A 115,343-nucleotide genomic window follows, 5' to 3' on the forward strand; every position below is an offset into this window, starting at 1 on the left:
ACAGAACGGAAGGCGCAGCGGGTGAAGAACACTGTTCCGTTGGTGATTAAGACAACGTATACGCTAGAAGCAGGCAGTAATATGGTCAAGGTAAAGTCTGAATTTAACAATCAGGCCAAGGATCATCGGCTGCGCGCACTCTTTCCATCCGGACTGGTGACAGAGGAACATTATGCAGATTCCATCTTTGAGGTTGCCAAACGTTCGAACACACCGGCCAAGGAATGGGTGAATCCGAGTAATGCGCAGCATCAGCAAGCATTTGTACATGTGACTGATGGTAATCACGGGTTGATGATTGCGAACAAAGGGCTGAATGAATACGAGATTTTGCAGCATGAAGATGGCAGTACGATTGCGGTTACACTGTTGCGTGCCTCTTCGGAGTTAGGAGATTGGGGTGTGTTTGAAACACCGGAAGCCCAATGTCTGGGACCTCAGAGCGTGGAATATGCGATTATTCCATTTGCGGGCGATGCGGCGCAGTCAGGTGCATGTGCATCCGCATACGTGTATCCGATTCCGTGGACGACTGTACAGCTAGGGTCATTAGCGCGTACGTTTGAGCGGGAAGGTCATGTCGAAGCTAATGGGCAGAAGGTGGAACTACCTCTGTCGAAGCAATGGCTGGCGTGGAATGCACAAGGTTCGACACTGGCATTCTCCTCACTTAAGATCGCAGAGGAAACCGGAGATTTGATTGCTCGGTGGTATAATTTGAACTCCCAATCCGTTGAATTGAACGTTCAGCCTGGAGTTGAATGTACCTCCGCCTATGAGAGCGATGTGCTAGAACGGGTTAAAGGCACGTTGAAGGGACACAGCCAGACGGTATCGGGGTACAAGATTGTTACACAAGGGTATGCGTTACGTTGAGTTGATTATTGAACATTATACTATTAGAAACCTCCTGTTCACGGTAGTGTGGATAGGAGGTTTTTGTTAGTCAAAACATTGTCTTATTGAAGGATGCTACAGCGGCATTATTGCTCGTTTTAAGTTCTTTTTATCCAATAAAATAATTAATTTCCAATATAGAAAAATGTGGTATTATTGTGCTAGTTTGTTGTAATGGAGGTAGACCTAATGATCTATATTTTATTTGTATTCATCGTTGTAGTGATTATTGCACTTAGCCTTTGGGTCCTGAGTTTAGCACGTAAACAAAAGAAATCAACGGTGCTTACTGAGGAGAATTACGACTTAAAAGCCATTACTATCGCTGATATAGACAGGATGGAGGATGGCTCTGGCTTCGAGATGTACTTGTACAGATTGTTAATTGAGTTGGGCTATTCCGGGGTCTATAAAACGTTAGGAAGTCGCGATTTTGGTGCTGACGTAGTTTTCACTGATCGGGAAGGTGTTAGAAATGTCATCCAAGCAAAGCGATATTCAATAGAGTATCCAGTCGGAATCAGCGCTGTGCAAGAGGTCTTTTCTTGCATGAGATATTACAAGGCTAAGAAAGCAATCGTAATTACTTCATCCCATTTCACAGAATCGTGTGAGACATTAGCTGGTATTAACTTTGTAAAGTTGATTGATCGAACTGACTTAATTCATGTGATTGAGGCTTTTAGAGACGGTGATATGATTGAGGCGCGTGACATCATTGAAGGGGAACCGAGGATGATACTTGAATCCTGGTCGGAAGCGAATAGCAACACGCTACATGAGGTTCGAAAAGATTACAAGGCAGAAAAGTATGTAAAAAAAGTGATGAGTAAGTGAACATACATATTATTCAGTAGATTTTGTGATGAATGATCAACAAACGAGTGTCCTATTAAAAATGAATGATACGTTGATTGTTCATGCGTAACCTAAGTGGGAAGAGGGTGTAGAACTTTAGTGAGAAAATTAAGCTGGAGTGCTTTGTTTTTAGTGCTTTTTTTGTACTTTATTTCGATGTATTCACTATATTCTCATATGAATAATAAATGGCTAGTTATTCCTCCCAACGATGTAATTCTAATTCTTTCTATTTTAGGACTGACTCTAGCTATACTTGGTTTCAAAGATAAATCGAACAAGTCTACGAAGGTAAGAAGTTGGGTCTCGACGGTTCTCTCCGTAGTATTGATCTTCATCCTTTTGGGTGCTTTATCATTTACATCGATATTTTCAGGATCAAAACAATTAATTACAACTACACATTCACCAGATAAGAACTATACAATAAGTTTCTATAAAACTGATGCTGGTGCCATGGGATCTTTTGGAGTTATAGGGGAATTGAAAGGACCTCTTTGGTTTAAAAGAGTATTTTATTATGAGCGAAAGACAGATCAGGTAGACCTCGAATGGATCAATAACCACACGATTTCAATCAATGATCAAAAAGTTGATTTATTAAACGGGGAAACTGTACATCGTAGCCCTTAAATTTATAAGATTTTCTTTAAAAGTTAACTGATAGCTAAAGCGAAATTCCTTTACGGAGTTTTGCTTTTTTTGCGTTATATGAAAAAAGGTGAAGAGAAGTGCTCTCATCAGATGAGTATAGCTCACATAAGTTGATACCCGCCTAGGATACGATAGGGATTGTAATGAAAAATTTTCAAAGAAGTTGAACATGTCGTGATTTTATACATTAATTGTCGTGAGTTTCTATTAAAAATAGATTAAGTCTGTGATAACTTATAGATAAATGTCAGAATATTATATAGTATGGAGGTAAGACAACCTTGACCATTCGAATTGGTAAAATTAGCATGTGGCATGTTCATGCATGGGATTACATCAAGCAGGCACAGGAACATGAGGATACAGTCATCGCCGCTGTTTGGGATGAAGATGCCAAGCGGGGGCAGGAAGCTGCGGAACGCTTAAACGTACCATTCTATGCTTCACTCGAAGATATGCTCGCCAAGGACGACATCGATGCCGTTATTGTAGATGCGCCAACTCGCATCCATGAAGACGTAATCACCGCTGCGGCAAAAGCAGGTAAACACATCTTCACGGAAAAGGTTATTGCGTCGACACAGGCGGAATCCAATAGAATCCTTAATGAGGTAAAGGCAAACAAGGTCAAAATGACGGTCTCCTTACCACGTCTGAATGCAGGGTATACGCTAACGATTCAGGATGTACTTAACCAAGGATTACTTGGCAAAGTGACTTATGTTAGAGCGCGTTTATCCCATGATGGAGCGATTTCCAACTGGTTGCCTGAACACTTCTATGATCTGAAGGATTGTCAGGGCGGTGCGCTGATTGATCTGGGCTGTCATCCAATGTATCTCGCCAAACTGTTTCTGGGTCAGGAAGTAACTGCGGTTAACGCGAACTTCGGATATATTACAGGCAAAGAAGTGGAAGATAATGCAGTCGCAACCTTGTTTACGGACTCGGGAGCAGTCGGGGTTGTCGAAGCTGGTTTTGTGAACAGCTATTCTCCGTTTACAATTGAGGTTCATGGTACGGAAGGTACACTACTGTATGGAACACCCGATGAAAAACTATTAATTCGCACGAAAGCAGCACAGGGGCAGTATCAAGAGTGGACTGAGCTTCCTTTGGCAGACCAAAGAGAAAGCGCATTCAAACAATGGGTTGCACATATACAGAATGATACAGATGCAACTGAAAACGTGCAGATTGCTATGGAGCTAACCCGGTTGATGGAAGCTGCAAATCTCTCTGCCAAGGAAGGGCGCAGAATCGCTCTGAATGAGTTGAAGGATTAGATTTTATTAGGGAGGTGTGCAATCTTGAGCCTGTATCCTTATGAGAAAATGCTTGAGCGGCAGGATCTCCTGGAGAGACTGGATATTCTAATGGTTTGGGGACATTATGAGATTCGTGTGATGCGATTTCATCTGACTTCTTTTCCAGCGGGCCGAGTTGTGGATTTCCATAATCATGCGGAGTTCGAGTTTCATTTTATCCCGAGAGGTAAAGGCAAAGTTATTCTGGATGATCAGACACATGCACTCTCGGAAGGTATGTTGTATCTAACAGGACCGGGTGTTGTTCATTATCAAGAGGCGGACGCCGAAGAGGATATGGATGAACTATGTCTTCATGTGGATATCGTTCACAAGCCAAGAGAGCATGTTGATCCCTGGGAAGCCGCTGAATCCGAGGAAACGATGGAGAAGTTGAGAACGCTTCCGCTGGCTCCGGTGAATGATTATCATCGGGCGATGCATTGCTTTTTGGAAGCTTATGAGGCCTGTGATCACAAATTAATAGGATATTATACGTCCATTAAGCAACTGGTCATTAGCATATTACTCAAAACCGTGCGAGCATACGACACCGGTGGCAATCGACCAGAAGCTCCTGTCCGGGATATGTCGGTGTATCGCTATGAGTATGCAGTACAGTATATGGAGGCGAACCACCCTACAGTGGTGACGCTGGAGCATGTAGCTGAGAAACTTCATATTAGCAGCAGACAATTGCAGCGAATCTTCTATCAGGTACAGCCCGAGATGCCGTTCAGCCGCGTACTGGAGGATATTCGTCTGCGCGCCGTGTGCCGCAATCTGGAGGAAAGCAGCGTATCCATTGAACAGATCGCTCTCGCTTCTGGCTTCAATAATGCCAACTATTTGCATGCTGTATTTCGTAAACGTCTGGGGATGACCCCGTCGGCTTTTCGTAAAATGAAACAACCAATACTTAAGTGAGGGTGAATATATATGAGTAAAGTATATCGTATCGGAATTATTGGCTGTGGTGGAATCGCGAATGGTAAACATCTGCCGAGTCTGAGTAAACTGGATAATGTAGAACTGGTGGCTTTCTGTGATATCGTTCAGGAACGTGCGGATGAAGCCAAACAGAAATATGGTACTACTGAAGCCGAAGTCTATACGGATTATCAGGAATTGCTCAAGGATGAGTCTTTGGACATTGTGCATGTGCTTACACCGAATATTTCTCATGCCGAGATTTCTATTGCTGCTCTGGAGGCAGGCAAACACGTGATGTGTGAGAAGCCAATGGCGAAGACATCTGCTGAAGCGCAGCTCATGCTGGAAGCGGCAGAACGTACCGGCAAGAAACTGACGATTGGGTACAACAACCGTTTCAGAGAAGACAGTCAGTATTTGAAGAAGGTGTGCGAAGCGGGTGACCTGGGTAACATTTATTTTGCCAAAGCACATGCGATTAGACGTAGAGCAGTACCAACTTGGGGTGTTTTCCTGGATGAGGAGAAGCAAGGTGGGGGTCCGCTGATTGATATTGGTACACACGCACTCGATCTGACGCTCTGGATGATGGATAACTATCAACCGAAGGTTGTTCTGGGCACGACTTATCATGAGCTTTCGCAACGTGAAAATGCAGCCAATGCCTGGGGCCCATGGGACCCGAAACAGTTCTCCGTAGAGGACTCGGCCTTCGGCATGATTGTGATGGAGAATGGGGCAACGATCATGCTTGAATCCAGTTGGGCACTTAACTCACTGGACGTGGATGAGGCCAAATGTAGCTTGAGCGGCAGCGAAGCAGGTGCGGATATGAAGAACGGACTGCGCATCAATGGCGAGAAATTCAGCCGTCTATATACCAACGAGATTGAACTGAGTGCAGGCGGGGTAGCTTTCTATGATGGTAAGAGTGAGAGCGCGCCGGATGTGGAGATGAGAAAGTGGATTGAAGCGATTGAGAACGATCAGGAGCCAGTCGTTACACCAAAACAAGCGCTGGTTGTATCTCAGATCCTGGAAGCACTCTATGAATCTGCTCGCACTGGCAAAGCCGTGTACCTGAATAACGCTAGCGAAGCATAGAACATACAAAAAAAGAATAGATTACAGAACCCTTTGTCCTGTTATTTGGGACAGAGGTTTTTTTGGTGTTTTGGATACTAGCTATTGGTCCATACCAGACTCTAGTTCGGCACATATGATAGGAGAAAATTGAGCTGAAAAGAGGGTATGTCTTGACTAAACACAAAACGGGTCATGGTGTTTCCATTGTTGTGTGTACCAATCGGCCGCAATTTTTTGACAACATCCTGCAAAATTACAGTCGGCAGCGTTATCAAAGCAAAGAGCTGATCATTGTTCTGAATCATGACCGTATGAATCTGGGATTATATCAAAATCGCGTTCGAAATCTTGCCAATGTTCATGTATATCAAGTACCGGAGAGTATTTCATTAGGACAAAGCCTGAACGCCGGAATAACAAGGGCACGCTTTGCGTTGATTGCCAAATTTGATGATGATGACTACTATTCGCCGTATTATTTAACAGAGCAGGTGAGAGAGCTCAGACGGACTAAGAGTGACATTGTGGGCAAACATTCGTGCCTTGTCTACTTGGGGGCGTCCAAGACACTGCTGGTCAGATCTCCAGCTGAAAAGAATAAACCGGTTGAATTTGTACAAGGGGGTACTCTCCTATTCAAAAGGGAGGTCTTGAAAAAAGTCCGCTTTACGGACCGTTCAATAGGGGAAGATGTAACTTTCCTGAGACAATGCAGGAAAAGAGGATTCAAAGCGTACGCGACCTCACCATACAATTATGTCTATCACCGCAGACAGAACAAAAAGAGTCATACGTGGAGAGCCGATGATAGCTTTTACCTGGAGGGAAGCACAAAACTTGCAGTTACAGAGGATTTCAGACCCTTTGCCAATAAGAAGTTATAGAGGAGAATAACGAAAGTAAAGATGCATCTGCTGCGTGCAGATGCGTCTTTTTTGTGCCCAAAATGGTTCAATTTGGAGGTGGTGAAAAAAATATTTATGAATTTACTAGAAAAAAGTATTGCATATAAGTTTAGTCGGAATTATATTAATGGTATAAGGTCTAGACCATATACAGATCGGAGTGTTTAGATGTCCAGTACGTTTTCATTTCGTTTTGAGAAAGTATCCACCAAAAAGGTTAGTGAATTCATTAGGGAACAACTGGAAGAAGCCATTATTTTGAAAGAATTAATGAGTGAAGAACAACTTCCAGCCGAGCGAGATCTGGCAGAGATCTTTAATGTAAGCCGCATTACGGTTCGCGAGGCACTTTCCTCACTGGAAGATAAAGGATTGATTGAGAAACGGGTGGGTGCCAAAGGTGGAACGTTTGTACTGCCTCTGACAGCCAATTCGCATAAACGGACCAGAGAAGAAATTAAACGAGATTGGGCACAGATGCTGAAAGTGTTTGAATATCGAACCATCATTGAGCCAGAGGGAGCTTTTCTGGCTGCTGAGCGGATCACCGCAGGCGAACTGGAGCTGCTTGAGGGCTATATGAAACAAAGTATAGAGCCAGATTGTACAAGGGAATGGTTCAGGGCGCTGGATGTGAAATTTCATCTGACGATTGCCAAAGCGTCAGGGAATCCATATTGCGAGAGAGCCGTCAGACAGATCCGGACCAAAATTAATCCGGCGCTGGATTTGATGCCTTATGATGACCGGATACGTACCGTCAACCACGGTGTACATATGGAGATTCTTGAAGCACTGAAAGCACATGACAGTATTAGGTCCCGGGAGACGATGAAAAGACATATCGAATTCTCGGCTGACGCGATCTATGCCCGTTTGGTTTCTGAATCGGACGAAAATGAAGGGAATGACAGCGAATGAATCATTCAGAACTAATACAGCTGGCTCAGCCACTACAAGCCCAGTTAAGCGCCTGGCGCAGAGATTTGCATCGCCATCCGGAAATCGGCTACGAGGAGCATCGCACATCCGCTATCGTAGCTGAGCATCTGGAAAGCCTGGGGCTGGAAGTTACACGCAATGTGGGACAGACCGGGGTTACAGGCCTGCTTCGCGGAGAGACAGATGGACCAACCTTTGCCTTGCGCGCGGACATGGATGCCCTGCCAATCCAGGATCAGAAAGCGGTGGAATACCGCTCGCAAGTGGAAGGCAAAGCGCATCTGTGTGGACACGACGCTCATACCTCCATCCTGATGGGTGCAGCCCAGCTGCTTACTGGCCTTGGAAGACCGAAATCAGGCAACATCAAATTCATTTTCCAGCCAGCGGAAGAAGGACTTGCAGGTGCAAGAGCCATGATCCAAGATGGTGTTTTGGAGAATCCGAAGGTTGATGCCATTGCTGGATTACACATGACACCTGGACAGAACACGGGAACCTTGGGCGTAAGTCAGGGCGTTGCATTTGCATCTGCTGATCCCTTGATTATCAAGGTCTTCGGCAAGGGTGGACACGCAGCTCGTCCGCATGAAGGCATTGATGCAATTGCGGTATCTGCTCAGGTTATCACCGCATTGCAAAATATCGTCAGTCGCATGGTCGATCCGCTTGAACCCGCTGTAGTCACGATTGGCAAAATCACCGGAGGTTATATGGGAACAGCCATCGCCCCGGAAGTGGAGATGATCGGTACGGTTCGTACACTCTCACCTGCCATTCGTGAGCGGATGCCAGCTTTGATCGAACAGGTTGTTAAAGGGGTCTGTGATTCTTTCGGCGCAGGCTGCGAAGTTGTTTATGGCGATGGATACCCTGTTGTCGTGAATGATCTCGGTATGGTTGACCTGCTAACAGAGACCTGTGATCGGGTTAATGCGGAGAAGGGATGGAATTATATCAAACCCTCCACAGGGGGCGAGGATTTCGCTTTTTATTGTGAGAAGGTTCCGGGTGTGTTTTTCAGACTAGGATCTGGGAATGATGAGGAACGTACTCGTTATCCACTTCACCATCCCATGTTTGATCTTGATGAGACAGCAATGCCTTATGGTGTGGGCATGTTGTCTGCAGTAGCACTTGAATTTTTGGCAAGGAATACAACTTCTGAGGGGGAGCAATCACAATGAAAAAAAGACAATGGACAGGCATGTGGATCACGTTACTGGCAGTCGTAATGGTACTCAGCGCTTGCGGAGGAAAAACGACAAGCACGAATGATGGTGCCGCAACAGAAGGAACGGGCAGTGGAAGCGCAAGTACAACACTGACCATTGCTGCAGCAACAGACATCGAGAGTTTCGATCCGCACAACAACAACAATACATCCAGTGAAGCGGTTCTGGTCAACGTTTTCGATTATCTGATCAAAAATGACAGTGAACAGAAGAAAGTTGCGGGACTTGCGACTTCATGGGATCAGGTAGACGATACAACATGGAGATTTAAGCTGCGTGAAGGTGTGACCTTCCACAATGGCGATCCATTCACTTCGGCAGATGTAAAATACACGCTGGAGCGCGTTGCCAAGGACGAGACACTGAAACAAAACAGCTATTTCAAAAATATTGTAGAAGTTAAAGTGGTGGATGACTATACCGTAGACATTATTACGGATGGCCCAGATCCATTGCTCCTGAATCGTTTGTCCAAGATGGGAGCAGGTATTCTGCCGGCAAAATATATTGCAGACAACGGTTTTGATGCTTTCCTGAAACAACCGGTTGGAACAGGCCCTTACAAGTTCAGTAAATGGACGAAAGATGATCGTGTGGAACTGGTGAAAAACGAGAGCTACTTCGATGGAGAACCAAAATGGAATGAAGTGGTATTCCGCGTTATTCCTGAAGCCTCCACACGTGTATCCGAATTGCTTGCTGGTGGTGTAGATGTGGCGTCTTCGATTCCGTCCACCGATATTGCCCGGATCGAAGGCGAAGCAGATAAGAAGATTGTCAAAGCACCAATCCAACGTGTGCTTCAGTTGATCTTCCGTCAGACGGAAGGCAGCATCACGGCTGATCCGAAAGTGCGTGAAGCGATTGACCTGGCTATCGACAAACAAGGAATTGTGGACAGTATTGCCGGTGGAGCGGGTATCGTAACTCGCACATCCGTAACGCCAGGCAACTTCGGTGCTGATCCATCATTGTACAAAACTTCACTCTATGATCAAGAAAAAGCGAAACAGCTCCTGCAAGAAGCTGGCTATGCAGAAGGTGAAGCCGAGATGACCATCTCCGTTTCATCACAGTACAAAGAACAGGCTGAAGTTGTTGCAGCGATGCTGGAACAAGCCGGATTCAAAATTAACCTGGATGTCCTTGAAGCAAGTGCATTCAGTGAACGTTACAGCTCCAAATCATTCAAAGAAATCTTCATGATCGGTATTGGTAACTCCTTGTTCGACGCTTCGAATAACTACAATCGTTATATGTTGGAAGAAGCAAAAGGCGAATCGGATTATAACAATCCTGAAGTAGAAAAACTGCTTCAATCGGCATTGGTGAACATGGACCCTGCAGCTCGTGAGAAAGAGTATCAGCAAGTACAGCAGATCTTCTCTGAAGAGCGCCCAGCTGTATATCTGTACCAAATGGAAGGTGTCTACGGTACGAATGCTAAAGTGAACTTCGCGCCGCGCAGTGACGAGATGTTCTATGCTGACGAGATTACACCTGTTGCACAGTAACATCGGGTATAATAACCGGTCATTGAAAAGTTAAGGCCGTGAACGGCAGGGACTGGATAACCATGTTCCTGCCGTTCTTTTTTAAGATGATCGAATTTATACGTTTTCAGCGGAGCTGAAGGATTCGATCATCGCAAGAAAAACGTCAACTAACTGCGGTCTGTCTTCTGTGAAAGTTCGTCGATAAGTGTTTTTCTTTATAAGGGAGGTGAACAAGGAATGGGCAAATACGTACTTAAGTCATTACTACAGATCATTCCGGTGCTGTTCATTGTTTCATTAATTGTGTTCATTTTGGTTCGAGTTACCGGTGATCCGGTTGCGCTAATGTTGCCCGAAACGGCTACCGCTGAAGATCGTGCTGTCTTGACGCAGGCCCTCGGTTTGGACCAGCCTTTATATACGCAATACGTGAAGTTTCTGGGCAGTGCGTTACAGGGAGACTTTGGTCAGTCTTTTCGCTACAATCAGCCTGCATTAGAGCTTGTGCTGGAGAGATTGCCTGCGAGCTTTGAACTGGCGGTAGCCGCCATGTTCTTTGCCGTGCTGATGGCTGTGCCACTTGGTGTCATTTCAGCTGTCAAACGCAATACGTTTACCGATCTCATCATTTCCGGTATATCCGTCATTGGTAAGGCGATGCCAAACTTCTGGATGGGGATTATGCTTATCCTCTTGTTCTCCGTCATGCTGGGCGTATTGCCGGTCTCTGGTCGTGGTGGATTGTCACATCTGATCTTGCCGGCATTCACGCTTGGCGTTGGACTGGCCGCGCAGATGACCCGGCTGATTCGCTCCAGCATGCTGGAGATTCTGAACCAGGACTATATTCGAACAGCCCGTAGCAAAGGGCTAGGCCGGATGGTTGTCATTGTGAAACATGCGTTTCGGAATGGACTGATTCCGGTCGTAACGATTATGAGTTTGCAGTTTACAAGTCTGATCGGGGGAACCTTGATTACGGAAACGGTATTCTCCTGGCCTGGACTGGGTCAATTGCTGGTCGTTGCAGTCAACACACACGATATGGCGATCGTGCAGGCAGCAGTGTTTGTCATTGCGGTTATCGTTGTAGTAACTAACATCTTGACGGATGTAGCCTACAGGCTACTTGATCCGCGCATCAAATACGACTAGAAGGAGGTGCAATCATATGACAGGCAGCAATGAAATGCCAATTCCGGGTACAGAACAGGAACAAGACAATGGGCGTGCACCAACGGGATTTCGTTATATCTGGCAACAACTGATCATCAGCAAGACCGGAATGTTTGGTGCTGTGCTTGTATTGTTGGTTGTGTTAATTGCCATAGGTGCACCTCTATTAACGAGTCATGATCCGGCAGCGGTGAATCCGCTCAATCGACTTAAACCACCAGCATGGCTTGAGGGCGGAACGGCCGAATACTGGCTCGGTACGGATAATCTGGGTAGAGACATGTGGAGCCGAATTGTATATGGTGCTCGGGTTTCCTTGATCGTGGGTATGGGTGCAGTGATTGTGTCAGGAATCATTGGCGCCATTCTGGGGCTGGTATCCGGATTCTACGGGAAATGGGTAGACGCTGTAATCATGCGTGTAGGTGATGCATTCATGGCGATTCCAACCATTCTGTTCATGCTCGTTGTGATGGCGATTGTTGGCCCGGGTATTACGACACTGATCTTTGTCATCGGGGTGACGAACTGGGTTCCATTCACACGTGTGGTAAGAAGTGAGGTTCTTAGTATTAAAGAGCGTGATTTTGTTCATGCGGCCAGATCGATTGGCGCGAAGAATGGAAGATTGATTCTAAAACACATTCTGCCGAATATCCTTTCATCCTTTATCGTGATCTGCGGTATGAATGTGGGCACGACCATTATTATGGAAGCTTCACTCAGTTTCCTGGGTCTGGGTATCAAACCACCCGATGTATCCTGGGGAGGTATGCTCAGTGATGGCAGACAATACGTTGCAACAAGCTGGTGGGTCGCTACATTCCCGGGACTAGCCATTACATTTACCGTACTCGGTGTTATTTTCCTTGGAGATTGGCTGCGTGATGTGCTTGATCCACGTACGGAGACAACCCAAAAATAAACGGAGAAGGGAGCCATCATTATGAATCAAAGACCAATTATGCCGGAGGATCTGCTTCACTATCGTTGGATCAGTCAGCCGGTGATCAGTCCTAACGGACAAGTGGCTTATGTGGAACAGACCATAGATCAGGATAAAAACGAATATAACACACAAATTCGAGGAATTTCCCTCGATGGTGATGAAGATATAGCACTTTCGGATGGAACGAAGGATTCCTCACCTGCTTGGTCGCCGGATGGCACACAGCTCACATTTATTCGCTCAGTGGATGGTGGCAAAGGACTATGGACGCTCCATTCAGATCAAAAAGAGCCGGTCATGCTGATAGCTCCCGCACGTAAAATATTGAGTTATATCTGGTCACCAAACGGGAAGTACATTGCGTTTACCAGCAAAGTGCAACCGGAGGACCAACAGAAGAAAGCTGACGCCCAACAGGAGTCTGCACCTGTGCTGCGAGGTAAAGTCTTCGAGCGTACAACGCCGAAGGCGGAAGGGGCCGGCTGGTGGGATGGTCAATACAGCCATTTGTTTGTATATGAGATCAAGAGCGGGCAGATTACGCAGGTGACTTCCGGGCTATGGAATATTAGTGCTCCGGCATGGTCGCCAGATAGCCAGCACCTTTCCTTCATATCCAAGCAAGTGGAGGATGAGGAGCTTGATGCGGATCTGCTGTACTTTACGGATGTATACAGCATTCGATTGGGAGAGAGTGATCTCTTCAAAGTGACGGATTCCAGTCTGGCGATTAGCCAGTTTTCCTATTCACCCGATGGACAGCAGTTGATCCTGATCGCCAGTGATCGTGAATACGGAAGTGGGAGTCACAACAGATTATATGCAGTCCCCGTTCATCGAGGTGTACCCAGGTCAATCGCACCACAAGTAGATCTGCAGATTGGTAACGCAGCACTGGGAGATATGAAGTCGGCTGGTGCATCACCTTCTCCTATCTCGGATAACCATCATCCGGAACGTGGTGTATATGTACTCGGAACGCATAACGGGAATGTGGACGTGTATCGCATTCAAGAAGATGGGGCTTGTCAAGTGGTGACGGGCGCTGGTGAAAAGGATGTCTATCAGTATACCTTAACGCCGGATGGTACCTCGCTGGTTATCGCTGCATTGACTGCTGAACATCCTGGAGAGTTATATCGCGTGGATATCGCCAGTGGTGAAATGTTCAGACTCACCCGCCGAAATGATGAATTCTTGGCTGAATTAGCTGTTAATGTACCTGTACGTGTAGAGTTTAAGTCTTCCGATGGATGGCCGCTTCAAGGTTGGTTAGCTACACCGGCAGTACGTTCATCCAATGGCAAGCTGCCACTGATTTTGCAAATTCATGGTGGACCTCACGCGATGTATACGGGAACATTCAGTCATGAGATGCAGACACTCGCTGCACAAGGTTACGCTGTGCTGTGGATCAATCCTCGCGGAAGCATGGGATACGGTCAGGAGTTTGCCAGAGCATGCCGTGGTGACTTTGCCGGAGGCGATTACCGAGATCTGATGGAAGCTGTTGATTATGCCCTGGCTACATATGATTTCCTAGATGCATCACGTTTGGGTGTAGCAGGAGGCAGTTATGGTGGGGTGATGACCAACTGGATCGTAGCGCATACGCACCGTTTCAAAGCGGCTGTAACGCAGCGTTGCATCTCCAACTGGTTGTCCATGTATGGAACGAGCGATATCGGAATTTCCTATGTCCAGGGAGTGATTGGCGGTAATCCGACGGAAAATGCTGAATTCCTGTGGTCTCGCTCACCTCTTGCCCATGCACATCACATTGATACGCCACTTCTGATTATGCACGGAGAGCAGGATTATCGGACACCGATTGCGCAAGCGGAGGAATTATACACCACGCTAAAACGATACGGCAAAAAGACCAAACTGATTCGTTATCCAGGCTCCAACCACAGTTTACTCAAAAGTGGTAAACCTTCACTTCGGATCGATAGCTTCGAACAGGTGAATGCCTGGTTCAATAAGTATCTCGGCAATGAGGAGGGGGAGCAATGAGTCGCACTCAGCTGTCCATTCCTGTAGGGCTTCTTGTAGAGAATGTGCTGACAAGTGGGGTGCAGGGAGACGTGATTATTGAATGGTTACAACGTCGAGACTACTCCCAGTTGCTGCCTCTGGTTAAGGAACCCACGATGGATTTCGATGAAAGACTACAGACCGCAGCTGACATCGGAGACGATTGGGAAAAAGCGATACGTCACGGTTATGAGTTCAAGTTTCTGCATATTAACGGGTTGAAACGATTGCTCGATTTCCGGTTTGATCGTAAGGTGGATCGGGATTATGTTCAAGATGAACTGTCACTGAAGCATATTCGTCTGACCGCACAAGAGATTGAATTGCTGCAATCGTTAATTGGCAGACAATGGCTCGTGCAAGTAGAAGAAACAGAGGCAGCAGAAGAAGGTAGAACAGAGGGCGCATCATCCTCCCACCTTCCTGTCCATATTCAATTAAAATTCCCATAATAGACCAGCAGAAGCCGCGATGATTGCGGCTTTTTTGGTATGTACAGGTAGAAATGTGGACTACTGAATTCAAAAGTTGAAATCGGACTTCGTATGATTTATATTTATATTAAATGATATTATTATCTATCAAAAATACAGGAGTAAAAAGGGGGGACCTAGGATGTCCATTCAAAATGTTCTGGGAAAAATTCAAATATCGGATGATGTGATCTCCAAAATTGTCGGCAAGATCGCGAATACCACGAGTGAGATTTCCTCCATGTCGACAGGGCTTGTAGAAGGCATCACCAAAAAGTGGAGCGGCAAAAGTCTGCAAAATGGCATTGCCATCCGCAAGGTAGAATCCAGATTGGAGATTAACTTAAAGGTTGTCGTTCGATATGGAACGAAAGTGCATGAAGTTTGCAGGGAATTACAAAACAATGTGAGAGTGCATGTGGAACAACTAACCGGATTAACCATTGATACGGTGAACGTGATCGTTGAGGGGATATCCCTTAACCAACCTGATGCGAGGTTCTAGTCCAAGTTCAGCTACCTAGAGGAGTGACAGCGATGAATAAGATTTCCATTATAAAAGCCAGTCCACAATCCTTAGTCGGCGGGCAATTAAATCAGATGGCACTTGAATATATGGCATATTCGCTTGCAGGTACCAAGGATAAAGGCATAATAGAAAAAACATTTAACAAGTTATGGCGTTCGAATCAGAACCGATTCAGTTACCAATACGCTTATGAAGCCAAAATGGGTAACCAAACGTTAGGTATGATCATGTGTTATCCGACTACTATAATGAACAAACTCGCTTTGCCAACGTTCTCCAAGCTGTTTGAACTTCGTAAATGGAGCCTGATCAAGTATAATCTTCAACATTGGAAAGAGTTCTACTCTATGGTGACATTGAAAGAAGCAGAGAACGACGAGTACCATATCGGAACATTGGCTACATTGCCTGAAAGCAGGGGGCTTGGCGTGGGGACGCAGCTCATTCAATTTGCTGAACAACAAGCTGTAGAACAAGGTCTGTCCAAATCTTCGCTCACGGTTAAAAAGGAAAATGCACGGGCTATCCAACTGTATGAACGTTTGGGATACCAAAGAGTTGGGGAAATCAATAAACCTGCGCTATCGCTGTACCGGATGTCCAAAATACTGGTGTAGTGCTTTCTAATACGAATAGATGAGCACTGGCTGGAAGAGCCATATACATAAGCCCACGCCGTGATCGTGTAATGGTGTGGGCTTCTTTGCAGTCATTTATCGTCAAAACGTGTTGAGATTCGCAAAATAGGCGATGACATAATCACGAAAGTTCTGGGCAGTGCGAGATAGATAACGTCCCTCTACCCAGGCAAGATAGAACGTTAGTTGACAATCAGTACCATCAATATGAAGGTAGGAGAGCGTATCGTCTTCTCTCTGCGAAGCTGCGGGAGCAAAGGCGATTCCCAAACCGGCCTGCACGAGACCTGCAATGGCAGCAGGTTCATCTCCTTCACATATGATATGTGGAAGAAAACCAGCTTGTCTGCAATACATATCCGTTATTTCTCGAAATGAATATCCTTGTTTGAGGGATATGAAGTCTTCATTAACTAGTTCTGCAAGTGAAATCCGGTCGCGTCCAGCAAGCGGATGCGTTGGCGGAACGGTAAGCAAGATTTCTTCCGTGATTAGAGGGATATGCGTAATATCCGCACGATCAATGCACTGGGAGGTCAGGAAGAAATCAATTTCGGACTGTTCAAGTAGTTGCAGTTTTTCTTTTTCGGTTGAAGCTTGTGTGATCTTGAAATTCACATCCGGATGTTGCGTGAGGTAGGCAGATAATAATTTCGTTAAACGGTTTAATGTGGTTGTAGCCAGTGAGATTCTACCTTGTTCGTAACCGGCTAACTCCATGGCTTCTCGTTTTCCTTCTTCCAGATTAGCCAAAGACTGATTGACCCGCTTCAAATAGGCTTTACCACAAGCGTTCAAACGAATCTGTCTGCCGACACGATCGAACAAGGGAACCCCCACTTCATCCTCCAGACGGGAAATGATCATACTTAGTGCGGGTTGGGCCATATGCAGTTCATGAGCAGCCTGCGTCATGTGCTCGGTGCGAGCTACGGTTTGAAAATATTTCAAATGGGCGATATCCATGATTGATCCACCTTTTATTGATAATGATTTTATTATTATATTATACGAATATATATATTTTTTCTAATGACGAAACTGAATTATACTTGGAGCATTCTCAATACGGAGGCTCTACAATGACACGACTAACAACTCATTCCACGATCGAACCTAATGCCACCCCTCATTCCGATAAGCTTATTCGAAAAATTGCATGGGTGGTTGCACTTGGTGTGCTACTGAACCCATTGAATTCATCGATGATTGCTGTGGCGCTCATGAGGATCGGAACAGAATTTCAGGTGAATCTCGCAACAGTGACCTGGTTGCTATCCGGTTTCTATCTGGCAGGAGCCATCGGACCTTCACTTGCGGGCAAGCTCTCGGACCTCTTTGGAGCGAAACGAATCTTTCTGAGTGGACTGTCGCTTGTTCTGCTCAGTAGTGTGGTGGCCGTATGGGCACCAAATTTTGGCATGCTTTTGGCCATGCGTATTATTCAGGCTTTGGGTAGTGCTGTTGCATTCCCTGCGGGCATGTCCATGTTGCGAGCTGCTGCCACACAGCAGGGTGGGAAGGATGATCCCAATCGAATTGCTTCAGCTCTGGCGCTGGTTTCGATCATGGCTAATGTCATGGCTGCATTCGGTCCCACACTTGGGGGAATTCTGGTCGGCTCGATCGGTTGGCAATCGATCTTCTGGATAAACATCCCGATCACCTTGGCAACGCTGTGGATTGCTCGTGCATGGCTGCCTAAAGACCAAGTTGCGCAAGAGGCAACGATTGCGAACGGAACAGTAGCTGCACCTGTTTGGAAACGTATGGACATCCCGGGTATCGGAATGTTTGTCCTCATGCTGACAACGCTGATGCTGTTCCTGCTGTCTTTGTCGGACGGCATGTCCTGGTGGCTGCTCATCGTTTCCCTGATTACAGGCGTAGTGCTTGTATGGTGGGAAAAGCGTGCAACAAGTCCGTTTATGAATATTCAGATGATTACTTCTAATCGGCGACTCCGGTTTGTCTACGTTCAATATATCGGAGTTAATATTGTTTTCTATTCGTTGTTCTTCTGCATTCCGCTATGGTTAGACCAAGTGAAGGGATACGATCCCAAAACAACCGGCTTGCTCATGCTTCCTCTGGCAGGGTTAGGTGTGATCATGACTTCAGTCGCGGTCAAGTGCAATAAACGTTTTGGTTATCGCACCACCATCATCGTGGGGAACCTTCTATTGGTTGCAAGTACACTACTGTTATTGCTACTTGGTAAAAATAGCTCCATGTTATTGATTCTGGTCGTAAATGCCGTACTGGGTATTCCCAATGGTTTCAACAACATGGGTCTGCAAACAGCGCTGTATGATGTGACATCGCCGGAAGAGACCGGGGCGGCTTCAGGATTGTACGTTACGTTCCGTTCGATTGGCAGTATCTTGTCCACGAGTTTACTGGGCATAACCTTCGGTGGTGCCATCCGCTCTGAAGGGCTGCATACCATTGCCCTGATCACTGCGGGTCTGGCTATTCTATTACTGATAGGTAGCATTTCAAGAGTAAAGTCAAAGGTCTAAATACGGAAAATTTCTAGGGAATATAGTGTAGGAAAAAGGCGCTTTATGCGTCTTTTCTTTGTATTTCAGAGATTTTCTTTAAAAAAAGTAACTTGACTTTTGAGGGTGTTTAAGCAGGTACTTGACAGGGGTGTGGTATAGTATAAAAAGTTCTTTTAATGAAGGAAGACGGGATAAATAAACAAGATGGGGTGTACGTGGTGTATCAATATAAGGATCAGGAATATGAAGCAGTACATTTTGAGGGACGCGATCTGAGATATGGTGAACTGATAAGCTGTGTTTTCAAACAGTGTACATTCATGAATGCTTCTATGGAAGAAATCGAAACCAGTAACTGCCGTTTTATCGAGTGTGACTTCAAAGGGGCTTCAATGAATGGTTCGATTCATACGGAATCAGCTTTTGAAAACTGCACTTTTGGTGGTGCGAATCTCTTTGCTTCCAAATTCAGCTCTTGCAAGATGACAGGCTCGGATTTCTCGGGTGCGCAAATGGATGGCATTACACTAAGTCACGGTGATTGGTCTTATACGAATCTGAGACATACCCGATTAGGTAAACAGGATTTGCGAGGAATTCGTTTCTTTGAAGCTGACTTTACGGACACGGATTTCACCAAAGCGGATTTGAGAGACTGTGACCTTACCAGAGTCGTATTGAGCAGAGCCAAGCTGCAAGGAGCCGATCTCAGAGGGGCCAATCTGGAGGGGATCGATCTGAAATCACTGGATATCAAAGGTGTACGTTTGGATCGCGAACAAGCTGTTCTGTTTGTACGCTCGTATGGTGCGAAAGTAGATTGAGTTGAACATACTGAGCAGGAAGCCGCCCTTAAGGCGGCTTTTTTGACTTTAAAGCTTTCCGATTCAAGAAAATAGGCAGGAATAAAAGATATAAACAAGAAGTAGTTAACATAAGTTTCAAATAAAAGGAGGTCACCATGACCGTCACATTAATTATTTTTGTTGCTGTTATTGTCTTTGGGCTTACAACAGGCACGATCACTACGATTATGGTATTTAAACTACTACGTAGCAATAAAGAGAAACATCACCTGTGCAAGAGCATTCTGATGGATGGAATTCCAGCAGAAGCAATAATTCATGATATTGTACAGACTTCATCCAGTAGGGATGGAAGGCCGGGCGTGCGATTGGATTTAACTGTAACCCAAGTTGACGGTCGCACCTTTCCAACAATTGTAGAGACTTATATCCCGATCACACATATTCCCCACTTCCAGAAAGGAAATGTCATTAACGTAAGATACATTGCGATGGGGAATGAACGAAAAGTTGAGGTTGAGGATGCCTATGTTCCGTAAAGTGTACGCATTGGAGGCCTGTTATCAGGCATATCAAAGACCATTACCTGAAACAACTCAGGTAGTGGTTTTTGATATTATTTTCAATTGAAAATGGTAACAAGCGGTTTAAGTTATCAACAGTCAGTAGTTAATCCTCTTCTTTTGACATATTTCTAACGATCAGAAAAATAGCAAATATACCTAATAAAATAATAATTCCATTGGTTATTGGAAACCACATAACCGAATTCACCTCCACTTTTTGAGATGCAATATGTTTAGGTTTAACCTTCCGCAGTTTTATTTTTAGCTCGTTTCAACCGCACGGCAACCCAGCTCATGATCAGAGCAGCAATAATCAGAAATACGGTCACACCTGCAATGACGACAAAGAAAGATTGGTCAAATGCAGCAAAGGCGGCATTTTTGAGCGATTCAGCAGACGCGGCAGGCAAGCTTTCGGCAGCAATAAGCGCTTCATCCAGACTGTCCTTCGCATTGGCTGGCACACGAATCCCCGCAGGAATCTTCATAGCGAGCGTGTAGAAAAGGGTAGACATGCTTCCGATGATGGCAATACCGGATGCTCCACCCAGCTCATAACCTACTTCCTCAATGGAAGCGGCCATACCCGCTTTATGAGGTGGGGCATAACTCATAATAGAATGCGATGCAGCAGTCATCCCTGAGCCAAGACCTGCACCAAGCAATGCCAAACCGAGAATCTGCCCGGTAAACCCTGCATTGAAATACATCAGGTACGTCCCCATGCCAAGAGCGGCGATGAAGAGGGAGAAGCTTTTGATATATACAACATCCACACGGTGCATAATGGCCCCCGTAACAGGTCCGGCAATGAGTGCTGCAACAGGTATGGATACGGTGAATAGTCCAGCTTGAAGCGGTGACATGCCTTCCACCAGCTGAAGCCGCTGAGTGACCATATATTGCACACCCATTTGTGCAAACAAGCCAACGAGTGCGGTGATAAAACCGGTGCTGAATCTTGGGATTTTGAACAAGGACAGATCCAGAAGCGGGTTGGGACTGTTATTCTGACGGCGAATAAAGATGATCAGGGAAAGAACACCGATCACAGCAGCAATGATAGCGAGTGTGAGAGATCCTTCACGTCTTGTGAATTCCTTAATGGAATAGATAATTCCGACCATGGCAATCATGATCTGAATGGAACTGGTGAAGTCCCACTTTTTCGACGCATCCCCTTGATGTTTAGGAATCATTTTCAAAGCGAATACAAACGCGATAATGGCTATGGGCAGGTTAATCAGAAACACAGAGCCCCACCAGAAATGTTGAAGAAGCAGTCCGCCGACAATCGGTCCCAGTCCTGCACCACCGGATGCAATGGAACCCCATATGCCGATCGCGAGTGCGAGTTCTCGTTCATTCGTAAACGTAACTCTGATGATCGACAATGTCGCTGGCATCATCATGGATGCGCCTACGGCAAGAAGAATTCTGCTCATGACCAGCACAGCCGGTACTGGAGAAAAGGCAGCAGCAAGGGAAGCGGCAGAAAAGACCAGCAAGCCCAGGGTGAATATTTTTTTGTGACCAAGACGGTCTCCGAGCGTTCCCATTGCAGGCAGCAAACCCGCCATGACAAGGGAGTAACCGTTCAGAATCCATAATTTCTCCGAAGCTGATGCACCGAGATCATGGGTCAAGCTGGGTAAAGCCGTGTACAGGATGGTCATATCCATCACAATGAGTAATAGTGCACTTGAGACAATAACAAGAATCATCCAACGTTTGAATTTTGACATGTTTCCCTCCGACGATATGAATAACTTACAATTCCAGACTAAACTATCGGGTAACCCTATAGTCAAACTTTTCTTTACACACTATAATGCATCTATATTGATAAAACTTAGACCACATATGTACATGGAGGGCCCAAAGATGGCTGGACATCACGCACAACACTTTACCACCAGTGAATTTGCCAAGGTCTGCGGAGTGACCAAACATACCCTGTTTCATTATGACGAGATTGGGCTGTTAAAGCCTGAATATACCAATGACAAGGGCTACCGCTATTATGGTGTCCAACAAACGTATGTGCTGGATGTCATACATGTGCTGAAGAAGGCCGGAAGCTCACTCCAGGAGATCAAGTCATTTATTCAAAATCAGAATACGCCATTGTTAATTGAGCTGTTTGAACAGAAATTAAAGGCACTTGAGCTGGAGCAACAACGAATCAAACGTATGCAAAAGCTGTTAAGTGGTGCCATTGAAATGACGAAACAAGCCACGGATGCTTCGCATGAAGGACTGAATATTGAACAATGTGAGCTGGAGTATTTTATTGCTGTTCAACTGGAGCAAGGGGATGGGGATAAGGAATTCTCCCGTAAGTTCATTGAATATCGAAGTCATTGTGATGAAAAGATGATCGATTATGAGTTTCCGGTATGGACAATCTTACGTCAGGAGCACTTTGAGGCAGGAGAATACTATCCGGATTACTTTGGCAACAAAATAAAAGCTCCCATTTCAGGGGAAACGATATGGATTAAGCCTAAAGGGATGTATGCCGTCATGAATCATCGAGGTTCATACGAAAGCATGCCAGAGACGTATTCCATCATGAAAGAGGATATAAAAAGAGAAGGAGTGCAAGTCTGCGGACATGTATATGCACTGGATCTGCTCAGTTATTTTGCAGAAAGTAATCCCGATGAGTACATCATCAAGATTTATGTAGAGGTGTGTAAGGCTGATATTTCAGTGGAGTGAAGGGGAAGCGGAAAGACGTTGAGGTGATTGAGGTAGCCGTATCTTGACCAGTGAATATATTCCATGTTAAGTTTTCTGTATTAAATTTTGAGCGTTCAAAGGGGGATAGAGTCATGACTGAATTAGAGGTTGTAGATGTTTATGTGGACCTGTCAACGAACATGAACAGTGGCATGGTTCACAATATTACTAATCAGAATCCGACACTTTATCCCGTCTATGCATAGATCTACTTGGCGCTGAATGTTATATCGTCAGGTTTCTTTATCGTATAAGCGATCTAAATTCTGATTATGTTCAAATATTAAAGTGAGGGAATCCATGCCATGTTCGATGGTGAAATCCCGTCAATTTACTTTTATATTTCACATAAAAAGGATGATTCGTATGTCTTTAATCAATGTTACCAACCTGACCTTTGCCTATGAAGGCAGTTACGATAATATATTTGAAAATGTTAGCTTCCAGTTGGACTCCGATTGGAAATTGGGTTTTACCGGAAGGAACGGCAGAGGCAAAACGACCTTTCTCAATCTGTTACTTGGTAAATATGAATATAGCGGACAGATCTCGGCGAATGTTAGCTTTGAATACTTTCCTTTCCAGGTAGAGAATAAGGGAGCCATGACCGTTGATGTCATCGGCGAGATTCATCCTGAATATCTGCACTGGCAAGTTGTGCGCGAGTTTAACCTGCTAAAAGTGTCAGAAGATGTGTTGTATCGGCCTTTCGATACGTTATCCAACGGAGAACAAACAAAGGTGATGCTGGCTGCTTTGTTCCTGAAGTATAATCGATTTCTGCTCATTGATGAACCTACCAATCATCTTGACCTTCATGCAAGACAAATCGTCAGTAATTATCTTGGCAGCAAGAGTGGGTTTATTCTGGTATCTCACGATCGGGCGTTTCTGGATCACAGCGTGGACCATATCCTTTCCATCAATAAGAGTAACATCGAGATTCAGAAAGGGAATTTCTCCGCTTGGTGGGAAAATAAAAGAAGGCAAGATCAGTTTGAACTTGCGAGTAATGAGAAATTAATAAAGGATATCAAGCGTTTATCCGATTCAGCCAAACGGACCGGTGGATGGTCGCATGAAGTTGAAAAAACCAAAAATGGTACGAGAAATTCCGGCTCCAAGGTGGATAAAGGATATATTGGGCACAAGGCTGCCAAAATGATGAAACGTTCCAAAAATATCGAACAAAGGCAGCAATCTGCGATTCAAGAGAAATCCAAACTTCTAAAAAATATCGAGAGTGCAGAACGTTTACAGATTCATCAGCTGGATTTTCACAAGCAGGAACTTGTTGAATTGGAACATGTGTCGATATCATACGGCTCCAATACGGTGTGTAAGGATGTCAGTATCACGGTTGAAAAAGGGGATCGTATTGCCCTGTATGGTAAAAATGGATCCGGCAAATCAAGCATTCTTAAACTGATCTGTGGTGAAGATATCCCTTATACAGGTCTTTTCCGAAAGGATCATCAGCTTAAAATCTCGTATGTGTCGCAGGACACGTCCGATCTCGGAGGGCATTTATCTGAGTATGCGGCCACGCAGGGGATTGATGAAAGCCTGTTTAAATCGATACTGCGAAAGTTGGATCTTTCCAGACTGCAATTGGAGAAAGATATCTCAACGTTTAGCGCAGGTCAAAAAAAGAAAGTGCTCATTGCCAAAAGTCTGAGTGAGAAAGCTCATCTGCATATTTGGGATGAACCACTCAACTTTGTAGATGTCATTTCACGTATGCAGATCGAAGACTTACTCTTGGAATACTCGCCAACCCTGCTTTTTGTAGAGCATGATCGTGAATTTTGTACAAATATTGCAACCAGAATTATCGAACTGTAAGTAACGTGAAAGATAACCATGCTAAGAGCCGCCAAATGGCGGCTTTTAGTTTTACTTGTGAGGAAGTATGCTATAATTTTATAGTCTAATCCAATCATATGATGGATGACCAGATCAATTGTAGACTAATTCGCCAAGAGGTGTACTACCATGAAAAAGGAAATGACAACAATTAAACAAACCAGGCTTCATTCCATTTTGGACGAGGCCACCAAATTGCTGATTGAAAAACCGAATGCTTCCATGAATGAAATTGCAGAATCTGCAAAAATCGGAATCGCTACGTTACATCGATATGTGGAAAGTCGCGAACAGCTTATGGTATATCTGGGATTACGCGCAATCGAGGTGGTCAGTGAGACCATGAAAGAAATCCAACTGGATGAGGAGCACTGTGAAAAGTACATACCCGAACTGATTGAAGCGCTGATTCCATTAGGCGACAAAATTTATTTTTTGGCTCATGACACCACTATTAACTATAATCCCGAGATTGAGGGAGCCGATCTGAAACTGAGAGAACCGGTACTGCATGCGGTCGGTCTGTTACAACAGAAAGGTTATTTCCGCTCCGATCTTGATAAAACCTGGATTGTCGATGTGCTGTATTCCATCATGTTCCTGACGTGGCAGCAGGTTGTAAGTGGTCATATCGCGAGAAAAGCAGCCCCTGCGCTTGTGGTAGATACGTTTTATCATGGATTTAAGCAGAGGTGAAAATAGTGAGACTAACTCAACAGCATCACCTCGTTACTCGATGACCAAATGACTTCATAAAGTCGCTAATTTGGTATTATCCCCTTTTAGTAGACAAGAGAAAAAAGACATCTGTTAAGATGGACTTAATCTTGTCAAACGAAAGGGATTTTTTTCATGGCTAAAAAAGGACAAACTTTCCGGCGGTACTCCTTGGAATTGAAATTGGAGGCGGCCCGGCTGGTCAACGAGGAACATATGAGCATACGTGAAGTAGCGACACGTTTAAATATTCAAAATAAATCTCAGGTACAAGTGTGGGCAGCAAAAGCGAAACAGGGAATGAGTCTAGAACCTGCTCCATCCAAACGGGGACGCCTTAGAACCAAGTTTTCTAGTATGGAAGAAGAGATGGCATACTTGCGGGCGGAGATTGAATACTTAAAAAAGCAGTATCCAAATCTACACAAGGAGTGACGAGTAAAGATGCCAGATTTCAAATTATAGAGGATCTACGAGCACACCATCGCCTGGTTTGGCTCTTGAAGTTAGCTGCGGTTTCTCGTTCGGGCTATTACAAGTGGAGAAAAAGCAGACAGGCGACAAGCGAACGTAGACAAAAGGATCATGAATTGGAATCGCATCTGCTTGCCATCCATCGCGTTCATCCCTACTTTGGTTACCTTCGAATGACGGTAGCTTTACGGAGAGAAGGCCTTCGGGTCAACCACAAAAAGGTGTACCGATTAATGAAACAATTAGGCATCTGCTCTGTCATTCGAAAGAAACGTCGATTCTTTGGAAAACAAGTTTCTGTGGTGAACCCGAATCGGCTAGAGCGCCAGTTTCAGGCGGATACGCCACGAACGAAGCTGGTTACCGACATTACCTATATTCGTGCTGGAGAACATTTTGTGTACCTCTCTGTCGTTCAGGATTTATACAATAACGAAATTGTAGCGTGGCATCTTTCTGAACGAAATGACCTCGCTTTGGTCCATGACACGTTGGATAGACTCTGTCAGCATGTGGATCTGAGTGGCGTAATTCTGCACTCGGACCAAGGATTTCAATATACCTCAAAGCCATTTAACCGTAAACTGAAACAACTCGGCATCCTAGGCAGTCACTCCAGGCGTGGGAATTGTTTAGATAATGCCTGTATCGAGTCGTTCTTTTCTCATTTGAAGACTGAGAAAATTTATTTGAATACAGCGGCAAACAAAGTAGAGGTTGAACAGCAAGTAAGCGAATACATATTGTTTTACAACCAAAACCGATTTCAGAAAAAACTAAACGACCGTTCCCCAGTAGAATACCGGGAAACGGCCGCAGCTTAAATCTTGTCTTTTTTGTATTGTCTACTTGACAGGGTTATGACCAATTTAGCGGCTTTTTTGCTGTTTTACCTGTTTCAAGCGGAGATATTGAACTAACCTATTCTAGTTATCTGAGAATGTGGCAAAACCGATTATAAACAAAATGAACGATTACATAATATTATTTGTCTTATTAATGAAAACACGGCGAAGGGGGGGCTATAGAATGACTGACAGAGAAATTTTTGAATTGTACAAAGAGCAAGTGTATTACTTCTGTTATTATCTGATGAAAAATCAAGCAGATGCTGAGGACATTTGCCAAGAAGTATTTGTCAAAGTTATTTTGGCTGACAGAACTAAGGTAAGGAACATGAAATCATGGATATTGCGAATTGCTTCAAATGAGTGTCATAGCGTTATGAGAAGACGTAAATCTGGATGGATGAAAGAAGTGCGCCATTTTTTGTTGTCCAAATCCCGGAGTTATAACCCTGTTGAAGAGGGAGTGTACCAAAGGGAGACAAAAGAAGAACTACAAGGGTTATATAGCGGGCTTCCTGACAAGATCAGGACGGTTGTTGTCCTTCGATTTATTAATGATATGACTGTACCTGAGATCTCTAAAGTTATGAATATACCGGAAGGGACTGCAAAATCCAGATTAAACAAAGGGTTGAAACTTCTCAATAAAATGGTTGAACCTCAACTAAAGGAGCTGAGTAATAATGAATCAGTATTCTAATTCTAATAAGGAAAAAAATATATCTCATCCGGATTATGACTTGATGTGGACAACCATTGAAAAAGAAGCACATAAACGACGAGTCAATCTGAAATCTTCACAAAAGCCTACTGGATATCGAGCTAAAACAGTTCCTATAAGCATCATTTTTACTTTTTTCTTACTTGTTGCTATTCCTGTATTCGCCAGTATGACGATTGATTGGGATCGAATCGGAGGCCGGGGCGTCGCAAGCGCAATAAATAATGGTATCGGTCAGCAATATGATCTTCAGTCCGCTAGTTCAGGTGTGACCATGAATTTAAGCGGTGTTGTAACAGATGGAGAAAAAATGAAGATGCTGATATCTCTTGACACATCAATCGATCTCTCTCCATATAGTGAATTTGCGACTGAGGAAAATACTATAATAGGAGAATCCGATGCGAGAGCGAACGTATATGGTTATTTGGGGCACGATCCTGATAGTCAGAAACTCATTGGGATCTATGAAACAGCTGATACTTTAAAGGGTGGTACCAAAGAGTTTACATTCGAAGCAAAGAATCTTATTCTTTATCGGGATAGGGATATTTTCCTGAAATCTAATCAACATACTGGAGAATCAATAGTTACTGGCGTTTCACAGTTTCCGGCGATTCATATTGAATCGGTTAGACATGCAGATAATCAAACGGTCATCCGTTATAAAGTCGAGGTAGTATCATCAGATTTGGAAAGCGTCAATCCTCGCTTGAGAGTTGATACCGGGGCCCAGGTTGTAGATGCTATTCCGACCATCTTGCCTAACGAAGAAAAAGGATTGTTGATTGAACAGGTATTTGATATATCGGAAGCGGATTGGGCGAATGCGAACCTTCATTTCAATTATGTTGAAGCAGCAAAACGATTGACAGGTACTTGGAAATTCGATTTTGTCGCAAATGGGAAAAAAGCAAGTGAGTCTATTTACACTAAAAAATTGTATACCAATCCTGAATTCCAAGAAAAAACAGGAGTTACTTTAGATCAACTCAAAATAAGCCCCTTGGATCTCCAGATTCTAATCGATGAAGAGGGTTCGCTTAAAAAAGGTATTATTCATTACAATACTGCCCAGTTAGTTATAGGCGATAATACAATAACTGGGGGAAAAACTTTGATAGGAGACGATCGCGGCGGTTATCAGCATTTATTCCAATTTGAATCCCCTGTGTGGTATCAAAACTGGTCTAATGTTCCAATGAAACTCATCTTAAAAGATGCCGTTGTTGAGAAACGAGATACCACTAAAAACTGGATTCATTTAAATGAACCCAAGAAACAAAAGCAGTACACCAAACTCACTGTCGATGGACTTGAAATACAATTCTCTTATTATAGGGATGGGGAGAATTTAATTGTAGAGTCATATTCCAAAACACCTAGTTTCAGAGGTGTGAACCAAACTACGTTACGTATTAACGGCAAAGAAGTGGTACCTGAAGTTACACCTAAGGGCATGGTATCTTCAGGCAATTACATTGATACCTACAAAGGTATTCCACTTGACGCAAGGATTGAACTAAATCCTGGTATATATAAATATAGCGATCCACACCGGAACGTAGAAGTTAAACTATAAGGTAAATTTATTTAAAAAGTCAGGCTAGAACGTTCAATTGAATACGGATATAATTGCGAACACCCAAAAAAAGTCGAATGTATCGTTAGATACACAGACTCTTTGAGGGTGTTTTTTTGCGTTCACAACAGCGTTTCTCAGTGCGTAAGCTTCCAAGACTTGATTTTCTCACATATTCAAATATTAATAGAGTTCAGAATTTAAGATTTTCAGTTTACAAAAAATGATATAAATTTCTAGTAGATTCAAATCATTACCAAATAAAGACAAAATATTCAAACGAGGAGGCCGGACAGAAATACCTGCAATTGTGCAGTTCGAATCAGCTCAAGTACTCATTCCATCAACCCAAATCAGGAGGGATTCCATGCTTTACACCATTATTGTGCCAGTCAACCAGGACTATAACATTTTGAACCTGTTCACAGATTCGTTGCTCCGGACGGTAAGTCCATCCACTCAGATTATTTTCATTAACGATGGTTCCGGCTCAGCAGTCTTTCAACATCTGGATAAACTGAAGCAAGACGTAAGAGAAGGTGTGACCATCGAGATTCTTCAGCATGATTTCCCACTCGGTTGCGCCGTGTCGATTAATAGTGCACTCAGTCTAGCCAAGGGAGAGTACATTTTCTTCCTGGATTCCGACACCATTCTTCAACCGAACTGGCAACCAATGATGAAAGAGACACTGGATAGCGATATTACGATCGGCATGATTGGAGGCGTTCTGTTGTATCCGCAAACCGGAGGCGTGCAGCACTGCGGCATTGCTTTTGCGGACACCATCGGCCGACACCTGTTCCTGAACGCATCCCCTGATGATATCCCGAAAGAAACCTTCTCTGTTCAACTGGTGGTGTTCGCCATGTTCGGCATGAAGCGGGAGGTCTACGAGACCATTGGCAACCTCGATGAGAAGTTCTTTAACGGATACGAGGATTTTGATTATCAGATGCGGGCACGAGCTGCCGGATACGATACGGTCATTAACCCGAATATTCAGGCATATCACTGGGAACGCAGCAGCGGGATTCACCGCAACTTCAACCGCAAGAACAATCTGGCACGCTTCTGGAAAAAGTGGGGCGGTCAAATCGAAGCTGATGTGTGGCCTTTCGTTTTCAGTCATCTAAAAGCACAGCTTAAAAGCCAAGAGGAATACCAGCATCTGCCGATTGTCGGCATTGACCTTGCCGAGGTTCGCAGTGATGCAGATACATTCTGGACCAAGCTGGAGGAAGCTGACTTTGCACCGGTTGCCGAAGTACGTGACTATTCCAACCGCTTCAATTCCAACGGAGCCATCTGGCTGCCGCAGGTACTGGGTAAGGAACTGATTCATAGTGAGAACCGATTGCTGTTTTTGGTGGACAATTTCGCCCGTTTGCTGGAGAACCGCTACTGGATTGAGATGAGACATGCTCATCGAGCCAAAGATCTGATCATCGATCTGTATGGCAATGTGATCACGATGGATCGCATATACGATGGATGCTGGCCTGGAACCAAAGTTCGGTAATTCACTCACAACGAAAATAAACAGGGAGGTACTCAAGGTGAACGAAAAAGAGAGCACGCTCGATCGTGCCGTACGATTTACCCGCAATCTGGAGTGGTTGGAACAAGTCGAAAAGGTAATTCCGAGCGGATGCAGCACTTTAGCCAAAGCACCTGAACGTTTATTTCCGGGGCATACCCCCGTATGTTGTGCAGAGGCTTACAATTCCCGATTCACAGATATCGACGGCAATGAATGGCTGGATTGCGAAATGGCCATGGGTACGGCATCATGGGGCCATGCCAGACATGAAGTTCAATTAACTGTTATTCACCAGTTGAAAAAAGGGACAAGCTTTTCGGTTCCGGCTGACATCGAGCTTGAATGTGCGGAGTTAATTCTGGAGCGGTTCGAGGGTCGGTATCCGTCGCTGCGCTTCACCAAGAGTGGTGCCGATGCAGTGAGTGGAGCTGTACGTCTAGCCCGTGCTGCAAGTGGCAAAAGCAAGGTTATTGCGACGGCTTATCACGGGTGGCATGATTGGTCCGCCTATGGGTATTATGGTGGGCAAACGAAAGAACGTGGTATCCCGGTGGATATCGAGCGTTCAACGATCTGGATCAACAAACCTACTGCGGAGCGAATTGAGGCCCAGATTACCTCATCTCCCGAGGATATTGCATGTATTGTTCTGTGTCCCAACGAGTGGAAAAGGGACGCGCTGGAGGAAGTCGTAACCCTATGCCGATCTTTGGACATCATTATCATTTTCGATGAGGTGACTTCCGGTATTCGAATGGGTAAACAGGCTACAGCAGGAGAATATGACATCTGGCCTGATCTGCTCTGTATCTCCAAAGGTATGGCAAACGGTTTACCGCTCGCAGCGGTGATGGGGCCCCAGCATCTGATGTCCTTGTCAGGACAGGTCCGATTCAGCAATGCCCATTCCAGCGAAACAACAGCGCTTGCGGCAGCCATCGCCTGTGAACGGTTAATGAAGAATGCGAAAGTATGGCCGACCTGGCGTGATCCGGCAAACCGGATCATGGATCGTCTGGAATCTGAACTTGTGTTACTCGGATTAACGGATCAATTGGAAGTGAAGGGGACGTATGCAAGCTTCTGCATTCAATCCCTGGCCGAGGATAACTTCCAAACGGACCCTTTCCGCGAGTTCATGGTGAAGAGAATGGCTCACTTCGGCATCTTCACCAAAGGTTACTTTATTTTCTCGGATGCCCATACACGGGAAGAATTGCTGTGGGTCGAGGAAGCGCTGTTACAGATCCTGTCAGACTGGAAAGAGATTCAGAAGCAGGAACATCTTCATGCGATGCAACTTTCGAAAACGTTTGAAGCTTAATCCATAGATCATAATCGATAATCGACTAGGAGGAATTATTCAATGAAAGCACTCGTATATCAGGATCTCAAACAGGTGACTTACCAGGAGATTGAGGAGCCAACCATTCAAAAGCCGAATCAAGTTAAGATTAAAATCTATGGTTCAGGTATCTGCGGGACAGATCTGAATATTGTCAAAGGCAAAGTGCCTGCAAATAAAGGAACGATCATTGGTCATGAAGGCGTAGGCACAGTGGTTGAGGTGGGCGACGAAGTTCGTGGTTTCAAGATCGGTGATCGGGTATTGGTTGATCCCACGCAATCATGCGGGACCTGCTCATACTGCCGCGAAGGTCTGTTCATCTACTGCGAGAATTTTGATGACTATCAAGTAGGGATGACGACACACGGAACCTTTGCTGAATATTTTGTTGGGGACGAAAAGTATATCTATGCCATCCCGGATTCAATGAGTTGGGAAACGGCCATGATGATTGAACCACTGGGGTGTGTGCTTCAGACGTTCATGAAAGCAGGGACTAAGCCAAGTGACTCTGTACTGGTCCTCGGTTCTGGTGCAATCGGTTCCCTGTGTCAGCTTGTGAGCAAACGATTAGCAAGGCTTACGGTAGGCACGGAAGTGGATCCATACCGCAAAGAGTTCGCTTCAGGGATCGCGGATCATGTGTTCTATCCTCAGGATCTGACACTGGATAAAGTATACGAGATCAATAATAACAAAAAGTTTGATATTGTAGTGGACGCGGTTGGTAACCAGCTTCATGTGGGATTTGAGATGATTGCCAAAGGCGGCAAAATTATTCCTATGGGATATGACGACAGTTATGAAGTGACGTTCAAATCAACAGCCGTAATTAATGATGGCATTAGTATCATTGGCGCAGTGGCTAACCACTCGATGATCAGTACGGCACTGAAATTTGCCCAAAGCATTCCGGAACTGGAGCAGATGGTGACAGCCAAGGAACTGCTGAGCGATTATGAGCAGGCCTTTAATGGAACGATTGGTTATGACATGAATTCTGGAGAGAAGTTACCGATGAATTCGGTCAAAACAGCTCTTATCCTATAAGAGGTACGATAAGCATGTAGACATTAGCGCGTTTGCCGCTGCGAAAAGTTGGAATTCGCAGCGGTGAAAACCGCAGAAGGAAGGGATATCGATTGAAATTGCTTCAAGATTTGCCGAAGAATCCACGCTACTCCATTTTACTCGAACCGGTATGGGCCATTCCGGGCACGATTGTTCTCTTCTATGCTCCTTTATATATGAAGGAAGCCGGACTTTCGGACATTGAAATCGGTTTAATCAATTCGGTGAATCTTTATTTTGCCTTTATCTTTCAATTGTTTGCGGGTTCCATTACGAATAAGCTGGGACGCAAACGAACAACGCTGATCTTTGATTTGCTTGCCTGGAGTGTTCCCATGTTTATCTGGGCTTTCTCCCAGAACTTCTGGCTGTTTCTAATCGCCTACTTGCTGAACGCAACATCAAAGTTTGTAACGGTCGCCTTTAACTGTCTGATCATAGAGGATGTGGAGGAACACAAACGATCGAAGGTTTTTGCCATTCTCAACATGATTATTACAGGGGCTGGGGTACTCACGCCAATTGCCGGAGTTGTCATTGCTGATTATGGTATTGTGCCTACACTCGCCAGCATTTACTTTGTCGGGGGCATTCTGATGACGGCCATGTTCTTCGTTCGTAACCGATACACGGATGAGACCGAGGTCGGCAAGGAACTTATGGGGTTGCATAGCAAAACCCGTGTGTTTCAGAGCTTGGGTTCCAGCCTGCGCCTGTTCGGCAAATCGTTCTACAAACGGAGACTGTTCCCGATCATTTTGATTACCGTGTTGTCCAATCTGATTTTACAGCTGAATTTCTTCCAGGTCATTTTCTTCAAGGAACAGTTGAAGTTTGATGACCGTGTCATTTCGTTTATCCCAGTAGTGACTGCGGTAACCGTCATGTTGCTCTATCTGGTCATCATTCCGCGACTGAAACGGCGTTCGGAAGAAAAGTATGTTGGTTTTTCCATCGTGCTTAGTACGGCCGGGGCCATCCTGTTTCTATTGATTCCTGTGGGGAATATAGGGATGTTGTTTCTCACGCTAATCGTGCTCGCTGCGGGTAACTTCATTCTGCAGACGTACCGGGATGCCCTGCTGATGAACCGATTGGGCACACATGAGAAAGCCGACATGTTCTCGGCCGTGCAGACGGTCATGACGCTAACAGCCATTCCATCCGGATATCTGACAGGTTTGCTCTACCATCACAATCCAACGCTGTTATTCAGCGTCATTCTTGGTCTATACGTCGTACTTATGGTCATCATGTTTTTCCTGCCCGATCCGCAAAAGCACTCCCAAGTGCTGGAACCTTACAAAAATATGTAGAAAAAGGGGTTTACTGTATTTGAAGCGAATATGTAGTACAGAAAAAAACTAGATTAAATTTTAACTTGGGAGGCTACTTACAAATGACTAACGTATTGACAACAGAAGCACGGAATCAGTGGAGCTGGATGAACGAACCCGAAACCTGGTCCTATACGGATCAGGGAGGTGTGCTGGTGGAAGCGAAGGCGGACACCGACTTTTTCCAGGATCCTGCGGGCAAGCACATTCGTGCAACAGCACCATTTTTGTCCATGCCTGTGAGCGAGGACTTCGAAATCACAACCCAGTTAACCGTGGATATGAAAAATCAATATGATTCCGGTTGTCTGATGGTGATGGCAGATGATCTTAACTGGTGCAAAATTTGTTTTGAGTATGATGGAAAAGCACCTACCATCGTGTCGGTGGTCACACGTGATGGTTCATCCGATGATTGCAATTCGGTGGAAGTCTCCGTACCTAATCCCTATCTGCGTATACGCAAAGTAGAGGGATGCATATCATTCTTTTATTCACCCGATGGGGATGAGTGGAAACTAATTCGTTATTTCGGCATGCCGATACAAGGGGAACTTCGAGCTGGATTAGTTGTTCAGTCGCCGACTGGAACGGGCTGTACGTGTCACTTTTTATCCGTGAACGTGACTCATCCGGACTTGACCGCACGCTTCTAATCCGCTCCCCCGGCCGATCATTGGAGGGAGAACAGGTTCATGGTAAAAGCATTTATATTTGATTTTGATGGACTCATTGTCGATACAGAGACGCCCTGGTACTATGCGTTTCGCGATATTTATGAAGAACATGGAGTTGAACTTGGTCTGGAGCTTTGGTCGAAAAATGTGGGGACATCCTTTGAGGAGTTTCATCCATTTCTATATCTGGAGCAGGCGCTCCAAAAAAAGATAGATCATGATCATATCAAACTGCTCTCTGAACAGAAATATGAAGTCTATTTGGGACAGGCCGCTATTCTTCCAGGGGTGTATGAATTGCTTCAATCTGCGAGGGAGAAGGGGATTCAGCTTGCGGTTGCTTCCAGCTCCACGCGGGACTGGGTGCATGGTTACTTGCAGAAGTTAGGCATTATCGATTATTTCACAGTCGTTCATACATCCGAGGATGTGAAGCGAGTGAAACCGGACCCTGAACTGTACCTTCTTGCTCTCCAGAGTCTTGGGATCGAGGCTTCCGAAGCGATTGTGTTCGAAGACTCCCCTAATGGTTTGAAGGCAGCCAATGCCGCAGGTATTCGTTGTATCATCGTGCCTAACGAGGTAACGCGTGGTCTGGAATTCGCCATGCATGAGCTGCGGTTATCCTCGCTGGCCGAGATCGATATGGAGGCTCTTTAATCCAGATACTGCTTGCGTAGCTCGATAGGGGAGATCCCTTCGTATTTTTTGAACACCGATCCAAAGTAACTGGCACTGTTGAAACCAACGGCTTTGGCTATTTCATGAGCGGTAGTAGCGTCATTTTCGATGAGCATTTCCTTGGCTTTCAACAACCGATATCGTGTCAGATACTCCAATGGAGTCATTTGAAACTCTTTTTTGAATATCCGATTCAGGTGCTGTTCGGTTACGTCCATCTGCTCAGCCAACATGGGGAGAGAGATATCCTGATGATAATTTTGTTTGATAAAAGTAATGAGTTCATCCAATCTTAATCGGGCATCAGAACGTTCGTAAGCACTATAGCGTTCACCTTCAATGGTTAATCTGACCAAAAGCATGTACAGTAATGCGGATACGTGCCAGATCTGATCCTTGTGCCGGGACTGCAGCGCCAACGTAATTTCATGCAACAGGATATGAAGCATTCCATCCGGCTTGAAGGCGCGCAGCTCCCCGATCTGCAAGGTATGCAAGAACCGTGGCAATAAATAGCCATTGAAAGACAGACAATCAAATCGTAATGAATCACTCAGATTGTGGTAACGGTAGGTTACCTCCGGGAACAAGATGAGAGCGGTTCCTTTTTTGATCGAAAATTCATGATTCTTTGCTGCGATTCGCCCTGTTCCTCCGATGCACTGTACAATGCTGTAATCCCGTGAATGGTCGCTCCAATTCATCAATTCATCAACGGTCAACTGGTTTTGCCCTGTAATCATGAGCGGCATATCGGTATCCAGTGGATTCCCCATGCTAGGTTTCGGCATCGTCGTGTTATTCCTCTTTTCGTTAAAGGATCATGTGCGTAAGTGGCGTGGTTACAGCGTTAAAAGAAACCTAGAAAGAATTATATTACATAAATGGAATTATTTTAATTGATTGGCGAGCGATAATAAAACGTTTTCAAAAATATAGTCCAACAATTCTTTATTGGATGCATAAGCATAAATCGTAGCTTGATCAGTCTCTATTTATAGATCTAAAATTACGCCTGCCTTGCCAACAGAATGCGAAAAAGTATACGCTATAACGGATGAGTAATTAAGGAAAGGGATGCAAACATGAAGAAAGTCATCGTAGTCGGATCGGGTATTCTGGGGGCATCAACAGCCTATCAATTAGCCAAACTGGGCGCAGAGGTCATCATCATAGATCGAAAAGATATAGGACAGGCGACGGATGCAGCTGCCGGTATCATCTGTCCATGGCTGTCACAGCGACGCAATCAGGACTGGTATCAGCTCGCCAAGGCTGGTGCACGGTACTACCCTGGCATCATAGCGGAGCTTGAGAGTGAAGGAGAAACCGAAACCGGGTATGCTCAAGTGGGTGCACTCAGTATTCATACGGATGTGGACAAAATCAACAAGATGGAAGAGCGGGCCCACCTACGCAAAGCGGATGCACCGGAGATTGGTGAGATTACACCTCTTGATGCAAAAGAAACCCATGAGCGTTTTCCGCTGCTGGAGGAACATTATCAATCGGTACATATCAGCGGTGCTGCACGTATAGATGGACGGGCGCTGCGCGATGCCTTAATCCGTTCTGCACAGCGAAATGGAGCGGAAGTGATCCATGGAGACGCCACGCTTCAATATGAAGCAGATCGGGTCATGGGTGTGACAGTTAATGGTCAGAGTTTCCTGGCAGATGAAGTCATTGTCTGTGCAGGTGCATGGGCCAATGCACTGTTGAAGCCACTAGGCATACACTTTAAAGTGCACTATCAAAAGGCACAAATTATGCATTTACATGTCACAGATGGGGAGGATACGGGCAACTGGCCTGTGATTATGCCACCGTCTGACCAATACCTCCTGGCCTTTGATCAACAGAAGATTGTGATTGGAGCCACTCATGAAAATGATGTGGAGGGTTATGATACAAGAGTAACCGCAGGGGGCATGCAGGAAGTTTTGAATAAAGGTCTGGAACTGGCACCGGGTCTTGCAAACAGTACATTCCAGGAAGTACGAGTTGGGTTCCGTCCGTTCACACCTGGCTTTCTGCCTGTAATGGGGGCTGTGCCGGGCTGGCAGGGTCTGATTACAGCGAACGGACTTGGAGCCTCTGGCCTGACAATGGGCCCTTTTATCGGAAGTCAACTGGCGAAACTAGCTCTTGGCATGGAACTGGATATCGATATTGAGCCATACACTGTGGGCAAAGCAATGGATGAAATTGAAAGAGGTGAGTCATGACATATTCACAACGTTTATCTGATGGAGCGAACTCGTCCGACATCATACATTTGGAGCATCAGATCGGTACGACGAAAGAAGAACTGCGAATAGCCTTGGAGAAACAAGAAACATATGAACGCGAGTTGGCCGATTTGAAGTCATCACCAATCGGGAGTGCATCGAAAGAGGGTTCGGACGAGAAAGTCTTAGTGGAGAAGGCGAGCCACACGCAGAACTTGATTGAAACCTTGTCTGCACAGCTGGATCAGCTACAGGAAGCATTGGCGAAACTGGGCGATTAATCGGTTTGTATCGCTTAACTCTCTGGAACACTGGCAAAAATATACGATGCGTATAAAATGAAAACCCCTTATAATAAAGGGGTTTTTCTGATTTAGTTCGAATGATGTATATCAATAAATGGACGGGTGGTATAAAATGGGATCAGGTGCTGAACTGTCAATTCAGGTACCGATGTAACCAATCACGAAACTATTCTGAGAGGTGGCTTCCGAATGTACAAAGAAGTGATACGCGTTGAGGACATCACAGGGTTCCAGTCCAGATCTGAAGAGTTTTTTCCACTGCGCTGGTTTCGAAAAATGCTGTCCGAACATACTGTGTATTATCACGAAGATACAGACACCTGGAATGTGTTCAGATACGATGATGTGAAGCAGGTCCTGAGCAATCATGCTTATTTTTCAGCTGAAGGAACGCGAACGACCATTGCGGTCGGAGCGAAGAACAACGAAGGCACACCTCCGGACAAATTAAATATTTCAAGTATCGATCCGCCCCGTCATCAAAAAAGTCGTTCGCTGTTATCCGCTGCTTTTACACCCCGTAGTCTGAAGAACTGGGAGCCACGTATTCGCAACATTGCGCAGCAGCTGGTAGCAGATATTGAGCCGAATACGACCATTGATATTGTTCAAGCGTTGGCTGCTCCGCTGCCTTCGATGGTTATGGCTGATCTGCTCGGCATCCCGCTCACAGACAGCCATCGCTTCAAGAACTGGGTAGATATTCTGTTTCAACCCACCAATCCGAACACGGCTGAAGAGAGTGAACTGAAAAAGCAGACTGCAGCTCAAGAGTATTATCAATTTCTGTACCCGATTGTGGTTCATAAACGATCCCATCCTGGTGACGATATCATTACGGATCTGTTGAACGTTGATGTTGAGGGGGAGAAGTTCACGGAGGATGAGGTTGTTCGCACGACCATGCTCCTGCTCGGAGCTGGTATTGAGACAACAAGCCATATGGTTTCCAATACGTTCTATTCCTTCCTATACGATGACCCGAGTCTGTATGGTCAACTAAGACAGAATCCCGAGTTGGTTCCGCTCGCAGTGGAAGAAATGCTTCGTTATCGGTTTCATAATGCCAAGCGACATCGGACAGTGAAGCAGGATAACCAACTGCTCGGAGTAGACTTGAAAAAAGGCGATGTTGTCATCTCCTGGATGAGTGCAGCCAATATGGACGAGCAGATGTTTGAAGACCCATTTGAGCTAAACATTCATCGGCGGAATAACAAAAAACATCTTACCTTTGGCAATGGCCCACACTTTTGTCTGGGTGCCCCGCTGGCAAGAATGGAACTAAGCCTTGCCTTAACTGCATTTGTGGAGAAGATTGCTCGGATTGAACCGGTGGAGTCTTTTGATCTGGAGAATAATCTAGCCACTTCAGCTCCGGGGCAGTCGTTAACCCATCTGCCAGTGAAGATCGTTGGGTAGTGGGAAGGTTTCATACAGGATACAACCTAAAAAGCGGCAGATCAGACGTAAACGTCTTGATCTGCCGCTTTGCTATGCAAGCATGTAAGAGGATGGACAACTTAATTTGAATTCATGGAAACTTTTTGTCTAACAACCTGTTTGATTTCTTCCTCTTTCGCTTGTTTGGTGCGTTTAATAAAGAAGGAAAGAACCAATCCTACGACAGCGATACCGATGATCACGACATAAGCATCATTGATACCCTGGATCATGGATTCTGTGGCAAGCTGTTGTTGAGTGAGGCCATTGGCTGCACCAGTCGCCATCATATCCTGTACGTGTGCCGTTGTACGGGAAGTCATGACACTCACGAGCAATGAAGTACCTACAGCACCCGCAACTTGTCTGACGGTGTTGGAGATGGCTGTACCATGTGCGCCGAGTCTTGGTGGCAGTTGGTTAAGTCCCGCCGTTTGAATCGGCATCATGAGCAAAGCCATACCAATTCGGCGGCCGGTTGACATTAATACCAGGTAACCATAACTGGTTGAATCCGTTAAATCGATGAAACCGATTGTTGTCACGATGGTGATCACCATCCCGATCACAGCCAGCCATTTGGCGCCAAATCGGTCAAATAATTTTCCGGCTACAGGCATCAGGAAGCCCATAACAAGGGCGCCCGGAAGGAGCAATAATCCAGACTCCAGTGCGGTGTAACCACGTGCGTTCTGGAGATACAAAGGAAGCAACATCATATCAGCATACATGATCATTGTAATCGCGATACTGATGACCGTGGTCAGGGAGAACATGTTGTACTTGAAAGCCCGCAGGTCAAGCAGGGGAGTTTCAGATACGAGTTGACGCCATGTAAACAGGGCAAGAGCCACAATTCCTGCAGCAATACAGATAAGTACTTCTGCACTTGACCATCCCAGACTTCCTGCTCTACTGAAGCCATACAGCAATGCGCCGAATCCGATGGTGGATAACACAACACTCATCGTGTCGAACTTCGTGCTGACCCGTTCGGATACATTCTTCAGGTATACGAACGCAAAGGCAATGACAATAAGGGTTAATGGAATCATGCCGTAGAACATCGTTTGCCAAGAGTAGTTCTCCAAAATATAACCGGCAAGGGTAGGCCCGATGGCAGGGGCAAAAATGATGGCAAAACCAACCATACCCATTGCAGATCCTCGTTTTTCAGGAGCAAATAAGGTCAAAATAACGTTCATCAAGAGCGGCATGATAATGCCGGCGCCCGCTGCTTGAATCATGCGTCCTGTCAGCAATGTACCGAAATTAGTTGCAAGAGCGGATACGATGGTACCAATCAGGAAAATAAACATGGAAGCTTGGAATAATTGCTTGGTTGAAAAGCGTTGCATGAAGTAGGCCGTGATGGGGATCAGCACCCCGTTCACCAGCATGTAACCTGTCGTTAACCATTGTGCGGTTGCGGCGGAGATGTTAAAATCACCCATCAGCTCAGGTGTAGCGACACTCATGATCGTTTGATTCAACGTTGCAAGGAAGGCTCCCAAAATCATGATAAACAGGATGGGGCCTTTCTTTACGGATAATTCATCTTGTACTCTAGCCTGACTCAATCCTTTTCATCCTTTCAATCCACGCGTGACTAAATTTACAATGTGTTGTATAGTTTACATTGTATTTATTGAATTATATACATATTCGGACAGATTACAATTTACGTTATGGTGTGTTTTCGTTGTTTATTTTACACAAAATTTTAATTTGTTGTTTAAATGAAGAATAAACGACTGTTTGTTTAAAATTGTAATGCTTAAATTTGAAGGAGGGATACGTGTGAAAGATGAGAAGAAATCAGCCGTGGACCCAAGGATATTGCGAACGCGTCAGTTAATTCGAGGTGCATTTGTTGAATTGCTGCAGGAAATGGATATTGAAAAATTGTCAGTGAACAAAATTGCCGAACGAGCGACGATCAATCGGGTAACCTTCTACCTGCATTATCGTGATATTACGGATATGATGGAGAAGATGGCCGATGAGATGATCGAGCATATTGAACGGATCGTGGATGAATATGCCCCTCATTTTGAGAAGCAAAGGACGGAAGAGGCTTGGCCTGTTCTAGTCAAGTTACTGGAGCATTTTGCTGAGAACGCCTCATTCTATCAGGTGGTTCTTGCTACGAAGCGCACACCGATCTTTACTGAACGACTGCTCAAATTGTTGAGTACGCTGGTCAAAGCCAAAATTGATCGGGTCGAGATGGAGGATGAACTCGAAGAATCCGGCATTCACAAGGAGATTGCAATCTGGTATGGTTCTTCCGCCCTGATCGGCACCATTGTCGCCTGGCTGCGCAACGACATGCCATATTCCCCGCATTTTCTGGCGAAACAATTCTCGTTGATTCGCTCGTACTCGTATAATGACCTGATATAATCAAACTACGATTACACCTAACGTTAATAGAGGAGGAATAATGTAAATGAAATATAGTGCAGAACGTATCTATGTGAGATTTTGGAATGTGGAAGATGCCTCATTACTTCTGGATCTACAAGTTCGCAATCGTGCGGAAATTGAGAAAATCTCTGCGAGTAATCGGGATGAGACTTTCTATAGTTTGGAAGGACAACGGTCACTCATTGAAAGCTGGAACAAGAAGAGAGAAGAAGGGAATCGCTATTCTTTTGGCATTTTTCTACATACAACGGATCAACTCGTCGGTGAGATTTCTTTGTTCGAGATCATATTGGATTCCAACCCAAAATGGATCGCTGGTTATGTAACGGATATTTTGCATCAAGGAAAAGGATATATGAGTGAAGCCCTGCAATGTGTGCTGGAATTTGCCAAGCATGAAACTGAAATTACTCGAATCGAAGCTGGCGCTGTACCCGATAATACAGGCTCCATTCGTGTCCTTCAAAAAGCAGGATTCAAGGAGAATGGGTCACAGTCTGTGCCAATCCAGGGAACGTTGAAAGAACATACGATGTTTGCTGTGGACTTACTATAAGCAGGATGTTTACTATTTACTTTGCTATTTACTATATAAGTTGAACTAACTATTTAAACGTAACGGAGAGGACAGAAAAAACCTATGGCTACTATACTCGTTGCTGACGACGATGCGAACATTCGCGAACTTGTCTGTCTATTTCTCAAAAATGATGGATTCACCACTGTGGAAGCTGCGGACGGTAAGGAAGCTCTCACCGTGTATGGCGAAACAACAGTTGATCTGGTTGTGCTTGATATTATGATGCCTGTCATGGATGGCTGGGCACTGTGCAAGGAACTCCGAAGAGCCAATCCCGACCTCCCATTACTCATGCTGACGGCGAGAGGTGAGACTTGGGAGAAGGTGAAAGGCTTCGAACTGGGCACGGATGATTACCTGACGAAACCGTTCGATCCATTGGAGTTGACCGCACGTGTCCGAGCATTACTGAAACGATACAAAATTGGCTCCACACATACAATCCAGTTTGGCAACGTAATTCTGGACCGTCAGACATATAAGGTGATGAGAGGCGCGGAGGTGCTTACGTTGCCACTTAAGGAGTTTGAACTTCTGTATAAGCTTGCTGGAACTCCAGGCCAAGTCTATACACGTGAGCAGTTGATCGATCAGATATGGGGGATTGATTACGCCGGAGATGATCGAACAATAGATGTACATATTAAACGTCTGCGCGAACGATTCGCAACTACACCTGATTTTCGAATTGAAACGGTGCGTGGGCTAGGGTACAGACTTGAGGTCCATGAATGATTCGATCCATATATATTCGTGTGGTACTGACCTTTCTGGGGTCTGTCATCGCTGGTACGGTCATTTCATTTTTTGTGTCTACCTGGATATTCGAAGAAAAGTTGAACGAAAACGCTCAAATTAACCTACGAAACTTCGGGCAAGACGTTGTGCAGATTTATAAGGCCCTTCCAGTGCGTGAAGCGGACTTGTACGTCAGTGGAATGAAACAGCTCAGCTCCTATCATATTCGAATTTACGAAGCTTCGGGTGAGTTCAAGTCTTACGGAAAGCTTAACGGACATAAGTCTGCAGCTGTGACGAGCGAGCAATTAAAGAAAGTGTTAGATGGGGGCGTTGTTCAAGAAACAACGAGTGGGATTGCTACAGGGTTCTTAGGGTTACCGTTGAAAACGGAGACGGGGACGAAAGGGATATTTTTGGAAACACTTGCGCCGCCTTCAACCTCTTTTGTGATCAGGTGGGGCTTAATCTTTGCAAGCTGTTCGTTGATTGCAGGAAGCTTGTTGATTCTTGTTGCTTCTGTATATCTGGTGAGACCGATCAAGAAATTGACCAAAGCGACCAAGCGGATTGCAGCTGGAGATTTCAACGTCAAGCTGAACATTAAGCAAACGACTGAGATTGGTACGTTGGCTCGCAGCTTTGAAGAAATGATGCACGATCTGAAGCAGCTGGAGCAGATGCGCAGGGAATTCGTTACGAATGTTTCGCACGAGGTTCAGTCTCCACTCACCTCGATATCCGGTTACGCTTCGGCACTGAAGCAAGTTAACCTCTCGGAGCAAGAGCGAAACCGTTACCTGGATATTATCATCTCCGAAGCGAAACGAATGTCAAAAATGAGCGATAGCCTGCTCAAGCTGAGTTTGCTTGAATCGCAATCCCAGCAACTGCGGCTGAGCTCCTTAAGTCTTGATGAACAGATCAGGCGAGTCATCGTGGCGCTTCAGCCGCAATGGTCGGGGCGAAACATTCAATTCGAGCTTGATTTGGAGAACGTTAAGGTAACGGCTGACCACGATCAGTTAAATCAGGTATGGACCAACATTATTGGAAATAGCATCAAGTTTTCCGAAGATGGCGGTATGATTAAAGTCCGTATCGAAGAGGATTTCAAAAATGTGACTATTCGAATATCCGACACGGGCATTGGTATTCCGATGGAAGACCAGAAACGTATATTCGAGCGCTTTTTCAAGGCAGATCGTTCCCACAGTCGTAAATATGACGGGAGTGGTATGGGACTAGCAATTGTTAAACAGATCGTGTCCCTTCATCAGGGTGACATTCGAGTGGAAAGCGAACCTGGTCAAGGCACGACCTTTATCATCACGTTGCCAATCCATCCACCAACGGATAATTAGGCTCGCAGGATAAGCCAATGAATAGTATTTCCATTGGATGATTGAATACCGAATTTCCATACCATGTGTAACATGCAAGTTTCCTTGCATGGTTACACATGGTATTTTTTTGCTTGTTCATATTCCGTTCATATTCCGGTCACGGGGAGTACATCTTTGTTGGTTAGGCTTGCATTAGCAACCTGTTAGACCAATATACAGATGAGGATAGGAGCAGATGAACGTGAAACACCAAGGAGACAAAGGAGTAAAGAGTCAAAATAAAAGCAAAACAAAGAAAGTGTTAGGCATTTTGCTTAAAGTGCTTGCCGCAATCGTTATAGTAATCCTATTTTTTATAGCCACGGTGTATACCGTTAACAAAATCAGTAGTTATTCGGAGCAAAAAAGAATGGAGCCGTATGGTCAACATGTATCCGTGGATGGGAAAAATATGAATGTGTTCATTCAAGGCGAAGGCGAGGAAACGATTGTACTTTTGCCGGGTTTTGGCACAGCGTCACCTGCACTTGATTTTAAGCCGCTCATTTCTGAATTATCTCCCGATTATAAAGTCGTCGTGGTTGAACCTTTTGGTTACGGATTGAGCGATCAGACCGAAAAGGAACGCAGTACAGCGAATATCGTCAGTGAAATCCACGAAGCGTTACAGAGTCTACATATTGATCGTTACATCTTGATGGGTCATTCCATCTCGGGCATCTACAGTCTGGATTATGTGAACAAATATGCAGATGAAGTAAGTGCATACGTTGGGCTGGACACCAGTGTTCCCGCGATTAGTGAACAGAAGGTTGAAGCATCAGAAATCGTACCGATTCAATGGTACCGTAACTTGGGTTTCCCACGTTTGCAATTGAAAATGAGTGATGATCCATATGCTGGGCTACCGTATGATGAACAAACCAAAGAACAATTGAACATTTTGATACAAAAGAACATGTTTAATCCAACTCAATTAAACGAGATTGTAAGCATGTATTCCAATTTTAAAGCAGCTGAACAGTTAACATTCCCTGTTGATCTTCCGGTTCTTTTCTTTGTTCAAAAAAATCATCCGGCAGTGGACAATTGGGTTCCCGAGCACGAGAAGTTAATAGAGAACTCTGTGCGTGGTGAAGTGGTGCTGTTGGAAGCAAATCATTATTTGTACCGTTCCCATGCCAAAGAAATTGCTGAAAAATTCAGGGGATTTATGACACAACAGTTCAAGACAGGAGAAGATGAGCGTGACACAACCAGCGGAAAAGAAAACAAAGAATAGATCAAGGGCCAAAAAAGTGAGAAACATGATACTAAAAATAGCAGGAGCAATCGTAATCGCCATTATTCTATTTCTAGGTATTGTTTATATCACGAATGTGATCAGTAGTAATTCAGAAGCGAAGAAGATAGAGTCCTATGGTCAGCATGTATCTGTAGACGGAAAAAATATGAATGTGCTCATTCAAGGTGAAGGCAAGGAAACGATTGTACTTCTACCCGGTTATGGAACAGCAACACCAGCGCTTGATTTCAAGCTACTTATTGATGAATTATCACCATATTACAAAGTTGTTGCTGTTGAGCCATTCGGATATGGATTAAGTGATGAAACTGAAAAAGAAAGAACCACAGAGAATATCGTAAGTGAAGTTCATGAAGCTCTGCAGCAACTTGATATTAACAAATACATGCTCATGGGCCACTCCATTGCAGGCATTTACGGCATTGATTATGTGAACAAATATCCGGATGAGGTAACTGCCTTTGTCGGTATTGATAGCAGTGTATCCACCCAACCAAGTATTACAGATACCAAATTCCCATTAAAAACATTCGCTTTCCTCAGAAATACAGGTCTCTTAAGATTAATGATGAAAGTGGGTGCAGACCCCTATGAGGGACTTGCATTTGATGAACAGACGGTAGAGCAGATGAAATGGATTACGAATAAAAACATGTATAATCCCACGTCATTAAACGAGATGGACCATATTTATACCAATTTTAAAGGTGCTCAAGGTTTAACCTTCCCTAAAGAACTTCCACTTCTTCTCTTTGTACAAGCAAACAATGAAGGTGTAGAAGGATGGATACCGCTGCATGAAGGGCAGATCAAAGATTCGGTACATGGAAAAGTAATCACCATGGATGGTGAACATTACTTGCACCATACGTTATTTAAAGAAATAGCTAAAGATGTTAGAGCATTCATGAACGAAGCGAAGTAACGATCCTGTAAAAGTATATTCGTGATTTACCAGATGTGCATGAATGAATTTGAAATACCGTCCTGCGGGGCGGTTTTTCCATAATTGATTAATTCGGCCGTTGCCGTGATGAGAGAGAGGCATTCAAATGAGATTATTTGAGATACTTTTAGTTTTATCCTGTTTCGCTTTACTCGTAGACCTACTATTTATTAAAAGAAGTGCAAAGAAAACAGGATTAGGTTTGGGGATAGGAAGTGGCGTGATATTCGTAGTTCAATTGTTGGTTGAAGGATATAGATGGCAGATGCTTTTGGTATATATCTTGACGGCTCTATTCATGCTTATTGTTTTACTCAGACATTCCGAAAAGATGATGAATCTAAAAATAGGGAAGTTTTTGAAATATAGTTTATCTTCCCTGATTGTCATTCTGCTGGTTGGTTCTACTGCCTTGTCTGTATACTTACCTGTCTTTAATTTGCCGAAGCCGGATGGTCCAGAGAAAGTGGGCACTCAAACATTTCATTTAACAGACCAGAACAGAGACGAAATCTTCACTGAAGATCAAAGCGACAAGAGGGAACTAATGGTTCAATTCTGGTACCCTACTGAAAACAGCATTAATAGCAAGCGTGACACGCTGTTTCCAAACAATAAAGAAATGTTCAAAAAGTATATTCAGAGCTTCTCTACTTCTTTAAAACTGCCCGAATTTGTGCTCGACTACTTGAAGTATAGTCAAACCAACTCTTATGAAAATGTAGAAATATTACCTTCCACAAGTCCTTATCCCGTGGTACTGCTATCTCATGGTATGGGAACCAGTAGAGTTCTACAAGCATCACAGGCCGAGAATCTGGCCAGTCATGGGTTTATCGTGGTCACCATCGATCATACGTATAGCACCTTTGCTACCCTTTTTCCAGATGGCCGTGTAACGGATTACAAAAAAAGTACGACTACATTAGATGAACGTACAGAAACAGGGGATGTATGGACGAAAGACGTGGAGTTTGTGATCGATCAAATCGAAAAGCTGAATTCAGGTGCAATTGAAAGTCAGTTTAAAGGGAAAATCGATCTAGATCACATCGGCGCGATGGGGCATTCTTTTGGGGGCGCAACCGCGTTTAATGCAACGTATTTAGATCAAAGAATCAAGGCTGGGGTCAATATGGACGGGTCATTATATGAAGTGGAAAATAGGGATGATATAAACAAGCCGTTTATGTTCATCCGATCGGGAAGTTTTGAAGACTGGTTAGCCAATTTTGAAAAGGATCGAAATTCGGATGACGAAGTAACTAAATTTCTATCAGATGAGCTGCACATTATGAAGAATGTTATCGAACATGAGGGGGATGTGATTTATATCGAAGGAACCCAACACTTCAATTTCACAGACCTTCAATTCTATTCGGAGTTGATTAAACTGTCAGGGATCACAGGAGACATCAATGGTAAAAGAGGATCAAACATCGTAAACGAATATGTACTCGATTTCTTTAACAAGCAACTGAAAGGTACCGGTGGAGATTTGATTCAGGGACCGAACAATTTGTATCCGGAGGTGAAATTTGTAGACCCAGAAGAGCTCTAATCAAGCAAAACAAACATTTAAACTCAGGAGATGATGTGAATGGGACGACAAAAGGGAAAACGCACTTCAATCACCGCCTTAACTCTGGTGTTAACGATGTTAGCTCCAATGTCAGTCATGGCCGCACCAGCTACGAGTAACAACAGCGATCTGACGTATGAATCAACCAAGAAAATAGTAGCGGAGAAAGCGAAGATCCTTACCGAAACGTATGATACGACCAGTGTGCAGTATGCATTAATTGATGGTGGAGAGATTGTGGTGTCTGGTCAGACAGGCAAGAACGATCTACAGGACAAGGTGCCACTTACTTCCAATACGATCTATGGCATAGGATCAACTAGCAAAATGGTGCTTACAGCCGCTGTAATGAAGCTGGTTGACGAGGGAAAGATTAATTTGGATCTGCCTGTTGTGAACTACTTGCCTGATTTTAAAATGAAAGATCGTCGCTACACACAAATTACACCACGCATGCTGTTGAATCATTCCTCCGGTCTGCTGGGCAGCTCCGGCAGCAATGCCACATTGTATGGGGATAATGACACGTATTCACACGATACGTTTCTCAATCAATTGGCGAATCAAAACCTGAAAGCAGATCCTGGCGCATACTCGGTGTATAGTAACGACGGTTTTACGTTAGCCGAGATTTTGGTTGAACGTGTCAGTGGCATGAGTTTTACGGCTTTTATACACCACCATATTACGGAGCCTCTGGATATGAAGCATACCAAAACACCACAGGATGTGGTTGACCCGGCAGACATGGCGGGAATCTATTCCCCTTTGGTTGAAGGCCAGCTTCCACAAGAGAATTATAATATCATCGCTACGGGAGGCATTTATTCTACTGCTGAAGATCTGGTGAAATTCTCACAAATCTTCACGGGAGAGGTCGAAGGCATCCTTTCCAGTAAGTCGGTCGAAGCGATGGCGCAAGAAGAATACAAAAGAGGCATGTGGCCGGAGGAGAGCGATACGTCCATTTCTTACGGGTTAGGGTGGGATAGTGTGAACCTGTTCCCATTCAGTGAATATGGTATCAAGGCCGTTACCAAAGGTGGAGATACGATATCGTATCACTCTTCATTAATCGTACTGCCCGAATACAATCTGGCTGCAGCCGTTACCTCATCAGGTGGGACAAGTGCCAAAGATCAGTTCATTGCGAGTGAATTATTGCTTAGCGCACTTGAGGAAAAGGGCATCATTACAGACCGTAAGCCGGAAAAATCATTTGGGGTGCCAGTGAAGGCAGATATACCTACAGAAATATCCACGTATGCTGGTATATATGGCGCTAATAATTCGGTTAAGAAGATCGAAATGAATCATGCTGGACAACTGACTGTATCCTCACTTACAGCTCCGAGTAATCCGGCCCAAGAATACACATACACAGCCGATGGTACTTTTGTGAACGATGAAGGCACAGAAAAGTTGAAATTTGTTACGGAGCAGAATGGAAGTACGTATCTGTGGTCTCGTTCTTATATATCCTTGGCAGGACTTGGACAGTTGGCTTTCTCCGAATATACAGCGGAGAAGTTGATTGCCAATGAATTACCCCAGGACATTATCGCCTCATGGGAGCAGCGTGAAGGTAAAAGATATTACGTGGTGAACCAGAAATATACATCTACAGTTTATCTGCATTCATCACCAATTCTCTCTTTTCATATGAACGAAGAGACTCCAGGGTATATGTCCAATAGTAAGATTATTGGAGCCAATAAAGCAGTCACCGAGCTGCAAATCCCTGGCATGGCTGGACGTGATACCAAGGAGATTTATTTCTCCGAAAAGAATGGAGTAGAGTACATTGAAGCCGTAGGAGGCGTATACGCCAGTGAGGAGCTTGTAAAACCACTCTATTCGGGCAAACAATCTGTAACTACGATTCAAGCAGACGGTTATGCGAAATGGTTTTCGATACCCGCAACGGTGAAAGGAAAAGTCATGACGGTGAAAATGCCTGCTAATGGCGCCTTTGCCGTATATGATCAAAAGGGTGTGTGTATCAATCACACTGTCATCAGCGGTAAAAATGAGGTTGTGTTACCAGAAAACGGCCGCATTGTATTTGCAGGTGACGTTGATTCCAAATTTGAAATTTCATTGAAATAGACGAGTGTTTATCCCCTTTAAGTGTCTACTTAAAGGGGATATTTTGATGGATAAAAAAGGAAGAATTAAGGATCATGAATCATGATGTATTCAAAATATTTTGCCTGTTCATATTCGGTTCATATAGACGTCACGAGCAGTACATTTATATTCGTTAAGCTTATTTTAGCACCAAAGCAAGATACTCTAATAAAGAGATACTGACAGGAGAAGATGCGAATGATACAACAGGAGAAAACCATCATGGTCAAGAGAAAAGTCAAAAAACGAACCTCAATTGCAGCTTTAACTCTAGTATTAACCATGTTAGCCCCACTATCAGCAATGGCCGCACCGGCTGCAACGAATAACAACAGCACCCTAACGTATGAGACAACCGAGAAAACCGTGATTGATAAAGCCAAATTGTTGACCGAGACGTACGGTACGACCAGTCTGCAATATGCGCTCATCGATGGTGGAGAGATTGTGGTGTCCGGTCAGATGGGCAAGAACGATCTAAACGATAAGGTACCTCTTACTTCCAGCACCATCTATGGTATCGGTTCAACCAGTAAAATGATGCTTACAGCCGCTGTGATGAAGCTGGTTGACGAAGGCAAGATCGATTTGGATGTGCCTGTTGTGAACTATTTGCCTGACTTTAAAATGAAAGATAACCGATACAAACAGATCACACCCCGTATGTTACTGAATCATTCCTCCGGTCTGCTGGGTAGCTCATTCAACAATGCCACCTTGTACGGAGATAATGACACGTATTCCCATGATACATTACTGGAGCAATTGGCGAATCAAAACCTGAAGGCAGATCCCGGCGCATACTCCGTCTACAGCAATGATGGCTTTACGTTAGCCGAGATTTTGGTCGAAAGAATAAGTGGCATCGGTTATACCGCATTTATACACAAGTATTTTACGGAGCCTTTGGATATGAATCATACCAAAACACCACAGGATGTGGTTAACCCGGCAGACATGGCGGGAATCTATTCCCCTTTTTATGAGGGACAACTTCCAAAAGAGAATTATAATATCATCGCTACAGGAGGTCTTTATTCCACCGCTGAAGATCTGGTCAAATTTTCACAAATCTTCACGGGACAGGTCGAAGGCATTCTTTCCAGTAAGTCTGTAGAAGCTATGGAGCAAGAAGAGTATAAAAGAGGCATGTGGCCAGAGGATAGCGATACGCTGATGTCTTACGGGTTAGGTTGGGATAGTGTGAACTTGTTCCCTTTCAACGAATACGGCATCAAGAGCGTTATGAAAGGCGGAGATACGTTATCTTATCAGTCTTCATTAACGGTACTCCCGGAACACAACATGGCAGCAGCCGTTATCTCTTCGGGTGGGTCGAGCTTAACCAATCAATTCATTGCGAATGAATTATTACTCAGCGCACTTGAGGAAAAGGGCGTTATTACAGAACGTAAGCCGGAAAAATCATTTGGCGTACCCGTGAAGGCAGAAATGCCTACGGAAATCTCCAAGTTTGCAGGTATATATGGTGGCAATAATTCAGTTACGAAGATCAAAATAAATCCGGCTGGACAAATGACTGTATCTTCACTTACAGCTCCGAGTAATCCGGCTCAAGAATACACCTATACAGCAGATGGTACTTTTGTTAACGACGAAGGTACAGAAAAGTTGAAATTCGTTGTGGAGAAAAATGGGAATACCTACTTGTGGTCTCGATCTTATATATCCGTTCCAGGGCTCGGACAACTGGCTTTCTCAGAATATAATGCGGAAAAGCTGGAAGCCAACGAATTATCCAAAGAGGTTACAGCCGCATGGGAAAAGCGTGATGGTAAAAAATATTACCTGGTGAATGAGAAATACACATCCATGGTCTATCTCAATACTTCATCGATCCTGCCTATTCAGTTGAACAAAGAGAATCCAGGGTATATGTCCAATAATAAGATTACTGGAGCTAACGAAGCAGTTAATCCATTGCAAATTCCGGGTACTGCCGGACGTGATACGATGGACATTTATTTCTCTAAAAAGGACGGAGGAGAGTATCTTACAGCTTTGGGTTATGTATACGCCAGTGAGGAGCTTGTAAAACCCATCTATCCGGGTAAACAATCCGCAACAACCATTCAAGCAGATGGATATGCCAAATGGTTTTCGGTACCAGTGAATGCGAAAGGAAAAGTCATGACGGTGAAAATACCCGCAAATAGCGCCTTTGCCGTATACGACCAGACTGGAATTTGTATTAATTACACCGTGGTCAGCGGTAAGAATGAAGTTGTCTTACCAGAAAACGGCCGTATTGTATTTGCAGGTGAAGCTGGCTCCCGATTTGAAATTTTATTAAAGAAGTAAAATGAATGGAGCTCCAAACAGTTGTACAACAAACGAACTCAACAGGAGAGAACCATCATGATGAAAAAAATATTAATCATTTTGCTCAAAATATTCGGAGCCATCGTTATCGTTTTTGCATTATTTATTGCCACTGTTTTTATCGTTAATGTATTTAGCAACAAATCGGAGGAAGGGAAGATAAAACCCTATGGTCAGTCCGTAGCGGTTGACGGCAAAAACATGAATGTGTTAATTCAAGGAAAAGGCGAAGAAACGGTCGTATTACTTCCCGGATATGGAACACCCGCCCCAGCCCTTGATTTTAAACCGCTCATTGATGAGCTATCGCCATTTTACAAAGTCGTTGTCATTGAGCCTTTCGGTTATGGATTAAGTGATGTAACTGAAAAAGAGCGTACCACGGAAAATATGGTTAGTGAAATTCATGAAGCGTTACAGCAGCTTAATATTCATCGTTACACGCTCATGGGTCACTCCATTTCAGGAATTTACGGACTGGATTATGTGAACAAATATCCTAACGAAGTAAGTGCCTTTGTCGGGATTGAGAGCAGCGTTCCAACGCAGGGAGGCAATGATGATCCATTTCCAACCGAAACCTACAAACTGCTTAATAAATCAGGATTCTACCGATTGCTAATGAAGCTGGCCCCTGATCAATTGATTACACCCGACGTTGATGAAGAAACCAGAGAACAAATTAGAATACTTTCACTCAAAAATACATTTAATCCGAACAACCTGAATGAAGGAGAAAACTTTGGTCCTAATTTCAAAGCTGCCGAGAACTTGTCCTTCCCCAAAGATCTTCCTGTGATTTTCTTCTTACAAGCGAATGATACCGAAACGGAAGGCTGGATTCCATTGCATGAAGAGCAGGTCAAAGATTCTGTGCATGGAAAAGTGATGACATTCGAGGGAGAACACTATTTGCATCACACCCGATCCAAAGAAATCGTTCAAAATTATAGAGAGTTTATGAGTGAGATAAAATAGTGTCGCCAACAAAAGAAGTCGCGAAATCGCGGCTTTTTTTTTGTTCAAGAGATGATGAACATACAAGCGCAGTTACTTTATTGGAAAATTAAGGTTGACACAACTTGTCATCGCGTATACAATCGTATACATGAATGCGTTGTATACAAATGTATACGCGTAATGGAGGTGGCAATATGAGAGATCGTGATATGAATGAAACGGATCGAAGTGTACGTCAAGGTGAGCGTCCGAAACGTGATATGGGTGACAATGAGCAACGTGGTGAACGTTCAAGACGTGGCAGAGGACATGGTGAACATCAGGGAAAACGGGGCCATGGTGCGCAAACATTCCGCCGCGGTCGAATTCTTGTATTTCTGGAGCAAATGCAGAATCGAAGAACAACGCTCGCCAGACAACTTGGTCAGGAGGAGTACGAACATATTCGCCCGATGATTAGTGGGGAGCTGAAAGCCATTGATCAGGTCATCGATGAGTATATTCACCTTTTCGAGTTGCAAAATGAAGATGTAAGTCCCAATAAGAATCTGGAGAGTGAGAGTGAATAAGTATGATTCGTCGTTTTTTTTCGTATTATCGACCCTATAAAAAACTGTTTTTAATTGATTTTGGATGTGCTGTTATCGCAGGTTTGCTGGAGCTTGCTTTCCCCCTTGCCGTCAGCAAATTCATTAATGAATTGTTGCCAGGTCAGGATTGGCCTCTCATTATGCTTGCCTGCGTCGTGCTGTTATCCATCTATGCACTTAATACCGTATTGAACTATGTAGTTACATATTGGGGACATATGCTGGGCATTAACATTGAGACCAACATGCGTGAGAAGATGTTCGCTCACTTGCAGAAGCTGTCCTTCCGGTTCTTCGATAATCGCAAAACGGGCCACTTGATTGGTCACCTTACGAATGATCTGAATGATATTGGCGAGGTTGCTCACCATGGACCTGAAGATGTGTTCATCGCAGTGATGACCTTAATCGGATCGTTCTGGCTGATGGCTAACATTAATCTGGAGCTTGCACTGCTTACCTTTATCATTATCCCAATCATGGCTTGGGTCATTATCGTATTTGGTGGTCGCATGACGAAGACCTATCGACGACTCTTCGGAGACGTCGGCAATTTTAATGCGCGCATTGAAGACAACGTTGGTGGTATTCGTGTTGTACAATCATTCGCTAACGAACAACATGAGAAAGAGCTTTTTGCTGTAGACAATGAGAATTTCCGTAAAACCAAACTGCTTGCCTACAAAACGATGGCGAAAAGTATCTCGGTCAGTTATATGATGATGCGACTGGTTACGGTATTTGTCATGATTAGCGGAGCCTGGTTTTATATCGATGGCAGAATCAATATGGGTGAATTCATGGCCTTCCTGCTTTTGTCCAATATCTTCTTCCGTCCAATCGAAAAAATTAACGCTGTCATTGAAAGTTATCCCAAGGGCATCGCTGGTTTCAAGCGGTATCTGGAGATCATTGATACGGAGCCTGAAATTGCGGATAGCAAAAACGCCGTTGAATTCGAGAGTGTGAAGGGTGATATTCGCTTCGAAAACGTCTCGTTCGGATATGAATCCAGTCGGCGTATTCTGAATGATATCAGTCTGTCCGTTCGACCAGGCGAAACGGTAGCCTTCGTTGGACCTTCGGGTGCAGGCAAAACGACCATTTGCAGCTTGCTGCCAAGATTCTATGAGGTAGAAGAGGGACGCATCACTGTAGATGGTGTGGACATTCGGGACGTTAAGCTTCAATCATTGCGCAAGCATATCGGAATTGTTCAACAGGATGTATTTTTGTTCTCGGGGACGATTAAGGAGAATATTGCTTATGGTGACCTGCGTGCCACGGATGAACAAATCTGGGATGCCGCCCGTCGTGCCTCGTTGGAGGAATTAATTCTTACGTTGCCAGACGGTATGGATACGGTCATTGGAGAGCGTGGAGTCAAGCTGTCCGGAGGACAAAAGCAACGGTTATCCATTGCTCGTATGTTCTTGAAAAATCCACCCATTCTTATTCTGGATGAGGCAACCTCTGCTCTGGATACGGAAACGGAAGCACTGATCCAGCAATCACTTGCAGAATTGTCGGTGGGTAGAACGACACTTGTGATTGCGCACAGATTGACGACGATCAAGAATGCGGATCGAATTATTGTAGTGAATACAGATGGCATTGCTGAACAGGGTAACCATGAGGAATTGGTCGCCGCTGGAGGCATATACAGCCGTCTTCATCAGGTGCAATACAGTCACTCTTAATCCATATAAATTAAACTATAGAATGTTTACACTTGATACTCCGATGACAGAACAACCTTCCGATCGCTGTTATCCCCAGATTTTTTTATTCCTTCTATAAAGGGGAAATCCGGGGATAGTGTATGCTTCCGATGTAGCTTTCTTGCAGAAAGCTTGTAGGCGAACGCTTCGCTTCTTCAGGTTCTTTCTGTCCTCTCCGTTTCGTATAAATGTTTAGTTCAATTTATATAGAAACTTAAGTAGCTGACTAAGTATCTGGATAAAGTATCTAAATGAAGTAAACCTTGCTGCGCATATGCGTGGCTTTTTTCTGTTTGAAAGTTAAAAAGGAGGTTATGAAATGCTAAGGAAAATATAATGTTGACAACGTCCACAAACGTGATTATTATAATGTTGACAATGTCCACTAAAAAGGAGGGTTTGACATCGACTCTCAGTACATAAATCCAGATATACTGGCTGACATGCGACGTTTTAACCGTTTTTATACCAACATACTCGGTGTACTCGACAAGCATATTCTCGGAACAGGGTATTCGTTTGCAGAAGTACGGGTCATTATTGAGATTGGGATTCGGGGAGAGAGCATTGCGAACAATTTGGTGGATACACTGACTATTGATCGCAGTTATATGAGCCGAATCGTAAACAAGCTCTCCAAGGAAGGATTGTTGGTGAAAGTGGATTCTGCTGCCGACAGCCGGGTCAGTCTGATTCGTCTAACAGCCAAGGGTGAGGAACTGTATGCCCAATTGAATGATCGATCCGACCAACAGATTCTGAAATTAATGCAAGAATTGAATGAAGAAGAGATTCAAGAGGTATACACCTCCATGATGAACATACAAGAGAAGTTGAACAAGAAAGCAGGAGAGACAACACGATGATACGATTTGAATGTGATTATAACGAAGGTGCGCATGAACGCATTTTACAAAAACTGATGGAAACCAACATGGAACAGACGAGCGGGTATGGTACGGATGAACACTGCGAACGTGCGAGAATGCTTATTCGTCAGGCCTGTGACAATGAGCAGGCTGATGTTCATTTCTTGGTTGGTGGTACACAGACGAATACAACGGTGATTTCCTCTATTTTGCGACCATATCAAGGTGTGATTGCTGCGACATCTGGACACATTGCGGTTCATGAGACGGGAGCTATTGAAGCTACGGGACATAAGGTGCTCACGGTTCCAAGCGAGGACGGAAAGATCACGCCAGAGCAGGTTAGGGCAGTCTACGATGCACACATGAACGAGTCGTCACCGGAACATTGTGTACAGCCAGGCATGGTCTACATATCTCAGCCAACGGAGAACGGAACGATGTACAGCAAGGCAGAGTTGCAAGCATTGCATACAGTGAGCAGAGCATGTGGTCTTCCATTTTTCGTGGATGGAGCACGCCTTGGATATGCACTCGCTTCACGCGATTGCGATATGACACTTGCTGACCTTGCGCGCTTATGCGATGTGTTTTACATTGGAGGAACTAAGATTGGGGCATTGATGGGAGAGGCGGTTGTTATCCTGAATGATGCGCTCAAACCTGATTTTCGTTATATGATCAAGCAAAAAGGGGGTCTGCTTGCCAAAGGCAGACTGCTCGGAATCCAATTTGAAACGTTGTTCGAAGATGGTCTGTATCTTGATATTTCCCATCATGCCGTGGATATGGCCTTGAGAATTCATGATTCACTCGAACAGCAGGGAGTACGCTTCCTGTACGATTCACCAACCAACCAGCAGTTTCCGATTCTGCCTAATCTGTTGCTTGAGAAATTACGCAGTGGTTATACGTTCACCTTCTGGGAAAAGGTTGACGATACACACAGTGCGGTACGGTTTTGCACCAGCTGGGCAACTCGTCAAGAGAATGTGGATGCACTGACTCGCGATATCGCTCAATTATTGCACGGAGAGATTCACGTGCCTGAACGGGTCGAAGCATTGGTTTAAATTTAAATTTACTGAAAAAAGGACAACCCGTCGTGGTTGTCCTTTTTTGGTTTGCCTTTTGCGTGATAGTTGTGAGATAGAGAATACATACTCGGTTACTCATTCAAGACGATATCATATTTCTCTTTCAGCCGTCGGATATCAGCTCTTGGCGGTGCACCGAACATGCGTGCATATTCGCGGCTAAATTGAGAGGCACTCTCGTAGCCAACCCGGAACGCTACATCAGCTGCATCTGCAGATTCGGCCATCAGGAGTCGACGGGCTTCCTGTAATCTTAATTGTTTCTGGAATTGTAATGGGCTCATGGCTGTGATCTCTTTGAAGTGACGATGGAATGAAGAGACGCTCATGCTGGCAGTCTCAGCCAGATCTTCAACTCGAAATGGCTGTTCCCAATGATGAACGATGTACTCAATCGATTCCCTGATTCGATATGTGCTGCTGCCTTCCACTGCAATTTGCGCCAGTTCTCCTCCGTAGGGGCCCTGAAGGAGGCGGAACAGAATTTCTTTTACGTATAATGGAGCCAAGAACGGAATTTCTCCCGGCGTATCCAGCAATCGAACAAGCCGAAGTACAGCGTCCTGAATAGACGATTCCATCTGACCCACAAACATGGCTCGTCTGGCGTTTTCGTTGAAAGTTACCTTGATATTACATTCGTTCAGTACTTCGAGAATTTGGTTCGGTGTGAATTCGAGCTTGAGACTTAAGTAGGGTGTATCAGCAGATGCCTTGATAATCTGCCCGATGACCGGGAGATTCATGGAAGCAATCAGGTAATTAGAAGGTCCATATTCATAACGCTCCTGCGCTAGCAATACTTCTTTCAACCCTTGAACAATCACACAAAATGAAGGTTTATATACTCTGTATGCTGGCTCGCTAATCCTTGAATGGTGATAAACAAACAGAGAAGGAATCACCGTTTCCATTGCACCGTTATGATTGGAATGGCGTTCAATGAGGTCACTTAATTCCTGTTTTGGTTGAAATAATTCTTCGGTCATACGTATTCCTCCTCACGGGTTTTACCTAGCTATATTATAAAGCTTACCGTACAGAACCAAAAGGGGGCCTGAGAGGATCAGGCAATCAATTAAGACGATTGATATACCGCTTGCAACCCATGACTCGGCATACTAAGAGTATGTTAACAGAGCCAAGCAATTAAAGTTTATTTGAAAAGTTGGGTGAACAAGGTGATGAAATGGTTATCAAGCCAGGTCAGGCGAATTTTGATTGACAGGCTCGAATCACAGATCAAGTTGGAAGAGAATTCCGTACATCGAGATATATACTTCACATGCTGGGTAGAGCTAGTTTCCGAAGAGGTGGAGACAACATCCTTTTACAAAACAAATTCAAGGAGAGTGTGAACTATGGAATATGTGAAATTAGGACGTACAGGTCTGGATGTCTCCAGATTATGTCTGGGCTGCATGAGTTACGGTGTACCCGAACGCGGAATGGCACCATGGTCACTGAATGAAGAGCAGAGTCGTCCGTTTATCCAGAAGGCGTTGGATGCTGGTATTAATTTCTTCGATACGGCCAATATCTATTCCGATGGAACCAGTGAGGAAATTGTTGGACGTGCGTTGAAGGACTTTGCGCGTCGGGAAGAGATTGTGCTGGCGACCAAATTATTTTTCCGGATGAATGAAGGACCTAACGGGGCAGGGTTGTCCAGAAAAGCGATTATGAACGAAATCGACAACAGTCTCATGCGTTTGGGTACAGATTATGTAGACCTGTATCAGATCCATCGATGGGATAACACAACTCCTATTGAGGAAACGATGGAAGCTCTTCACGATGTGGTTAAAGCCGGAAAGGTCAGATACATTGGTGCTTCTTCGATGTATGCTTGGCAATTCATGAAAGCTCAATATACAGCGGAACGCCATGGCTGGACGAAATTCGTCTTGATGCAGAATCATTATAACCTGTTGTATCGCGAAGAAGAGCGTGAGATGCTGCCCTTATGTCTGGAAGAAGGAGTCGGTGTTATTCCGTGGAGCCCTCTTGCCAAAGGACGTCTTACCCGGGATTGGAATGAACAGACTGCGCGTTCAGGAATCGACCCGGTCGGGAAGGCATTCTATGAGAGTGCGATGGTGGATGCGGATCGTCAAGTGGTGGAGAGAGTCATGAAAGTAGCTGAGCAACGAGATATTCCTCGTGCACAGGTCGCTCTGGCCTGGTTGTTGCACCAAGAGGCAGTAACAGCACCCATTATCGGTGCGACCAAGCTTCATCATCTGGAGGATGCGATCTCAGCCCTTTCCGTGAAGCTGACTGCGGAAGAGATCCGTTTCCTCGAAGAAGCATATGTACCCCATCCGGTAACAGGAAATCTCAGTTAATCCGAGTGCTTTATCTGAAAAAGTCGCCATGTGGCGGCTTTTTTTTGAATGATGAGAGAAGTGAATTGACAGTTCCTTTATATTAAAGTTATTATAGATACATTAGATCCTTAATTGAAAAGGAGATTATATTCTATGAATAACGGACATTCATCCCATCAAGCGAACGAATCGTGGAGTGGTCATTCCACTCCTTTTACAACGTTACAGGGTACACCTATTTTATCCTTGCTCCAGCCGTCCCATGGGGAACGAATCCTTGATGTAGGTTGTGGCAATGGTGATCTGACAGCCGAAATTGTAGCCGCAGGAGCGCTGACAACAGGTATAGATTTTTCAGAAGAGACGATTAGGCAAGCTAAACAGAAATACCCTGATATGAATATTCAAGTAGCAAATGCTTGTCATTATCGGACAGAAGAACCGTTTGATGCGGTTTTCTCTCATGCCGTTCTGCATTGGATAAAGGATGCTCCAGCTGTAGTACAATCAATACAGTTAGCGCTCAAGACGGGCGGGCGATTCGTGGCTGAGTTTGCTGCAAATGGCAACACGGCTATATTAATTACAGAGGTACGGGAAGAACTGGATGCCCGTGGATACGGATGGGCAGGTCGGAATCCGTGGTATCATCCAACCATTGGCGAATATGCGAATTTACTGGAGCAAAACAGTTTTCGAGTTAGTCTGGCCCAGCACGTGGACCAATTGACCCCGTTCAAGCCAGGTGTCCGAAAGTGGTTGAACAGCTTCTCGGAGTATTTATTCAGCGGCATCACACCTGCAGAACAGGAAGTTATTATGGATGCTGTCGAGAAAAGGGTACAGCCCCAACTGATGCGGGATGGACAATGGTATCTGGACAGAAGCCGACTGCGAGTCGTAGCTATTAAGGAATCGGGGAATACGAGATGAAAATGGACAAACCCAAGCTTCAGGAGCAGTTACTCGAACCGGAAACGATTGTATTCCTGGAATCCAAAGTGGAGTACAAACACAAACTGATCGAGAACATTACATTGGATCAACAGGAAGCGAGTAAGGTTTCGTTTGAAAATGTTGTATTTAGACATGTGACAATCTCGGAGTCTACCTTGGAACAATTTGAATTCACCGATGTCCGGTTCGAACACTGCGACTTCTCGAATGTTAATCTCTCTGGTGCCTTCATGCACCGGATCGAATGGCATAACTGCAAGTTTGTCGGAACTGATTTTTCCAATAGTCGATTGCAAAATGTCAATTTCCTTCATGGCTTAGGAGACTACAGCAACTTCCGTTTTGCGCATCTGAAACAGGTCTCCTTCTCCGAATGTACCTTGATTGGTGCGGACTTTGCCTATCTTGCACTTCAAAAAATGGCGTTCAGTCAATGTAACATCGACCAGGCTTCCATGACGGGGACCAAAATGAAGGATTTGGATCTTAGCGATTGCGAATTTGACTCCTTGGTGCTGACCATGGAAGATCTCAACGGCTGTGTGATCTCACCACATCAAGCCGCTACATTTGTAGGATTAATGGGTATCATTATTAAATAAATGGCATAATCATAATATCAGGGTTGCCAACATAGTAGAAGTGTGTATAATTGGAGACACATTAGAATAAAAAAGGTTTTCTAGGGTTCCGCGGCGGTTGTGTCGGTCTGGTCCGAGAGAAAACCCGCAACCTGTTGGTTGTGCCACGGAGGGATAAAAGCCTGGGAGATGAACTGCTACATGCAGTTTGTTTCCCGGGCTTTTTTTGTTTTTTCCCTAATGTGCCCTTACGGGTTGTACAAAAAATGTAGTAGAGAAGGAGTGTTACAGGAATGAATAAGACTTGGATGTCGGTTGTGATTGCTGCGTTATTTGAAGTGGGTTGGGTCATTGGATTAAAACATGCCAGCGGGCTGCTGGAATGGGGCCTTACCCTGATTGCGATTATGATCAGTTTCAGCTTAATGATTGCAGCTTCGCGTACCCTGCCAGTAGGAACCGTATACGCAGTATTCGTTGGCCTTGGTACTGCTGGAACGGTACTTGCAGAGATTCTTTTGTTTAATGCACATGTCCAAACTGGAAAAATGATACTCATTGGTGTACTTTTACTCGGCGTAATTGGTCTTAAAATGCTAAGTAAAGAGAAGAATAAGGAGGTGCAGCTATAATGAACTGGGTATTTCTTATCTTGGCAGGCGTATTTGAGATGATCGGAGTGCTTATGATAAACAAGTTGCACAAAGACCGTAATCTCATTTCATTGGTTCTATTGATAGCCGGGTTTGGATTAAGCTTCTTGTTCCTGTCCCTTGCAATGGAAACACTTCCGATGGGAACAGCATATGCCGTGTGGACGGGAATCGGCGCCTCTGGCGGTGCTATTCTGGGTATGGTGTTTTACGGAGAACCTCGAAATGCCCTAAGAATTTTGTTTATCGCTATGGTGCTCGGATCGGCAGTCGGTCTTAAATTGGTTAGTTAAATAAGTGGAATTAAAAAGTTAATGTACAGATTACGTTTTTAATGGTATCCTTATACGTTACGTGTGAAATAAAAGATACGTCTTATTGATAGATGTGCGTAAATGAAGGAGACAACATGACATTTAAGGACTTAAATATTATCCCCTCTATTATGGAAGGGTTAAGCAAAGCAAACTATACTAATCCTACCCCTATACAGGAACAGGCCATACCAGCTGTATTAGCTGGCAGAGATCTGCTGGGATGTGCACAGACAGGAACAGGCAAGACGGCAGCATTTTCGGTGCCGATTATTCAATTATTGAGCGAAAGATCTAAAGGACCCAAGTCCGCACGACATATTCGCTCATTGATTTTGACACCAACAAGAGAACTCGCGATTCAGATCGCGGATAACATTAAGGTATATAGTCGCTATACGGACATCCGTTGTACGGCTATCGTTGGTGGTGTTTCGCAAAAAGTACAAGAGCGTGCACTGAATCAAGGTGCAGATATTATTATCGCGACGCCTGGCAGATTGAACGATCTGATTAACCAGAAGCGTATTGATCTGAAGATGGTTGAGATTCTCGTTCTGGATGAAGCAGACCGGATGTTGGACATGGGCTTCATTCATGATGTGAAAAGAATCATTGCCAAGATGCCGAACAAGAAGCAGACGCTGTTCTTCTCAGCAACGATGCCTCCTGAAATCACCAAAATGGTTAAAACCTTGCTGGTTGATCCAGTCAAAGTGGAAATTACACCGGTATCTTCGACAGTAGACCGCATTGAGCAGTCTATATATTTGCTGGAGAATGGCAAGAAGCAGCAGATGTTGAACCAAATTTTGGAGGATAAATCCATCGTCACGGCATTGGTGTTCACACGCACGAAGCGCGGCGCTGACCGGGTTACACGTGATTTGGCCAAAGTGAATGTTACGGCACAGGCTATTCATGGCAACAAGTCTCAGAATGAGAGACAACGGGCACTGAACAACTTCAAGAGTGGTGCAACACGTGTATTAGTTGCGACGGATATCGCGGCAAGAGGAATTGATGTGGAAGAACTGTCGCATGTCATCAACTTTAACCTGCCTAACATTCCGGAAACGTATGTTCACCGTATTGGACGTACAGGTCGAGCAGGGAAAAGCGGGATGGCCATCTCATTCTGTGAGAAAGACGAACTTCCATTCCTGAGGGATATCGAGAAAGTAATCAAAAAGACGATTCCTGAAGTGAAAGGTCATCCGTATCCGATGACAGGTGTACCTGTGTTTGAAAAAACGAACAAAGTACCAAGCGGTAAACCTGCCTTTAACAAATCATCTGCAGGCAAACCGGCCAAGTCCAAGGCGAACCCGGCACGCAAGCCCAAATCCGAGTGGTTTGCCAAGAGTGGCAAAACTACCAATAGTCGTTCAAACGACGGTAGACCAGGCAGCAGTAGATCTAACAGCAGTAGCAGTAGATCCAGCAGCAGTAGCAGTAAATCAAACAACGGCTCATTCAATCGTAGCAGCAAAACAAGGAACGATAGAGCCAACTAAGTTTTCAATAAAATGCAAGATGAAACCTTCTCCATTCACGTGGAGGAGGTTTTGTTATGTACAGGATCTTATTTACATACGAACTTACATTCGGTATCATTATAACGTCCATTGGGTGAAAGGGAGGTACTGACTTGAAAGATACGATGATTGAATACGGTTTGAAGAAGAAAGGTGCGATCAAGGATTATCCATTTGGGCCTAATCCAGTCGCGATGAAGGTTGCGGGTAAGATGTTCGCGCTTATTTTTGAAAACGAAGAGAACTGTCGCTTGAACTTAAAATGTGATCCCATTATTGCAGAGAACCTGAGAGAGCAGCATGAAGCGGTTCAACCGGGATATCATATGAACAAAAAACACTGGAATACCATTACGCTGGATGGTTCCTTGTCAGATGAGGACATCTACGTGATGATTGATCACTCTTATGATATGGTTGTCAGATCCCTTCCCAAAAGCGTTCGGGAATCTTTGGCCGAATAGTGAAGCAATTCATTTAACTCACATTAATCGTCACTTAACAGGTCACTGACCTGGAGTTTCTCATATGTCTCGGCTGAAGTTTGTCTATTCGTCGCGTAGTCGATTTTATAGATACAGGAGTAGATGACGTTTAATACGTATTCAAAAGCAATCTGAGAAGAAAATGATCCAATCTTGGCAAGCTTCACTTCATCATTGGGAACTCGGATACAGATCGTGCTGAGCTTCGCCAGTTCGCTGTGACTGGTCGCTGTGATGGTGATAAAAGGAATGTGTTCGCGTTTAAAATGATGGGCCGCTGTAATATAACTCTGAGATTTTCCATGATAGGTAAGGAAAATGGCACAATCTTTTGTGGTCAGGTTGACGGTATGGTGCGCCCATTCAGACAGCTCGGTTGCAATGACTACATATTTGTTGATTTTGAACAATTTATTTTGAAAACTTTTTGCCCGGATCTGTGAATCGCCCATGGCGTAGATGAATATCCGTTCAGCCCGATCCAGTAATTGCGCTGTGAGTGACAGCAACTCATCGTCCATATAGGCCACATTCTTCTCGACGGTTTCTTTCATTAATTCGGCAATTTCTTTAGCCACCTGAAGCGAAGACTGACCCAGGCTGAACGGATAATTTGGGTCCACATTGGATATGTTCTGGGCGGAGTCCTGCTCAAATTCCCGGGCAAGTCTGATGATGAATTCTTTGAAGCCAGTGAGTTCAAGTTTGTGAACGAGTCGATTAATTGCCGAATGCGAGGTATAGGTGACTTTCGCGAGTTCTTGCACATTTAGGTGAAGAATACGGTCCTTATGCGTCAATATGTAGGAAGCAATGCTTTTTTCATTCGGTGTAAAGTTATGCATGTCGATTAATTGAGTTAGTATTTTCAATAAGTTCACCCCAGGTAAGTTGAAATAACGGCGATTACGGGCGTTCATTAAACATTTTGTTTAAAGACAGACCGTTAGGCATACCTAAAAATGGTCGATTGTACCGTTATGGCGGCAAAGCCTTTATTCAGAGCTGTCTTCTTTTATAATAAATGAAAAAGAGCCTTGGGGGGAATGATTATGTTAACCATCGGATACATCGGTAATGGCAAAAGCACGAATCGATACCATCTTCCATTTTCATTGAATCGGGATCATCTGAACGTAAAGACGATATACGCACGCAATCTGGATAAAACCGAGTGGGATCGTATACCTGACGTAAACTACACGGATGATGTCTCCACGTTGATGAATGATGAGGAGATTCAATTGGTGGTAGTCTGCACACATACAGAGTCCCACTATTCGTACGCGAAAATGGCACTCGATCACGGAAAACATGTGCTTGTGGAGAAACCGTTCATGTTAACCCAGGCGGAAGCCATATCCATCTTCCAATACGCCAAAGAGAAAAATCTGGTGATCCAATGTTATCAGAACAGACGTTATGATTCGGACTTCCTTACAACGAAGAAAGTGATTGAATCAGGGAAGCTGGGGGATCTGCTGGAAGTAGAGATGCACTACGATTACTACCGTCCGGAAATTCCGAACAACATCTCTCATTTTTCCAAATATCATAGCTATCTATACGGACATGGGGTGCATACCATCGACCAAGTGTTGTCCTACTTTGGCAAGCCGGATACGATCCATTCCGATGTGCGTCAACTGCTTGGTGAGGGAAGAATGAACGATTACTTTGATCTGGACTTTTATTATTCTTCGCTTAAAGTGTCCGTCAAATCAAGCTTTTTCCGCTTGAAGCCCCGTCCTAGCTTTGTGGTATATGGCAAGAAGGGTGTGTTCGTGAAACAAACGGAGGATCGGCAGGAGGAGCATCTGAAATTGTTTTATCTGCCCAAGGGACATGCTGATTTTGGCGTGGATCTCCCGCATCACTATGGCGTCTTGACCTATCTGGATGATGAAGGAATCTATCACGAGGAAAAAGTGGTTTCGGAGATTGGCGACTACGCCCGAGTGTATGACGATATCTATCAAGCCATTGTACATGGCAAGGATAAGGTCATCAAAGATGAAGAAACGATCACGGCGATGGGGATTCTGGAACAAGGTATAGCCGCGTGCAAGTAAACCAATAAGCATTTGAGCTTACGATTATAGATCACTCTCGAAGAATAAGTAGGTTAAGATGAATAACAAAAGCCACCTTCTGGTGGCTTTTGTCGTTCGATTTCAATAAATTTCAATTTTAGATATAGCTGATGATAGAACCATCGGTGATCAGATAGAATGCTATTGGATTGTGATGGATTAAGTTAAATCCACAACCACTTTAACCGTTCCTTTGGCCTGAATGGCTGTATTAAAGGCTTCCTGGATATCATCCAGTTTGTATACCTGGGTTACAAGAGTAGATAATTCAGAATGGAAGTGGGTCAGATGTTCCACAACCTTACTGAAATCCTCGTGCGTGTATCCACTGGAACCTTTCACTTGCACTTCTTTGGACATCACCTGTTGCAGGCTGATGGGCACCTCAGTTTTGTACACGGCAATAATGGAGATTCTGGCCTGCGGTTTGACGATCTTCATGATCTTCTCGAACAACACCGGAGCACCAGCCGCATCGATAAATACATCGACATTCGGCACCTCAACGCATTATACGTTCACGGTGCCGTAGTGTCCAGCAAGTCCCTCTTCGAGGGTAGTAGTCGAGGTATTCACGGTCAGAGCACCGAGTCCTGCAGCTTTGGCGAGACGCCATTCATCGATATCCACAACACATACCTGTTTCATTCCCTCAGCAATCAGACTTGCAGCAGCCAGCAGGCCAATCGGACCCGCGCCCATGACGACAATCCGATCTTCAGGCTTCGGATCTGCACTGAAAGCCCCATGTCGACCTACACTCATAGGCTCAATTAATGAGGCTACTTCTGCCGGGACACTTGTATCTATTTCATATAAGTTATAATCAAGCTTGGCTTCCTCCACCAGAACGTACTGGGAGAACCCGGAGCATTCCAGCGATTTGCGTCTTCCAACTTTTTTCGCGGTAATGGGATTAATGCCTACACGCATCCCGATGTGAATCTCCGAAGCAACGTCAGATCCGATCTCAACAACTTCACCAACCATCTCATGTCCAAATTCAGAGCCCAGGCTGATGCCCATATCCCCTTGACCCACTTTAACAATGTTAATATCAGTTCCGCAGATTCCACCGCGCAGATTTCGTACCAGAACATCGGTTGGACCGACAACCGGCATTGGTTTTTCTTCCACACGAATATCATTTTTCCCATAATAAATAGCTGCTTTCATCATGACTCACTCCTTATGACTGGTTATCATTCACTGCTTGAGCGACTGAGTACGTTTATCATGATGCAGCGATGTTTCCGTGTTGTTTGAATATTGTTTATGAGATATTAATTTAAGAGTTCATAGATAGACGCTTTAAACAATTTTTTAACATCTGGACATTATAATGAGGACATGTAGCTCGAAAGGATGATTAGATGATCAAAATACTTGTGGTAGAGGACGACATTAAACTGAATCGTATTATCTGTACATATCTAACCAATAACGGATATCATGCTATCGGATGCTTTAATCCGCGAGAGGCGTATGATTTGATGTATAACGACATGTACGATCTTCTGATTTCCGATGTCATGATGCCAGAGATCGACGGATTTGAGTTTGCCGAGACGGTAAGACAGATTAATAAAACTATTCCCATTCTTTTTGTCACAGCACGTGACGATATTGCCTCCAAACAAAAGGGCTATCAGGCAGGGATCGATGATTATATGGTCAAACCCGTGGATCTGGACGAGCTGGTCCTGCGTGTAGGTGCGCTGTTGAGGCGGGCCAATATTGCCCATGAGAAGAAACTGAGTGTAGGAAGTTTGTTAATGGATGCAAATGATATGACAACAACGGTGAACGGCGAGGAAATTTCCGTGACGGTGCGAGAATTCAATATCCTCTACAAATTGCTTTCCTATCCCAAACATACCTTTTCCCGTGCACAGCTGATGGACGAATTCTGGGGTATAGACAGTCAGACCAGCTTGCGTGCAGTGGACGTATACATTGTGAAACTTCGGGACAAGTTCTCCGTGTGTGAGGACTTTAAAATCGTGACCGTTCATGGACTTGGCTACAAGGCCGTATTGCAATGACCAAGACACAGATCCCAGACGTAAGAATTAAAAAGCCACTACTATCATGGAAAGAGTTTCTCGGTACGTATCTCATGTTATCCACGTTAACCGCCGGACAAGCACTCATCTATAACGCCTATCTACCTGTGGACTATGTCCCCTGGCCTTATATTGTCGGTATTTCGGGTTACTGGGTCATCGTCAGTCTTATTTTTTGCCTGGTGACGGCAAGGCAGAAGTATAATGCCTTCGATAAGCCAATGCGTAAACTGAGCGAGGCTGCGAAGCAGGTAGCGGAAGGTGATTTCTCCGTGTATCTCGAACCGATTCATCGAGCGGACAAGCAGAACTACGTGGATGTGATGTTCGAGGATTTTAATAAAATGGTAGAAGAGCTGAACAGTATCGAAACATTGAAAAATGATTTCATCTCCAATGTCTCTCACGAGATTAAGACACCGTTATCGGTGATCCACGGGTATGCCATGGCGTTGCAGCAGGATGATATACGTCCAGAACTCCGAAAAGAGTACACAGACACGATCATTTCTTCCACAAACAAACTCGCGACCCTCGTCGTTAATATCCTGAAGCTGAACAAATTGGAGAATCAGGAGATTATCCCTGTTGCCGAGCCTTATGATCTGTGCAGGCAGCTTGCTGAATGTGCTCTATATTTTGAACAGACCTGGGAAGAAAAAGATATTGAATTCATGGTGGATATCGAAGATCGTGCCATCATTCATGCGGAAGAGAGTATGCTGGAGATCGTATGGCATAATCTCTTCTCCAATGCGCTCAAATTCACATCTCCCGGAGGAAAGATCATCCTCAAGCAGACGTCGGATGAAGACACCATTATAGTCATGGTATCGGACACAGGCTGTGGCATGAATGAAGAAACGATGAAACATATCTTCGATAAATTCTTTCAAGGGGACCCCTCCCATCACGGAGAGGGGAATGGCCTTGGCCTCGCTCTTTCGTTGCGTGTCATCGAGTTGGTAGGGGGTGCTATTTCGGTGGAGAGCGAACCCCAGAAGGGCACAACCTTCACCGTTAAGCTAAAAGTGGGAGAGTAACATATAGCCTAGTTGCGTGATCTTGAATAGCTAAGCCTGGATTCGAAACCATCGAATTCAGGCTTTTATTCATATTTCGTAAACATTTCATAAGCAACTTATAAACATTTGGTCGGTACGATAGGAGCATCCAATGAGGGATACAAGAAAATATTTGAAGGAGTGATGCCAAACATGACTGAGATGATCAGAACTGAACATAGCTTCGTCGGCTATGAATATAAAGACGTTATTGTGAAGCAAGATGCTGAATCATTGTATACGGACGGATATGCGCACTTCGGCTGGATTCTGGAAGCTACTTCAACACCATTTCAAAACGTGGGTTCCGTCACGATGAAGTTCAAGCGGTATCGCAAGATTCGCAACAAAGCGGAGTTGACCCGCCTGCAAAGACAATTCGAATCCTGTGTTACCGAGATCGCAACATTGGAACGATCCAAGATCATGGGCGCATCTGCCGTTGCTTATATCATTGGAATTGTCGGCACAGCATGTATGGCTGGCTCGGTGTTTGCATATCAGGCTAACATGCTGCCTCTTACCATTACGCTAGCGATCCCTGGTTTTGCAGGCTGGATTATTCCGTATTTCAGCTACTGCAGGCTTCGCAAGAAAAAATCCGACAAGGTGACGCCGTACATCGACAAGAAATATGACGAAATATACGAGGTATGTGAAAAGGCGAATGGTCTGCTCACCAAGTAGTATGAATATCCTATGAAAATGAAGACATACTTGAAGTCCATGTGGGCCCGTTACCTTGGAAATAAGCAAGATCGAACGGCCATGATCAACGTTGCGTCCCTTGTTATCAATGCTTTGATCGGAATAGGCAAGTTAATCCTGGGGATCTATCTGCTTTCCGGATGGTTCATTACGAATGCTGTATATTATCTGATTCTGTGTATAGCCAAAGGACAGGTGCTTCAACAATATAAAGTTGCTAAAAGGATGGAATCTCCCCAAGAAAGATATACTTTGGAGCTTACGGTCTATAAGCGCGGAGGTCTTTTCCTGTGTTTTCTGGGCGTGTCCTATTCAATAGTCTGCCTGCGAATGTATCTGATCGGCGATGCCTTCATCTATAGCGGCATGATTGTGTATATCGTATCTACAGTTGCTTTTACCAAGCTGGCTTTTGCCATGTACGGTACCTGGGCTAATCGTCATCTCCATAACCCGATCATGTCTACATTAAAAATGATTAATTTCACCGATGCCATGGTATCCATCGTCGTGACGCAAGCGACATTGCTTACCATGCAAGCCTCACCTTTTGCATTAAAAACCAGTAGCCTGTTTGGCATGGGGTGCAGTGCTTTATTTTGTTTGATGGGAGTTCGGATGATGTTCCACAAGAAAAAGGAATCCAATATGGAGCAGGGGAGTGCAACAAACGAACAGGGAGATGAATGAGGAGGGATTCACATGGAATGGTGTTATGTACTCCTGCTCAATATCATTTTAATCATGACCAAAATCATCGCAGAGCAGTTCACAAGTCGTTGAGGGGGATTTACCATGCAAATTATGGACAACAGCTTTTTTAGAAACAACACCGCCAAAGTAAATAACATCATTGCCACGATTCTATGGCTGACACTGGTCGCATTCTGCTTCTTCATAAGTAGTAACCAGGTTGAACTTGCAGTTGTATTCTCGCTGTTCGTTGAGCTTTCCATTGCAACATTTTTGATGTATCGTAAGAAAAAACCGGTCACGACCATGGTTGTGCTAATGATTGCGATTCTGACTGCAACCACTCAATATATCCAATCTCCCGGAGCAGGCATGCTCATTGTGGTTGTGCTCTGTGTCATCTCACTCTATCTGAACCGGGTTCTGTTGTATGGATTCGGAGCCATGTATAACATTGCTTATATCGTGATCTATTACGCGGACCATAAGCAATATGATACGACCTTTTTCATGACCATTGGGTTCATTGAACTGACCATTGTTGCTCTGTATTTTGTATGTAAACGAGGAAGAGACTTGATTCAGGTCGCCCTCGACAAAGAAGCAGAAGCCAGAGAGCTTGTGAAGGCACTCGATAATATGGTGAAGGTGATTCGAGAGAACACATCTACGTTAAATACCGATATTGCCAGTTGTAATGATGATATCCGTAATCTGAAGCAGATGAGCGACACCGTAACATCGAACATTCAGGAAGTGACGGAAGGCATTCGCGATCAATCGGGCAGCATTACACATATCAGCGAGATGATGAACACGGCAGATGCGCAGATGGTGGAGATCAATCAGATGTCACATCGCCTTGCCCAAATCTCTTCCGATAACGGACAAGTTGTTCGTCAAAGCTCGGATCGAATTGTGCAAATGGGCAATCAAATGAATATGATTAACGGAGCGGTAACCGACTCGATGACGACAGTCCAGGAATTGAACCAAAGCATGGATGATGTGAATACCTTCCTGTCGGCCATTAACCAGATCTCGGATCAGACCCATCTTCTGGCATTGAATGCCAATATCGAAGCATCAAGAGCAGGGGAAGCTGGAGCTGGCTTTGCAGTCGTAGCCCATGAAGTCAAGAAGCTTGCACAGGAAAGCTCCGATACGGTTAAACAAATTAATGAGATCATTCATAATATCAAAAGAAAGACACAGCTCGTGGTGGAGAAGGCCACCATCGGCAATGCTGCCGTAAAAGAAGGAGAAGCGATCACGGGACAGGTACTTGAGAGCTTTGACCACATCAGGTCCACATTTGAGCATGTTGATCAATACATAGCTAAGGAATTAGACATGACGGATCAGATGAGTATGATCTTTACTCAAGTACGAATGCAAGTGGATCATATTTCCGATATTTCGCAAGAACATGCCGTCGCAACAGAAGGTGTACTGGCAACGACACAAGAGCAGGAAAATAACATCGATGTTATCTACGAATTCATTGGCAGAATTAATCATTCAAGTCTGCAGTTGCAGGAACTCATTGGTAATCATAATAAGGAGTGATAACGATGGATCAACAACAACAATTGGCAATGGTACAACGTATGCGTCAAAATGTCGTCGGCACAGGTGCAGCTCTTCAACCCAGTTCCGCGTATGCTGTCACCGTGGAAGAAGTCATGATTCCTACGAGAAAAGGCGATACGCGTGTACTGGTGTACCAACCAGATAGGGATCATTCGGCTCCTCTGCCAGTATTCTTCAATATGCATGGGGGTGGCTTCATCTTCGGACAAGCAGAGATGGATGATCCATGGTGTCGTCTGATCGCTGATCGTGCTAATTGTGTAGTTATCAATATCGATTACAGTCTTGCACCTGAGCATAAGTTCCCAACTGCGGTACACGAATGTTACGACGTTGTACAGTGGGTCCACGCCAATCCCGAATCCTTATCGGTTAACCCGTCGCTATTCGCCATTGGGGGGCATAGTGCTGGTGGTAATCTTGCTGCAGCAGTATGTTTATTGAATCAGCAACGTGGAAGCGAGCTGCCAATTATTCTTCAAGTTATGGATTATGCCGTGTTGGATGTGGCAACAGATCCGGCCGAGAAACCTAGTTTTGAAGAAGCCATTCCAGCCGATATTGCCAGAACGTTCAACGCGATGTACCTTGTTACGCCAGAAGATGCACATAACCCGTTAGCTTCTCCAGTGCTCGCAACATCATTAGAGGGTCTTCCGGAAGCACTGATCATTACCGCGGAGAAAGATTCACTGGCTCAAGAAGCAAGAACATATGCAGCAGGGCTCGAAGCAAGCGGTGTGAAGGTGACTCTTAAGGAGTATGAGGGAGCCGCTCATGGATTTACGCATTTCGGCGATCTCCAGATGGCTGAGGATGCCTGGTATCGGATGAGTGACAAGATTAGAGAGGCATTTTCCAAATAACGTAACGTGCATGAGAATGATGTTAGAAGGAATCTGGTTACCTTGAAGTCGCCTAATGGCGGCTTTTTTGGTTTATTTGTGTAGTTGTATCAAGCACTTGTTGAAACCAAGCTTCTGAGCTTGCGGGTGTGTTAATAAACTAGATTAGGAGCGTTCTGAGATTATAACGATATCGTTAAGGGTAAGAGTTGTTAATTAGAGGAAATAATGACCAATACCAGGAGGTTAATTATGAACCAATATAACAGTCCATCCGATATCGCGATTCTTGGCATGGGAACGGCTCTACCTGCTCACGCCGTAGCGCAATCAGACATTGCAGAGCTGATTGCTTCTTCTCTTCAGGAACGGCCAGATTTAGCCCGTTTTGCCAGGCGAATATTCAAGTCCTGTGGTGTTGAAACACGATATACCGTGGAACCGAGCTATCTGGGTTCACTGGAAGAGTGCCGTTATCTGCCCTCTGGTGATGTATCAGACATCCCGACAACCGAAGAACGAATGAATACATACAAGCGAGAGGCGCTTCCGCTCGGGATCGAGGCGGCAGAGAGAGCACTGAAGGATTCAGGCGTTTCTCCAAAGAGCATCACGCATATCATCACGGTCAGCTGCACCGGTCAATACCTGCCGGGTCTGGATGTTATGCTCATCCGTCATTTGGGTTTGTCTGCCCGAGTTAATCGATTGCCACTGATCTTTCAGGGGTGTGCCGCAGGGTTGAAAGCCATTCAGATGGCACGAGATGTCGTGCAGGGTGCTCCGGGATCACAGGTTCTTGTTGTCTGTGTAGAGTTGTGCACACTTCATTTTCAGCCGGTGCAAGATCGGGAAGCGCTGTTTGCAGCTTCATTCTTCGGAGATGCTGCTTCTTCTTGTGTGGTGGGTACGCCAGAACCTCAGCATAAGAATGTTCTGAGTCTGGGAACGGGTTATTCTGTGCTTCTTCCGGATTCGACTGAAGATATGACATGGGAGGTCGGGAACCTGGGGTATGATCTGTATCTATCACCTCGTATTCCGAAGCTGCTGGGTGTTCATCTGGAAGAGGAGCTGCGTCTGTTACTTCAAAGTGAACAGCTTCCTGAACTGTGGGCTATTCATCCGGGAGGTCGCGGGATAGTGGACTCTGTGCAGAATGTCATGAAGCTGCGAGACGAGCAAACGAAATACAGCAGGGATGTCCTCAGAACGTTTGGTAACTTATCCTCCAACACCATTCTGTTTGTACTGAATGCGATGCGTGAGGACATGAAGGCACAGGAGCAATCCTCTACAGAGGGTGTAGCCATGGCATTTGGACCGGGACTCACCGCAGAACTGATGAAATTCACTTATGTACCGTCATTATCTTCCGTGATGGAGGAGCACGATCATGTCTTTCTTTAGAACATTGTCCATTCGGGCCAAGGAAGATGAACTGATGGATGACTTCTCGCTGGGAGGCGAGGAGCTGCGTGAAGCACTCCGACATCTGAGACGGCTTAACAAAATATTTGCAGCACCTGGCCCAACTCTGGCTGGTGTGGAGAAGTTATGGAACTCTGTCGGAAGGCCGGATAAGCTGACTCTTCTGGATGTGGGGGCAGGTTCAGGAGATGTGAACCAGAAACTACTGCAATGGGCGGATCGTCAGGGTGTTCAATTGGAGATCACACTGGTTGATCTGACAGAAGAGGCGTGTGAGGAAGCGAGACAACTATTCCGTGACGAACCCCGAGTTCGGGTACAGCGTGCCGATCTTACACAACTGCCTGATGCTTCCGCAGATATCGTGACAGGCTCCCAGTTCGTGCATCATTTTGACGGAGATCAGCTGGTTGATATGGTTTCTCATATGTTGCGAGCATCCAGGCACGGTGTCGTCATTAATGATATTCACCGGCACCCCGTATCCTATAAGGCGGTCTGGATTACAACACGTATGATCTCGCGTAATCGTTACATCCGTCATGATGGCCCGCTTTCCGTTGCCAAAGGCTTTACAGGGAGGGATTGGCGGGAACTCAAACAACGGCTAAATCATGACACGATGACCTATGAATGGAAGCCTTTATTCCGTTACTCTGTTGTTATTCCCACGAAAGGCAGGTGATCTTACGTGTCGAAATCGATAGATGTCATCGTTATCGGAGCCGGAATTGCTGGCAGTACGTGTGCAATGCAACTGGCGGGGAAAGGGCATCGGACCCTTTTGCTGGATCGCCAGGAGTTCCCGCGTCACAAAACTTGTGGTGAGTTCATGTCACCAGAAACCAGGGAGATGCTGGAAGTTCTGGACCTTCACCTTTTGGACCAAGCGAAGAAACCCAGCACCATGGATCATGCCAAAATCGTTATGCAGCAAGGCGGAGTGATTGAAGCACCGCTGCCAGGATTCGCTTATGGCATAAGTCGATATGAGCTGGACCAGATTTTGCATCAGAAGGCTCTGGCGGCCGGAGTCCAGATTGTGACCAAAGCGACCATAACGAGCATCGAGCAGCTTGAAGATGCCAGTTATGAGGTTCAGGTGAAACAGGGAGATGAGCGGATTAGCTACAGAGCCAAAGCCGTAATAGGAGCACATGGTAGCAAAAAGCTTCGGGGGATGGCTTCCGCACCTGATCTGCGGGACCAAACCGTATATGTTGGCGTTAAATCCCACTTCAGCGGCATTGAGATTCCCGCACGGGTGGAGTTATATTTTTGCGATGGTGGCTATGTGGGGATTTCTCCGATTGAGGATGGTATTGTGAATGTTGCCGCATTATTGACATTGGAAACCGTGCAGGGAAGTGGCAAATCCGTTATCGATTTTTTGCAGGCTGCATCCCAGACGAATGTAAGCTTGGCAGCCCGTTTGGCCGAAGGAAAGCCTGTAGACGGAACGCAGGTGTCGATTGCGCCACTGCATCTGTCCAATGTTCCTGAACCGTGGTCCAAATATCCGCATATTGGGGATGCCATGCTGGTGATACCACCCCTATGTGGAGACGGGATGTCGATTGCCCTTCGTTCCTCACTTCTGTGTGCAAAGTGGACTGACAAGTACCTGCAAGGCGATATTGAACATGCGGATTGGCAAAGTAATTACACACTGGAAGCGAGCCGTGAATTTACCCAATTGCTCAGACGCGCAAGAAGAATTCAGAAGCTGGCTTTTGCCAAAACCAATAAATTCTATCCTGGTCTGGCTCGGATGATCCCCGGTTTAGCCGCTTATGTCGTGAAGGCCACGCGGTTATCCGAGATGAATGCAGTGCGATAAAAGACGGATATTTTGCTCAATACTTATGCGGAAGAGGTTGCTAACGGCGGCCTCTTTTTTTGGTGTATAATAGAATCTAATGTAACGATAGAGAACTAAGTCAGATGAAATGTCGGGAGGCACTATTTAACATGAACTATTCATTTTCCAATCGTATCGCAGCACTGCAACCATCCATTATTCGAGAAATCCTGAAGGCTTCTTCGGGTCAAAATGTGATTCCATTCTCTGCGGGAAATCCCGCTCCGGAAACCTTTCCTATTGAGGCGATTCGTACGTTTACCCAATCCATTCTGGAACAGGACCCGGTCACGGCTTTGCAATATGGAATTACGGAAGGATATGTTCCCCTCAGGGAAGCATTGACTCAACATTTGAAGACCGGTTTTGATACGGGTAAGCCATCCGATCAATTGTTCATCGTATCTGGAGCACAGCAGGGGATTGAACTGGCCTGTAAAGTGTTCTGTAATGAAGGGGATACCATCATCTGTGAGAGTCCGAGCTTTATCGGTTCTCTGAACTCCTTCCGGGCATCCGGTGCGAAGCTTGCTGGTGTTCCGATGGAGATGGACGGTATGGATATTGAGAAGCTGGAACAGGCGCTGCAAACGGAGCCCAATGTGAAACTGATCTACGTGATTCCAAGTTTTCAGAATCCGACCGGTGTAACGACGAGCCTGGAGAAACGGAAGGCCATTTACGAGCTGGCTAAGAAGTATGGCGTGATGATTTTGGAAGATAACCCGTATGGAGAACTTCGATTCAATGGAGACGATGTGCCAACGATCAAATCAATGGATGATGAGGGTCTGGTCATCTATGTTGGATCATTCTCCAAAATTCTGTCGGCGGGGCTGCGCGTCGGTTTTGTACAAGCGCCACATGAAGTCGTGGAGAAAATGGTTGTTGCGAAACAGGGAGAAGACGTACATACGGCCATGCTTCCGCAGATTCTGGCATACAAGTTCATGACAGAGTATGACTACGCGGGGCATATCAACAGCATTCGTGAGGTATATCGGAGAAAAGCAACATTGATGATGGACAAGCTGCAAGAGCATATGGGGGAGTCCATTACCTATACCCAACCGGATGGTGGACTGTTCCTCTGGTGTGATCTGCCAGCACATGTGCCAATGCTTGATTATGCCAAGACTGCAGCAGCCCAAGGGGTTGCGGTTGTGCCGGGAAATGCATTCCTGGTGAACGAGCAAGACCCTTGTAATGCCATCAGACTTAATTTCTCCACGCCATCGGACGAACAGATTGTGAAGGGTGTTGAAATCTTGGGACAGGTCTTGAAAGGCTATAACGCATAAATTTGCTTCAATACGAAAAGCCGCCAATGGGCGGCTTTTTTGGCTTTCTCGTTCTTAGTTATCAATCAACGCACTTAATTCTGCCTGAAATACCTTTTGATTTTTTTGATTGAATGTACTCAGCAGCACCGTAACAATCCCATTTCCTTTACGTCTGGGAAGCAGGTCAATAACCTCTGCAATGACATGCAGTTCATCATCCGGGAAGACGGGCTTCAAGAATTGAATGTTGTTCATTCCGGTTCCTGCAACAACATGCTCTCCATAGATTCCGACCTCAATCCATAACTTAAAGGAGATATTCATCGTTTGCATGCCAGAAGCAATCAAACTGCCGAAGCGGCCTTGTGTGGCTTTTTCTTCATCCAAATGCATGTACTGTGGATCATAGATTTTGGCAAACTCAATAATATCGCTCTTGGATAATGCCAAGGATTTTGTTTCGTAGCGCTGACCTATTACATATTCGCTGAATTTCATGAGGGTACCTCGGTTTCTTTAATGTGTTTTTTTCGCAGTCACGCCCTGGAAAGAGACATGATCAGACTGACGTGTTAAAATGCTAGTGAACCTTCTGGTGTGCATTGCAGTCATATTGAAATAAATAGATGAAACTGTCTTTGAGGAGTATATATCATGATAACGATTAAAGATGTCGCCAAGATGGCTGGTGTAGCCAGCTCAACCGTATCTTGCGTACTCAACGATAAAGGTAATGTAAGTGAGTCAACAAGGCAGAGAGTGCTCGCAGCAGCAAGCCAGCTGAATTACGTGAAGAACGGCCCTGCATCTGAAATGAAGCGTCAGAGTACACAAACGATTGGTGTGATTGTGCATGACATGTCCAGTCCATACTTCTCGGATTTGGTGAATGGGATACAGTCCATCGCGATGAGCCATGGATACGATATGATCGTGTGCAGCTCGCTGGGTGGAGAGAAGTCGACAGCCCATCGTTACATTCGTGAAAGAAGAATCGACGGAGCTATTGTCATCGCTCAAAATATTGAAGATCAGTTGCTCATGGAGGCATCTGAAGCAGGATTTCCGATTGTTGTCATGGATCGGGATCTGGATGCTCCACATATTGTAAAGGTTTTGATGAGTGATACGCAAGGTGGGTACCTGGCTACCCGTTATCTGATCGACAAAGGACATCGGACGATTGCCTATATTAGTGGCCCAGCCCATTCGGAATGTAACCTGCAGCGTTATCAAGGTTATCTCAATGCCATGGCAGAAGCAGGCATTGAAGAGAACCCGGCATGGAAAATCGGTGGACAATACTTGAAGCAAGATGGCTACCATGCAGCGAAGAAACTGCTCGAAGGAGAATTGCCATCCGCAGTATTTTTTGCAAATGATGAAATGGCTTTTGGCGGTTTGGAAGCCTTCAGAGAGCATGGGATTGCAGTACCTGAACAGTTATCCGTAATTGGTTTTGACAATATCCCGGCATCGCAGTATGTGCACCCACCTCTGACTACATTTCGGCAACCGAAGACGGATGCTGCCCAGCTTGCCGGTCATATTCTCTTTCAACTGTTAAACGGAGAGTCTGTAGAGAAATTATATACACTGGATATCCAATGCGTGGAACGTGATTCCGTTCGGCTCCTCAACCTGAATTGAGGAGTTTTTTTCGTTCAATAGAATTTTAAATATCCAAAAAGAAAGGAGTGTGGCGATTTATGCATAATAATAAAGACGAGAGATTCTTGCATAGGAAATAAATGGAGGGTGATTAGATGGGCGTACCCACGTTTCTGGAGACAGGCCATATGGAAGAAGGTTTTCCCATTCGGGTGATTCATACAGGTGATCAGTTTAATTTTGCTGCACACTGGCATGATGAGGTCGAATTGGTTGTCGTTAATGGAAAGAGCGCACGAATTGGCGTGAATGACCATATTCGTGAGCTGGGACAAGGTGATGTGTTGATGATCAAACCAGGTGATGTACACTGCTTTTTGCCGGGGACCGAGCACCTAACCATAATCTTGTTCCGGCTGGAATTGTTAACAGGAAGCTTCACGACTGAAGTCGAGATACAGGATCTAGGCGAACTTTTCAATAAAACAACCGTTATTCCGTCGGATGCAGGAAGTCGCAACAATCTGGTTCAGTATATAGATGCCATCATTGCCGAGAAAAAAAATCGAAAGCCCGGATATCGATGGTTAATGGTTTCGCGGTTGTATGATCTCATGGTTCTATTGTTACGTACAAAGCCCCCTGTGACGGATCAACTCACGTCCGTAGGATGGCCCTGTACTTCGTCCAAAAAATTCGAATTCCTTGAATCGGTCTGTGAATATTTGGAGGATCATTATGCTGAACCGATCAAGCTGGAACAGGTGGCGGAACATATTAAATTCAGCAAGTTCCATGTCTGCAAATTATTCAAAGAGATCAAAGGAGTGACATTGATGGAATACTTAAATCATTTTCGAATTATCAAATCCGAGTGGGCGTTATTGTTCCGTCAGGATTCCATTTTGGATATAGCCATCGGCCATGGGTTCAACAATGTGAACTCCTATAATCGTCTTTTTAAAAAATATAATGACTGTACACCCTCCGAATTTCGCAAGAAACATCGTACGAATATCACAAAATATGAAGGGTAATGCACAATATTTGTGGAGAAAGCCCTCTCCGAAATCAATATACTCTAATAAAATGTAAGCGTTTCCTTTTAGAAGGAGGGGGCCTATGAAGAAGTGGTTTAAGCCAACTATTGTATTCGTATGTGTACTCATGTTGTTAGCTGGATGTCAGCTCAGTCCGTCCAATCATACCAAGCAGCAGGAAATAACGGTGTGGAGTTTTACGGATGAAGCTGGGTATGCCATTGAGAAATTCGAGCAGAAATATCCAGACATCAAAGTGAATTTTGTCAATATTCCCGGCAACTTCTATATTACCAAGCTTAAATCTGCGCTCCAGACGACCTCCAAAGCGCCAGATGTATTTATGATTGAAAATGCCAATATTCGAGAACTGATTGATGTTCCATATCTGGAGAATTTATCGGCTTCGCCTTATAACGCCAATGAGCTTATTCAGGAACAATATGCTTTTGTGCAGGCCAATGAAAAGGACAGTGAGGGAAATGTCAGAGCGATCGGTTATCAGGGAACACCTGGGGGCATCTATTATCGCCGGGATTTGGCGAAGAAATATCTGGGGACCGATGACCCTGAGAAAGTAGGTTCACAGATTGATACATGGGAGAAGATCTTCAAGATTGGAGAGAAGGTACAGCAGCTTAGCGGGAATAAAGTACATGCATTGGCGAACTGGAATGCCATATCGAACTCATATGACGGTATACCGTGGGTGAAGGATGGCAAGCTCGTCATCGATCCAACCTATATGGAGGTGCTGGATCTTGTACGTGAAGCGCGTGAGCGACATGTTCTTGCAGAGCATGAAGATGGAAGTGCCGGTTACGCTGCATCCATGCAAAAAGGAGAGGTCATGTTCTATCCTGGGGCAACCTGGGGCTTGCAATATACGTTCAAGGCGAACGCTCCGGATACCGAAGGCTTGTGGGGGCTGGCCCCGGGACCGTCAGCCTTTAGTTCGGGTGGGACCTATATATCGATGTACAGCAAAAGTGACAAAAAAGATCTGGCCTGGAAGTTTATTGAGTTCTATAATTTTGACCACGACTTTCTGTCCGAGTTAGCGAAAGAGCAGGATTATTTTACGAGCAATATGGTAGTGAATGATAAACTTGCGCCTTCGCTCTCATCGCCTTATTTGGGGGGGCAGAAGCATTTTGAGTTCTTCTCGGAGGCTGCCAAGCGGGTTCCTGTGTATGAACGCACCAAATATGATGCCATTATTAACAGTGATATTTATAAAAATGTACTCCAGTTGTATCTCAATCAGGACATTCAGAACAAAGATGAAGTAGTGAAGCGAATCAAACGTGATGTCGCCTTGAGATTTCCGGAGCTGGAAGTGGATTAGCTTAGGACGTATCTCAAAACTCCTTCGGAGTTTTCAGATACGCCCTAGAAGTAAGCGAATGGTTATACACATCCGATGATAACTGGGGGGACAGAACATGTTTGCCAAAACGATTCGAAAGGACCATTACGGCTACTACTTCATTGCTCCGTTCTTTATTATTTTTACCATTTTTGGACTCTATCCCATATTGTATTCGCTCTATATCAGTTTCACTAACTTTGATGGAATCACGACACCTGACTTTGTAGGGATTGGTAACTATGTGGCCGTACTACAAGATCCGCTGTTCTACAAAACCTTGTTCAATACGTTATTCATCTGGGGAGTTTCCGTGGTTCCACAGCTCACAATCTCACTTGTTCTGGCTTTTATTCTGAACGATAAACTGCTCAAAGGGCGGGATTTTTTCAGAGCTGTATACTTTTTCCCCAATATCGTTACGGCTGCATCACTCGGGTTGCTTGTCAGTCTGATCTTTGACTGGCAGTCCGGAGGACTGAATCATTTTTTGATGCAGATCGGGATTATTCAAGATCCAATTAATTGGAAAAACGACCCGTGGTTTATGAGACTGATTGTGTCATCCATTCTCTTCTTCCAGTACTTCGGTTATTCCATGGTCATCTACCTTGCAGGTCTTCAGGGTATTGATCCGTCGTTACTGGAAGCTGCCCAGATGGATGGCGCGAAAAAGAAACATATTTTCATCCATATTATCGTACCGATGCTGCGCCCAATTATTCTCTTTCAGATGATTACATCCATTATTGGTGGCATCCAGATTTTCGATCAGCCATTTACACTAACCAATGGCAATGGCGGTCCTGACCGAGCAGCCATGACGAGCATTATGTATCTCTATAATGTAGCATTTCAGAGCACTCGTTTTGGTTACGGGGCTGCAATAGCCTTTTGTCTATTTATTATCATCATATTATTGTCCGTTGCATCCTTCATCATGACCAAGCGGAAGAGCCGTTCATAGGGAGGGGAGTTCTCATGCAAACTGCAAAATCAATTGAACAACCAAATGCGGCGATTCAGCATTATGCCAACACAAGGCGTCTGACGGCAGGCAAGATCATCATCTATCTGTTGCTGATAGGTCTTGCCGTGCTCTGCATTATTCCGTTTTATCTGATGCTCATCTATTCCACACATAACAATGCCACAATTGCTTCAACGTTCACCTTTCTCCCCGGATCATTTCTGGTCGATAACTATATGAATATGGTATCCAAAATCAACATTTGGCGCGGGTTTGCGAACAGCATATTCATTGCCGGAACATCGACCGTGTTATCTCTATATATAGGTGCTCTGACCGCATATGGCTTTGCCAAATTTAAATTCAAAGGGCGGAACTGGTTGTTCCTGTTTCTGTTAGCGACCATGATGGTGCCGGGTCAACTGGCGCTCATTGGCGTGTATCGACTATTCAGCATGCTGGGACTTTTGGACAGCTATGCTGCAATTATTTTGCCTGCTGCGGCTAACGCATTTAACGTATTTTTCATCAAACAGTTTATGGAGAGCAGCATCCCGGATGAGATTATTGAATCCGCGCGGGTGGACAGTGCAGGTGAATTCCGGACGTTCAATCAGATTGTACTGCCCATTCTGGGACCGGCGATCTCGGCCCTTGGGATATTCACGTTTATCGGTTCATGGAACAATTTCCTTACACCGCTCGTCCTGTTTTTCTCTCTGGATAAATACCCGCTACCCGTACTGGTTGCGCTAGTGCAAGGGTACTATGGGATGGATTATGGACTCTTGTATTTGGGTGTAGCGATCTCAATCTTGCCTATTATTGTTGTATTCTCTGTATTTTCCAAACAGATTATTGGAAGTGTTGCCTTGGGTGCGGTGAAAGGATAGTGATTTATCGAGATTTTAATAGCGTTCGGTATCATAAGGGTCGTCCATATGGACGGCTCTTTGCTGTTCTTTATTTTGCGTATATATCCCATCTTATAAGTAAAGGATACCTTTAACTGAGAATATCTGGACGGAGCATGAACGGGAAGGAGAGGCGTCATGGACACATCAGCGATAACACAACAGGACCTGCCGTTAACCGGATACCTAGCTGTTGATCAAGAAATGTTGCGCTCCGTTTTTGCCGGTTGCTCGGACATTGTATTTCATAGGTTCCAAACGGCGTGTCTTACTTCAGCCTTATGCGTATATTGTGTTGGTTTATGTGATACAGAGCGGCTTGAACGACAGGTATTGACACCTCTTCAGGAAATGGGGATCGAAGCTGCGCAAGTCCCATTGGCATCTGTTAAACATGTTGAAACAACCACTCAGGCGGTACAGGCCATATTAGAGGGAGAAGCTCTGTTACTGCTGGACGGTTCAAAAGTTGGAACAGCTTACCCTCTATACCAAGCTGCAAATCGTTCAACGGAGGAACCGTTAGCTGAATCGACTGTGCGCGGTGCGCGGGATGGATTTACAGAATCGTTGACGATGAATATGTCACTACTGCGCAAACGTATCAAAACACCTGCATTAAAAATTCATACACGTAACATGGGAGATCGCACGAACACGAGTGTCTCACTTATCTATATGGAAGGCATTATTGACCCCAAACTGGTGAAGGAAGTAGAGGTACGACTTGACGATTTGAAGCTTCGAGACGTACTGGAGAGCCAGTACATTGAAGAAGGTATTGTGGATCAGCGATATTCACCATTTCCACAGATGATAGCGACGGAACGTCCGGATGTCGTTGCTTCCAACTTGCTGGAAGGTCGGTTTGCTATTCTCGTTGACGGAACGCCGTTCACCCTGATCGCGCCAGTCACCATCTTTTCCATGTTACAATCCCCCGAAGATTATTATCAAAATGTATTCATGAGTGTTTTTGTACGCTGGCTGCGATACATTTTTTATGTGTTATCCATGCTGCTTCCATCGGCATATGTAGCAATTACCACGTTTCATCAGGAGATGATTCCCACCGTATTGCTTCTCAGTATTGCCCGGGCAAGAGAAGAGATCCCTTTCCCGGCACTGGTGGAAGCACTCATTATGGAAATTGCCTTTGAAGCATTACGTGAGGCTGGTGTCCGATTGCCGAAGCAGGTCGGATCAGCCGTCAGTATCGTGGGAGCCTTAATTATCGGACAGGCGGCGACTAGTGCAGGAATTGTGTCAGCCCCCATGATTATCATTGTCGCGATTACCGGGATCGCTTCTTTCATGATCCCCCGTTATGCTGCCAGCATCGCGACCCGACTACTGCGTTTTCCCATGATGATTCTGGCGGGAACGCTGGGACTTACGGGTGTCATGCTGGGCGTCATCTTGGTTGTCATTCATCTGAGCAGCCTTCGTTCATTCGGAACACCTTATCTGTCACCGGTAGCGCCTACGATGGCTAAGGAACTCAAGGATGTGTGGTGGCGTCCATCTCCAAGGAACAAACCGCACTAGAACAATATACACTCAAGCAACCAATGCATCCAAGGGAGCGGGATCAGTCATGTTGACGGACAAAGGAAAAATATCGGAAACACAATTGGCATTCATGGTCTTTCCCGCCATTCTCGCGACGGCCATCTTATCAGTGCCTGGAATTACAATGCACTATGCAGGACATGACATGTGGATGACTCCAATTATAGGCTCTCTCGTTGGACTGGCTGCGATCGGTATCTCCATTGGTCTTGATCGTATGTACCCTGGAAAAACGCTTATTCAATCCAGTGTATCGATCGTTGGTCGGATTCCAGGCAAGTTATTCGGCCTGATATACATCGCTTTCTTGCCCCATCTGACAGGCTTGATTATTCGGGAATACGGTGAATTCATTGTCAACAATGCACTTCCAAGTACACCTTTGTTTGTTGTGATGGGTACGATGGTTGTTGTATGTGCGATTAATGTCAGGCTGGGGATCGAAGTTGTCGGACGAACATCTCAGGTATTTGTTACCCTGCTGATTGTGCTGCTGGCGTTGATCTTTATATTGTTAATTGGTGAACTGAATCCTGCCGAGCTGTTCCCTTTCATGGAGAAAGGACCAATTCCCCTTTTCACAGGAGCCGCTGCACCCGCTGCATGGTTTAGTGAATATATCGTGCTGGCTTTTCTGCTACCTTATGTGAATCAAAAAAAGCGAACAACCCGGGTCATGCTGGGTTCCCTTGTATTGACGACAACTGCAATGACGGTTACCAATCTGTTCTGCCTGTTTTTAATTGGTGATTTGACGGATACATTCGTATTTCCGGTCATGATCGCAGCAAGATACATAACCATTGCGGACTTTCTGCAACATATCGAGTCCCTTATTATTGCAGTTTGGATTTTCGGTATTTTCGTTAAAATTTCCGTTTTTCTATATATCTTTGCTACATCCACAGCGGAATGGTTTGGGTTGAAGGACTACAAGCCTGTTGTTGTTCCGCTTTCGTTCCTGTGTATGGTATTTGCTTACTGGGTGGTGTCCGGCGGATCTGGCATTTCCAGTCTGGTTAGCGCTTCAGCCAACTTGTATACGATCAGCATTTTATTAATCCTTCCGGCTCTGATCTACGGTGTGGCATGGCTTAAGAAGGGTTGGGCACATGTTAGAAAGAATCGAGCGAGTACTGATTGATGGGGGGGAGGGGCACTTGCGAATATGCAGAGTACTACTACTGCCGATATTGTCTTGTGTGCTGTTAAGTGGCTGCTGGGATCGTATCGAAATTAACGATTTGGCCATCGTGCTGGCTACGGGGATCGATTACGAAGAGGGCAAAGTACAATTGACTTCACAGATATTTGTTCCGCGTAAAGCAGGTGGAGGAGATAGCAGTGGGAGCGGAGGCAGTGCAAGCGGTGTCACATTGATTCGAAAAGCGGAGGGGCGTACGATTGCCGAGGCGTTGAATCGGCTGCAACGGAAAGTTCCCCGGAATATGTTCTGGGGGCACTGCGAAGTCATTATCATTAGTGAACAAGCCGGCAAGCGCGGTATTCGCGAGTACATCGATTTCTTCCTGCGTTACCCTCAGTTCAGGGAGCATGCGTATGTCTTTTCCAGCGAAAAGGCGGCGAAAGATATCCTGGCGTTACTTGATCCCCTGGAGCGGAGTTCTGCTGAATCGTTACGTGAGATGGCCAATCTGAAGCTAGGCACACGTGTCACTGCCCTTGAACTGGCTAAATCCATTGAAGGACCAAGCAGTTCCGCCATTTTGTCTCGCATGTTAGTCTTACCCCCAGAACCCGATCAGGATAAACTGACTACTACGCCATATGTGAAAGGTTTGAGCTTGTATAATAAGGATCGCTATGTCAAAACGGTTAAGGAACCAATGAGCGTAGGTGTATTGCTACTCGCAAAAGAGCTGAACAACATTATCATGCCTGTTGAGTTTGAGCCGTTAGAGGGTTCGTTCTCGATTCGACTCCTTGAAATTAAAACGGCCTTGAAGCCACGAATTGTAAACCAGCATTGGAGCATGAAGGTGGATATCCAAACCAGCGGAGAAGTGGTGTTAAATACGACGGATGCCAATCTGACGGATCCCGCTGTGTTAACTAAACTGGAACAGGAATGGTCTGCCAAACTCACATCTCTGGCTCATGATGCTTTAGACCTGTCCCAGAAGGAGTTGCGCTCCGATTTCTTTAAATTTGCAGTTGAATTTCGCAGATATTATCCGAAGCAATGGCAGAAGCAGGAGAAGAACTGGGAAACGCTCTATCCTGAGTTGGACGTGGAAGTTAAAGTGGATGCACACGTAGTACGCACCGGTAAATCAACCGGACCACAGGGGATACCGAATGAGGACGAAACTTGACAGCATTTGCTCCTATTACAAGCTTGAGAAAGAGAGGTGATTGCATGAAACTGGGCTCAATTCTTGGAATTCTGATGCTGGCGACTGCAATAGTGTATGGAGAGTGGAGGAGTAGCAAAGAGAAGCGAGCCAGAATAGTGACAGCAGGAATTACTGCTGTGGCGGCTGTCATTGGAATCATTCTACTCTTTCAACCTCGTTTGCCCGGTCCGACCCAGATTGTGAAGCTTGTATTTGGAAGCGTGGATAAACTTATGAAATAAAATGATAGCAAAGAAGGACCAAGTCTCTGACAAGCAGAGATTTGGTCCTTCTTTTTTTTATTTAACTGAATTAATGCATCCACTCAAAGATGTCTATTCTTTGATGACAGATGCATTCACGGCATCTTCCATCTTCGTATTGTAGGAACGGAACAGACCCAGGCGCCAAAAGGCAGCTCCTTTGAGGTCATAACGTTTGGCAAGACCCAGCTTATCATCCACAGAGGACGGCGTTTCACTGCTTAGGCTGATACCGAGCAGAAGCTTATCCTTCGTAACACCAGCTTGAAGGGCCAGCTGAATCGCCTGATCCACAAGACTATTCGGTTCGGGTACCTGGGATTTGGTGCCAACCGGATTATACTGATAGGCCATAATAATAAGATCATCTGCAATAGAGGCAAGTGTTTTGTAATCATAACCTTTATAAGCACTATTCAGCGGTGGTACCGCCAGAGATAAAGCTGTGTTCTGGGGCAAGGAACTCTTTAGTTGTTTCACGTAGGCATTGAGCAGTTTCTGTTGTTCTACCGCATCAAGTTTAAAACCCAGTCCTTCAAAATCCAGAACAACTCCGCCAAAACCATGCTCTGTGACAGCAGCAGTTATACCTTCAATCGATTTCTGTCGCAGGCTGCTGTCACTCAGAACTTTGGTCAGTTCACCATTTCCATCCAAGGCATACACCATGAGCTGTGGTTGGATCTGTTGATCTGTTGCATCAGCAACGATGGACTGCGGTGTAATCTCACCCGCAGCAGCAGGGAGGCGGTACTCATCTCCTTGGAGCGTAAACTGACCTTCACGATCAATGCGGCTCCAGCCAAAGGCTACGGAATTCATGGAAGCAATAAGATCCTTTTCTTGAAAGGATTGCAACGCATAGAAGGCTCTCAGGTGCATCTCGCGTTGTGTGGAGACAAGGGAGACCGTCTTGGTTGCTTGATTCCAGCTTACTTGTACACCGAATTGGTTACTAAACGAACTTAGTGGAATAAGTACGCGGCCCTCCCGCTGAACGGGTGCTGCTGCGAGTGTAACTTTTTTTCCATTTACGGTCGCTGTGGTTCTGCCAACTTGTAATAGTACCTCGGTCGTTTGTCCTTTCACCGTGTTCGTCGCTTTTACAGTCTGTGATTTGCTGTTCCAGGTAATATCGATACCAAGGGCTTCTCCGACCGTCCGAAAGGGAACGTAAGTGACACCTCTATCAATACGTGGAGCTGCATCAAACTTCAGAGGAACATCATCCAATTGAACGGTAATGGCTGGAGCAGCATAGGCTCCACCAATATTTGGAGTGCTTCCAAGGATAGAGAGAGCAATTACAGTAACCGCAGCAATTTTTCCTGCTCGTTTAATGAACATCGTATAATTCCTCCAACTTTCTACATAAGTAGTAGAATCATGTTTTGAACAAAATCTAGTAATCTAGCATATGTAGCATAACAAAATTTTCATATCGTTCCAATATAAGAGTTGGATGTTTAGTCATACGGATGGCAGGAATCGTAATATACTCCAATAAACATAGCGGAAGGAGTGTGCTTTTTGCCAAACTCTACGGGCTTCATTTACAATCCAACCTCGGGTGAGACCCAATCCACACAGCTGATAGTAACTTGCATTAATGATTCCCTCAATGCACCTGTCAATGTTGAGCTGGAAGTTTTCAGGTGGGACACCACTCAAGCGGCGCGTATACCCATTGGTCATGATCTTTTTGAATTACTTCCCCAAGCGACGAGAAGCTTAATCTATCCACTGATCAATGCGGCTTTTTATGAAGTGCAAAGTGATTATTTCAGTGCCACAAGTACGGTCATTCATGTATACGGTGTTAATTCTACAGGCCAGATCATTCAGCGTGTGCTTCAATCGGAGATGACTTTGATTGACCGCTTCACAAATATCCCTTAAACGAAAAGAGGTGAGCAGATGGTAGTTGTGAATATTACTGGAGCTTTAGCAGGCAGTCAATTTGAACCCTCGATTGCGGTTAATACGTTGAACCCGAGTATCATGTGTGTAGTTGCTGTGGATACCAGTACCGGACCAACATTGACCGGCTTCTATAGGTCCATTGATGGAGGCAGTACCTGGTCGACCACTGTACTTCCCCAACCAGCTGGATATGCAGGGGCAGAAGCACCAACAATTGACTACACGTTTCCCAATACCTTCATCGTTACCGTTCACTTGTTTAACGGGATCAACGATGGAACAATTGCAAGTTATACCTCATTTGATGATGGACTAACGTGGCAGCCACCAGTTATTGTACAGGCGGGTTTCGGTACCATTGTTCATAATGATGAGCCGTACATAGCCGTTGATCGTTCCCCAGGAAGCCCATATCGAGGCAATGCATATGTCGGTTACACACCGCTTGCTACCGCTACTTCCGCCATATTTACGCAGAGGTCACTCTCGCAGGGAATAACCTGGGAACCACCTGACCGACAGTCGAATCCGCGAGGAATTCATGACCGGGCAGCGTTGGCTGTTGGATTCTCGGGTCAAGTCTACGCGGGATATATCATTACGGGTCCTGCCAGTCCCTCTGCGCTATTGCGTATTTCGTACGATGGGGGAATTACCTATCAACCCCCTCTAGATCGGCAGGCTACGTTCATCTCATCCGTCGTACCTGCACCTTCGCCCTTGCCTGTACCGAATTACGCTTTTCGAGTACAGACCAACTTAAGTTTGGGCGCGGATATATCGAATGGACCTAACAGTGGGACTGTGTATGGCGTTTGGAATGATGCACGTGCCGGATATACCGATATTTTATTCTGCGAATCTCCCGATGGCCTTCTTTGGTCAGATCCAGTCAGTATTACAGGCGCACCTCCAGGCACGCAGAATTTCTTCCCGTCGATCAGCGTGTCACCTTTTGCGGGCACGATTCGAGTTATTTATTACACAAATCGAATTGACGGGTTCCTACTGGACGTCTTTGTTGCGGAATCTTTTAATGGGGGTGCCAGTTTCACCAACCGACGGATTACAACTACATCCTTTAATCCCAATGGCAACTCTCCGATGCCCACAGTACTGATTGGAGACTATATTACTGCGGCCACCGTCAGTCCAGATAATTTGGCAGCTGTCTGGATGGCGACAACGCCGCCCACGGGTAAGCTGGATGTTTATTTTGGAAACTAATTCAATGTAAATGGAACACCCCCATACTCTTAATCTTTATGACAAACAGATTAAGAGTACGGGGGTGGAGGTATTCATGTTAATCCGAAACGACAAATCCATCGAAACTCTCAGGGCCTACCCGAACTGTTCCGAGCAGGTTGGTACTGATAAATGCGGAGTAGGTTAATTGTGGCACGATCGGAATGTTAAAGTCACTGGCAGAGAAGACAATCACTTCAGGGTTAAGCAGACCGTTCAGACCATAGGTGTAGTTTCCGGAGTAAACGATCGGATCGGTTGCAACTGTGCCTCTTACAATAATAATCCTCACTTGAAACAGAGCAAGCGGTAATTGTACCGTTATGGTTCCTTTTAGGGAGACTCTCAGATTGGTTCCCGCTCCAGCCGTTTGCAGACCAATCTGGGCGAATAACTGAGGTGTGTTAATTACAGGAATCGGGATGGAAATGGAATTAAACAACGCAGCATTTTGCGATGATCTTGCATCCAGAAATTGGGTCAATGTATATACCTCCTATCTGTTTCAGATAGAATAATATATTCCTCATTCAGAGATTTGCATGGACGTTGGTGCAACGCTGGAAATATTAAAGGCAAACCGACTGCCCAAGTCACTCGTCTCTTTAAGCCATACCACGCCACCCATCAATTCAGCGAGTTGTTTACAGATGGACAGGCCTAGCCCCGCTCCTCCATATTTTCCTGAGTTGCCATGAATCTGCGAATACGATTTGAATAACAGATCCTGCCGATCCTGGGGGATGCCGATGCCCGTATCGATTATCTCGTAAGATGCATGGAGTGTACCTTCTGGATCAGCAGCTACCTGAGTAGAGATACATACTTCACCTTTCTCCGTGAATTTCAGCGCATTGCCAACGAGATTAATTAGAATCTGACGGACTTTATGACGATCACCTATAAGCATCATGTGATCATTTATATTGTATTCTGCGTATAATCGGATTCCTTTTTTTTGTGCTTCAGAGGAAAACAACTGTAGTACGTGCTCAACTGTGTCAGTGACACTATAGGGATTGATCTCCAAAGAAATCGCACCCGCTTCCGCTTTGGAGTAGTCCAGAATTTGATCCATCATCGATAGAAGGCTGGCGCCACTTGACTCGATGACATTAACATATAACGATTGATCCTCATTTAGTCGGGTAGACTGCAACAGATTGGCCATTGCAAGAACACCGTTCATGGGCGTGCGGATTTCGTGACTAAGGACGGCAAGCAGATTTTTCTTCTCTTCAAGCACTCTTGCAGCGGTTTCTTCCGCATGTTTTAACTGTTGCAGAGTCGTTTCCATCTCAAGAAGCCCCGTGAAAAATGAAGACAAGGAGAGAAGCAGATCCACGTCCTTTTGTTGATAGGAATAGAAATCCTGATCAAATGAGCAGAGGGAGCCGTAAATTTCTCCGTTTTCATTATGTATGGGTACACCGACAAATGAACAACCGCCTACGAATTCCGTAGCGTCCATATGTCTGGTTAAGGGATGGGTCAGATTATTATTTATCACCAACGGGCCTTGGCTATGTTCGGTCACAAGCGCACAGTATGACTCGGCGTTGTCAACGACTAGCCCCTCACCCAGAATTAGTTTGTCGCGATTATATACGTTCAGAACTTTGGTCGATAGGTGATCCAACTGGGCGATACAAAACGTATTTGCAGGAATTAACCTGCTCGCTGTATCCATAACATTAGCAGCCGAATCATATAATTTATGTGAGACAATGGATAGTACATCAATGAATTCTGTTTTCAACATTTTGATTTGACTCCTCCTGATTGTAGAAATTCGTTGTGCACTTGTATGTACCAGTATATATGAATTCATAGAATAGAGCATGCATGGTTTTGACAGTGAAAGACGAAAATGAGAAAATATAATGCTGTGGAACATGTATATATTAATAAAATGTTGGAGGCAAATCAATGAATCAGCGTTTTCGAATTACCCGATCCATGCAAGAAAGCCATGCCGAACAAGCCATGTCCCTGGAGGAGTGTAAACTCTACTTTGCATCCAAACCCGATTTTACCTATTCAACGGTTCTTAACATTGTCGGAGCGGAGAGCACCATGTCCATTGAGGGTGACTTTTTTATGTGGGACCTTGAAGGAGCACAAATAGCTTTTCGCTTGTACATGGGAGATCTATATGTAGCTATCTCTAACGAAGCTATTGTACCCAAAATGATTGAAATTGCAACAGATCTGCACGCAGATATCGTTGAAGGATAAAAGAATTAGAGAACTAGAGTTCAAATTTCAAACATGTTATCGTAGTTTCCCTTGGATAATCCTGTAAAAATGAGGCTAAAGGTTCATTTATATTCCATATGTTAGCTTGTAATATATGGAATATAAATCATTTTACAGGAGAGTGAATGAAGTGAAAAAGATTAAATTAATACTTATGGTATTCATGAGTATGATCCTTACCTTATCGGTACCTGGAATAGGCTCAAGTTCAAAGGCTTCTGCAGCTACAGCACGTACACCCATTGTATTGGTACATGGATTAACCGGTTCAGATAGCAATTTTACAGCAATTGAGAGTTATTTGCGTAGCCAAGGGTGGGCGAGAGAGGAACTATTCGCTATTGACCTCCCGAGCAAACAAGGAAACCAGCTGTTGAATTCTGCAGCAATCAGTCGATTCGTAGATGATGTACTACGGGAAACAGGTCACACGAAAGTCAATATTGTAGCGCATAGCATGGGCGGAGCCAATAGCCTGTATTACATACTTAACCGTGGAGGCGCTTCTAAAGTGGATAAGTTGATAACCCTTGGCGGGGCTAATCGATTGACCACAACTACAGCTCCGAGTGGAATAAAGGTGACTTCAATCTATTCCACCAGTGATACAATCGTGTCCCCGACACTTTCTCGTTTGAGCGGAGCGAACAACATTTCCGTTTCCCTCGTATCTCATATCGGTCTGCTGTTTAATTCCCGGGTGAACGCCCTGATCAAAACGGCTTTGAATGAGTAGCCGCATTGCGAAATGCATATTCTTCATGGATATAAAATGATGAACTTGAACACGACTGACCACTCATGGCAGTCGTGTTTTCGTATTGCGGAGTGAAACAAAGAAGAGGTCCCTGCTGGAGAGCAAGGACCTCTTCTATTTATTTTAACGTGTCGTAGATGAGCTCGCTGCTTCATGTTCAACTACACGTTGCAGTAATTCCTTCAAAGCCTTCATGGGACGGCCTTGGCGTTGACCTTCAATTATTGAATTCCGCAAAGATTCCACATCCTGGGTGCGTACCTTGCCACCATGATGGAAACGATTGAAGGCTTGATAATCGAGAGGCAGCATATCTCGTTCCATGTTAAGTTGTATTTTTGCCGTCATGCGTGCGCCCATCACAACACCCATCATTTTGCCGACGAGACCATGACTAGGCAAGGATGCGATCTCACCTTGGGCGCGGCAAGCGAGCTGCCAAAGTTCCGTATTGGCAATAACAGTTGAGAACGGAGGCCAGCCCAAAATATCACAAGCTGCATATACAGGAAAACCAATACTGGAGTAAATATTGAACATGGCCGGGCTTACTTGACCACAGCGCGAAACTTTGGATTGATTGTATAATGCCATAAATTGTTTTGCTGCTGCTTTATTATTGGTTTCTACCTGGAACCCGACGTTGTTCGTCGGGTGTTTGTAACAGACGATGGCTTGAGCGATCTGCTTGGGATCGGTGGACTCATGGACAGGTAAATCAGCCGAGGATTGATGACTCAGCGTACCCAGTATTCCTCTGAGTAACTGATCCTCTCGAATCTGCATCACCTCCAGATAATGTTCACGGATTCCACTCCCAAACCCGCACATAATGATAGTGGTTGTGGAGTTCCGCACAATATTACCTATCCTGGATAGCAGTTCGATGCCTTCTGGCGTGCGACTGGCATGACCATCTAAGGTGACAATAATATATTGATATTGCTGACGCTTGATCGCTGTTACATCTTCAATGACATGATAGTCGCTAAATTCTTTGAGAGAAGCATCGTCATAACAATAGAGTTTCTGTGGCGCATGGAAAGCTTCTGTTCGTCCTTTTCGCACTAGAAAAGTCAGATCAGCACCGGCTAAATGAAGGTGGTAACCCACTGAATATCCAACGGCTCCTGCGCCTACTATTAGAACTTTAGGTTGTTTTGAGATAGTTGTCATATTGATTGCTCCTCTTATATGGTTGAAATCGAATTATGCGTTTGGATCCTTGTTATTAAATGAACATGTGTTGATTTGATATCGCAATGTCAGTATAATCTACTCATCGCTGCAATCACAATAATCAATAGATGTGTTAGTGTTATGAATTCAACAGTTCGGCTGATGTTTGTTGAGAAGATGATAATAAGAGGGGTTAGCTCATGGTTGGAATCAAAAATAATAGAAGAACCAAATATACGATGGAGCTTATTAAAGAGGTCTTTCTAGAGCTGTTAGAGAGCAAAAAATTACCTCAAATAACGGTAACTGAAATATGTAAGCAGGCGGATATCAATCGGGGTACATTTTATTTGCACTACAAAGATCCTTATGAATTGTTTGAAGCCTTGCAGATGGAATTTACGCAAGAAATCATGGAAACGTTAGGACAGGGGACAAGTCCCTGCACAACGGAGCAATCGATGATTAATCTGCTGAACATCATTCAGGATAAGAAAACGATCTATCAAATCCTGATTTCGGAGAGTGGAGAAAATAACTTTTTATCACGAGTTCTACTGGAAGACTTTCTGCTAAAAAATGGAGAAGACGCGGGCAGCCAGAAGACATTTACAATGGACTATACGCTCACTTATATGGTTCATGGTTCCTTAGGCATCATTAATCAATGGCTGGAATCGAATAGCGAGGACAGCCCGCAAACGATTGCTCGTCTTATTTCTTCTTTGGGTCATCAGAATATGGCTAAAGGAGATCGTAGACATGAAGACGCAACCGAATGATCGAATTAAAGTTCATCCAGGCTTTTGGGCTGGATTACATCACTTAGGGATTGGTGCTGACGACGTAGCTCGCACTGCACAACTGCCTCTTGAAGTAATCAATCAATCTGTAGTGACCCAAGCTCAGTACTTTGCAATCTGGCAGGCCTATTCAGATCTCATTGGGGACACTGCCGAAGGCATCATCAAACTTGCAACTGGATATGAAATATCGAAGTATCCTCCGCCTGTTCTGGCGATGTACCATGCTCGTGATTATCGGGATGCGTTGAATCGAATGGTCCGTTACAAGCAAATGTGCCCTCCCGAGAGCTTGCAGATTAACGAAGCAGGGGAAGAATGTATCATTGAACTCGAATGGTTACATAAGGAGCAACCAGGTCCGCCATTGCTGGTGGGTATTACGCTGGCATTCTTGATCGAACTTGGACGGAGGGGCACAGGACAGCCATTGACTGCAAAAAGGGTTGAATTCTCGCAACCAATGGGTGACGTAGCCATACTCGAAGCTTACTTCGGCTGTCGAGTCCATACGAATTCCAACTATAATCGGGTGACGCTAGGGCGGAAAGATCTGAGTCTTCCATTTCTATCGTATAACGAGGAGTTACTGGAAATTCTGACCCCGGCACTGGAACGGTCGCTGGACGAACAGGAGAGCAGTCGATCCATTAGTGAAGTGGTCAAATGGATCATGAAACGCAGCCTTACTGGAAAGCGTCCTGACATTCAGACGGTCGCCAAAGAGCTTCGCATGAGTGATCGTACTTTGCAGCGGCGACTGACGGAGGAAAACACAAACTTCAAGCAATTATTAACCGAGGCCAGACGTGAGCAGGCCCGAGAGTACCTTGCAGATCCTTCACTCGATATCAAAGAAGTGGCATTCCTGGTTGGATATGAAGACCAGAATTCGTTCTATCGTGCGTTCCGAAATTGGGAAGGGGATACACCTTCAAATTGGCGTGTCAGGCATTAATACTGGCGCAAAGCGCTAGTTACTAGTCCCTTCAGACCGCGTAATATTATACCTATCCGGTGCAAGAAGCTGTTGGCAATGTTCAAGAGGCACCTGCCGGATAGTTGTAATTAAGAAGGAGAAATGCAGGATGGATATGGGACTAAAAGAGAAAACAGCATTAGTTACAGGATCAACAAAAGGAATCGGTAAAGCAATTGCTTTAGAGCTCGCCCGAGAAGGTGTTCATGTTCTGATTAATGGACGCAATGATGAAGAGGTGGAACGAACCGTTCGTGAAATCAAGTCCACTTTTCCGGAGACCTCTCCACAAAAGGCCACGGCTGATCTTGTGGATCAGGAGCAAAGACAAGCTTTATTCGAGAAGTTCCCTGAGGTTGATATTTTAGTGAATAGCATGGGCATATATGAGATCATGAGTTATGAAGACGTGAACGATGAAGTGTGGGAGAAATATTTCCGTACCAATGTATTGGCTGCCAATGGCTTGTCACAATTTTATTTACCTAAAATGGTGAAGAACAATGACGGACGTATTATTTTTATCGCGAGTGAAGAAGCTCTTATGCCTTCAGGCCAGATGCCCCAATATTGCATGACCAAGTCAATGTTGCTGTCATTATCCAAAAGTTTGTCCAAACTGACAGCAGGAACTGAAGTTACGATCAATACGATCATGCCAGGGCCAACACTGTCTGAGAATGTGCGTGATATCATTGAGAGCATATACCCTGATGAGGCGCTGACTTTCGAGGAAAAAGAGAAAGATTTTATGAAGAGCAATCTGCCTCAGTCTGAATTGCAGCGATTCATCAAGCCAAGTGAAATCGGCAGACTCGCAGCTTTTGTATGCAGTCCGTATGCTTCAGCTTTTAGAGGCTCTCCCATCCGTATGGACGGGGGCATGGTTCCCACCATATTTTAAATTTGTTCAGGATACAGCATATGTAACGATAAGAAGTCGCCAGTATTGGCGACTTTTTTATTTGTAAATGATCTATGCGAGGAGCATCAATCGAGTTTATAATACAGGTATGTTTTTCGAAAACGGTTTCTGTATCTTGGAAGCGATTACTTATATCGATTATATGAATCTAAAAGGGGACATTATCATGATAGCTGCAATAAATCTGGAAGGTGTCTGGAAACTCCAACTCGATGAGCATAAGGTAGAACGTGGTTTGAATTTCTCAGACGTCATTACATTGCCAAATACCACATCTCATGCGGCCAAGGGGAAGAAAAACGAGAATGTGTTAATTGGTGCGCTGACGGATGAGTATTTATTTGAGGGCTATGCATGGTTTTCACGAGAGATCGATATCCCTGAACACTTGGCTGACAAACGTTGCTTCTTACACCTGGAACGAACGAGAGTTACGACAGTCTGGATCGATGGGGTAGAAATGGGCACACAAAACAGTCTGAATACACCTCACCGTTACGAGATGGAGGCAGGGCTATCTGCTGGAACACATACAATTACGATTCGAGTGGACAATACCGATTATCCAACCAAAGGCGGTCACCTTACATCCGAAGACACACAGACGAATTGGAACGGTATCACCGGGAAGTTGGAACTTCAATTTTTCGAGCGTGTTTTCCTGGATAATGTTCAAGTTTACCCTGTTCTGGCGACTCGATCTTTCGACATTAAGGCAGCACTTATCGGTGACTCGCAGGGAGTGCGAATCATGGTATCAGCTGTTGCTGTCAGTGCAGATCCGGTGTTTACGACGGAGGAACAGATTTTCGCTCCGGATTCGCAGGAGATCCAGCTGACGTACACGATTGGCGAAGATGCGATGTTATGGAGTGATGATGAACCTAATCTGTACCAACTTCACATTCAACTGCAAGATCAAGATGGCGAAGTGCTGGATTCCACCGAAGTATGGACTGGATTACGGGAATTCCGGGCTGACGGAGACAAATTCACCATTAATGGTCGCAAAACGTTTCTTCGAGGCAAACATGACGGGATGATCTTTCCGCTCACGGGATACGCGCCAACCGATGTGGATGAATGGGTTCGCATTCTCGCTATCTCCAAGTCCTACGGTATCAATCACTACCGTTTCCATACCTGTTGTCCTCCGGAGGCTGCTTTTATTGCAGCGGATCTGCTCGGCATCTACATGGAACCTGAGCTTCCGTTCTGGGGAACCATTACCGATGAATCATCGGATGGGCATAATCAAGCAGAGCAGGATTACTTGATTAGCGAAGGATTTGCAATGCTGCGTGCTTTTGGTAATCATCCTTCGTTTGTCATGATGTCCATGGGGAATGAACTATGGGGAAGCAAAGACAGATTGAATTCGATCCTGAAGGCATACAAAGCATATGATCCTCGTCATCTATACACGGAAGGTTCCAATAACTTTCAGTTTGTACCGGACATTCTGGAGGAAAGTGAATTTTTCTGTGGGGTTCGTTTCTCCAAAGAGCGTCTGTTCAGAGGTTCGTATGCGATGTGTGATGCTCCGCTTGGTCACGTGCAGACCGACTTGCCAAATACGTTGAAAGATTACGATTCGAACATTGTGCCGACGCAAGGCAGCGATGCTGATCCTTCTGGGCAAACGGCGAACAAAGAGATTCAGATTCAATATGGGACAGGCTCGAAAACCGTGCAGGCCGAAGCCGGAAGTGAGCAACTTGTCTCACACGTACCGATCATCTCGCATGAAATTGGACAGTACGCCACGTTTCCTAATTTCGAGGAGATCAACAAGTATACGGGTTCTCTCAAAGCGAAAAACTTCGAAGTGTTTCGAGAGCGTCTGGAAGCCAAAGGCTTGGGACATCTGGCGGAAGCCTATTTTAGAGCTTCTGGTAAGCTCGCGGTCGCATGTTACAAGGAGGAACTGGAAGCGGCTTTTCGTTCGCAGCAGCTAGCCGGGTTCCAGCTGCTGGATCTCCAGGATTTCAGTGGTCAGGGAACAGCGCTGGTGGGTGTACTGGACGCATTCATGGATTCCAAAGGCATGGTTACTCCTGAGGAGTGGAGAACGTTTTGTTCCGATGCTGTGCTGATGGCGAGATTCCCCAAATATAATTATCAAGCGGGTGAATTGTTCGAAGCACGCATTGAACTAAGTTACTTCCGGAGACAAGCGTTGGATGGACTTCAATTGAAGTGGGAACTTCAAAGCGAGCAGATCGAAGGAAGCATCCAATTGGAAGGGAAAGCTGATCTGCCAGCGACTCATGGAGAACATTATGTGAATATCACAGAACTCAGCATTCGCATCCCTGAAGTCTCCGATATGACCCAAGTGGAGCTCAGGCTGTCCATTCCGGGCACGGATATCCGTAAGTCGTACGACCTGTGGATCTACCCAAATCAGCAGGAAGTGGACCTGAGCGGTTTGAATCTATTTACCGAACTCTCGGAACAGGCGTTGGCGTTGCTTGAGCAGGGCGAGGATATTTTACTGTTCCCGAATCCCAAACAGATTCAACACGCGATCGAAGGTTTCTACAGCACCGATTTCTGGTCTTACCCCATGTTCCGTTCGATATCAGAGAATATGAAGAGAGAAGTTCCTGTGGGTACAATGGGCTTATTGATTCAACAGGACCATCCGGCCTTCGAACATTTTGTCACAGAGGAGTACTCGACCTATCCGTGGTGGAGCATCGTATCCGAGTCGTCATCCATCATTCTGGATGAGCTGAATAAAGACTTGCAACCGATCGTGCAGACCATTGATAATTTTGAACGGAATCATAAGCTCGGACTGTTGATGGAGTGCCGGGTGGGGAATGGTAGAGTGCTTATGGGGGCGCTGAATCTGGAGAGTCTACTGGCTACGCTGGAGGGAAGACAGCTGTTATACAGCTTTCAACGATATGTACAAAGTCCGGCGTATCAGCCAGCTACCCACCTGGAAGTCGATGAGCTTCGCCAGTTGTTGAACTAAGGTTAGTAGAGAAGAGGTAGCGGGTTCCTTATTTTCACAACGTTATTTATAGAAATATGTGCTTTTAGACCCTTCCACAAATGGTAGGGTCTTTGGTATTTGTTTCTTTCTCTTGCACTTTAGGGTCAGCATAATGCATTTCAGCGCAATTCGACTCCGAAACCTGTGTTAAAATAGTATATTCGAGAGTGAAATCAGAGTCGATGTCGATGAAAGGCGGATGTCCCCCATGTTCAATATTGCAATCTGTGATGACGAGGAACAGCAGCGAGAACGTGTGAAAACGATGCTGATCTCCTTGTCTTTAAAAACCAATTTTGATTTTCAAATTAGCTTATTCACATCTGGTGAAGAACTACTTTCCCATTATAGAGATGCCGGAGATACATTTCATATTCTCATCATGGATGTGGAGATGGGCGGAATGAACGGGATTCAGACGGCCAAAGAGATCAGGAGTATGAAGTTTCTGGACGTTCAGATTATGTTCTTGACCAGTTACCCGGAATATATGGTGGAGAGCTTCGATGTCATCACCTTTCAATATCTGATCAAACCCATCCAGCCGCAAGTCTTCGAGGAAAAGATGATTAAGCTGTGTCAATATTTTCAGGCACTGGACAAAAAGTATGTACTGATCAAGTCAGAGTATGATGAACTTCTTTTGAAATATGATGATATTCAGTGGATTGAGGTCGTCAAAAGTTTAACGATCAAGAATAAATTGAAGTTTGTGACCGAGGAAAATGTGCATGAGACCAAAGGTGTTCTATCGAGCTACGCATCAGGCTTGAAAGACCATGGTTTTTTGCAGATTCATCGCTCGATTATCATTAATTTGATGCATGTTCAGAAGTTTTCCGGTACCCAAGTCGTCATGTTAAATGGAATGGAACTGCCCATAGGCCGATCCAAGGTCAAAGAAGTCAAGGATGCCTATACCAAATACATGATCATGAGGATTCAATGATATGGATACCTACATGATCTTTTCCATCATTTTCGTGACTTTGCTTATGGCATTTCAGGCGAACTTTTATTTTGATTCTGTGTTGGGCAAGTCCAGGCGGAAGCCGCATAGAGCCATTTATTTTATCGTTTTTATCCTGCTTTGTTATTTTTATTTGGTTTCTTCCTTCTCGGACATCGTTTCTACTGCCGTTGCCCTGCTATTAATCTTCAGTCTGGCGCAATCCTATGAAGTGGAGTTCAAAATAAAACTTGTTTTTACCATCCTGTATGCAGTTCTGATTACGATGGCGAATACGATAGCTGTATATATTCTCGGAGTTTTGGAATCCACAGATTTTATCTCATGGGAACAGTTCAACGGAGAAAACCACTGGATTCTATCCAAAGTGATGCTGGTTGGTTGCAGTATCATGTTCATTGTTATTCAAATAGTGCGTCTAGTGGCCAAACGCAGAAGTTTTGCCGTCCATTATCGTTATTATTTGCTGTTTCTCATCGTACCCATTATTACGATCTATCAGATCAATGTGGCCTCGATATATAGTGAAAAAAACATATTCTACGTCTTTTCTGTACTAGGCTCTCTATTTCTCAACGTGTTCATTGTTTATGTATTCGATAATATGGTGGAAAAGGTACAGCTTGCGCATGCAAATGCCCAGTTACAGCGTCAGATGGACTATCAGGATGCCAACTATGAGAAGACCGTTCACAGTTTCAAAAGCATTAAATCCATCATCCATGATATTAACCAGCAGTTTCTGTATATCGATGAATGTATCCAACGTAACGAACTTGCGGCGGCAGGTGACCATATCAAGTCTACATTAAATACCATTGAAGGTGCGTACCAGCGGGTGAACTCCGGCAATCTGGTCATTGATGCTCTCGTTACGAATACCCTGGCTATGGGGCAGGCAAACGGGATCAAAATCGACACCAAAATCCAGCTCCACTCGCAGCATGTCCAGATTGATCGATACGATCTGTGTGTGGTGCTCGGTAACATGCTCGATAACGCAATTGAAGCTTCCAAGAAGGTCAGACAGGCGGAGGATCGATATATCCTCATTGCCATTCACTCCACATCATCTGCACTCGTTATCCAGATTATGAATCATGTAGAGCAACCGATTGTTGACTTGAAAAGTGAGAAGCCCAATCCCGAGTACCATGGGATCGGTCTAACCAATATATCGAGAATGTGCGAGAAATATGGTGGACATATGAGTATTGAGCATCAGCATCGGAAGTTTAACAACATGGTCGTGCTTCCGTTCCACACCAACAATTCCTGAACCTGCCGTTCAGGGATTGTTTTTTTCCATTCAGGGTCCTTTTGCGTTCGATCTGTCTCTTCCCGGATATGATGAATTCATTCATAAGAACATTTGAGGGAGGACATGGGATGAAGAAATTAATTAGTCTTTTATGTACAGCGGTGCTTGTCATTACACCGCTGGCAGATGTCAGCGCAGAGGCGAATAACAGCGGTACGATTGAGGCACGGGCGGAGCAGATCGCCAAGGCGATGGTGCAAAACTACGGTGTCACCAGTGTGCAATATGCGATCATGGATGAAGGAGAATACATTTTATCAGATAGTGTAGGACTGCACGATAAGGCATCACAGAAGCCAATAGACAAGGATAGCATGTATGGCATAGGCTCAGTTAGCAAAATGGTTGTTACGGCAGCCGCCATGAAGCTGGTCGATGCCGGTAAAATAGATCTGGATGAGCCGCTTACTTCGTATATCAAGGACTTTAAAATGGCAGATGCGCGCTATACTCAAATTACACCGCGTATGCTGATGAATCATTCATCCGGTCTATACGGTACACATTATGGAAACAGCATGTTGTTTGACGATAATGACACCCGCAATCATGATGAACTATTGCTCAAACTTCAGTCCGAAAAACTGAAATCCAAACCTGGCGCATACTCCGTCTACGCCAATGACGGTTTTCAATTGCTTGAAATCCTGGTTGAACGGGTGAGCGGATTAAGCTACAGCGAATATATCGCCAAGTTCATCAGCGAGCCGTTGAAGTTGGAAAAAACAAAGACACCACTAGATTCCTTTGACAGAGCGCAGTTATCCGAAACCTATTGGCCTACACTTGAGATGACGATGCCTACCGAAAATGCAAACATTATCGGTACAGGCGGAGTGTACTCTACCGCAGAGGAATTGAGCCAATTCGGAGAGGTTTTAATGGGGAATAGACCGGATATTTTGTCCGAATCTGCTGTGAAGGCCATGCAATCGCATGAATATCGTAAGGGCATATGGGTATCTGATGAGCAAAATACGATCAATTATGGCTTGGGGTGGGATTCGGTTGACCTTGCACCTTTTAGCGATTATGGGATTACCGCGCTTGCCAAAGGCGGAGATACCATGTTGTACCATGCCGTGTTAATCACCATACCGGAACATGACATTTCAATGGCGGTGCTATCATCTGGCGGATCTTCCGTCTACAATCAGATGTTTGCCAGCAAAGTGCTGCTGGACGTTCTGGCGGATCAAGGCATCATTGATGATGTTCAGCCTGATCAGACATTCTCACCACCTGTCAAAGTGAAAATGCCGACGGAGTTGAATTCGTACTCAGGCCTATATGGTACGGTAGGTGCAACACTGGATATAGCGATCAAGGATGGTGAGATGCAACTGCCTGCCTTGCTGGGAGGAATCATTCCGGAGCAGAACTATGTGTATACAGGCGATGAACATTTTACGAGTATGGATGGCAGTGTGAAAGCCAGCTTTGTGAAGGAACGTAATGACAAGGTGTATGTTAAAGTTCAAGCGATGATGACGTTACCTGGTTTAGGTCAAACGGTGATGAACACGTATGATTATCAAAAGTTAGAGCATAACGCGCTGGATACAGCAACGAAAGAGAAATGGACAGCACGTAACGGCTCGAAATATTACGCGCTGGATGAAAAAATAACGTCGATCTTCTATTTGCTTCCATCGATGCTAATCAAGAATCTATCCGTTGATGCCGAAAATGGCTATGCTAATGGAACGCACATCATGGATGCGAACAACGCAGAGAATGTTGCCGAGATTCCTGTAATGAACGGAAGAGACGCATTCGATCTGCAATTCTCCACGAAAAATGGCGCCGAGATTTTGTTGCAGGATGGACAGGAATACATTGCGGAGGATGCCATTACTCCGATCTTTGGTGGGAAAAAGGGGCTGACGACCATTCCAGCTAACGGTCAGGCTCGGTGGTATGCAATCGATACCCGTTCAGCGAACAAATCCATCACAGTGGATTCTCCGGAGAGTGGAGGTTATGCGGTGTATGATGAGAAAGGCGAAATGGTTCACTTCTCTGTAGCAACCAATCAGGAGTCGACGAAGCTCCCGAAAAGTGGTTTTATCGTTTTTGGTGGTGATGCCGGGGATGTCTTCCAGATCCAATTGAAGTAAAGCTGGGACGTTAGTACAAAGTCACTTTTGTAACTTTTCACCGGAAAAATATAGTTATCAAGAAGTCGCCTAGTGGCGGCTTTTTTGATATTCTCTTTGAATAATTTAACAATCTGGTAACTAATTGGACCTATCACACGTTATGTTTATGTAGTTATATATCAGGCTAATTTTCAATAGGAGGAATCGCTATCCATGATCAATATACGTAAACGTCAAATGAATAAGCAATGCAAAATAAGAGCAGGAAGACCCATCATTGCAGGCATTACTGCCGGAATGCTGATGGTTCACGGCGTGATCGGTGTGTTGCCATCGCAGGCACATGCTGAAACATCGGATGTATCCATCCGTAACTGGTATTCGTATCAGCGCATCACTGTACCTGAACTGAAACCTTCTTGGACAGCGAAAGTAGATAACTATCTAAATATGAACGAGACGTATGTTGGAGTTAATGCGATCGCAGAGGAAGGCAAAGTATTCACGTTTGCTGGATCGAAGCTGATTGCACTCGATGCGACAACAGGTAAACGGTTGTGGACTTACGGCAAAGAACTGACGCCTTATATTACCTATCAAAACGGCGTTCTCTACGGACTGACCATTGATCATAAGCCATATGCCTTGAATGCAAAGACAGGCAAGGCAAAATGGCAGTCAGGCACATCCACCTGGATTGATACGTATAACCGTACGGAAGCTCTGATTCCAACAGTGGATACCCTCTACGTGATTAAGGGGAGTACAACGTTTGCACTGGATATCCAGTCAGGTAAACTGCGCTGGGAGGCAGATGAACCATTAGGTGAAGGTCATGGTACTGAATATCTGAGAGAATCTAATGGTGTGGTGCTGAGAACCTTTTTTGTCCAAGGGGCACTTACATCCACACAGCTTAATGCATATGACAAAAAAACGGGCAAGAAACTATGGGGTCATTTTGGTCAGGGGGAAGCTATTCAGATCAAAGACGGTCTTGTGTACTCAGCGGACTACTATTCTTCAATTTTGGGAAATGATGAGTCTTCACCAGAACGCAAATGGAAAGTCAATGCGTACAATCTGAAGACCGGTGTGTTAAAAGGGAGTCAGGAGTATAAGTGGACCATGCCGGGGGATCCACCGTATGTGAATGGGTATGGAGGGATATTTTCCAATAAAGACAAACTATACATTCTACAAGGGGATAAGATAGCGGAGTATCCGTTGAATCCGACCAAGTCGGTAACCGCACCTATTCGAACTTTTCAGCGCCCTTATGGTGAAAATATGGTATGGCTGGGCATTACACAGGAAAGGTTGATCTTCAAAAACGGAAACACGGGAGAAATTACAGGCATCAAGCTGGCTAATGGTCAAGAGGTCCAGTGGCATGGTGCTGCCCCCGTTTCTCAGATTGATGTTTACGGCAAAGGAATGTATCGAGCACAACGTAACGGCACACTGCTTGTCCTCAACATGATGTCGGGTCAGTCGGTCTTCCGCGTCTCCACCGGTGGAGATCTGCACAACACGACGTTGAAGACAAACGGAATGATCATCATCCAAGCCGAAGGCAAACTACTCGGCGTTAAGCTGCCAGCATCGCTGAAATAAAGATTTTCGTTTTAGCTGCATCTGCCTCCGAATGAAAATCACCTGAGAAGACCGGATCACAACATAGCTCGCTGAAAGTGATCAAGGGAAATATCGATTATGGATAAGTTCATAGGTTGGACCTATGGGTTCCGAGTCTCTATATGGGTAATAACATGTATACACAGAATAAAGACAGGGAGGAATGAACCTGATGTTACAACCACGTTCTATTCCGATGAGTATCTCGCTAATCGTTATGGTTCTTGCACTTGCAGCTTGCTCTGGTAATGAACCTTCGGCTAGCCCTGAACCTTCTACGCCAACGGGTGTAACAGAAGAAGCGAATGAAACGGAGCGTCCACAGACCGAGAGTTTTGAAATGTTGACCGCAGATGGCAATCAATCACTGGAGGCGACTTTGCAACAAGGAGAAGGATTCTCCTTGTACGTATTCGAGAAATTCACGTTTGATGCTGCTCAAGGCCGTCTGTCACTGACCAGTAACGCTGACTATTATGTGGATATTGAACCGCTTCCTGCGGATTATGACCTGGCAGAACTGGAGACAGCGGGCAAGAAAGAATTAGAAAAAGCAGGTAAGGTATCCGATTATAGCGGAGAACTGGTGGAGCACCCGCTTGGTTCCGCCGAGCTTTATCTTCAGGCCTCTGGAGAAAAAGGGATCAGCGATTATCTGGTTTGGAAATCAGAAGAAGGGGACGCTTTTCTATTCCGTCTTCATAACCCCAAAGGGGAAGAAGCCCCTGATTTCGCCAGTCCGGTCCTTGTTTCGTTATCCACCGTTCAGGGTGATTCATAATCTGAAGGACGATGATCTTTTCAACGAAAGTCGCCAACTGGCGGCTTTTTTTACTTTTGCAAATGCACGGAGAAGTTGCGAGACGATTTATTCACTTCCATTTGACTTAGAGTACACTCTAAGGTGTAGACTTTGCAAAAGAAGAACTATCCCAAAGGAGATGAACAGATTGACACAGGAGAATAATTTTAAAACTTTACAACATAAAATCGGCTCTGGCTTCAACCATAACAGCACAGCGCAGGATGTATTGAGAGATCTTGATTTATCCGGGCAACTTGCCATTGTAACGGGTGGTTATTCCGGCCTTGGGTTGGAGACGACACGCGTGCTTGTGAATGCGGGAGTACGTGTCGTGGTGACTGCGCGTCGTCCGGCGGTTGCGAAAGAAGCACTTGCTGGTCTGGAAGGCGTTGAAATAGATGAATTGGACCTCGCTGATTTATCCAGCGTTCGTGCTTTTGCCGAGCGGTTTCTGGCGAGTGATCGGAGCATCGACATGCTTATTCTTAATGCTGGCATCATGGCTTGCCCGGAGACGCGGGTAGGTCCTGGTTGGGAAGCTCAATTTGCAACCAATCATCTGGGACACTTTGCCCTGACGAATCTGTTATGGCCTGCACTCGCAAGTCAGGGGGGAGCACGTGTTGTTTCGTTGGCATCAGCGGGACATCATTTCTCACCGATTCGTTGGGAGGACATCCAATTTGAGCACGGCTATGAGAAATTCCCTGCCTATGGACAGTCCAAAACAGCAACGATTTTATTCAGCGTTGAGTTGGACAGACGTGGTGCTGGGCAAGGCGTACGAGCTTTCTCCGTTCATCCAGGCGGAATTATGACACCACTACAGCGTCATATGCCAAAAGAGGAAATGATTGCTCTGGGTTGGATTGATGAATCTGGAGAAGTGGCTAATCCTGCGTTCAAAACACCTGAGCAGGGGGCGGCGACGCAGGTCTGGGCAGCAACCTCTCCTCAGCTTGAGGGAAAAGGCGGTGTCTACTGCGAGGATTGTGACATCAGTGAATTGGCTCCTGAGGACGGAGGCTTCTATGGGGTCAAAAAGTATGCTATCGACTCCGAGCAAGCTATTCGTTTATGGGAGCTATCGGCCAAGCTGACTCAAACGGACATAGTGCTCTCCTGAACATGTAATTAACTTGTGCACGAGATAACGATATTGCATGAGAAACGCCTTGCGGTGTTTATCCAGCCCAGATGCTGGTTCCGCAAGGCGTTTTTTTTTTTATTTCTGAAAACATCCATTTAAATCCATGAAAATTTTCATATATCTTTAAGTTAAAACTAATCATACCCTCATCTACTTCATGCTTAATAGAGGATAAGCTACGATACATCATACATAAGGAGAAACGCCTATGAAAATCAAGAAAAAACTCGGTACGGTCAGGAACCGTCTGGTAGCCTCATTTTTAATCGTATTGTTGCTTCCCAGTCTGGTTATAGGAGGATTCGCCTATCTGACCGCCAAACAGCAAGTAGATACACAGCTCGCCAACATGGCCGACACGGACATATCGCTCGTTAGCAGCATGGTTAACCAATACATACAAGCTAAACAATCAGATGTGGGACTCTTATCCGAATCCATTACATCAACGAATCCTGAAGCCGCATTAAAGGCCTATACCAATAACCATTCGGAGGTCGAATCGGCTATCTTCGTTAACAGTGACGGACAGCATGTGTACGCTTCTTCCAGTCAGAGCCAGCCAGACAACGATAAACCTCTGGAGAGCGAATACTATACGAAGGCGATTGCCGCTCCAGGACAGGTTGTTCTGACAGAGCCGTTCACTTCGGAACAGTCGGGTAACACGGTAGTGACCTTAGCGAAAGCGTCCAGTGACAGCAAGTCAGTCGTCGCCGTAACCCTGGATTTAAGCACTCTGCAAGAAACTGTAGGTCAGATTAAAATTGGAGATAACGGCTTTGTCGTCATTTTTGGCGCGAATGGCTCCATGATCGTAACCCCGCCGTGGGGCGCTGATGGTCCACAGGGTGAGGAAGCGGAAACTGCTAGTGCAACACCGGTCAACGCTTCTTCCGATGCAGAACAAGACAGCACTCAAGGGGAGGGAGGACCCGGGACAACGATGTTTGAAGGCGATTCCGGGCAAATTGAACAAAGTTCTCCTGAAGGAGAAACACGCCAACTCGTCTATATTACCAATCAGCTTACGGGTTGGAAAATTGCAGGGGATCGCTCGCCGATCGAGATTGTGCAAGCGGCCAAACCCATCTGGAACAATACTTTGATAGTCATCTCCGTGTTTGCCCTATTAGGTATAGGGATGACCATCTTGATCGTGCGTTCGATCACCAAACCGCTCAAAACATTGAATGATGTATCCGGGGAAGTCAGTCGGGGAGATTTGAGCCGAAGTGCAGCCATCCATTCGAATGACGAACTGGGTCAGTTGGGTGATGCCTTCAACCTGATGGTCGGTTCCCTGAATTCCATTGTATCCGAAGTACAAAATTCGTCTAATCAACTGGTCACCGCTTCGGAACAGTTATCCGCTAATGCGGGTCAAAGTGCTACGGCAACAGGGCATATTGCTGAAACGATTGAACAGATGGCGGAAGGCGCTGACAGACAGGTCGCGCTGGTTGAAGAAAGCCTGCGTACTATTCAGCATGTGGCGGAACAAATCGGTCATATCGCCAATAATGCCTCAGCAACAGCTATAGCTACAGAACAGGTTGCGGAGAAATCCAAGGAAGGCGGACAGGCCATCACTGGCGCTGTGACACAAATGGGAACCATCCACCATTCCGTCAACCGTGTGTCGGATGGGATTAACCATCTGGTTCAGACTTCGTTGGAGATCGGGCAAATTATCAAGGTCATCTCCGATATCTCCCGTCAGACCAATTTACTGGCTTTGAATGCGTCCATTGAGGCTGCACGGGCAGGTGAGCACGGCAAAGGTTTTGCTGTTGTAGCCAGAGAAGTAGGCGCACTCGCGGAGCAGGCAGCCGCTTCAGCGAAGCAAGTCAATACACTAATTGGCAGCATCAATGAAGGAATCCAGCATGCGGATCAATCCATGGTTGAGGCGATTGATGAGGTTTCCAAAGGGATGAACGTCATGAATACGGCGGGCCAGCTCTTTGACGAAATCACCTTGTCCGTGGATAAGGTGAACAGCAAAGCCAGCGAAGTGTCCACCATGGCCGATGATATTGTTCAAGAAACCTCCCATGTGGTGGCGAAAATCGAGGACATTTCTCATGTTTCCCGGGAAACGGCGGAAGGAGCACAGACGGTATCTGCGGCAACAGAGCAGCAACTTGCTTCAATGCAAGAGATCAGTTCATCTTCATCTTATCTGGCTCGCATGGCATCACGTCTTCAGGAACTCACGGAAAGGTTCAAAATCTAAAGAGAATGCGATTAATTATAATGAAAACAACATAATTTCAAACAAAATCTCCTATTTAGCATATAATAAAGAAGGAGCATCTTAATTCGCGATGGTGCAATCATTTCTTTATGAATTCAGGGAGAGAAAATCATGAATATTTTTGAACATCAGATACCTTTGGAAAAAGTGAAATTCAATGAACCGCTAAAAAATCACACGTTTATTAAAATTGGTGGTAACGCAGATATTCTCATCCATCCAACAACGATAGACGAAATCACAAAAATCGTAGAGATTGCCAACATACATCAATTGCCTCTGACGGTTATTGGCAAAGGGTCGAACGTCATCATTAAAGATGGCGGCATCCGGGGAGTAACGATTTCTCTTAGCCACTTCGACCAAATTAAAGTGAATGAGGACAGCATGATTGCGCAAAGCGGCGTTGATATCATTGATGTATCCAGACTTGCTTTAGAGCATAGCTTGACCGGTTTGGAGTTTGCTTGTGGCATTCCCGGCAGCACGGGGGGCGCACTATACATGAATGCTGGTGCTTATGGCGGTCAGATCGCTGATGTAGTTGAACGTGCGACTGTGATCACCAAAGACGGCGCAGTGTTGGAGATCCCGCGAGAAGAGATGAAGTTTGGTTATCGAAATAGTCTTTTCAAGATGGATCACTATATCATATTGGAGGCCGAATTCGGGCTCAAAAAAGGAAACAAGGATGATATTGCAAGCAAAATGAAGGAATTAACGTTCTTGAGAGAATCCAAGCAGCCGCTGGAGTACCCTTCTTGTGGAAGTGTATTTAAACGACCTGAAGGACATTTTGCCGGAAAACTAATTCAGGACTGCAACTTGCAAGGTACTCGCATTGGAGGGGCTGAAATCTCTATGAAGCATGCGGGTTTTATCGTAAATGTGGATCACGCTACTGCCCAGGATTATATGGATCTGATCCAATTTATTCAGAAGAAAGTATATGATACGTTCCAAGTTGAATTGGAAACCGAAGTAATTTTTCTGGGAGAATAACTTGATGAATGACTTGAGGGGTCGCCTTTGGCGGCCTTTTTTGATTGAGGGGATTGCACGAAATCAAGTGCCTGTATGCTAATTATGGTAATATTAGAATGATTTTGTTTAATATTTCATCGTTATCATAAGGAGTGTATATTGAGGTGTCCAAACGTAACAGAAGAATTGTACTAATTGCGGCAATGGTGATTTTACTGTCGCTCTTGTCAGTCGTTACTTATATGTATATGAATGAACGAGCTGGCGGGTTAGCTGATCGACGGATCTCCAAAGTTTGGGGAATGAATGAACCTATACGTATACCTATAGCGAACAGTCCTGAGGGGGCAGTTCAGGAATTTAGAGGTGAATTTTATACCTCGCAATTTATTCATCAGGAGGCTGTAGATGGGGGCATGATTTTGTTTACACATAAAAAAGGTAGGGAGAATATCAGTAATCTTCAGGTGGAGTATGTTCGCAAGAACATTTTCGGATGGAAATGGGTGTGGGGTGGAGGATATTCCGTCAGCGAGGCTACAGAAGGCGAGTTTGCTTTGGATTATATGAGTATTCCGATACTGGACCAAGTCTCCACTCCGTTTCCGATGTTATTTGGTAATATTCAAGACTCTTCCATTAAACGTATATCCGTAGAGACACAGGAAAATGGAACAGTAATTGCGAGCGAAGCGAAACTGGTTGAGGTGAGTCATGGACACTTGATCTGGTATATTTACCTTCCTCCGTCAGCGGCTATCCCATATATAATTAAGGGATTTAACGAAGAAGGGAAGCTAATTACCCATGAACAAATTAAAGATGCCAATGACAGTGGGTCGTTAACTCTGAGGAAATGAGATAGGTACTATCAAAGACATAAAGTGAAAAGTAAACAACACCATAATCGTTTCAGAGGTCGCCTTTGGCGGCCTTTTTTGCTGCCAAAGTAGTACCAACCATTCCGCCAACGAATGAACCGATCCTACAAACCCGCGTCGCGCAAGCGATTGGCTCATGCTATGGCTGATTGAACGATTGTTGCTGACCCCGCTCTCCCTTAACATGTGAACAGAGGAGCCTGCTCGTCATTCACCATCATTTTGTCAAAGGGGGCCCGCGATCGTATGGCTGAGCTGTCGGAAACATCAAAGCTGCAACCCGGGGTTAGAGTCAATAGACCCGTCAAACCAAGTTATCTACGTAACATTCGAAAACACTGGATGTTGTATGTCATGATCCTGCCCGGTATTTTGTTCTATATTATTTTCAAGTACATTCCACTGGGCGGAAGCGTGATCGCATTTCAGAACTTTCAGATTATGAAAGGTATATGGAGCAGCCCATGGGTAGGTCTGGATAACTTCAAGTTTATTTTTACGTATCAGGATTTCTATCATGTGCTTCGGAACACAGCTCTGATTGCCTTATACAAACTGGTGATCGGATTTCCTGCTCCCATCCTGCTGGCGCTATTGTTCAACGAAGTGAGAAAAATGCTTGCCAAACGCTTTTTGCAAAGCCTGTTCTATCTGCCTCATTTTCTCTCCTGGGTTGTCGTCGGGGGGATCGTGTTTGAGGTGCTAGCCTCAGGTGGTTTTGTAAACGCTGTCCGTGGGTGGTTCGGGTTCGAACCGATTTTGTATATGCAACAAGAGCAATATTTCCGTCCTATCGTCGTCCTTTCCTCCATCTGGAAAGAGGTGGGTTGGGGAACGATCATATATCTTGCTGCGGTAAGTGGCATTGACCCCACGCAATATGAAGCGGCAGTGATGGATGGAGCGAATCGTTGGAAACAGACAATCTACATTACGCTACCTGCGTTATTCCCAACAATCCTGACGCTGTTCCTGCTGAATATCGGCAATTTCCTGGAACTTGGCTTTGATCAGATCTATAACCTGCTGACACCGATGACCTACTCGGTAGGAGATATCATTGAGACATATGTATACCGTTCAGGTGTCCTGCAAGGGCAGTATAGCGTAACAACAGCCATTGGTCTATTCCAGTCAGTGATTGGCTTTATTCTGCTCTGGGTCTTCAATCGGCTTGCGAGAAAATCAGGAGAGGGGTTGTGGTAATGATCAAGCAGACGATTGGAGAAAAGCTGTTCCAAACCGCCAATTACATTTTCCTGACACTTGCAGCCTTTACGATGCTCCTTCCATTGCTGCATCTGCTTGCGGTTTCCCTGAGTTCGCCGGTTGCAGCAGACTCC

The 115,343-nt window shown here is 45.0% G+C and carries 106 protein-coding genes, 1 pseudogene and 1 riboswitch (2 of these 108 only partly in view); of the genes and pseudogenes, 94 read left to right on the forward strand and 13 right to left on the reverse strand.

The genetic code is table 11. The features are described from left to right. From NYE45_RS13400 to NYE45_RS13475, 16 genes are all read left to right on the forward strand, one after another. Positions 1–876, forward strand: the 3' portion of a protein-coding gene (locus NYE45_RS13400) for an alpha-mannosidase (protein WP_340017000.1). 1,917 nt of this gene lie to the left of the window's left edge; 876 of the gene's 2,793 nt are visible here — the last part of the coding sequence; its start codon lies off the left edge, out of view; its stop codon occupies positions 874–876. 210 nt (positions 877–1,086) lie between these two features. Continuing rightward, complete coding sequence (locus NYE45_RS13405) at positions 1,087–1,734, forward strand: restriction endonuclease (RefSeq protein WP_340017001.1); 648 nt, start codon at positions 1,087–1,089, stop codon at positions 1,732–1,734. Between the two features lie 120 nt (positions 1,735–1,854). Further along, on the forward strand, positions 1,855–2,388 hold the full coding sequence (locus tag NYE45_RS13410; protein ID WP_340017002.1) for a DUF5412 family protein: 534 nt from the start codon (positions 1,855–1,857) through the stop codon (positions 2,386–2,388). Between the two features lie 302 nt (positions 2,389–2,690). Next, positions 2,691–3,695, forward strand: a complete 1,005-nt coding sequence (locus tag NYE45_RS13415) for a Gfo/Idh/MocA family oxidoreductase (RefSeq protein ID WP_340017003.1) — start codon at positions 2,691–2,693, stop codon at positions 3,693–3,695. A gap of 24 nt (positions 3,696–3,719) precedes the next feature. Beyond that, complete coding sequence (locus NYE45_RS13420) at positions 3,720–4,643, forward strand: AraC family transcriptional regulator (RefSeq protein WP_340017004.1); 924 nt, start codon at positions 3,720–3,722, stop codon at positions 4,641–4,643. A gap of 12 nt (positions 4,644–4,655) precedes the next feature. Beyond that, a complete protein-coding gene (locus NYE45_RS13425) occupies positions 4,656–5,753 on the forward strand; it encodes a Gfo/Idh/MocA family oxidoreductase (RefSeq protein WP_062834239.1) in 1,098 nt (365 codons plus the stop codon). Positions 5,754–5,905: 152 nt separating this feature from the next. Next, positions 5,906–6,619, forward strand: a complete 714-nt coding sequence (locus NYE45_RS13430; protein ID WP_340017005.1) for a glycosyltransferase — start codon at positions 5,906–5,908, stop codon at positions 6,617–6,619. Positions 6,620–6,808: 189 nt separating this feature from the next. Further along, positions 6,809–7,561 (forward strand): FCD domain-containing protein, encoded by a 753-nt coding sequence (locus tag NYE45_RS13435; RefSeq protein ID WP_340017006.1) that lies wholly within the window; start codon positions 6,809–6,811, stop codon positions 7,559–7,561. After that, entirely contained in the window at positions 7,558–8,769 is a 1,212-nt protein-coding gene (locus tag NYE45_RS13440; protein WP_340017007.1) for a M20 family metallopeptidase, read from the forward strand. Before NYE45_RS13435 ends, NYE45_RS13440 begins: the two co-directional genes overlap by 4 nt. Then, positions 8,766–10,331, forward strand: coding sequence for an ABC transporter substrate-binding protein (locus tag NYE45_RS13445; RefSeq protein ID WP_076327710.1), 1,566 nt, complete (start codon positions 8,766–8,768; stop codon positions 10,329–10,331). Before NYE45_RS13440 ends, NYE45_RS13445 begins: the two co-directional genes overlap by 4 nt. A gap of 219 nt (positions 10,332–10,550) precedes the next feature. Continuing rightward, entirely contained in the window at positions 10,551–11,468 is a 918-nt protein-coding gene (locus NYE45_RS13450) for an ABC transporter permease (protein ID WP_062834244.1), read from the forward strand. A gap of 16 nt (positions 11,469–11,484) precedes the next feature. Beyond that, positions 11,485–12,414 (forward strand): ABC transporter permease, encoded by a 930-nt coding sequence (locus tag NYE45_RS13455; protein WP_153028184.1) that lies wholly within the window; start codon positions 11,485–11,487, stop codon positions 12,412–12,414. A 21-nt stretch (positions 12,415–12,435) separates the two neighbouring features. Then, the gene (locus tag NYE45_RS13460) at positions 12,436–14,454 is read left to right on the forward strand and encodes a S9 family peptidase (protein ID WP_340017008.1); all 2,019 of its coding nucleotides are present in this window, start codon (positions 12,436–12,438) and stop codon (positions 14,452–14,454) included. Then, a complete protein-coding gene (locus NYE45_RS13465) occupies positions 14,451–14,927 on the forward strand; it encodes a hypothetical protein (RefSeq protein ID WP_340017009.1) in 477 nt (158 codons plus the stop codon). The genes NYE45_RS13460 and NYE45_RS13465 overlap by 4 nt, the downstream gene beginning before the upstream one ends. 163 nt (positions 14,928–15,090) lie before the next feature. Next, positions 15,091–15,453 carry an Asp23/Gls24 family envelope stress response protein gene (locus tag NYE45_RS13470; RefSeq protein ID WP_145317680.1) on the forward strand — a complete coding sequence of 121 codons (363 nt, stop codon included), beginning with the start codon at positions 15,091–15,093 and terminating at the stop codon, positions 15,451–15,453. 32 nt (positions 15,454–15,485) lie between these two features. After that, complete coding sequence (locus tag NYE45_RS13475; protein WP_340017010.1) at positions 15,486–16,094, forward strand: GNAT family N-acetyltransferase; 609 nt, start codon at positions 15,486–15,488, stop codon at positions 16,092–16,094. A 102-nt stretch (positions 16,095–16,196) separates the two neighbouring features. Here NYE45_RS13475 and NYE45_RS13480 read toward each other — a convergent pair whose 3' ends face one another. Further along, a complete protein-coding gene (locus tag NYE45_RS13480) occupies positions 16,197–17,081 on the reverse strand; it encodes a LysR family transcriptional regulator (RefSeq protein ID WP_340017011.1) in 885 nt (294 codons plus the stop codon). Positions 17,082–17,197: 116 nt separating this feature from the next. Between NYE45_RS13480 and NYE45_RS13485 the strand changes: the two genes are divergently transcribed. From NYE45_RS13485 to NYE45_RS13495, 3 genes are all read left to right on the forward strand, one after another. Beyond that, positions 17,198–18,637, forward strand: coding sequence for an MFS transporter (locus NYE45_RS13485; protein ID WP_340017012.1), 1,440 nt, complete (start codon positions 17,198–17,200; stop codon positions 18,635–18,637). Positions 18,638–18,837: 200 nt separating this feature from the next. Further along, a complete protein-coding gene (locus tag NYE45_RS13490; protein ID WP_036608249.1) occupies positions 18,838–19,443 on the forward strand; it encodes a pentapeptide repeat-containing protein in 606 nt (201 codons plus the stop codon). Between the two features lie 137 nt (positions 19,444–19,580). Next, the gene (locus NYE45_RS13495; RefSeq protein ID WP_340017013.1) at positions 19,581–19,964 is read left to right on the forward strand and encodes a hypothetical protein; all 384 of its coding nucleotides are present in this window, start codon (positions 19,581–19,583) and stop codon (positions 19,962–19,964) included. A gap of 266 nt (positions 19,965–20,230) precedes the next feature. On the opposite strand, the gene NYE45_RS13500 is transcribed toward NYE45_RS13495, so the two are convergent. Continuing rightward, positions 20,231–21,736, reverse strand: coding sequence for an MFS transporter (locus NYE45_RS13500; protein WP_340017014.1), 1,506 nt, complete (start codon positions 21,734–21,736; stop codon positions 20,231–20,233). A gap of 139 nt (positions 21,737–21,875) precedes the next feature. Between NYE45_RS13500 and NYE45_RS13505 the strand changes: the two genes are divergently transcribed. From NYE45_RS13505 to NYE45_RS13560, 12 genes and pseudogenes are all read left to right on the forward strand, one after another. After that, positions 21,876–22,715 (forward strand): MerR family transcriptional regulator, encoded by an 840-nt coding sequence (locus NYE45_RS13505; RefSeq protein WP_340017015.1) that lies wholly within the window; start codon positions 21,876–21,878, stop codon positions 22,713–22,715. 387 nt (positions 22,716–23,102) lie between these two features. Beyond that, on the forward strand, positions 23,103–24,581 hold the full coding sequence (gene abc-f / locus NYE45_RS13510) for an ABC-F type ribosomal protection protein (RefSeq protein ID WP_340017016.1): 1,479 nt from the start codon (positions 23,103–23,105) through the stop codon (positions 24,579–24,581). Positions 24,582–24,731: 150 nt separating this feature from the next. Further along, positions 24,732–25,298 (forward strand): helix-turn-helix domain-containing protein, encoded by a 567-nt coding sequence (locus NYE45_RS13515; RefSeq protein ID WP_036608234.1) that lies wholly within the window; start codon positions 24,732–24,734, stop codon positions 25,296–25,298. 156 nt (positions 25,299–25,454) lie between these two features. Beyond that, a pseudogene (locus tag NYE45_RS13520) lies at positions 25,455–26,617 on the forward strand (IS3 family transposase). Positions 26,618–26,822: 205 nt separating this feature from the next. Further along, positions 26,823–27,341, forward strand: a complete 519-nt coding sequence (locus NYE45_RS13525; RefSeq protein WP_340017017.1) for an RNA polymerase sigma factor — start codon at positions 26,823–26,825, stop codon at positions 27,339–27,341. After that, entirely contained in the window at positions 27,325–28,944 is a 1,620-nt protein-coding gene (locus NYE45_RS13530) for a DUF4179 domain-containing protein (RefSeq protein ID WP_340017018.1), read from the forward strand. Before NYE45_RS13525 ends, NYE45_RS13530 begins: the two co-directional genes overlap by 17 nt. A 367-nt stretch (positions 28,945–29,311) precedes the next feature. After that, positions 29,312–30,466 (forward strand): glycosyltransferase, encoded by a 1,155-nt coding sequence (locus NYE45_RS13535; protein ID WP_340017019.1) that lies wholly within the window; start codon positions 29,312–29,314, stop codon positions 30,464–30,466. A gap of 37 nt (positions 30,467–30,503) precedes the next feature. Beyond that, positions 30,504–31,811 (forward strand): aminotransferase class III-fold pyridoxal phosphate-dependent enzyme, encoded by a 1,308-nt coding sequence (locus tag NYE45_RS13540; RefSeq protein WP_340017020.1) that lies wholly within the window; start codon positions 30,504–30,506, stop codon positions 31,809–31,811. 42 nt (positions 31,812–31,853) lie between these two features. Next, on the forward strand, positions 31,854–32,885 hold the full coding sequence (locus NYE45_RS13545; protein WP_340017021.1) for an alcohol dehydrogenase catalytic domain-containing protein: 1,032 nt from the start codon (positions 31,854–31,856) through the stop codon (positions 32,883–32,885). Between the two features lie 92 nt (positions 32,886–32,977). Beyond that, complete coding sequence (locus tag NYE45_RS13550; protein ID WP_340017022.1) at positions 32,978–34,222, forward strand: MFS transporter; 1,245 nt, start codon at positions 32,978–32,980, stop codon at positions 34,220–34,222. Between the two features lie 83 nt (positions 34,223–34,305). After that, a complete protein-coding gene (locus NYE45_RS13555; RefSeq protein WP_340017023.1) occupies positions 34,306–34,899 on the forward strand; it encodes a DUF1349 domain-containing protein in 594 nt (197 codons plus the stop codon). Between the two features lie 39 nt (positions 34,900–34,938). Further along, entirely contained in the window at positions 34,939–35,580 is a 642-nt protein-coding gene (locus NYE45_RS13560; protein ID WP_340017024.1) for an HAD family hydrolase, read from the forward strand. Here NYE45_RS13560 and NYE45_RS13565 read toward each other — a convergent pair. Next, positions 35,577–36,392, reverse strand: coding sequence for an AraC family transcriptional regulator (locus NYE45_RS13565; protein WP_169479568.1), 816 nt, complete (start codon positions 36,390–36,392; stop codon positions 35,577–35,579). The genes NYE45_RS13560 and NYE45_RS13565 overlap by 4 nt on opposite strands. Before the next feature lie 294 nt (positions 36,393–36,686). On the opposite strand from NYE45_RS13565, the gene NYE45_RS13570 reads away from it, so the two are divergent. The 3 genes from NYE45_RS13570 to NYE45_RS13580 all read left to right on the forward strand — a co-directional run bounded on the left by NYE45_RS13570 (position 36,687) and on the right by NYE45_RS13580 (position 39,559). Beyond that, a complete protein-coding gene (locus NYE45_RS13570) occupies positions 36,687–37,829 on the forward strand; it encodes an FAD-binding oxidoreductase (protein ID WP_340017025.1) in 1,143 nt (380 codons plus the stop codon). Beyond that, positions 37,826–38,113 carry a hypothetical protein gene (locus NYE45_RS13575; protein WP_340017026.1) on the forward strand — a complete coding sequence of 96 codons (288 nt, stop codon included), beginning with the start codon at positions 37,826–37,828 and terminating at the stop codon, positions 38,111–38,113. Before NYE45_RS13570 ends, NYE45_RS13575 begins: the two co-directional genes overlap by 4 nt. A gap of 213 nt (positions 38,114–38,326) precedes the next feature. Beyond that, the gene (locus NYE45_RS13580; RefSeq protein ID WP_340017027.1) at positions 38,327–39,559 is read left to right on the forward strand and encodes a cytochrome P450; all 1,233 of its coding nucleotides are present in this window, start codon (positions 38,327–38,329) and stop codon (positions 39,557–39,559) included. 101 nt (positions 39,560–39,660) lie between these two features. On the opposite strand, the gene NYE45_RS13585 is transcribed toward NYE45_RS13580, so the two are convergent. Next, positions 39,661–41,100, reverse strand: coding sequence for a DHA2 family efflux MFS transporter permease subunit (locus NYE45_RS13585; protein WP_076331305.1), 1,440 nt, complete (start codon positions 41,098–41,100; stop codon positions 39,661–39,663). Between the two features lie 280 nt (positions 41,101–41,380). Between NYE45_RS13585 and NYE45_RS13590 the strand changes: the two genes are divergently transcribed. The 14 genes from NYE45_RS13590 (at position 41,381) to NYE45_RS13655 (ending at position 58,194) form a co-directional block, all read left to right on the forward strand. After that, positions 41,381–41,986: a TetR/AcrR family transcriptional regulator gene (locus NYE45_RS13590; RefSeq protein ID WP_062834267.1), complete on the forward strand. Its 606-nt coding sequence runs from the start codon at positions 41,381–41,383 to the stop codon at positions 41,984–41,986. A 46-nt stretch (positions 41,987–42,032) separates the two neighbouring features. Continuing rightward, complete coding sequence (locus NYE45_RS13595; protein ID WP_340017028.1) at positions 42,033–42,566, forward strand: GNAT family N-acetyltransferase; 534 nt, start codon at positions 42,033–42,035, stop codon at positions 42,564–42,566. Between the two features lie 84 nt (positions 42,567–42,650). After that, a complete protein-coding gene (locus tag NYE45_RS13600; RefSeq protein WP_062834269.1) occupies positions 42,651–43,325 on the forward strand; it encodes a response regulator transcription factor in 675 nt (224 codons plus the stop codon). Further along, positions 43,322–44,692 carry a HAMP domain-containing sensor histidine kinase gene (locus NYE45_RS13605; protein ID WP_340017029.1) on the forward strand — a complete coding sequence of 457 codons (1,371 nt, stop codon included), beginning with the start codon at positions 43,322–43,324 and terminating at the stop codon, positions 44,690–44,692. The genes NYE45_RS13600 and NYE45_RS13605 overlap by 4 nt, the downstream gene beginning before the upstream one ends. A gap of 223 nt (positions 44,693–44,915) precedes the next feature. After that, positions 44,916–45,956, forward strand: coding sequence for an alpha/beta hydrolase (locus tag NYE45_RS13610; protein ID WP_340017030.1), 1,041 nt, complete (start codon positions 44,916–44,918; stop codon positions 45,954–45,956). Beyond that, the gene (locus NYE45_RS13615) at positions 45,922–46,905 is read left to right on the forward strand and encodes an alpha/beta hydrolase (protein WP_340017031.1); all 984 of its coding nucleotides are present in this window, start codon (positions 45,922–45,924) and stop codon (positions 46,903–46,905) included. The genes NYE45_RS13610 and NYE45_RS13615 overlap by 35 nt, the downstream gene beginning before the upstream one ends. 127 nt (positions 46,906–47,032) lie before the next feature. Beyond that, positions 47,033–48,487, forward strand: a complete 1,455-nt coding sequence (locus NYE45_RS13620; RefSeq protein ID WP_340017032.1) for an alpha/beta fold hydrolase — start codon at positions 47,033–47,035, stop codon at positions 48,485–48,487. Between the two features lie 39 nt (positions 48,488–48,526). Next, positions 48,527–50,617 carry a serine hydrolase domain-containing protein gene (locus tag NYE45_RS13625; RefSeq protein WP_340017033.1) on the forward strand — a complete coding sequence of 697 codons (2,091 nt, stop codon included), beginning with the start codon at positions 48,527–48,529 and terminating at the stop codon, positions 50,615–50,617. Between the two features lie 219 nt (positions 50,618–50,836). Beyond that, positions 50,837–52,960: a serine hydrolase domain-containing protein gene (locus NYE45_RS13630; RefSeq protein ID WP_340017034.1), complete on the forward strand. Its 2,124-nt coding sequence runs from the start codon at positions 50,837–50,839 to the stop codon at positions 52,958–52,960. A gap of 57 nt (positions 52,961–53,017) precedes the next feature. Further along, on the forward strand, positions 53,018–53,959 hold the full coding sequence (locus tag NYE45_RS13635) for an alpha/beta hydrolase (RefSeq protein WP_340017035.1): 942 nt from the start codon (positions 53,018–53,020) through the stop codon (positions 53,957–53,959). A gap of 176 nt (positions 53,960–54,135) precedes the next feature. Next, the gene (locus NYE45_RS13640) at positions 54,136–54,510 is read left to right on the forward strand and encodes a hypothetical protein (RefSeq protein WP_340017036.1); all 375 of its coding nucleotides are present in this window, start codon (positions 54,136–54,138) and stop codon (positions 54,508–54,510) included. 2 nt (positions 54,511–54,512) lie between these two features. Next, positions 54,513–56,231 (forward strand): ABC transporter ATP-binding protein, encoded by a 1,719-nt coding sequence (locus tag NYE45_RS13645; RefSeq protein WP_340017037.1) that lies wholly within the window; start codon positions 54,513–54,515, stop codon positions 56,229–56,231. A 464-nt stretch (positions 56,232–56,695) separates the two neighbouring features. Continuing rightward, positions 56,696–57,118 (forward strand): MarR family winged helix-turn-helix transcriptional regulator, encoded by a 423-nt coding sequence (locus NYE45_RS13650; protein WP_036670809.1) that lies wholly within the window; start codon positions 56,696–56,698, stop codon positions 57,116–57,118. Beyond that, on the forward strand, positions 57,115–58,194 hold the full coding sequence (locus tag NYE45_RS13655; RefSeq protein ID WP_340017038.1) for a low specificity L-threonine aldolase: 1,080 nt from the start codon (positions 57,115–57,117) through the stop codon (positions 58,192–58,194). Before NYE45_RS13650 ends, NYE45_RS13655 begins: the two co-directional genes overlap by 4 nt. 95 nt (positions 58,195–58,289) lie before the next feature. Here NYE45_RS13655 and NYE45_RS13660 read toward each other — a convergent pair whose 3' ends face one another. Then, positions 58,290–59,207, reverse strand: a complete 918-nt coding sequence (locus NYE45_RS13660; RefSeq protein ID WP_340017039.1) for an AraC family transcriptional regulator — start codon at positions 59,205–59,207, stop codon at positions 58,290–58,292. A 372-nt stretch (positions 59,208–59,579) separates the two neighbouring features. Between NYE45_RS13660 and NYE45_RS13665 the strand changes: the two genes are divergently transcribed. The 7 genes from NYE45_RS13665 to NYE45_RS13695 all read left to right on the forward strand — a co-directional run bounded on the left by NYE45_RS13665 (position 59,580) and on the right by NYE45_RS13695 (position 65,055). Then, positions 59,580–60,566 carry an aldo/keto reductase gene (locus NYE45_RS13665; RefSeq protein WP_340017040.1) on the forward strand — a complete coding sequence of 329 codons (987 nt, stop codon included), beginning with the start codon at positions 59,580–59,582 and terminating at the stop codon, positions 60,564–60,566. Positions 60,567–60,701: 135 nt separating this feature from the next. Beyond that, complete coding sequence (locus NYE45_RS13670) at positions 60,702–61,481, forward strand: methyltransferase domain-containing protein (RefSeq protein WP_340017041.1); 780 nt, start codon at positions 60,702–60,704, stop codon at positions 61,479–61,481. Further along, positions 61,478–62,107, forward strand: coding sequence for a pentapeptide repeat-containing protein (locus NYE45_RS13675; RefSeq protein WP_340017042.1), 630 nt, complete (start codon positions 61,478–61,480; stop codon positions 62,105–62,107). The genes NYE45_RS13670 and NYE45_RS13675 overlap by 4 nt, the downstream gene beginning before the upstream one ends. 69 nt (positions 62,108–62,176) lie before the next feature. Next, a riboswitch (guanidine-I (ykkC/yxkD leader) is annotated at positions 62,177–62,277 on the forward strand. 102 nt (positions 62,278–62,379) lie between these two features. Next, complete coding sequence (locus NYE45_RS13680; RefSeq protein ID WP_340017043.1) at positions 62,380–62,718, forward strand: multidrug efflux SMR transporter; 339 nt, start codon at positions 62,380–62,382, stop codon at positions 62,716–62,718. Next, complete coding sequence (locus NYE45_RS13685; protein ID WP_340017044.1) at positions 62,718–63,032, forward strand: multidrug efflux SMR transporter; 315 nt, start codon at positions 62,718–62,720, stop codon at positions 63,030–63,032. Before NYE45_RS13680 ends, NYE45_RS13685 begins: the two co-directional genes overlap by 1 nt. Positions 63,033–63,148: 116 nt before the next feature. Then, positions 63,149–64,570 carry a DEAD/DEAH box helicase gene (locus NYE45_RS13690; RefSeq protein WP_340017045.1) on the forward strand — a complete coding sequence of 474 codons (1,422 nt, stop codon included), beginning with the start codon at positions 63,149–63,151 and terminating at the stop codon, positions 64,568–64,570. Positions 64,571–64,704: 134 nt separating this feature from the next. Then, entirely contained in the window at positions 64,705–65,055 is a 351-nt protein-coding gene (locus NYE45_RS13695) for an MmcQ/YjbR family DNA-binding protein (RefSeq protein WP_340017046.1), read from the forward strand. A gap of 23 nt (positions 65,056–65,078) precedes the next feature. Here NYE45_RS13695 and NYE45_RS13700 read toward each other — a convergent pair whose 3' ends face one another. After that, complete coding sequence (locus tag NYE45_RS13700) at positions 65,079–65,948, reverse strand: MurR/RpiR family transcriptional regulator (RefSeq protein ID WP_340017047.1); 870 nt, start codon at positions 65,946–65,948, stop codon at positions 65,079–65,081. 180 nt (positions 65,949–66,128) lie between these two features. Here NYE45_RS13700 and NYE45_RS13705 point away from each other — a divergent pair, with 180 nt between their 5' ends. Continuing rightward, positions 66,129–67,148, forward strand: coding sequence for a Gfo/Idh/MocA family oxidoreductase (locus NYE45_RS13705; RefSeq protein WP_340017048.1), 1,020 nt, complete (start codon positions 66,129–66,131; stop codon positions 67,146–67,148). Positions 67,149–67,328: 180 nt separating this feature from the next. Here NYE45_RS13705 and NYE45_RS13710 read toward each other — a convergent pair whose 3' ends face one another. Together NYE45_RS13710 and NYE45_RS13715 are read right to left on the reverse strand one after the other, a co-directional pair. Then, positions 67,329–67,670 (reverse strand): zinc-binding dehydrogenase, encoded by a 342-nt coding sequence (locus NYE45_RS13710; protein WP_340017049.1) that lies wholly within the window; start codon positions 67,668–67,670, stop codon positions 67,329–67,331. A gap of 9 nt (positions 67,671–67,679) precedes the next feature. Further along, the gene (locus NYE45_RS13715) at positions 67,680–68,345 is read right to left on the reverse strand and encodes an alcohol dehydrogenase catalytic domain-containing protein (RefSeq protein WP_340017050.1); all 666 of its coding nucleotides are present in this window, start codon (positions 68,343–68,345) and stop codon (positions 67,680–67,682) included. 197 nt (positions 68,346–68,542) lie between these two features. Here NYE45_RS13715 and NYE45_RS13720 point away from each other — a divergent pair, with 197 nt between their 5' ends. The 10 genes from NYE45_RS13720 to NYE45_RS13765 all read left to right on the forward strand — a co-directional run bounded on the left by NYE45_RS13720 (position 68,543) and on the right by NYE45_RS13765 (position 78,731). Beyond that, positions 68,543–69,214 carry a response regulator transcription factor gene (locus tag NYE45_RS13720; RefSeq protein ID WP_340017051.1) on the forward strand — a complete coding sequence of 224 codons (672 nt, stop codon included), beginning with the start codon at positions 68,543–68,545 and terminating at the stop codon, positions 69,212–69,214. Further along, a complete protein-coding gene (locus NYE45_RS13725; protein ID WP_340017052.1) occupies positions 69,211–70,278 on the forward strand; it encodes a HAMP domain-containing sensor histidine kinase in 1,068 nt (355 codons plus the stop codon). The genes NYE45_RS13720 and NYE45_RS13725 overlap by 4 nt, the downstream gene beginning before the upstream one ends. 174 nt (positions 70,279–70,452) lie before the next feature. Continuing rightward, the gene (locus NYE45_RS13730; RefSeq protein ID WP_340017053.1) at positions 70,453–70,986 is read left to right on the forward strand and encodes a hypothetical protein; all 534 of its coding nucleotides are present in this window, start codon (positions 70,453–70,455) and stop codon (positions 70,984–70,986) included. Between the two features lie 12 nt (positions 70,987–70,998). Then, on the forward strand, positions 70,999–71,697 hold the full coding sequence (locus NYE45_RS13735; protein WP_340017054.1) for a hypothetical protein: 699 nt from the start codon (positions 70,999–71,001) through the stop codon (positions 71,695–71,697). 105 nt (positions 71,698–71,802) lie between these two features. Beyond that, positions 71,803–73,269: a methyl-accepting chemotaxis protein gene (locus tag NYE45_RS13740; RefSeq protein WP_340017055.1), complete on the forward strand. Its 1,467-nt coding sequence runs from the start codon at positions 71,803–71,805 to the stop codon at positions 73,267–73,269. Positions 73,270–73,274: 5 nt separating this feature from the next. After that, positions 73,275–74,159 (forward strand): alpha/beta hydrolase, encoded by an 885-nt coding sequence (locus tag NYE45_RS13745; RefSeq protein ID WP_340017057.1) that lies wholly within the window; start codon positions 73,275–73,277, stop codon positions 74,157–74,159. A 231-nt stretch (positions 74,160–74,390) separates the two neighbouring features. Beyond that, complete coding sequence (locus tag NYE45_RS13750) at positions 74,391–75,548, forward strand: type III polyketide synthase (RefSeq protein WP_340017058.1); 1,158 nt, start codon at positions 74,391–74,393, stop codon at positions 75,546–75,548. Then, positions 75,535–76,254, forward strand: coding sequence for an SAM-dependent methyltransferase (locus tag NYE45_RS13755; protein ID WP_340017059.1), 720 nt, complete (start codon positions 75,535–75,537; stop codon positions 76,252–76,254). Before NYE45_RS13750 ends, NYE45_RS13755 begins: the two co-directional genes overlap by 14 nt. 6 nt (positions 76,255–76,260) lie before the next feature. Beyond that, positions 76,261–77,409 carry an NAD(P)/FAD-dependent oxidoreductase gene (locus tag NYE45_RS13760; RefSeq protein ID WP_340017060.1) on the forward strand — a complete coding sequence of 383 codons (1,149 nt, stop codon included), beginning with the start codon at positions 76,261–76,263 and terminating at the stop codon, positions 77,407–77,409. Positions 77,410–77,540: 131 nt separating this feature from the next. Next, complete coding sequence (locus NYE45_RS13765; RefSeq protein ID WP_340017061.1) at positions 77,541–78,731, forward strand: PLP-dependent aminotransferase family protein; 1,191 nt, start codon at positions 77,541–77,543, stop codon at positions 78,729–78,731. A gap of 54 nt (positions 78,732–78,785) precedes the next feature. On the opposite strand, the gene NYE45_RS13770 is transcribed toward NYE45_RS13765, so the two are convergent. Then, positions 78,786–79,211 (reverse strand): MaoC family dehydratase, encoded by a 426-nt coding sequence (locus tag NYE45_RS13770; protein WP_340017062.1) that lies wholly within the window; start codon positions 79,209–79,211, stop codon positions 78,786–78,788. Positions 79,212–79,367: 156 nt separating this feature from the next. Between NYE45_RS13770 and NYE45_RS13775 the strand changes: the two genes are divergently transcribed. The 9 genes from NYE45_RS13775 to NYE45_RS13815 all read left to right on the forward strand — a co-directional run bounded on the left by NYE45_RS13775 (position 79,368) and on the right by NYE45_RS13815 (position 88,788). After that, entirely contained in the window at positions 79,368–80,363 is a 996-nt protein-coding gene (locus NYE45_RS13775; protein ID WP_340017063.1) for a LacI family DNA-binding transcriptional regulator, read from the forward strand. 116 nt (positions 80,364–80,479) lie between these two features. Next, entirely contained in the window at positions 80,480–81,361 is an 882-nt protein-coding gene (locus NYE45_RS13780; RefSeq protein ID WP_340017064.1) for an AraC family transcriptional regulator, read from the forward strand. An 85-nt stretch (positions 81,362–81,446) separates the two neighbouring features. After that, positions 81,447–82,712, forward strand: coding sequence for an extracellular solute-binding protein (locus NYE45_RS13785; RefSeq protein WP_340017065.1), 1,266 nt, complete (start codon positions 81,447–81,449; stop codon positions 82,710–82,712). 97 nt (positions 82,713–82,809) lie between these two features. Then, positions 82,810–83,700, forward strand: coding sequence for a sugar ABC transporter permease (locus NYE45_RS13790; protein WP_062834302.1), 891 nt, complete (start codon positions 82,810–82,812; stop codon positions 83,698–83,700). A gap of 14 nt (positions 83,701–83,714) precedes the next feature. Further along, positions 83,715–84,596, forward strand: coding sequence for a carbohydrate ABC transporter permease (locus NYE45_RS13795; RefSeq protein WP_340017066.1), 882 nt, complete (start codon positions 83,715–83,717; stop codon positions 84,594–84,596). A gap of 159 nt (positions 84,597–84,755) precedes the next feature. Further along, the gene (locus NYE45_RS13800; RefSeq protein ID WP_340017067.1) at positions 84,756–86,165 is read left to right on the forward strand and encodes a spore germination protein; all 1,410 of its coding nucleotides are present in this window, start codon (positions 84,756–84,758) and stop codon (positions 86,163–86,165) included. 49 nt (positions 86,166–86,214) lie between these two features. Beyond that, positions 86,215–87,333 carry an endospore germination permease gene (locus NYE45_RS13805; RefSeq protein ID WP_340017068.1) on the forward strand — a complete coding sequence of 373 codons (1,119 nt, stop codon included), beginning with the start codon at positions 86,215–86,217 and terminating at the stop codon, positions 87,331–87,333. Next, positions 87,302–88,525: a Ger(x)C family spore germination protein gene (locus NYE45_RS13810; protein WP_340017070.1), complete on the forward strand. Its 1,224-nt coding sequence runs from the start codon at positions 87,302–87,304 to the stop codon at positions 88,523–88,525. Before NYE45_RS13805 ends, NYE45_RS13810 begins: the two co-directional genes overlap by 32 nt. A 44-nt stretch (positions 88,526–88,569) precedes the next feature. Beyond that, positions 88,570–88,788, forward strand: a complete 219-nt coding sequence (locus NYE45_RS13815; RefSeq protein ID WP_062834306.1) for a hypothetical protein — start codon at positions 88,570–88,572, stop codon at positions 88,786–88,788. Positions 88,789–88,881: 93 nt separating this feature from the next. On the opposite strand, the gene NYE45_RS13820 is transcribed toward NYE45_RS13815, so the two are convergent. Continuing rightward, positions 88,882–90,156 (reverse strand): stalk domain-containing protein, encoded by a 1,275-nt coding sequence (locus NYE45_RS13820; protein WP_340017071.1) that lies wholly within the window; start codon positions 90,154–90,156, stop codon positions 88,882–88,884. A 183-nt stretch (positions 90,157–90,339) separates the two neighbouring features. Between NYE45_RS13820 and NYE45_RS13825 the strand changes: the two genes are divergently transcribed. Both NYE45_RS13825 and NYE45_RS13830 read left to right on the forward strand, forming a co-directional pair. Continuing rightward, positions 90,340–90,708 (forward strand): hypothetical protein, encoded by a 369-nt coding sequence (locus NYE45_RS13825; protein ID WP_340017072.1) that lies wholly within the window; start codon positions 90,340–90,342, stop codon positions 90,706–90,708. Between the two features lie 18 nt (positions 90,709–90,726). After that, positions 90,727–91,959, forward strand: coding sequence for an exo-alpha-sialidase (locus tag NYE45_RS13830; RefSeq protein ID WP_340017073.1), 1,233 nt, complete (start codon positions 90,727–90,729; stop codon positions 91,957–91,959). Positions 91,960–92,038: 79 nt separating this feature from the next. On the opposite strand, the gene NYE45_RS13835 is transcribed toward NYE45_RS13830, so the two are convergent. Further along, on the reverse strand, positions 92,039–92,464 hold the full coding sequence (locus tag NYE45_RS13835; RefSeq protein ID WP_127548373.1) for a hypothetical protein: 426 nt from the start codon (positions 92,462–92,464) through the stop codon (positions 92,039–92,041). Between the two features lie 42 nt (positions 92,465–92,506). Next, positions 92,507–93,742, reverse strand: a complete 1,236-nt coding sequence (locus NYE45_RS13840; protein WP_340017074.1) for an ATP-binding protein — start codon at positions 93,740–93,742, stop codon at positions 92,507–92,509. 167 nt (positions 93,743–93,909) lie between these two features. Here NYE45_RS13840 and NYE45_RS13845 point away from each other — a divergent pair, with 167 nt between their 5' ends. Together NYE45_RS13845 and NYE45_RS13850 are read left to right on the forward strand one after the other, a co-directional pair. After that, positions 93,910–94,218 carry a hypothetical protein gene (locus NYE45_RS13845; RefSeq protein ID WP_340017075.1) on the forward strand — a complete coding sequence of 103 codons (309 nt, stop codon included), beginning with the start codon at positions 93,910–93,912 and terminating at the stop codon, positions 94,216–94,218. A gap of 175 nt (positions 94,219–94,393) precedes the next feature. Further along, positions 94,394–94,975 carry an alpha/beta fold hydrolase gene (locus NYE45_RS13850; protein WP_340017370.1) on the forward strand — a complete coding sequence of 194 codons (582 nt, stop codon included), beginning with the start codon at positions 94,394–94,396 and terminating at the stop codon, positions 94,973–94,975. A gap of 144 nt (positions 94,976–95,119) precedes the next feature. Here the strand turns inward: NYE45_RS13850 and NYE45_RS13855 are convergent, their stop codons facing one another. Next, positions 95,120–96,172, reverse strand: coding sequence for a 2-dehydropantoate 2-reductase N-terminal domain-containing protein (locus NYE45_RS13855; protein WP_340017076.1), 1,053 nt, complete (start codon positions 96,170–96,172; stop codon positions 95,120–95,122). Positions 96,173–96,375: 203 nt separating this feature from the next. Here NYE45_RS13855 and NYE45_RS13860 point away from each other — a divergent pair, with 203 nt between their 5' ends. The 15 genes from NYE45_RS13860 to NYE45_RS13930 all read left to right on the forward strand — a co-directional run. Continuing rightward, entirely contained in the window at positions 96,376–96,957 is a 582-nt protein-coding gene (locus NYE45_RS13860) for a TetR/AcrR family transcriptional regulator (RefSeq protein ID WP_340017077.1), read from the forward strand. After that, positions 96,938–97,936 carry a helix-turn-helix domain-containing protein gene (locus NYE45_RS13865; RefSeq protein WP_340017078.1) on the forward strand — a complete coding sequence of 333 codons (999 nt, stop codon included), beginning with the start codon at positions 96,938–96,940 and terminating at the stop codon, positions 97,934–97,936. The genes NYE45_RS13860 and NYE45_RS13865 overlap by 20 nt, the downstream gene beginning before the upstream one ends. Positions 97,937–98,066: 130 nt before the next feature. Then, positions 98,067–98,861, forward strand: coding sequence for an SDR family NAD(P)-dependent oxidoreductase (locus NYE45_RS13870; protein WP_340017079.1), 795 nt, complete (start codon positions 98,067–98,069; stop codon positions 98,859–98,861). Positions 98,862–99,048: 187 nt separating this feature from the next. Next, positions 99,049–101,868: a glycoside hydrolase family 2 TIM barrel-domain containing protein gene (locus NYE45_RS13875; protein WP_340017080.1), complete on the forward strand. Its 2,820-nt coding sequence runs from the start codon at positions 99,049–99,051 to the stop codon at positions 101,866–101,868. A gap of 229 nt (positions 101,869–102,097) precedes the next feature. Further along, entirely contained in the window at positions 102,098–102,838 is a 741-nt protein-coding gene (locus NYE45_RS13880) for a LytTR family DNA-binding domain-containing protein (protein WP_340017081.1), read from the forward strand. A 1-nt stretch (position 102,839) separates the two neighbouring features. Beyond that, a complete protein-coding gene (locus NYE45_RS13885) occupies positions 102,840–104,138 on the forward strand; it encodes a GHKL domain-containing protein (RefSeq protein ID WP_340017082.1) in 1,299 nt (432 codons plus the stop codon). Positions 104,139–104,248: 110 nt separating this feature from the next. Then, positions 104,249–106,300 (forward strand): serine hydrolase domain-containing protein, encoded by a 2,052-nt coding sequence (locus tag NYE45_RS13890; protein WP_340017083.1) that lies wholly within the window; start codon positions 104,249–104,251, stop codon positions 106,298–106,300. Between the two features lie 195 nt (positions 106,301–106,495). Continuing rightward, positions 106,496–107,899 carry a PQQ-binding-like beta-propeller repeat protein gene (locus NYE45_RS13895; RefSeq protein ID WP_340017084.1) on the forward strand — a complete coding sequence of 468 codons (1,404 nt, stop codon included), beginning with the start codon at positions 106,496–106,498 and terminating at the stop codon, positions 107,897–107,899. A 193-nt stretch (positions 107,900–108,092) separates the two neighbouring features. Continuing rightward, entirely contained in the window at positions 108,093–108,701 is a 609-nt protein-coding gene (locus tag NYE45_RS13900; protein WP_340017085.1) for a hypothetical protein, read from the forward strand. 160 nt (positions 108,702–108,861) lie between these two features. Continuing rightward, on the forward strand, positions 108,862–109,851 hold the full coding sequence (locus NYE45_RS13905) for an SDR family NAD(P)-dependent oxidoreductase (protein WP_340017086.1): 990 nt from the start codon (positions 108,862–108,864) through the stop codon (positions 109,849–109,851). A gap of 232 nt (positions 109,852–110,083) precedes the next feature. Further along, entirely contained in the window at positions 110,084–112,114 is a 2,031-nt protein-coding gene (locus NYE45_RS13910) for a methyl-accepting chemotaxis protein (protein ID WP_340017087.1), read from the forward strand. Positions 112,115–112,246: 132 nt separating this feature from the next. Beyond that, positions 112,247–113,137, forward strand: coding sequence for a UDP-N-acetylmuramate dehydrogenase (gene murB, locus NYE45_RS13915; RefSeq protein ID WP_340017088.1), 891 nt, complete (start codon positions 112,247–112,249; stop codon positions 113,135–113,137). Positions 113,138–113,283: 146 nt separating this feature from the next. Next, a complete protein-coding gene (locus tag NYE45_RS13920) occupies positions 113,284–113,979 on the forward strand; it encodes a hypothetical protein (RefSeq protein ID WP_340017089.1) in 696 nt (231 codons plus the stop codon). Between the two features lie 267 nt (positions 113,980–114,246). Continuing rightward, the gene (locus NYE45_RS13925) at positions 114,247–115,206 is read left to right on the forward strand and encodes an ABC transporter permease subunit (RefSeq protein ID WP_340017090.1); all 960 of its coding nucleotides are present in this window, start codon (positions 114,247–114,249) and stop codon (positions 115,204–115,206) included. Positions 115,207–115,208: 2 nt separating this feature from the next. Next, positions 115,209–115,343 carry the start of a carbohydrate ABC transporter permease gene (locus NYE45_RS13930; RefSeq protein ID WP_083679484.1) on the forward strand. 735 nt of this gene lie beyond the right edge of the window, so the window shows 135 of its 870 coding nt (coding positions 1–135); it begins with the start codon at positions 115,209–115,211; the stop codon falls past the right edge of the window.

This window comes from Paenibacillus sp. FSL K6-1318 (genome assembly GCF_037976905.1).
Classification (GTDB): domain Bacteria; phylum Bacillota; class Bacilli; order Paenibacillales; family Paenibacillaceae; genus Paenibacillus; species Paenibacillus amylolyticus_A.

Excerpts from the sequence above, each read along its gene's own strand:
- NYE45_RS13405 (WP_340017001.1), top strand. The coding sequence starts at position 1,087 with ATGATCTATATTTTATTTGTATTCATCGTTGTAGTGATTATTGCACTT.
- NYE45_RS13425 (WP_062834239.1), top strand. The coding sequence starts at position 4,656 with ATGAGTAAAGTATATCGTATCGGAATTATTGGCTGTGGTGGAATCGCG.
- NYE45_RS13435 (WP_340017006.1), top strand. The coding sequence starts at position 6,809 with ATGTCCAGTACGTTTTCATTTCGTTTTGAGAAAGTATCCACCAAAAAG.
- NYE45_RS13440 (WP_340017007.1), top strand. The coding sequence starts at position 7,558 with ATGAATCATTCAGAACTAATACAGCTGGCTCAGCCACTACAAGCCCAG.
- NYE45_RS13445 (WP_076327710.1), top strand. The coding sequence starts at position 8,766 with ATGAAAAAAAGACAATGGACAGGCATGTGGATCACGTTACTGGCAGTC.
- NYE45_RS13450 (WP_062834244.1), top strand. The coding sequence starts at position 10,551 with ATGGGCAAATACGTACTTAAGTCATTACTACAGATCATTCCGGTGCTG.
- NYE45_RS13455 (WP_153028184.1), top strand. The coding sequence starts at position 11,485 with ATGACAGGCAGCAATGAAATGCCAATTCCGGGTACAGAACAGGAACAA.
- NYE45_RS13460 (WP_340017008.1), top strand. The coding sequence starts at position 12,436 with ATGAATCAAAGACCAATTATGCCGGAGGATCTGCTTCACTATCGTTGG.
- NYE45_RS13465 (WP_340017009.1), top strand. The coding sequence starts at position 14,451 with ATGAGTCGCACTCAGCTGTCCATTCCTGTAGGGCTTCTTGTAGAGAAT.
- NYE45_RS13470 (WP_145317680.1), top strand. The coding sequence starts at position 15,091 with ATGTCCATTCAAAATGTTCTGGGAAAAATTCAAATATCGGATGATGTG.
- NYE45_RS13475 (WP_340017010.1), top strand. The coding sequence starts at position 15,486 with ATGAATAAGATTTCCATTATAAAAGCCAGTCCACAATCCTTAGTCGGC.
- NYE45_RS13480 (WP_340017011.1), bottom strand. The coding sequence starts at position 17,081 with ATGGATATCGCCCATTTGAAATATTTTCAAACCGTAGCTCGCACCGAG.
- NYE45_RS13485 (WP_340017012.1), top strand. The coding sequence starts at position 17,198 with ATGACACGACTAACAACTCATTCCACGATCGAACCTAATGCCACCCCT.
- NYE45_RS13495 (WP_340017013.1), top strand. The coding sequence starts at position 19,581 with ATGACCGTCACATTAATTATTTTTGTTGCTGTTATTGTCTTTGGGCTT.
- NYE45_RS13500 (WP_340017014.1), bottom strand. The coding sequence starts at position 21,736 with ATGTCAAAATTCAAACGTTGGATGATTCTTGTTATTGTCTCAAGTGCA.
- NYE45_RS13505 (WP_340017015.1), top strand. The coding sequence starts at position 21,876 with ATGGCTGGACATCACGCACAACACTTTACCACCAGTGAATTTGCCAAG.
- abc-f (WP_340017016.1), top strand. The coding sequence starts at position 23,103 with ATGTCTTTAATCAATGTTACCAACCTGACCTTTGCCTATGAAGGCAGT.
- NYE45_RS13515 (WP_036608234.1), top strand. The coding sequence starts at position 24,732 with ATGAAAAAGGAAATGACAACAATTAAACAAACCAGGCTTCATTCCATT.
- NYE45_RS13525 (WP_340017017.1), top strand. The coding sequence starts at position 26,823 with ATGACTGACAGAGAAATTTTTGAATTGTACAAAGAGCAAGTGTATTAC.
- NYE45_RS13530 (WP_340017018.1), top strand. The coding sequence starts at position 27,325 with ATGAATCAGTATTCTAATTCTAATAAGGAAAAAAATATATCTCATCCG.
- NYE45_RS13535 (WP_340017019.1), top strand. The coding sequence starts at position 29,312 with ATGCTTTACACCATTATTGTGCCAGTCAACCAGGACTATAACATTTTG.
- NYE45_RS13545 (WP_340017021.1), top strand. The coding sequence starts at position 31,854 with ATGAAAGCACTCGTATATCAGGATCTCAAACAGGTGACTTACCAGGAG.
- NYE45_RS13555 (WP_340017023.1), top strand. The coding sequence starts at position 34,306 with ATGACTAACGTATTGACAACAGAAGCACGGAATCAGTGGAGCTGGATG.
- NYE45_RS13560 (WP_340017024.1), top strand. The coding sequence starts at position 34,939 with ATGGTAAAAGCATTTATATTTGATTTTGATGGACTCATTGTCGATACA.
- NYE45_RS13565 (WP_169479568.1), bottom strand. The coding sequence starts at position 36,392 with ATGCCGAAACCTAGCATGGGGAATCCACTGGATACCGATATGCCGCTC.
- NYE45_RS13570 (WP_340017025.1), top strand. The coding sequence starts at position 36,687 with ATGAAGAAAGTCATCGTAGTCGGATCGGGTATTCTGGGGGCATCAACA.
- NYE45_RS13575 (WP_340017026.1), top strand. The coding sequence starts at position 37,826 with ATGACATATTCACAACGTTTATCTGATGGAGCGAACTCGTCCGACATC.
- NYE45_RS13580 (WP_340017027.1), top strand. The coding sequence starts at position 38,327 with ATGTACAAAGAAGTGATACGCGTTGAGGACATCACAGGGTTCCAGTCC.
- NYE45_RS13585 (WP_076331305.1), bottom strand. The coding sequence starts at position 41,100 with ATGATTTTGGGAGCCTTCCTTGCAACGTTGAATCAAACGATCATGAGT.
- NYE45_RS13595 (WP_340017028.1), top strand. The coding sequence starts at position 42,033 with ATGAAATATAGTGCAGAACGTATCTATGTGAGATTTTGGAATGTGGAA.
- NYE45_RS13600 (WP_062834269.1), top strand. The coding sequence starts at position 42,651 with ATGGCTACTATACTCGTTGCTGACGACGATGCGAACATTCGCGAACTT.
- NYE45_RS13605 (WP_340017029.1), top strand. The coding sequence starts at position 43,322 with ATGATTCGATCCATATATATTCGTGTGGTACTGACCTTTCTGGGGTCT.
- NYE45_RS13620 (WP_340017032.1), top strand. The coding sequence starts at position 47,033 with ATGAGATTATTTGAGATACTTTTAGTTTTATCCTGTTTCGCTTTACTC.
- NYE45_RS13625 (WP_340017033.1), top strand. The coding sequence starts at position 48,527 with ATGGGACGACAAAAGGGAAAACGCACTTCAATCACCGCCTTAACTCTG.
- NYE45_RS13630 (WP_340017034.1), top strand. The coding sequence starts at position 50,837 with ATGATACAACAGGAGAAAACCATCATGGTCAAGAGAAAAGTCAAAAAA.
- NYE45_RS13635 (WP_340017035.1), top strand. The coding sequence starts at position 53,018 with ATGATGAAAAAAATATTAATCATTTTGCTCAAAATATTCGGAGCCATC.
- NYE45_RS13640 (WP_340017036.1), top strand. The coding sequence starts at position 54,136 with ATGAGAGATCGTGATATGAATGAAACGGATCGAAGTGTACGTCAAGGT.
- NYE45_RS13645 (WP_340017037.1), top strand. The coding sequence starts at position 54,513 with ATGATTCGTCGTTTTTTTTCGTATTATCGACCCTATAAAAAACTGTTT.
- NYE45_RS13650 (WP_036670809.1), top strand. The coding sequence starts at position 56,696 with ATGCGACGTTTTAACCGTTTTTATACCAACATACTCGGTGTACTCGAC.
- NYE45_RS13655 (WP_340017038.1), top strand. The coding sequence starts at position 57,115 with ATGATACGATTTGAATGTGATTATAACGAAGGTGCGCATGAACGCATT.
- NYE45_RS13660 (WP_340017039.1), bottom strand. The coding sequence starts at position 59,207 with ATGACCGAAGAATTATTTCAACCAAAACAGGAATTAAGTGACCTCATT.
- NYE45_RS13665 (WP_340017040.1), top strand. The coding sequence starts at position 59,580 with ATGGAATATGTGAAATTAGGACGTACAGGTCTGGATGTCTCCAGATTA.
- NYE45_RS13670 (WP_340017041.1), top strand. The coding sequence starts at position 60,702 with ATGAATAACGGACATTCATCCCATCAAGCGAACGAATCGTGGAGTGGT.
- NYE45_RS13675 (WP_340017042.1), top strand. The coding sequence starts at position 61,478 with ATGAAAATGGACAAACCCAAGCTTCAGGAGCAGTTACTCGAACCGGAA.
- NYE45_RS13680 (WP_340017043.1), top strand. The coding sequence starts at position 62,380 with ATGAATAAGACTTGGATGTCGGTTGTGATTGCTGCGTTATTTGAAGTG.
- NYE45_RS13685 (WP_340017044.1), top strand. The coding sequence starts at position 62,718 with ATGAACTGGGTATTTCTTATCTTGGCAGGCGTATTTGAGATGATCGGA.
- NYE45_RS13690 (WP_340017045.1), top strand. The coding sequence starts at position 63,149 with ATGACATTTAAGGACTTAAATATTATCCCCTCTATTATGGAAGGGTTA.
- NYE45_RS13705 (WP_340017048.1), top strand. The coding sequence starts at position 66,129 with ATGTTAACCATCGGATACATCGGTAATGGCAAAAGCACGAATCGATAC.
- NYE45_RS13715 (WP_340017050.1), bottom strand. The coding sequence starts at position 68,345 with ATGAAAGCAGCTATTTATTATGGGAAAAATGATATTCGTGTGGAAGAA.
- NYE45_RS13720 (WP_340017051.1), top strand. The coding sequence starts at position 68,543 with ATGATCAAAATACTTGTGGTAGAGGACGACATTAAACTGAATCGTATT.
- NYE45_RS13725 (WP_340017052.1), top strand. The coding sequence starts at position 69,211 with ATGACCAAGACACAGATCCCAGACGTAAGAATTAAAAAGCCACTACTA.
- NYE45_RS13730 (WP_340017053.1), top strand. The coding sequence starts at position 70,453 with ATGACTGAGATGATCAGAACTGAACATAGCTTCGTCGGCTATGAATAT.
- NYE45_RS13735 (WP_340017054.1), top strand. The coding sequence starts at position 70,999 with ATGAAAATGAAGACATACTTGAAGTCCATGTGGGCCCGTTACCTTGGA.
- NYE45_RS13740 (WP_340017055.1), top strand. The coding sequence starts at position 71,803 with ATGCAAATTATGGACAACAGCTTTTTTAGAAACAACACCGCCAAAGTA.
- NYE45_RS13745 (WP_340017057.1), top strand. The coding sequence starts at position 73,275 with ATGGATCAACAACAACAATTGGCAATGGTACAACGTATGCGTCAAAAT.
- NYE45_RS13750 (WP_340017058.1), top strand. The coding sequence starts at position 74,391 with ATGAACCAATATAACAGTCCATCCGATATCGCGATTCTTGGCATGGGA.
- NYE45_RS13755 (WP_340017059.1), top strand. The coding sequence starts at position 75,535 with ATGTCTTTCTTTAGAACATTGTCCATTCGGGCCAAGGAAGATGAACTG.
- NYE45_RS13765 (WP_340017061.1), top strand. The coding sequence starts at position 77,541 with ATGAACTATTCATTTTCCAATCGTATCGCAGCACTGCAACCATCCATT.
- NYE45_RS13770 (WP_340017062.1), bottom strand. The coding sequence starts at position 79,211 with ATGAAATTCAGCGAATATGTAATAGGTCAGCGCTACGAAACAAAATCC.
- NYE45_RS13775 (WP_340017063.1), top strand. The coding sequence starts at position 79,368 with ATGATAACGATTAAAGATGTCGCCAAGATGGCTGGTGTAGCCAGCTCA.
- NYE45_RS13780 (WP_340017064.1), top strand. The coding sequence starts at position 80,480 with ATGGGCGTACCCACGTTTCTGGAGACAGGCCATATGGAAGAAGGTTTT.
- NYE45_RS13785 (WP_340017065.1), top strand. The coding sequence starts at position 81,447 with ATGAAGAAGTGGTTTAAGCCAACTATTGTATTCGTATGTGTACTCATG.
- NYE45_RS13790 (WP_062834302.1), top strand. The coding sequence starts at position 82,810 with ATGTTTGCCAAAACGATTCGAAAGGACCATTACGGCTACTACTTCATT.
- NYE45_RS13795 (WP_340017066.1), top strand. The coding sequence starts at position 83,715 with ATGCAAACTGCAAAATCAATTGAACAACCAAATGCGGCGATTCAGCAT.
- NYE45_RS13800 (WP_340017067.1), top strand. The coding sequence starts at position 84,756 with ATGGACACATCAGCGATAACACAACAGGACCTGCCGTTAACCGGATAC.
- NYE45_RS13805 (WP_340017068.1), top strand. The coding sequence starts at position 86,215 with ATGTTGACGGACAAAGGAAAAATATCGGAAACACAATTGGCATTCATG.
- NYE45_RS13810 (WP_340017070.1), top strand. The coding sequence starts at position 87,302 with ATGTTAGAAAGAATCGAGCGAGTACTGATTGATGGGGGGGAGGGGCAC.
- NYE45_RS13815 (WP_062834306.1), top strand. The coding sequence starts at position 88,570 with ATGAAACTGGGCTCAATTCTTGGAATTCTGATGCTGGCGACTGCAATA.
- NYE45_RS13820 (WP_340017071.1), bottom strand. The coding sequence starts at position 90,156 with ATGTTCATTAAACGAGCAGGAAAAATTGCTGCGGTTACTGTAATTGCT.
- NYE45_RS13830 (WP_340017073.1), top strand. The coding sequence starts at position 90,727 with ATGGTAGTTGTGAATATTACTGGAGCTTTAGCAGGCAGTCAATTTGAA.
- NYE45_RS13840 (WP_340017074.1), bottom strand. The coding sequence starts at position 93,742 with ATGTTGAAAACAGAATTCATTGATGTACTATCCATTGTCTCACATAAA.
- NYE45_RS13845 (WP_340017075.1), top strand. The coding sequence starts at position 93,910 with ATGAATCAGCGTTTTCGAATTACCCGATCCATGCAAGAAAGCCATGCC.
- NYE45_RS13850 (WP_340017370.1), top strand. The coding sequence starts at position 94,394 with ATGGTATTCATGAGTATGATCCTTACCTTATCGGTACCTGGAATAGGC.
- NYE45_RS13855 (WP_340017076.1), bottom strand. The coding sequence starts at position 96,172 with ATGACAACTATCTCAAAACAACCTAAAGTTCTAATAGTAGGCGCAGGA.
- NYE45_RS13860 (WP_340017077.1), top strand. The coding sequence starts at position 96,376 with ATGGTTGGAATCAAAAATAATAGAAGAACCAAATATACGATGGAGCTT.
- NYE45_RS13865 (WP_340017078.1), top strand. The coding sequence starts at position 96,938 with ATGAAGACGCAACCGAATGATCGAATTAAAGTTCATCCAGGCTTTTGG.
- NYE45_RS13870 (WP_340017079.1), top strand. The coding sequence starts at position 98,067 with ATGGATATGGGACTAAAAGAGAAAACAGCATTAGTTACAGGATCAACA.
- NYE45_RS13875 (WP_340017080.1), top strand. The coding sequence starts at position 99,049 with ATGATAGCTGCAATAAATCTGGAAGGTGTCTGGAAACTCCAACTCGAT.
- NYE45_RS13880 (WP_340017081.1), top strand. The coding sequence starts at position 102,098 with ATGTTCAATATTGCAATCTGTGATGACGAGGAACAGCAGCGAGAACGT.
- NYE45_RS13885 (WP_340017082.1), top strand. The coding sequence starts at position 102,840 with ATGGATACCTACATGATCTTTTCCATCATTTTCGTGACTTTGCTTATG.
- NYE45_RS13890 (WP_340017083.1), top strand. The coding sequence starts at position 104,249 with ATGAAGAAATTAATTAGTCTTTTATGTACAGCGGTGCTTGTCATTACA.
- NYE45_RS13895 (WP_340017084.1), top strand. The coding sequence starts at position 106,496 with ATGATCAATATACGTAAACGTCAAATGAATAAGCAATGCAAAATAAGA.
- NYE45_RS13900 (WP_340017085.1), top strand. The coding sequence starts at position 108,093 with ATGTTACAACCACGTTCTATTCCGATGAGTATCTCGCTAATCGTTATG.
- NYE45_RS13905 (WP_340017086.1), top strand. The coding sequence starts at position 108,862 with ATGAACAGATTGACACAGGAGAATAATTTTAAAACTTTACAACATAAA.
- NYE45_RS13910 (WP_340017087.1), top strand. The coding sequence starts at position 110,084 with ATGAAAATCAAGAAAAAACTCGGTACGGTCAGGAACCGTCTGGTAGCC.
- murB (WP_340017088.1), top strand. The coding sequence starts at position 112,247 with ATGAATATTTTTGAACATCAGATACCTTTGGAAAAAGTGAAATTCAAT.
- NYE45_RS13925 (WP_340017090.1), top strand. The coding sequence starts at position 114,247 with ATGGCTGAGCTGTCGGAAACATCAAAGCTGCAACCCGGGGTTAGAGTC.